The organism is Bradyrhizobium sp. URHC0002 (assembly GCF_054059515.1).
In genome coordinates this window covers 1891586-2003633 of the sequence record NZ_JBSSCF010000001.1, presented here as the reverse complement: position 1 = coordinate 2003633, position 112048 = coordinate 1891586, and the positions used below count along the sequence as shown (strand labels likewise).

The following is a 112048-nucleotide window of genomic DNA, read 5'->3' as shown; positions in this document are numbered from 1 at the left end:
CCCACTTCGCCGCACGTTCCGCATTGCGGCCGCTGCAAAGTCTGGGCGACGGCCTGACCCGAATGCGATCGGGCGATTACGAGCAGCCGATTGCTCCCGCCGGCCCGCCCGAGATCCGCAAGAGCGCGCAGGAAGCCAACGAACTCGCCCGCACCCTCAATCGCCTCAGCCAGGATAACCGCAGCCTGCTGCGCCGGATCGTGTCACTGCAGGACGACGAGAGGCAGGACATGGCGCGCGAGCTTCATGACGAACTCGGGCCGCTGCTGTTCGGTATCCGCGCCAACACGGTAGCGCTGCTGGAGTCCATCCCGTCCGGCCAGCCGGAGTTGAAGGGCGCCGCCGAGGGCATTCTGCAGTCGGTCGAAACATTGCAGCAGGCGAACCGCCGCATCCTCGACCGCCTGCGGCCGCTCTACATTCAGGAGCTTGGCCTGGAGAGGAGCATCCAGACGCTGTTGCAGAACGCGAAGGCGCAAGCGCCGGATCTTAACGTGACGTCGCAGATCGACACGACGCTGAACGAGGCCGACGGCTTGCTGTCACAGACAATCCATCGCGTGATCCAGGAGGCGGTGACAAACGTGCTTCGTCATGCCAGGGCGAACGCGATGCACGTGCTGGCAAGGATCAACGACCGCGAGGTGATCGTGGAAGTATCCGACGACGGCATAGGCTTTCCAGCGGACCGGATGTTCGGCCGGGGACTGACGGGAATGCTGGAGCGCGCGCGCGCGCTGAGCGGGACGCTTGAACTGCTGCGCGAACAAGGCCGCACCTGCGTGCGTTGCCGGCTTCCGGCGGGAGATTCCGCCGCACATGCGCGAGGCGAGAGCTAGCGGTCAGCCAGCCTGATCGGCGACGCCGGCAACCTCCTGACGCAACGCCTGCCCCGCGGGGGCGCAGGCGGTACGCTGGATCTTGGCGTCGCGCGAGAAAGCGAACGCGATACGGACCGGCTTGCCTTCGTGGCTCAGATAATCGAGCACGACGCCTTCGGCGGTCGGCGTGATTTCCTCGAGCCCGAAGGCGGTGGGGACGAGCGCACCGAGGCGCGGCCGCCAATAGGACTCGAGTTCGGCGCGGCCTTCGCTGACCTTGACGTCGCCGCACCGGCATTCGAGCTTCGCGTCGTCGGCATAGAGATCGAGCAGTGCCGCCAAGTCGCTGCTCCGGCATGCGTCGAGCCAGTCGACCACCAAGGCTATCTGATCGAAATCATCCGCCAAATCCGCGATCCCATCCATGCAGCCCAACCTTGTCCCGGGCGCTGACGCGGGTGACGGAGTATGACGATCGTCATGAATGGACACTGAACGGCCTATTGTCCGGAACGCACCGTGGAACTCAGCCGATTGTGCGAACCAGGGCTCCTACAAGCTAGTCCGGGTGAATACGGGGAATGGACATCAGGCGCGGCGCTGCCCGCGCCACCACACACCGAAGGCGATGACGACCGCAAAGGCCAGCGTGAACCAGGTGATGGCGTATTGCAGGTGATCGTCCTTGAGACGCACGGAGAGCGCGCCGGGTTTTGGAATGCCGCTTTCGGGCACGGGCGTTTCCAGATCGACATAGAACGGCGCGACGGCCTTGTCGGCCTCGCCCCAGCCCAGCGCGCGCGCCATCGCGCGATGATCGCGGGTAAACCAAAGTCGTTTGGCCATGCTCTCCGGCGGCGTCAGCGTTCCCGCACTTTCGGGAAAACGGATGTAGCCGGTGAGCTTCACAGGATCACCGGTGATCAGCCGGCCTACGGCGCGATCCTGCTGGTTGCGATCCTGCATCGTGTTCTGGACGAAGCCGGTATTGACCACGACGGTGTTGCCGTCGGCGAGTTGCGCCGGCAGGAACGCCCAGGTGCCGGGGCCCGAAACGTCGTCGCGAACCGCGGAGCCTGCGCTGTAGACCATCGCATCCGGCACCGGCGCGTAGGTCGCAGTAAAACTGACGCGGCGGAATTCGTCTTTGGCCGGCGTCAGCATATTCCATTGCGCTCGCGCCGGCAGCGCCGCAGGCTCGGCGGCGAGGCGCTCGTTCAGGATCGCGATCAGCGCATGCTTCTCGACCCGGCGCTGCAATTGCCAGATCCCGAGGCCCGTGAAGGCCGCCACCATCAGCAGCGTGAAGATGGCAAAGCCGGCCACCGCGGGCCGCCGTGACGAGAGACCGGTCATTTCGGCTCGCGGTCGATCAGCCGGCCGGGCGCGGCCTTGTGATGAAACTGCAGCGCGATCAAAAGCGACTTCATCGAGCGCAGCGGCAGAAGCGTGGTTGCGAGGATCAGCGGCAGCCACAGCGCCGCATGCAGCCAGAACGGCGGCTGATACTTGATTTCGACGATCAGGGCCGCGGTGACGACGATGGCGCCCGCCAGCATGATGATGAAGATCGCAGGCCCGTCGCCGGCATCGATGAAAGCGTAGTCAAGCCCGCACGCTTCGCAATTCGGACGCAGGTTGATGAAGCCCGCATAGAGCTTGCCCTTGCCGCAACGCGGGCAGCGGCAGGCGATGCCGCGTAGCGCGCTCTGGGTTACCGTGGTTGCCGCGTTATCTGTCATGCTTCGCTTTGCAAACAAAAAGGGGCGGTCGTTTCGACCGCCCCTTGTAGCACATCAAGCCTGTATCAGTGCCCGCCGGCCGCGGCCCCCGCGCCGCGGAACCAGACGTAGATGCAGATGAAGAGGAACAACCACACCACGTCGACGAAGTGCCAGTACCAGGCGGCGAATTCGAAGCCGAGATGCTGCTTCGACGTGAAGTGGCCGGCATAGGTGCGCAACAGGCACACCAGCAGGAACACCGTGCCGACCAGCACATGGAAACCGTGGAAGCCGGTCGCCATGAAGAAGGTCGCGCCGTAGATGTTACCGGAGAAATGGAAGGTGGCGTGGGCGTATTCATAGGCCTGCACGCAAGTGAAGGCGGCCCCGAGCAGCACGGTGAGGATCAGGCCGTATTTCAGGCCCCGACGGTCATCCTCGAGCAGCGCGTGATGCGCCCAGGTGACTGTGGTGCCCGAGGTGAGCAGCAAGAGCGTATTGAGCAGCGGCAGATGCCAGGGGTCGAAGGTCTCGATGCCCTTCGGCGGCCAGGTGCCCGGCACGCTGCAGGCGCCCATCGCGGTGCCCGGACCGCAGCCGAAAATGGCGTCGCGGGTGGCGTGGACCGCGTCGGCGGGGAACAGCGCGGAGTTGAAGAAGGCCCAGAACCAGGCGACGAAGAACATCACCTCGGAAGCGATGAACAGGATCATGCCGTAGCGGTGGCTGATCTGCACGACGCGGGTGTGGTCGCCCTTGTACTGGGCTTCGCGGATCACATCGCCCCACCAGCTCGCCATGGTGTAGAGCACGCCGACGGTGCCGGCACCGAAGATGAACGGGGCCGCGGCGGTCATGTGGTGCATCCAGGTGATGGCGCCCACCGCCATGATGAAGGCCGAGATCGAGCCGACCACCGGCCACGGGCTCGGATCGACGAGGTGGTAGTCGTGCTGCTTCGCGTGCGCCGTAGCCATTGCGGTCTCTCCGTTAGATGTGCCGTTCCCTTCGGCACATATTCGTCTCAAATTTCAAATCCGAAATCCCGTTAGATACGGAACTCCTGATTCACAAGTTTCCTGTCACAAGCTTCGCGTTACAAGTTTCCCTTGCGCTTGTCGGCTTCGCCGGCCGCGACCGGCTTCGGCGCGGTCTCGCGCACGGGATAGAAGGTGTAGGATAGCGTGATGGTGTTCAGGCCGTCGTTCTCGCTGTCTTTCGCCAGCTGCGGATCGACATAGAACACCACGGGCATCTCGCGCTTCTCGCCCGGGCCCATGGTCTGTTCGGTGAAGCAGAAGCAGTTGATCTTCTGGAAATAGGCGCCGACCGTCAGCGGCGCGACGTTGTAGGCGGCAACGCCTGTGGTCGCACGCGCGGCCTGGTTGGTCACGGTGTAGAACACGGTGACGACTTCGCCGATCCGGACCTCGATCTCGTTCTGCTCAGGTTCGAATTTCCAGGGCAGGCCGGGGCCGACATTGGCGTCGAACCGCACGGAAATCTTGCGCGCCAGCGGCGCGTCTGTTGGCGCCGAGGTCGAGACCTGGGTGGTGCCGTTGAAACCGGTGGCGCGGCAGAACCAGTCGTAGAAGGGCACGGCGGCATAGGAGGCGCCGACCATCAACACCACGACGAAGCCGCAGATCGAGGCCACCACCGCATCGCGCGTCAGGGTACGGCGCGAAGCGATCCCCTCGCCTCCAGCCGGTCCCTCACGCCTTTGCGGATCGTTTTCCATTTCAATCACATCGGCCGGACGAGAACGGCCGGCCCCTTGACCATGGTGACCGCGAAGAACAACACGACAAGGACGCCGAGCGCGAGCGCGATGGCGATCGAGCGCTGGCGGCGGCTTCTTTTCTGCGCCTCGGTGAGGACGATTCCATCTGGCTTGCGATTGTCGTCCATGCGTTCGCCATGCGCCCCCTACCCGAACACTGGCGCGACGGCGCGGACGACCACTTCGAGCAAGAGGGTCGCAAACAGCGCGAACAGATACAGGATCGAGAACGCGAACAGCCGGCGCGTCGCGCGCACCGCCCGCTTGCCCTCGCGGTGGCGATAGACCTCGATGGCCAGCCACATCATGCCGGCGCCAAGCACCAGCGAGGTGACGCCGTAGACCGCGTCGAAATAGCCGAGCGGCCAGGGCGCAACCGCGATCGCGACCAGCACGATCGTGTAAAGCAGGATCTGCAGCCGCGTCGCATCGGGCCCGGCGACCACGGGCAGCATCGGAATGCCGGCGCGGGCATAGTCGTCGGAACGAAAGAGCGCCAGCGCCCAGAAATGCGGCGGGGTCCAGAAGAAGATAATGAGGAAGAGCAGCAGCGGCTCCATCGACAGCGAGCCGGTGGCCGCGGCCCACGCCACGACCGGCGGCAGCGCGCCCGCGGCGCCGCCGATCACGATGTTCTGCGCCGTCCAGCGCTTCAGCCACATGGTGTAGACCACCACATAGAAGAAGATCGTGAACGCCAGCAGCGCGCCGGCCAGCAGGTTGACGAGGATGCCGAGCGTCAGCACCGAGAAGAACGCCAGGATCAGGCCGAACGCCATGGCTTCGCCCGACGTGATGCGTCCGCGCGGGATCGGCCGGTTGGCGGTGCGCGACATCAAGGCGTCGATGTCGCCCTCATAGGCCATGTTCATCGCGCCCGAGGCACCGGCCCCAACCGCGATGCAGAGGATCGCGGTGAACGCCAGCACGGGGTGAACGTGGCCCGGCGCGATCACGAGGCCGACCAGTGCCGTGAAGATCACGAGCGACATCACCCGCGGCTTCAGCAGCGCGAGGTAGTCCCCGACCTCCGCCTCGGAAATCCGGGGGAGTACATCGATGGCGTTGTGATCAACTACCGACAAGATTTATCTCGCTTCACTAAAGCCGCGGCGCGCAACAGCGGCGCGCCGCGAATAACCGTTTACTGAACGCGCGGCAGCACTTCGAACTGGTGGAAGGGCGGCGGCGACGGCAGCGTCCATTCCAGCGTGGTGGCACCGGCGCCCCACGGATTGGCCTCGGCGACCCGCTTCTTCGCGAAGGCATCGACCACGCCGTAGATGAAGATCAGCACGCCGAAGCCCGAGATGTAGGAACCGAACGACGACACCAGGTTCCAGCCCGCGAACGCATCCGGGTAGTCGACGTAGCGGCGCGGCATCCCGGACAGGCCGAGGAAGTGCTGCGGGAAGAACACGAGATTCACGCCGATGAAGGTGAACCAGAAGTGCAGCTTGCCGATCGTCTCCGAGTACATGTAGCCCGACATTTTCGGGAACCAGTAGTACCAACCGGCGAAGATCGCGAACACGGCGCCGAGCGACAACACGTAGTGGAAGTGCGCGACCACGTAGTAGGTTTCCTGCAGCACGCGGTCGACGCCGGCATTGGCCAGCACGACGCCGGTGACGCCACCGAGCGTGAACAGGAAGATGAAGCCGATCGCCCACAGCATCGGCGTCTTGAATTCGATCGAACCGCCCCACATCGTGGCGATCCAGGAGAAGATCTTCACGCCGGTCGGCACCGCGATCACCATGGTGGCGGCGACGAAATAGGCCTGCGTCGCGCTGGACATGCCGACGGTGTACATGTGGTGCGCCCACACCACGAAGCCGATGCCGCCGATCGCGACCATGGCGTAGGCCATGCCGAGATAGCCGAACACGGGCTTCTTCGAGAAAGTCGAGACGATCTGGCTGATCATGCCGAAGCCGGGCAGGATCAGGATGTACACTTCGGGATGGCCGAAGAACCAGAACAGATGCTGGAACAGCAGCGGGTCGCCGCCGCCGTCGGCGGAGAAGAAGGTGGTGCCGAAATTGCGGTCGGTGAGCAGCATGGTGATGGCGCCGGCGAGCACCGGCAGCGACAACAGGAGCAGGAACACCGTCACCAGGATCGACCAGACGAACAGCGGCATCTTGTGCAGGGTCATGCCCGGCGCGCGCATGTTGAAGATCGTGGTGATGAAGTTGATGGCGCCGAGGATCGAGGAGGCGCCGGCCAGATGCAGCGACAGGATCGCGAAATCGACCGCCGGTCCCGGATGGCCCGAGGTCGACAGCGGCGCGTAGATGGTCCAGCCAGCGCCGACGCCGTTGGCGCCCGGCTCGCCCTCGACGAAGGTCGACATCAACAACAGCGTGAAGGAGGCCGGCAGCAGCCAGAACGAGATGTTGTTCATGCGCGGGAACGCCATGTCCGGCGCGCCGATCATCAGCGGCACGAACCAGTTGCCGAAGCCGCCGATCATCGCCGGCATCACCATGAAGAAGATCATGATCAGGCCGTGCGAGGTCACGAACACATTATAGGTGTGGGATTCGTGGAAGAACTGGACGCCGGGATACATCAGCTCGATGCGGATCGCGATCGACATCGCTGCACCGATGACACCCGCGAAGATCGCGAAGATAAGGTACATCGTGCCGATGTCCTTATGGTTCGTCGAATAGACCCAGCGCCGCCATCCGGTCGGATTGGCATGGGCGTGGTCACCATGGGCGTGATCGTCGTGTGTCGTCGTTGCCATTTTGAAATCCTGCCTTGCAGTCCCTTTGCGGACCTCTTTCAGGTCCCGTCGCCCTTGTCCCTTAGTGTCCCTTGGCCGCGCCTTACTGCGTGGCCTGGCCACCAACTGAGGCGAACGTGTTCGCCGGGTTGGTCGCATATTTCTTCTTCGCCGCCTCAACCCAGGAAGCGAATTCCTGATCGGTCACCACCCGCACCGCGATCGGCATGAAGGCGTGGTCCTTGCCGCACAGTTCCGAGCACTGGCCGTAATACACGCCGACCTTGGTGGCCTTGAACCAGGTCTCGTTCAGGCGGCCGGGGATCGAGTCGATCTTGATGCCGAACGACGGCACCGCGAACGCGTGAATCACGTCGGCGCCGGTGGTCTGGACGCGAACCACCTTGTTGACCGGCACCACCATCTCGTTGTCGACGCCGAGCAGGCGCGGCTGCTTGTCGGCCGCCAGCAGCGAATCGAATTCGAACTTGCCGTTATCCGGATAGGCGTAACTCCAGTACCACTGCTTGCCGGTGACCTTCACCGTCAGGTCGGCCTTGGGAATGTCGAGCTGCAGGAACAGCAGGCGGAACGACGGCACCGCGATGGCGACCAGGATCAGCACTGGAATCAGCGTCCAGGCCACCTCGATCAGCGTGTTGTGGGTGGTCCTGGAGGGGACCGGGTTGGTCTTGGCGTTGAACTTGACCACCACCATGACCAGAAGCGCCAGCACGAACAAAGTGATGATCGTGATGATCCACAGCAGCAGATTATGGAAGCTGATGATGCTTTCCATCACCGGAGAGGCGGCTGGCTGCAGCGTCATTTCCCACGGCTGCGGCTGCGCCGCCAAAGCCATTCCGCCGGCTGCGAGCGCCATGCCCGCCACCGTCAACCCCAGCAATCGCCGGCCCATCTGGCCACTCGACATCTTCATGCCGCTCGCGCTCCCTTGAATAAGTCCCCAAAGCACTCCCGCCGAATGGCCGGGAATGCCGCACGATCCGCCCTCACAAACGGCCTACCGGAGGTACTTTTGGAAGTACACCTTCAAAAGTACCTGCAACAGCATTGCTCAGTACCCGGGCCTGATCGTTAGAACGCGTCGAAATCCAGCCTCTCAAACCATAATTCTAAGGCTCTCGCAATGCAGTAGTGGGGCGCAACGCCATGCGTCACCTGCTATTCGCCGGATGTCGGATTTTTCCGGCAAATCAGCAAAAACCCGCCATTTTGCAAGGCGTCGCCGCTTGACAGCCCGGTTGCCGGATGTACGCACAGTGACGGTGCTCCCGAGCGGCCTGATTCGCTCAGGGCTCCCGACCGTCCTTGGGTCGGTCCTTAAGGATGGCGCGGATCGGCTCCTGGACTGCCTTCAAGGCGCCGTCATTGCGTATCAGTCCGGTAAGCCCAGTTACAATGTGGCCGGCCCAGCCGGAATGTCACCGGCGCAGCCGGAAATGATAAAAGAGGATCGACCCGGATGGGGCGTTCGAAACATCAGGCAGGAATGTATCAGACGGGATTTGGCCTGGAACCGGCCCGCTGGCTCGGCGGCCTGTTCGCCGTGGCGTTCCTGCTCGGCCTGACCCAGGCGGCCAGCGCCCAAGGCGCGGTGCGCTCGGTCCATGGCGACTGGCAGATCCGCTGCGACACCCCGCCCGGCGCCCAGGGCGAACAATGCGCCCTGATCCAGAGCGTGGTGGCCGAGGACCGCTCCAACGCCGGCCTCACCGTGATCGTGCTCAAGACGGCCGACCAGAAGAGCAAGCTGATGCGGGTGGTGGCGCCGCTCGGCGTCCTGCTCCCCTCCGGCCTCGGGCTGAAACTCGACAACCAGGACGTCGGCCGCGCCGGCTTTGTCCGCTGCCTGCCCAATGGCTGCGTGGCCGAGGTTGTCATGGACGAGAAGCTGCTCGGGCAGCTTCGGACCGCCAAAACCGCGACTTTTATTATTTTTGAGACGCCCGAAGAGGGAATCGGGTTTCCGCTCAGCTTGAACGGGCTGGGTGAAGGGTATGACAAGCTGCCCTGAGGGGAGTTGCCCCTAGAACAGGATAGCCATCAGGACCACGTTTTCGTAGACGCCATCAACCTTGGTGGCGTTACGCTGCAAGCCTTCGATCTCGAAGCCGACCCTCTTGTAAAGCTCGATCGCGATCGCGTTGTTTTCCCGAACCGTCAGTTCGACCCGGTGCAGCCCAAAGGCCTGCGCCGCGCCGAGCGTCTGCCGGATCAAACGCGTACCTATTCCCTGCCGCCGGAATTCCGGCAGAAGCGCGATGCCGAGAACGCCGCCATGCGCATAAATCGGCCTGGGCTTGGGCGCGACATCGCACCAGCCGACGACCTGCCCGGCCGACACCGCGACCAGTTGCGGATAACCCTGTCTGATATTGTCGAGAACGAAGGCCTGCGTCGATTCGAACGGCGGGGCTTCCAGAAACGCGAGATAGCGCCGCTCCCGCGCGACGAAATCGAGGGCTCGATGAAAGCTTTCGATATGGTCTTGAGCTATCGGAACAATTTCGACTGATGCCATCGTCTCGGCAACGTGTTGATCCCGCCCCTCGCGGAATGGCCGGGAAACAACTATCTTGGATGCGCCCCTCCGACAACGGACTGATTTGATGACCAATCCCGCCACAACCTCCCTTCTCGACCGCGCCAATCTCGACCGCGATGCTATCAGACGCGAGATCATGCGGGGCCTTCAGGGGGCCGACGATGGCGAGCTGTTTCTGGAATATGGCCAGACCGAAGCGCTCGGCTTTGACAACGGCCGGCTGAAGCAGGCGACCTACGACACCTCCCAGGGGTTTGGCCTGCGCGCGGTGAAGGACGACGCGGTTGGGTACGCGCATTCCTCCGACGTATCCTTGCCGGCGCTGATCCGCGCGGCGGATGCGGTGGCGGCCGTGCGCGGCGGCTACAGCGGCAATTTTGCCGCTGCTCCCGCGCATACCAATGTGCGGCTCTATGGCGACGACAATCCGCTGGATGCGCCGGGCTTTGAAGCCAAGGTAAAACTGCTGGCCGAGATCGACGCCTATCTACGCGACAAGGATCCACGGGTGCGGCAGGCTTCGATCAGCCTAGGCGCCACCTGGCAGGTGGTGGAAATCCTGCGCCCCGATGGCGAGAGCTATCGCGATATCCGCCCCTTGGTGCGGGTCAACATTTCGGTGGTCGCCGGGCAAGGCGACCGGCAGGAGAGCGGCAGCAAGGGTTATGGCGGCCGCGAGGGCTATGCGCGCTTCATCGAAACCAAGGCATGGCGCGAGGCGGCCGACGGCGCCATCCGCGAGGCGCTGGTCAATCTGGAATCCGTCCCCGCCCCCGCCGGCGAGATGGACGTGGTGCTGGGCGCCGGCTGGCCCGGCGTGATGCTGCATGAGGCGGTCGGGCATGGCCTCGAAGGCGACTTCAACCGCAAGCAGACCTCGGCCTTTGCAGGGTTGATGGGCAAGCAGGTCGCGGCCAAGGGCGTCACGGTGGTGGACGACGGCACGATGGCCTCGCGGCGCGGTTCTCTCTCCATCGACGACGAGGGCACGCCGACCAATCGCACGGTGCTGATCGAGGACGGCATTCTGGTCGGCTACATGCAGGACCGCCAGAACGCGCGGCTGATGAACATGAAGCCGACCGGCAACGGGCGCCGGCAGAGCTACGCGCACGTTCCGATGCCGCGCATGACCAACACCTACATGCTGGCGGGCCAACGCGACCCCGCGGAAATTCTGGCCTCGGTGAAGAACGGCATCTACGCCGCGAATTTCGGCGGCGGCCAGGTCGACATCACCTCCGGCAAATATGTGTTCCAGTGCACCGAGGCCTACAAGATCGAAAACGGCAAGCTCGGCGCGCCCTTGAAGGGCGCGATGCTGATCGGCAACGGGCCGACCGACCTGCACAGGATCACCATGGTCGGCAACGATCTCGCGCTCGACACCGGCATCGGCACCTGCGGCAAGAACGGCCAGGGTGTGCCGGTCGGCGTCGGCCAGCCGACGCTGCGGATGGAAAAGATCACCGTCGGAGGAACGGGCGCATGAGCGAGGAGAAGGATAAGCAGAAGGACGGCGCGAGCGGCAAGCCTGCGAGCTGGCGCGCGCAGGCCGTGCAGTTGGCTGCGATCGTGGCTGTCGTGTTCGTCGCCAAGGGCGCGATCGCCGAGCCGTTTTACGTTCCGTCCGGTTCGATGGAGCCGACGCTTTTGATCGGCGACGCGCTGGTGGCGTCGAAATTCCCTTATGGCTACGGCGCGGCATCGCTGCCGATCCAGATCACGCTGCCGGAAACCGGCCGCGTGTTCGGCGACACGCCCAAGCGCGGCGACGTCGTCGTGTTCCGCTGGCCCGGCGACCGCTCGCAGGCCTGGGTCAAGCGCGTGGTGGGATTGCCGGGCGACCGCATCCAGTTGCGGCAGGGACAGCTGTTCATCAACGACCACGCCGCGGCGTTGAAGCCGGATGGCACAGGCCAGGCCGAAGACGATCGCGGCAACACCGAGCGGGCCTATCGCTTCGTCGAGACGCTGCCGAACGGCGTCAGCCATGCCATTTTCAAGATGCGCGACAATGGAAGGCTCGACAACACGCCCGAGGTGACGGTGCCGCCGGGCCAACTGTTCGTGCTCGGCGACAACAGGGACAATTCCGCCGACAGCCGCGTCGCGGTGCGCGACGGCGGCGTGGGACTGCTGCCGATCGACAATCTGATCGGCCGTGCGGATGCCGTGGTCGGCTCGTGGGATATGGGCATGCGCAGCCAGCCGGTGTGGACTTGGCTGTCGGGTTTTCGGCTGGCGCGGTTTTTTACTTCCGTGCAGTGAAGCCTCTCTCTCCGTCATGGCCGGGCTTGTCCCGGCCATCCACGCCTTTCTTGCTGATGCACTTCTAAGACGTGGATGCCCGGACAAGCCCGGGCATGACGATGAGGAGAGAGCCAGCATTGACCTTCGACGAGTTGCGAGAATTCGCGCTGGCCTGGCCAGAGGTCGAAGACGGCACTTCCTATGGCACGCCGGCATTAAAGGTGCGCAAGAAGATGCTCGCCCGGCTCAGGGAAGACGGCGACAGCCTGGTGATGCCGGGCGTGCCGCAGGACGAGCGCGCGATGCTGGTGGAAAGCCAGCCGAAGCTGTTTTACTTCACCGACCACTACCGCGATTATCCGATGGTGCTGATCCGCCTGTCGAAGGCCAAGCGCGCCAATGTCGAGCCGCTGTTGCGCCGGCACTGGCGTACGCTTGCGTCGAAGAAGGCGGTGAGGGAATTCGACATGACTTTGTAGGGTGGGCAAAGGCGCGCAGCGCCGTGCCCACCATCTTCCACGCTCGCAAGAGAATGGTGGGCACGCTTCGCTTTGCCCACCCTACGGCAGTACGATGAACCGCGACCAATTCCTCACCGCCGCCTTGCAAAATCCCGCCAACGAAATCATTGCCGAGGAATTGTTTCGGCTGGCGCTGCCGGATGCGTGGCTGGTCTCCGGATGCCTGGTGCAGACGGTGTGGAACGTGCTCACGCATCGCGCGGTCGATTACGGCATCAACGATTACGACGTGTTCTATTTCGATCCCGATACATCGTGGGAAGCCGAAGACGAGATCATCCGCACGCTGGCGGCGCGGTTTGCCGGTCGGGGCATTGCGGTCGAGGCACGCAACCAGGCGCGCGTTCATCTCTGGTACCCGGAAAAGCATGGCCTGCCCTATCCGGAGCTGCGTTGTTCGACGCAAGGCATCGACCGGTTTCTGACCAGCAATACCCAGATCGGAATCCGGCGCACGCGCGAGGCTTACGAGGTGTACGCGCCGAATGGCTACGACGATGTCGCCGCACTGATCGTGCGGCCCAATCCCGGCGCGAATTTTTCGAAAGCGAATTACGAGGCGAAGGCGGCGCGATGGAAGGCGCTGTGGCCGGAGATCACGGTGCTGCCGGCGGGCGCGGAATCGTAGGGTGGGCTATGCGAAGCGAGCCCACCATCTACTTGCACCAATGGTCGGAAAACGTGGTGGGCACGGCGCAAGCGCGCCTTTGCCCACCCTACGAGTTCCTCGCAATGGCGGCATAGGCAGCGGCGTCCGTCGCAGCTACCGCACCACGCCCGAGGTAAACCCCGCCTTCCGCCGCGGCGGCTTGATGTCTTTCTTCAGGAAGCAATGCGCCTCCGCGCCGGCATAGCCCGGCCGGGCATAGGTCCAGGCGCGGCACTTGTTGTCGGCGGCGCAGGCGGCCTTGCAGGCGTCGTCGCCGTCGCTGCTCTTGAGATCGAAACTCTTGTAGTCGCCGCCGAAGCGGTCGATCGAGGTTTCGATGGTCTCGTTGCGCCGTTCGACCACGCCGGCGCCGCGCACGCCGGTGACACAGCAATCGCTCTGCACCCGCGCGGGCACGTTGCTCTTGAGCCAGCACACCGCACGGTTGGCCAGGTCGGTCGGATAGCTGAAGGTCCAGGCCCGGCAGCGGCGGTCGCGCTCGCACACCAGCGCGCATTCCGCCGGATCGCCTGAGGTCACGGGCGCACTGAGATAATCGCCGCCGGGACGGTCGAAATTGGCCTGCGCGAGCGCCGGGCGCGCGGATACGGCCGCCGCCAGGAAGGCGAGCATCACCACACACGCCCTGAGCAGGCGAACAGTCCCCATCCGTAGTTGCTTTCGAATGCGCGCTTTCAGGCCGGGATGACCTCAAATCATCATCCCGCCTATCTCTTTGATCGAAGCGCCATTTGAGCGCCATCAACCTGTACGGTGGATGAACGGCCCAAAGGTTAAGCAACCCGTTAAATTAAAACGCGTATTCCCGATAGACGGGCTCCACGGAACCGCCCCACTCGCCGTTGAATTTGTCCAGCATCTCCTCCGCCGGCGTGCGGCCCGATTCGAGGATGCGCTCCAGCGGTTCGAGGTGGCGGCTCTCGTCGCGGCCGAGTTGATCGATGCGGCCACGCCGCCGGAGGCCTGCATGCGACAGAGTCAGGCACTCCCGGGCGATCTCGAACAGATAGCGATCCCTGATCCTGGCCTTGAAGCCGAAGCGCGGGACGTCGTCGCGCAATGCCTGACGCTCGGCCGCGGTCCAGTGGCTGACCAGATCCCAGGCCGCGTTCAGGCTTTCGTCGTCATACAGCAGGCCAACCCAGAACGCCGGCAGCGCCGGCAGCCGGCCCCACGGCACGCCATCGGCGCCGCGCATTTCCAGATAACGCTTCAGGCGCACTTCCGGGAAAATCGTCGACAGATGGTTGGCCCAGTCCGACAACGTCGGACGCTCGCCAGGCAGCGAGTTGTTGCGGCCCTCGAAGAAGGCGCGGAACGAGGAACCGGCGACATCGATATAGGTCTCGCCGCGCTTGACGAAATACATGGGAACGTCGAGCGCGTAGTCGACCCAGCGCTCGAAACCCATGCCGTCCTCGAATACCCACGGCAACATGCCGGAGCGCGCGTTATCCGTGTCGCGCCAGATCTCGGAACGGAACGACAGGAAGCCATTGGGCTTGCCTTCGGTGAAGGGCGAATTGGCAAACAAGGCGGTCGCCACCGGCTGCAGCGCGATCGACACGCGCAGCTTCTTGACCATGTCGGCTTCCGAGGAGAAGTCGAGATTGGTCTGTACCGTGCAGGTCCGGTACATCATGTCGATGCCGTATTTCCCGACCTTCGGCATGTAGTTGGTCATGATGTTGTAGCGGCCCTTGGGCATCACCGGGATCTGTGACCGCGACCAGGACGGCGTCATGCCGAGCCCGAGAAAGCCAATCCCCAAGGGCGCCGCGATCTCGCGGACCTGCGCCAGGTGCGCCATCAGCTCGGCCTGGGTCTGGTGCACGTTTTCGACCGGCGCGCCGGACAGCTCAAACTGGCCGCCCGGCTCCAGCGAAATCGCGCCGCCCCCGGTGACGTCATAAAGCCCGATGATGTTGCCGCGCTCCATGATCGGCTCCCAGCCGAGCAGGAGCTGCATGCCTTCGAGCAGCGCGCCGATGCCCCGCGCGCCTTCGTAGGGCACGGGCTGATGGCCCTCCAGCGTGAACGGGGTCTTCTCGTGCTCGGTACCGATGCGGAACTCGGACGGCGGCTTGCTGCCGGCCTCGAACCACGCGACGAGTTCGTCACGCGATTGCAGCGGCGTCATATCGATCTGGTCACGCGCCATGGAAAAATCCGGATATCTGGCGATTCGACCGAACGCGCCGTGTGGCCAAGGGAATGTGGACGGCGTCGTCCGCATCAACGAAACATATCAGGGCCGTCATCGCGCCGGCACGCCGTCGCGGGCAGCGGCCGCCTTGACCTCGGAGCAGGAACAGCCCAGCCGGTCGAGCAGACCGCAAAGCTTCATGGCGTCGGCATCCGACAGTTTGGAGCCGACGTGCTTTTCGATCGCCGCCGAATAGGCGCTCCACATTTTCTTCTGCAGTTCGCGCCCGGCCTCGGTGATCTCCACGAACTGGCCGCGCTTGTCGATCTTGCACTCGCGCCGCGCCGCCAGCCCCTCGTCCACCAGACGGTCGATCAGCCGCGAGGTGGAATATTGCGGGATCAGCATCTGCTTTTCCAGTTCCACCGGGCGCATCTCGCCGGACGGCGCGCGCGAAAGTTCCAGCAGCGCGTCATACCAAGCCAGCGGCGGAAAGCCGGCTTTCTTCAAATCCTGCTCGACGGCATCGAGCACCCGGCTCTGCACCCGCATCAGGCGGATCCAGGCGGCGGTCGCCTCGGTCGATGGTTTGCGTTTCATCATCCAATCCGTATCTGTCACAGATCAGTGTACCGCACTAAATGCAGCTGCATCAATCTTGACTATTTCATGCAGATGCATTTAGTCGTTCCATCGCCCAAAGCCAAGATTTCCAAGGGACGGAAACGAAAGGAAAATCCAATGAAATTGTATTATTCGCCAGGCGCCTGCTCCCTTTCCCCCCATATCGCGCTACTGGAGGCCGGCCTCCCCTACGACCTGGTCAAGGTCGATCTGCGCGCCAAGAAGCTGGAAAACGGCGACGACTATCTGGCGGTCAATCCGAAGGGCCAGGTGCCCGCGCTGGCGCTGGATTCCGGTGAACTGGTCACCGAAGGCCCGGTCATCGTCCAGATGATTGCCGACAAGGCCGCGGACAAGAATCTGGCCCCCAGCCGCGACCATGCCGATCGCTACAAGCTGCAGGCCTGGCTCACCTATATCAACAGCGAGCTGCACAAGAACCTCGGTCCGCAGTTCGCCCCGGCGCTGTCAGATGACGCCAAGGCCTTCTTCAAGGACCGGGTGATGGGCAAGTTCAAGTACGTCGACGGCGAGTTGGCCGGCAAAGACTACCTGATGGGCAAGCAGTTTTCGGTCGCCGACGGCTACATGTTCACGATGCTGTCATGGGCCGAACGGATGAAATGGGATCTCGATCATCTCTCCAACCTGATGGCCTACAAGGCCCGCGTCGGCGCGCGCCCAAAGGTGCAGGAAGCGCTGACCAAGGAAGGCCTGCTGAAGGCGGCGTGATTTCCTGCAACGAGCGAATACGGAAAGGGCCGGATCGATGATCCGGCCCTTTTTGTTTTACCCCGCGTCGTCCCGGCGAAGGCCGGGACCCATACTCCGTGACGTTGATTGTTGTAGAAGGCCTCTAACGCTGGCGCTCTCACCGATAGGCCGCGGCGTATGGGTCCCGGCCTTCGCCGGGACGACAACTTTTTCTACGCAGCAACCACAACAAGACGATCAGTACCTTGCCGGACTGAACGCCGATGCGTCGGTAAATGTCGCCTCGCCGCTCATCATCTCGGCGAGCAGGCGGCCTGTGGTGGGGCCTAGGGTGTGGCCATGGTGACCATGCCCGAAATGCATCCACAGGCCTTTGTGCTTCGGCGCAGCCCCCACGACCGGCAGCATGTCGGGCATGCAGGGGCGGACCCCGCTCCAGGGGTCGGCCTCCACCGCGGTGCCGAGATCGACAAGCCGCCGCGCCGCCTGTTCCGCCCGTTCGAGTTGGCGCGACTGCGACGACCTTTCCGGTCCCATCAATTCGGCGCCCGACGTAATCCGCAATCCCTTCGCCATCGGCGCCATGGCATATGCGAATTCGGGGTCGTGCAGCGGCAGATTGAGTCTGCCGCCGCCGCTGAAATGCCGATGGTAGCCACGCTTGCGCAGCATCGGAAAACGATAGTCAAACTTTTGCAACAGATCGGGAGACCACGGACCCAGCGCCACCACGGCCGCCTCGACGTCGATCGGGCCATCATCCGACTGAACCGTCCAGCCGGCAGCACTCGGCGCCAACGTGGTCGCATCCCCGTTGACGAAGGTGCCGCCTGCGCGTGTGAACAGATCGGCATAGGCGGAGACAAGCCCGCCCGGGTCCGAGACCGTCCATGGGTCGCGCCAGTGAATAGCCCCCGCCCCGGTCTCGTTAAGCCCAGGTTCGGCCGCGGCAAGCTGTGCCGGGCTGAGAATTTCCGATCGCACACCGAATTCAGCCGCCAGCGTCTCGGCGACCAGCGCCACTTCATCCAGCGCAGCCTGGGTGCGGCGCAGGGAATGATAGCCGCTTCGCTGCACCAGATTGTCCGCGCCGGCTTCCCGGATCAGCACGTCATGCTCGCTGGTCGCCCGTGCGATGATCCGCGCGTAGGCCTGCGATATGCGCTGGTGCCGATCCGGAGCGGAATGCCACCAGTACCGCAGCAAAGGACCAAGATGCCGCGGCAGCCATTTTACGCTGTAATGGACATCGTTGGCGCGCCCTGTTGCGATCGCCGCCAGCGTCGCAAGATCGCGCGGCATCGGATAGGGCCGCACCGCTTCACCCTGGATGAAGCCCGCATTGCCGTAGCTGGTCTCGCGGCCGGGCGGCTTGCGATCGAGCAGCATGACCGACCAGCCGCGGCGCTGTAACTGCAGCGCGGTTGCGACCCCGACCATTCCGGCGCCGAGAACGATAACGCTTCGCATTGCGACCATCACCCTTGCATGTGTCCGGGACCGGTCAGGTCCAGGCTCCACTGCCGCTGATCTCTGGGACCAGCTACATCAAATCGCGGCGGGGGGCAGTAGGCGGAATTGCGGATGGTGGCTCTGCCTAATATTGATCTGTCAGGACTTTGATGGTCCAGCAGATTTTTGAAACACTTGGCCTTCCTGTCCATGGTGGTGCTCTCTGGCTCGATCTTTTGACCGGAAGCGCAGTGAAAACGGTTCTCACAAAATAAAGGCCGGATCGGTGATCCGGCCTTTTTTGATGGTTCGTCATTGCGAGCGAAGCGAAGCAATCCATAGTGCAACGAAGCAAGTGTGGATTGCTTCGTCGCTGCGCTCCTCGCAATGACTACAGTTACGCCGCCGCCGCCTTCTTCGGCGGGAAGCGGCCGTAGAAGGTCTCGTTTCTCGCTGCCATGTCTTCCAGCAGCTTTGGCGGGGTGAAGCGCGAGCCGTATTTGGCCTCTAGCTTGTGGCAGAGCTCGACGAACTTCCGCGTGCCCATGAAGTCGATATAGGACAGCGTGCCGCCGGTGAACGGCGCAAAGCCAAAACCGAGGATCGAGCCGACATCGGCCTCGCGCGGATCGGTGATGACGTGATCCTCCACCGTGCGCGCGGCTTCCACCGCCTGCACCACGAGGAAGCGCTGCTTCAGCTCCTCGATGTCGAGCGTATCCGGATCGAGCTGCTTGGGCTGCAGCGCCGACAGGCCCGGCCACAGGCTCTTCTGGCCCTTGCCCTTCTCGGGATAGTCGTAAAAGCCCTTGCTGTTCTTGCGGCCGAGACGGCCCTGCTTTTCGACCAGCTCCACCATCAGCTTCTTCTGATCCGGGTTGATGGAATTGGGACCGAGATCGGCTTCGGTCGCCTTGATGACCTTGAGGCCGAGGTCGAGGGCGACTTCATCCGACAGCGATAGCGGACCGACCGGCATGCCGGCCATCTTGGCGCAGTTCTCGATCATCGCCGGCGGCACGCCTTCCAAAAACATCTCGTTGCCTTCGGCGATGTAACGGCCGACGCAACGATTGGCGTAGAAGCCGCGGGAGTCATTGACGACGATCGGCGTCTTGCCGATCACCCGCACATAGTCGAGCGCAGCGGCAAGCGCCACGTCACCGGTGTTCTTGCCGAGGATGATTTCGACCAGCATCATCTTCTCGACCGGGGAGAAGAAATGGATGCCGACGAACTTGCCCTGCTCCTTGAAACTTTCGGCAAGCGAAGTGATCGGGAGCGTCGAGGTGTTCGATGCGAAGATCGCATCGGGCTTGAGGTATTCCTGCGCTTTCGCAAAAGTATCCGCCTTGACCTTGCGGTCTTCGAACACGGCCTCGATGACGAGGTCGCAATCCTTCAACGCAGCATAGTCGGCGGTCGGCGCGATCCGCGACAGGATGGCGTCGGCCTCGGCCGGCTTGGCGCGGCCCTTGGCGATGAGGCCGTCGATCACGCTCTTGGCGTGGGCCTTGCCCTTGTCGGCGCTTTCCTGGTCGCGGTCGATCAGGACGACGTCGAGGCCGGCACGCGCCGAGACGTAACCGACGCTGGCGCCCATGAAGCCGGCGCCGATCACGGCAACCTTCTTGATCTTGGTCGGCGGTACGTTTTGCGGACGCCGCGCACCCTTGTTCAACTCCTGCATCGAGAGGAACAGGCTGCGGATCATCGCCGCGGCTTCCTTGGAGCGCAGGACTTTCGTGAAGTAGCGCGATTCGACGCGCAGCGCGGCGTCGATCGGCAACTGCAGGCCCTCATAGACGCAGCTCATGATGGCGCGCGCCGCCGGGTAATTGTCGTAGGTCTCGCGGCGGTAGATCGCGTTGCCGGCCGGGAACATCATCATGCCGGCCTTGGAGAACACCGGGCCGCCCGGCAGCTTGAAACCCTTCTCGTCCCAGGGCGCGACCGCCTTGCCGCCGCCCTTGATCCAGTCCTTGGCCGCCTTGACCAGATCGGCCGCCGGCACGATGGCGTGAATCAGGTTGAGCGCCTTGGCCTTGTCGACCGTGACCGGATCGCCCTTGAGCAGGATCGTCATCGCGTCCTGCGGCGGCACCAGACGCGGCACGCGCTGGGTGCCGCCGGCACCCGGGAACAGGCCGACCTTCACTTCGGGCAGGCCGAGGCGGGTTTTGGGATTTTCAGCCGCAACGCGGTAGTGGCAGGACAGCGTCACCTCGAAACCGCCGCCGAGCGCCAGCCCGTTGATCGCGGCCGCCCACGGCTTGCCGCAGGTTTCAATGCCGCGCAGCACCAGCGAGAAGCGGCGGCTCTGCTCGAACAGCATCTGGTTGGCGGCTTCCTCGCCCTTCTCCTTCAGCATCTTGGCATAGGCGACGTTCATGCCTTCGAGCATGGAAAGGTCGGCGCCGGCGCAGAACGCTTCCTTGCTGGAGGTGATGACGACGCCCTTGACCGCGGCGTCGGCCGTGGTCTGCTTCAATATCTCTTCGAGCTCGGTGGTCGAGGTCTCATCCAGCACGTTCATCGAACGTCCGGGAATGTCCCAGGTGGCGAGCGCAATGCCGTCGGCGTCGGTCTCTAGCTTGAAATTCTTGAAGGCCATGTTGGTTGCTCCCTCGATGCCGGCAGCCGATGTCAGGCGCGGGCGGTTAAATTGTGATCCCGTAGGGTGGGCAAAGCGCAGCGTGCCCACCATTCCCAGCGGAGTTCGTGATGGTGGGCACGGCGCAGATGCGCCTTTGCCCACCCTACGTTCTCAGACTCTTTCGATGATCGTCGCCGTCCCCATGCCGCCGCCGATGCACAGCGTTACCAGCGCGGTGGACTTGTTGGTGCGCTCCAGCTCGTCGAGCACGGTGCCGAGGATCATCGCTCCCGTCGCGCCGAGCGGATGGCCGAGCGCGATCGCGCCGCCATTGACGTTGATCTTCGAAGGATCGATGTCGAAGGCCTGGATGTAGCGCAGCACCACCGAGGCAAAGGCCTCGTTCAGTTCGAACAGGTCGATGTCCGACTTCTTCATGCCGGAGCGCTCGAACAGCTTTTCGGTGACGTCGACCGGACCGGTCAGCATCATCGCGGGCTCCGAGCCGATATTGGCAAAGGCGCGGATTTTTGCACGCGGCTTCATACCGTGCTTGACGCCCGCTTCCTTGCTGCCGAGCAGCACCGCCCCCGCACCGTCGACGATCCCTGAGGAATTGCCGGCGTGGTGAACGTAATTGACCCGTTCGATTTCCGGGTGCGACTGGATCGCGACCCCATCAAAACCGCCCATCTGCGCCATCATGGTGAAGGACGGCTGCAGTTGCGCCAGCGACTGCATGGTCGTGGTCGGGCGCATGTGCTCATCCTTGGCCAGGATGGTCAGGCCGTTGATGTCCTTTACCGGTACCACCGACTTGTTGAAGCGTCCCTCGTCCCACGCCTTGCCGGCGCGCTGCTGGCTCTGCACGGCATAGGCATCGACGTCGTCACGCGAGAAACCGTACTTGGTGGCGATCAGATCGGCCGAGACGCCCTGCGGCATGAAATAGGCCGGCACCGCCATCGAGGGATCCATCGGCCAGGCGCCGCCGGACGCGCCGATGCCGACGCGGCTCATCGATTCCGCACCGCCACCGATCACGAGCTCATGCTGGCCGGCCATGATCTGGGCGGCGGCGAAGTTCACGGCGTCGAGGCCGGAGGCGCAGAAGCGGCTGATCTGCACGCCCGGGACGGTCTCGCCGAGACCCGCCTTCAGCGCCGCGAAACGCGCGATGTCGCTGCCGGCCTCGCCGACCGGATCGACGACGCCGAGAACGACGTCATCGACGACATCCTCAGCCAGATTGTTGCGTTCCTTCAGCGCCTGAAGCGGCACGGTGGCGAGCGCCAGCGCAGTGACCTCGTGGAGCGCGCCATCGGCCTTGCCGCGGCCGCGCGGGGTGCGAACGTGATCGTAGATATATGCCTCAGGCATGACGCCCTCCTGGTATGAGGATCATAATATTATAAGCGAAAGGACAGGGAAACGGCGGAAAATCTCAGAATGCTTCCGCCGGCAATTCCATGGTGGTCGCACATCCGGTCTGGATACGCGCAAGATGAACGTGGGTTTCCGGCAGCATCCGCTCCATGAAGAAGCGGCCGGTCACCAGCTTGGTCGAGAGATAGGGCGTTGCACCGGAGCCTGCAATCTTGTCCTGCGCCACTTTGGCGATCCGCGCCCACATGTAGGCGAAGGTGACGAGGCCGAACAATTGCATGTAGTCGGTGGCGGCTGCTCCCGCATTGTCGGGTTTGGCCAGCGCGTTCTGCATCAGCCAGCCGGTGGCCTGCTGCAGATGGCCGAGGGCGGCCGAGAGCGGGGTGACGAACGGCTTCATCGCCTCATCGGCGCCGTGCTCCTTGGCGAAAGCGCCGACTTCGGCAAAGAACGCCATCACGGCACGGCCACCGTCGCGCGGCAATTTACGGCCGACCAGATCGAGCGCCTGAATGCCGTTGGCGCCCTCATAGAGCATGGCGATGCGGGCGTCGCGGACGAACTGCTCCATGCCGTGTTCGGCGATATAGCCGTGGCCACCATACATCTGCTGCGCCAGCACCGCGTTGGAGAATCCGACGTCGGTCATCACGCCCTTCATGACAGGGGTCATCAGGCCCATATGGTCGTCGGCCTCCTGACGGTCCTTCGGGTCGGCGGATCTGTGGGCGACGTCGCTCTTCAGCGCGGTCCACACCACCATGGCGCGCGCCGCCTCGTTGAAGGCGCGGATGGTGAGCAGCACGCGACGCACGTCCGGATGCACGATGATCGGATCGGCCGGCTTGTCCGGCTCCTTGGCGCCCGTCAGCGAGCGGCCCTGCAGGCGCTCGCGCGCATACTGGACGGCGTTCTGATAGGCGACTTCGGACTGCGCGAGGCCCTGAACTGCGACGCCGAGGCGGGCCTCGTTCATCATCACGAACATGCCCTGCATGCCCTTGTTCTCTTCGCCGATCAGCCAGCCGGTGGCGCTGTCGTAATTCATCACGCAGGTGGAATTGCCGTGGATGCCCATCTTGTGCTCGATCGAGCCGCAGGAAACGCCGTTGCGCGCCCCCAGCGAGCCGTCGGCATTGACCAGCACCTTCGGCACCACGAACAGCGAGACGCCCTTGATGCCTGATGGTGCGCCTTCGATGCGCGCCAGCACCAGATGGATGATGTTCTCGGCGATATCGTGCTCGCCGGCGGAGATGAAGATCTTGGTGCCTGAAATCTTGTAGCTGCCGTCGGCCTGCTTGACCGCCTTGGTGCGAAGAAGGCCGAGATCCGTGCCGCATTGCGGCTCGGTGAGGTTCATGGTGCCGGTCCACTGGCCCGCCACCATCTTCGGCACGAACATCTTCTTCTGCTCGGGCTTGCCGTGCACCATCAGCGCCGCGGTGGCGCCCATGGTGAGGCCGCCATACATCGAAAACGCCATGTTGGCCGCGCACTGGAATTCGGTGACGACCTGGCTCAGCGTCACCGGCAGCCCCTGCCCGCCATACTCCGCCGGCGCCGACAATCCGAGCCAGCCGCCCTCGGCGACCTGCTTGAAGGCTTCCTTAAAACCCTTCGGCGTCGTCACCGACCCGTCGTCATGCCGCTTGCAGCCTTCGAGATCGCCGACACGGTTGAGCGGCTGCAGCACCTCTTCGGAGAGCTTTGCAGCTTCGCCGATGATCGCCTCGCGCACATCGGCGGAGGCATCGGTGAACCCGGGCAGATTGTCGTAGCGATCGATCTGGAACACGTCGTTGAGCAGGAAGGTGACGTCTTCCACGGGGGCTTTGTAGATCGGCATGATGTTCTCCGGCAGAGGCGAAGGTGACGAAGGCGTTTGAAATGAAATTCGTGGTGGCGTTCCGGAACGAGACCTTATCCGGTTCCGGCAGTCCTAGGGAGTGAGCAGGTAGCGAAATATCCGGGCAACCATAGCGACATAAACGGCACCGGACATCGTCGCGGTCTTTGCTCCCTCACCTCTCGCATCACTGCTTGGCGAGTTGCTCCCCCATCAAGCGGTGCAGCAGATTGATTCCCTTCAGCGGACGCACCATCACCTTGAAATGCGTGATCTTACCGTCATCGCTGAAGGTGATGATGTCGACGCCGTTGATCTTGATGCCCTCGATCTCGTTTTCGAATTCGAGGACCGCGCCATTCGTGCTGCGCCATTCGCCGGTGTATTTGAAACCGGGGCCGCCCAGCACCTTCTCGGCGCCCGCCAGATATTTGAAGGTGATGTCGCGCCCGCGCTGCGGCGTGTGGACGACGGGGCTTTCGAACACCGCATCCGGATGCAGCAGGTCCCACAACGCCGCCGTGTCATGGGACTTCATGTAGCCGTACCACTTGTCGAGGCCGCTCATGGTCATCATGTCTCCTGTCGCGGGCGATGACGGGCTGACGCCGGGGAATGGGCTTCTCCGGAGCTTATGCGCGTTGACGCATATGCAACTTTATGCATAATGTCAATCACTGTTGAATCTGGAGGCCGGCGTCGTGGCGCTTGGTGACGCGATCCTTGCCTGCCTGACCGAACGTCCGATGACGGGCTATGAACTCGCCAAGACGTTCGACAACTCCATTGGATTCTTCTGGAAGGCCGACCACCAGCAAATTTATCGGGAGCTCACCAAGCTTCGCGACCGCGGCCATATCCAGGGCCGCGAGGTGGTGCAATCCGGCAAGCCAAACAAGCTGGTCTATACGCTTACGCCGGAGGGACGCGCCGCGCTCCGGCATTGGGCCGCGCGGCCGAGCGTTCCGGCCTCGATCAAGGACGACCTCCTGGTGCGGCTCTACGCGCTCGACAGCGTCGACATCGAACCGTTGCGCACCGACCTGATGGCGCGGCTGGAACATCATCGCGACCGTTGCGCCCGCTACGAGCGCCTGCTCAACAAACGTTTTCCGGACGGCACGGCGCCGCCGGCCGATGTCGGCAAACTGCTCGGCCTTCGCGTCGGCCTCGCCCACGAGCGCGCCGTGGCGGAGTGGTGCGAAGAGGCGATCGAGGCGCTGTCGGCCCTCACTTCCGGCGCGGAGCGGACCAACGTCGTGGCTCTCGAAGACAGCCAGCGCGAAAATCGCGAAAATAATCGCTAGCCTTTTCCGTTCCGATTGGATGACGCGTTTTCGTGGACCGCGAACCGGTCTCCACTCCGGATCAAGTCCGGGGCCGGCTTTCGCTGGAAAACGCTTAGGAGCCGGTCGATTTGGCGCCCCGGTAACTTTTGAGGCCGTCCGTCGCTTTCCTTAACCCGTTATTTACCGTGACGAACAAAAGTCAGTTCCGAGGGCAGTCGACCTGCGTGAGAATTTCTATTGTCTCTTCAGTGGGACGCGCGGGAGGACTGAGGGCGCAGGTGGAGCGCCGGAGCGGAACCGGACGAGAGCATGAATTCGCGCGTATCGTGGAGTGTTGACGGCATCGATCCATCCGTCCGCGAAAGGGCGGAAGCGGCCGCGCGGCGCGCCGGCATGTCGCTGAGCGACTGGCTCAATTCCACCGTCGGCGAACCGGCCCCGCCCAGCTTCAGCGCGCCTCCCAGTCAGCGGCCGGCGATGCCAAGCCGGGAAAGCCGCGACGTTGCCGACATTCACCAGCGGCTGGATTCGATCACCAAGCAGATCGAGCAGATTTCGCGGCCCGCGCCGCGTGGCGAGATGCCGCGTGGCGAAGCAGCCCGTGGCGAGCCGCCGACGGTGGCCCGCCAGCTCAACGACGCCATTTCGCGCCTCGACGCGCGGCTGTCGCAGATTTCCAACCCCGCGCCGACCCGGCAGGCCCAGATGCAGGAAAAGCAGCGTCAGACCGACATGGTCGAGCGGGCCGCAGCACAGGTCTATCGCCCCGCGCCGCCGCTTAGTCCGGCCTCGCTGGATTTTGCGATCGCCGAAATCGCCGCGCGCCAGAACGAACTCGATAGTCCGCCACCGCGCCAGATGCCGCCGCGCCATGCCGCGCCGACGGCCTCTCCCGCCCAGCCCAATTTTGCGCAGCCCAATTCTGCGCAACCCATGATGCAGGCGGCGCCGGCCGGTCCGGACTTTTCCTCGCTCGAACGGCACCTGCTCAAGATCACCAGCCAGATCGAGGCGCTGCAGCGTCCCGATCATGTCGAGGAGTCGATTGCCGCCTTCCGCAGCGAACTCGCCGAGATCCGTCAGGCCATCACCGAGGCGGTGCCGCGCCGGGAGATCGAATCGCTCGAGAACGAAATCCGCTCGCTGTCCCGCCGCATCGACGACAACCGACAGAACGGCAGCGACGGCCAGATGCTGGCCGGCATCGAACGCGCGCTCGGCGAAATCCGCGAGGTGCTGCGCTCGATGACGCCGGCCGAGCAGCTCACCGGCTACGACGAGGCGATCCGTAATCTCGGCGCCAAGCTCGACCTGATCCTGCGTTCGAACGACGATCCCTCGACGGTGCAGCAGCTCGAAGGCGCGATCGCCGCACTGCGCGGTATCGTTTCCAACGTCGCCTCCAACGATGCGCTGGCGCGGCTCGCCGACGACGTGCACACGCTGTCGGCCAAGGTCGATCAGCTTTCCCGCTTTGACGGCAACAGCGATGCCATCGGCATGATTGAGCAGCGCCTGGCCGCGCTGACCTCGACGCTGGAAACAAGGCAGCCGCCGGCCGCGAGCGACAATTCGGAATATCTCGAAAACGCGCTGCGCACGCTGTCGGAGCGGCTCGACCGCATCCCGGCCGGCAACGACAATGCGTCGGCGTTCGCCCATCTCGAGCAGCGCGTGTCCTATCTGCTGGAGCGCCTGGAAGCCTCCGGCGATCGTTCCGCCGCCGCGCCCGCCGTCGACCTCGGACGGGTCGAGGAAGGGCTGCACGATATTCTGCGTTCGCTCGAACGCCAGCACGCCAGCCTGGTCGCGCTCGCCGACTCCAACCGCAATTCCGCCGACACGGCCCAGCCGGTGGATTCCGGCATCGTCGATCTGGTCAAACGCGAGCTGTCCGACATCCGCTTCAGCCAGTCGGAAACCGATCGCCGCACCCAGGACTCGCTCGAGACCGTTCACAGCACGCTCGGCCACGTGGTCGATCGCCTGTCGACGATCGAAGGCGATCTGCGCACGGTTCGCACCACACCGCCCGCGCCCCTATCTTCCCCGCCGCCGATTGAAATGCGCGAGGAAGCACCCCGCGTGATGACGCCGCTGCAGACCTATCCGCAGCAATCGAAGCCGGAGTTGCCGAACCCCGCCGCGCTGCAAGCCAACCCGCAAGAACATTTTGCCGCCGCGCCGCGCGAATTCCACGCCGCACAGCCGGCCGCGCCGACTGCCCCGCCATTGCCGCCGCGGGCGATCAGCGAAATCCTGGAGCCGCATGCCGCCGCGCCGCGTACCGCGATCGCGCCGGAATTGCCGCCGGATCATCCGCTCGAGCCGGGCACGCGGCCGCCCGCGCGCATGTCCTCGCCGTCGGAACGGATCGCGGCTTCCGAAAACGCCATCAGCGAAATCGCTTCCGGGCCGAAGGAGCCGGTCAGTTCGTCGAGCTTCATTGCCGCCGCACGCCGCGCCGCGCAGGCCGCAGCCGCCGCGCCGCCGCCCCGAAAAGGCGGGACGTTCGGCAGCGAAGGCCAAGGCCAAGGACAAGGGCGGCGACAAGGCCAAGGCGGACGACAAGGACGTCTCGACCGTTACCTCCAAGATCCGCTCGCTGCTGGTCGGCGCGAGCGTGGTCGTGATCGTGCTCGGCACGTTCAAGATGGCGATGACGCTGCTCGACACCGGCAGCGTCCTGCAGCTGCCGATGATGGAGCAGCAGTCCGGCGAACCGGCCGCACCACCGGCGCAGTCTCCCGCGCCGGCGGAGAGCAGCACCCGGCCCGCGGCGCCGGCGCCCTTGATGATCTCGCCGACACCGGTCGAGAAGCAGTCGAACAATTCCTCCGCACCGAACACGCTGGATAGCGCGCGGATCGTGATCCCGCCGCAGGCCGCGCCGCCGCCGGCTGCAGCCACCGACATCACCGGCGCGATCACGACGATGCCCCCCACCGGCGGCAAGCTTGCCATGATCGCCGTGCCGCCGACCGAGCGGCTGCCTGACGGCATCGGCGGCCCGGTATTGCGCGCCGCCGCGCTGAAGGGCGACCCGGCCGCGGCTTACGAAGTCGGCGTGCGCTTTGCCGAAGGCAAGGGCGTTGCGGCGGATCTCGACCAGGCCGCGAAATGGTACGACCGCGCGGCGCAGGCCGGCGTGGTGCCCGCCATCTTCCGGCTCGGGACCTTCTACGAGAAGGGCCTGAGCGTAAAAAGGGACGTCGATATCGCGCGGCGTTATTATGCGCAGGCCGCCGAGCGCGGCAGCGCCAAGGCGATGCATAATCTGGCCGTGCTCGACGCCGATGGCGGCGGCAAGGGCGCCAATTACAAGAGCGCGTCGACCTGGTTCCGCAAGGCCGCCGACCGCGGCGTCGCCGACAGCCAGTTCAACCTCGGGATCCTCTATGCCCGCGGCATCGGCGTCGAACAGAACCTCGCCGAATCCTTCAAATGGTTCAGCCTCGCGGCAGGCCAGGGCGACGCGGATGCGGGTCGCAAGCGCGACGATATTGCCAAGCGCCTCGACGTCCAGTCGCTCGCGGCAGCCAGGCTCGCGATCCAGACCTTTACGCCGGAACCGCAGCCCGACGACGTCGTCAACGTGGCGGCACCCGCCGGCGGCTGGGATTCAGCACCCGCACCGGCGACGGGCAAGCCCGGCGCCAAGCCGGCTGCGACCAAGCGCACCGCTGCCGTTCAATAAAACGGCCGCGATGCCGCTGTCCATTTAGACAGGCCGCATCGCCGCCATATCCTCGGCCATAAATTCCTTTAATGCTTCGGGCTAGATAGGCTGGGGCGTGACGACGGACCATCTGGTGCCCCGGACGCAAGTGGCGCGTGAGTGCTGCGAGCCGGCGCCCATTCTACTTTGCATGGGGTTGTTTTCGCGATTTTGTGTCCGGGCCCTGCGATGTCCCCTTCGCTCGAAAACGCTATAATCCGATCCCGAGAGGCTCGGCTTGCAACGAGGACCGATTGTCGACCGAAGATAGCCAAGGTGGGGAAAATCGCTTCCGCAGGTCGCCGACCGGTCCCGCGGTCGCGCCGCCGCGCCTACCGGCCGGTCGGGCCCCGCCACCGCCGGTGCAACCGCCCCGGCGCAAACCGCAATTCTGGTCGTTCGCCATCTTCATCCTGCTGGTTTCCGGCGTCCTCATTCGCGCCTACCAGGACCTGTCACGTCCGGAGGCCTGGGACTACTGGAAGGACCAGTACGTCTCGCCCAGCCTGACCTCCCAGGTGATCGACACGCTCCATCTCGATGGTTCGAGCCAGGGTCGGCGGGCGCTGTTCGTCAGCGGGACGATCGGCCCTGCCGCCGCGAACTGGCTGCGCGGCAGGCTGGACCAGGCCAATCTCGCGGCGGGCGACATCGTCCTGCTGGCCTCCCCCGGCGGCGATCTGAACGCGGCCACGATGATGGGCGAGATCATCCGGCAGCGCGGGCTCGCGACCGCGGTCGGCAGCGCGGGCGCCTCGGGCCGCGTCAAGCCGGCTTATTGCGCCAGCGCCTGCGTGCTGGTCTATGCCGGGGGCAAGACCCGCTTCGGCGTCCTGGGCTCGGCATTGGGCGTTCATCAGTTTGTCACAACCCGGCCCGTCAACGACCCCGTCGCGGAGGCACAGCGGATTGCCGGCGCGATGCTGGGCTACATGACCAAAATGGGGGTCTCGTCCTCCATCGTGGAAGCGATGTCCGAGACCCGGGACATTCGCTGGCTCAGCCCCAAACAGGCACTGGCGATGAACCTCGTCACCGACCCTCTCGGAAAGCCCTGAGCCAGCCCCACGAACCGGCCCGCGCCCCCGGATTGGCACAGCCTTTCAACGTCCTGACGAATGCGCGGGCATGTCAGGCAAAAATTTGCCTTCCCGGGCATTTTTAGTCCCTCATCCCCCTGAATTCAGTTATGCAAAGACGCGGGAACCGGCCCTGCGCACGCAAAGATGCATGCGCGAACCGGATTCCACTGCCGGCAAATACAACAGAAACCATGCCCTGAGCGGCCTCCCGGCCGTCTCTTGCGGCAAAGCTACAAAAGCAGACGCGCGTGCAGCTCTACCTCCCGATCGCCGACATTCCGGTCAATGTTTTCCTCATCCTGGCGATGGGCGCGGCGGTTGGGTTCGTGTCCGGCATGTTCGGGATCGGCGGCGGCTTCCTGATGACGCCGCTGTTGATCTTCGTCGGCATTGCGCCCGCGGTCGCGGTCGCCTCGGTCGCCAGCCACATCGCCGCCTCCTCGTTTTCCGGCGCGCTGTCCTATTGGCGGCGGCGCGCCATCGATCCGCTGCTGGCGGCGGTGCTGTTGACAGGCGGCACCATGGGCACGGCGCTCGGCGTCTGGACCTTCACGCTGCTGCGCTCGCTGGGTCAGCTCGATCTCATGATAGCGATGTCCTACGTGATCCTGCTGACCACGGTCGGCGGCCTGATGTTCTGGGAGGGCCTTCGCGCGTTGTTGCGGGCCCGTCGCGGCGGTCCGGTCACCACGCGCCGCCCGGGCAGCCATGTCTGGATCCATGGCTTGCCGCTGAAGATGCGCTTCAAGCGCTCGAAAATCTATCTGTCCGTCATTCCCGTCGTGGTGATCGGCCTGATCATCGGCTTCATCGGCGCCGTGATGGGTATCGGCGGCGGTTTCATCCTGGTGCCGCTCTTGATCTACGTGCTGCGGGTGCCGACCTCGACCGTGATCGGGACCTCGATGGTGCTGACCCTGGTCACGATGGTGTTCGCCACCATGCTGCACGCCATCACCAATCATCTGGTCGATGCCGTTCTGGCGCTGATCCTGATGGTCGGCGGCGTCACCGGCGCGCAGTTCGGCGCGCGCGCAGGCCAGAAGATCCGCGGCGAACATCTGCGGCTGCTGCTCGGCCTGTTGGTGCTCGCGGTCGGCGTCCGGTTTGCCGTCGAACTGGTGATCCGGCCCGAGGATCTCTTCACCATCCGCGAAACCGGGGTGACGGGATGACCGCGCGCCTCGTCCTCATGCTCGGATGGCTTGCGCTGGGCGCCACGCTCGCGGCCTCGCCCGCGCAGGCCGAACGGCTGATCGTGTCGGTGTCGAACCACCGCGTCACCGTGACGCCGAATTACTCCGGCGAGGAACTCGTGCTGTTCGGCTCGGTGGAAAAGGACGCCAATACGCCGGCCAATCGCACCTACGATCTGGTGGTGACGATTGCCGGCCCGCGCGCCGACATGGTGACCCGCCGCAAGGAACGCCGGTTCGGGATCTGGATCAACACCGACTCCCGGCAGTTCCTGAAAGTGCCGAGCTACCTGGCGCTGTTCTCCAACCGGCCGTTCGACGCCATCGCTTCCCCCGAGGTGCAGCGGCGGCAACAGCTCGGGCTGAACAACGTCCTGCTGACCCAGCGCGTCGGCGGCGATTACGCTGACGTGGTGCCGGACGACCCGTTCCGCAGCGCCTTCGTGCGGCTGCGCCGGCAGCACGGCCTCTATCGCGAGGAGACCTCGGCGGTGACCTTCCTGACGCCGACGTTGTTTCGCACCGGCATTCCGCTGCCCGCGGAAGTGCCGATCGGTCTCTATAACGTCGAGATCAAGCTGTTCGCCGAGGGCGCGCTGGTGGCCAAGACCGATACTGCGTTCGAAATCGTCAAGGTCGGCTTCGAGCAATTCGTCGCCACCACGGCGCAGCAGCACGGCTTCGTCTACGGGGCGATCACCGCCTTCATGGCGCTGATGACCGGATGGATGGCGTCGATCGTGTTCCGGAAGGATTGAGTCGAGCCTCAATCCGTAGGGTGGGCAAAGCGCAGCGTGCCCACCTCTTCGACAACGAGTTGGATAGATGGTGGGCACGGCGCAAGGGCGCCTTTGCCCACCCTACGACTTCCCGACAAAAAACCCCACGCCCATCGCGACCACGCTGAGCATCATCGCAGCCGTCGACAACCAGCCCAGCCAATAGAGCGGGCCGCCGATGACGAAGCGGCCCATCACATCCCTGCGGCGCGCCATCAACATCAACAGCACCATCACGGGCACGGCGAGCACGCCGTTGATGACGGCGCTCCAGTACAACGCCGAGATCGGGTTGATCGGCGTAAAGTTCAGCGCGATGCCGATACCCGCCGACAGCGCCAGCACGGCGTAGAATGCGGCGGCTTCCTTGGGCTTGCGCGCGAGCCCGACCGGCCATTGCCGCCCCTCGCCGACCGCGTACGCCGTGGCGCCGGCAAGCACCGGGATCGCCAGCAGTCCGGTGCCGACGATGCCGAGCGCAAAAATCACTTCCGCAAACGCGCCGGCGATCGGACGCAGCGCTTCAGCGGCTTCCGCCGAGGTCTGGATATCGGTCTTGCCGGCCGCATGCAGCGTCGCCGCCGCGGTGACGATGATCGACAGCGCGATCAGGTTGGAGAACGCCATGCCGACGATGGTGTCGGCGCGGATGCGATGGAATTCCTTCTGCGCGCCGTAATGCTTTTCGATCAGCGGACGCTTGGTCGCATCGACGCGCTGGTCCTCGGCTTCCTGCGAGGCCTGCCAGAAGAACAGATAGGGCGAGATGGTGGTGCCGAGGATCGCGACGATGGTGGTGAAATAATCGAGGCTCCAGCTCACGTGCGGAACGAGGATGCCGGCGAGCGCCTCGCCCCACGACACTTTGGCAAAGGCCAGTGCCGCGACATAGGCGAACAGGCTGAGCGTCAGCCATTTCAGCACCGCGACATAGCGCTGGTAATCCAGAAAGATCTGCGCCGCCACCGACGTCACCCCGAACAGCAGCACATAGACGATGCTGTGGCCGCCGATCAGCAGTTTGCTGGCGTCCGCCATGGCGCCGAGATCGGCGGCGATGTTGATGGTGTTGGCGATGAACAGCAGCGCCACCACCACATGGAGCAGCCACGCCGGGTAGTGCCGGCACGCATTGCCTGAAATGCCATGCCCGGTGACGCGGCCGACGCGCGCGGAAACTTCCTGGATCGCCACCATCAGCGGGAAGGTCAGCAGCATGGTCCAGCCGATGCCGTAGCCGAATTGCGCGCCGGCCTGGCTATAGGTGCCGATCCCCGACGGATCATCGTCGGACGCGCCGGTGATCAGGCCGGGGCCAAGAGCCTTCAGCGCATCGCGGAAGCGAAACGGCCGGGGCGGCGTGGCCTTGGAGGCCGGCTTGTCACTGCCGGTATGCTTGTTCGCGTGATGCTTCGGATTCGATTTGTTGTGTTCTGCCATGCCGGGTCCAGCCGCAGCGACAACGAACCTGACGGGAACAGGTTCCGCCCCGTGACCCTGCCCGAGGTCAGCTCGGCAGACAAGCAACCGTCGATACCGTCACGCGGCGTGCAGCGGCTCGATGATCGTCGCCACGCCCGGCTGCAAAATCCGCAAGCGCGATCCAAACCCCAGTGTGTCGAAGGTGGCGCGCAGATCATTCGCGCTCTGGCGGAAATGCGCCCAGCCGTCGGTATGCACCGGCACGATCACCGCATCGGCAAACGCGCGTGCGGTCTCGATCGTATCGTTGGTGTCCATCGTAAGATGGAACGGACCGCGGGTCTGGGCTGCACCGGCGAACGGCAGCACCACGCCGCATTTGAAGCGGCGAGCGACTTCAGCGACACCATCGAACCAGGTGGTGTCGCCGCTGATGTAGATCGGACGGCTGCCCGTTTTGCTCGATTGCACCACGAACCCGATCACGTCGCCCGACAGCGGCTCGATGCCGGCCGGCCCGTGACGGGCAGGCGTGGCGGTGATGGTCAACGACTGGCCGCCCTTCTTCAACTCAGTCGATGCCCAGGGCGCAAAGCCCTCGGTCTTGCCGCCGAGCCGCTTTGCGCCCGCCTCCGTCGTCAGCACGCGCTTCGCTTGCTTAAGAAAGTCACGGCCGGAATGGTCGAGATTGTCCGAGTGCTGGTCGTGGCTGAGCAGCACCGCGTCGATCGCGCCGACATCGCGCGCGCTCATCGCGGGCCCGGCCAGCTTCTCCAGCTTCACATGCGGCAGTTGATAGGCGCCGGGTTCGTCGAAGGTCGGATCGGTGAGGAGGCGAAAACCGTCGATCTCGATCAGGGCCGTGGGGCCGCCGATCAGGGTGATGGATACGCTCATATCGCACTCCTCTTGGTCGATGGTGATGCCGCAGGGCGGGTCACCAGATAAATACCGAGAGCCACCGGAACGATCCCGAGCAGATCGCGGAACTCGACGTGTTCGCCGAGCACGAGGAACGCGAACAGCATGCCAAGCGGCGGCATCAGGAAGTGATAGGCGCTCGCAGCCGTCGCGCCACACACTTTCAGGAGATGAAACCAGAGCAGATACGCAAGGATCGAGCCGCCGAGCACGAGGAAGGCGAACGCGCCCAGGAGCCGCGCGCTCGGCACGATGTCGCCCACGCTGGCGAAAGTGAATGCGAACGGCAGCAGCACGATGCCGGCCGCGAGATTTTGCACGCCGTTGCCGACCCAGAGGCTGCCCTTCGGCGCCAGCACCTTGAACAGGATGGTGCCGGCCACAATCGAAGCCAATGAGGCCAGCGTGAACAGGATGCCGTGCCAGTCATCGGTGCCGACAGACATGCGGTGCCAGACGATGAAGCCGACACCGGCGATGCCGAGCAAAAGCCCCGTCACCTTGCGCCAGGTCAGCGTCTCACCGAGAAAGGCCGCCGCCAGCACCGCGGTAAACACCGGATTGGCGCTGACGACCAGGCCACCCAGGCCGGCGGATACGGTCTGCAGCCCGGTATAGCCGAGACCGAGATAAAGCGCGTTGTTGGCGACGCCAAGGATCGCGAAGATGGCGGCATCGCGCCAGGTGAGCGAGGACCACGCTTCGCCGCGCAGCGCCGTAATGCCGAGAATCAGGATGCCGGCCAGCGAAAACCGCGCTGTGAGCAGGATCAGCGGCGGGCAATCCGTGACGCCGATCTTGCCGGCGACGAAGGCAAAGCTCCAGAGCAGGCAGAACAGGCCGATATAGAGGGGCAGCGGATTGAAACCGGCGCGGGGAACCGCGACCGAAGGGGCGAGCGACATGGGAAGTCTCCTTTCCCCTGATCTAGGCCCGCGCCTTGATATTTGGAAATTAAATGATAAACTGATATCCAGTGGATTTATAAATGGAGCATTGCCATGCTCGATCTGGAGCTGTTGCGCAGTTTCGTCTCCGTCGTCGATGCCGGCGGCTTCACCCGCGCCGGCGAACGCGTTCACCGCACCCAATCGACCGTCAGCCAGCAGATCAAGCGGCTGGAAGACGATGTCGGCCAGCCGCTGCTCTACCGGAACGGCAAGGACGTGACGCCGACCGAGGCCGGTGAACGCTTGCTGTCCTATGCGCGGCGCCTGCTGGCGCTCGCCGAAGAAGCCCGCGACGTGGTGGCGCGCCCCGAGAGCGAGGGCGCGGTCCGGCTTGGTGTGCCCGAGGATTTCGCCGCCTATCGCCTGGCGAAACTGCTGGCGGCATTCTCGCGCTCGCATCCCGGCCTGCGGCTCGATGTGCGCGCCGATCAGAGCGCCAACCTCAAGCGCGAGCTCGAACGCGGCGAACTCGATCTCGCATTGTTCAAGCGCGCCGCCGGGGAAAAGGGCGGCATCGCGGTGTGGCCGGAGCGCGTGCACTGGGTCACCAGCAAAAGCCATCCGCGCGATACCCGCATCGGCTCGGTGCCGCTGATCGGCTTTCCCTCGGGCTGCCTGTACCGGGCCGGCGCGATCCATGCGCTGGAAAGCGCCGGGCGCAGCTGGCACATGGCCTATACCTCTTCCAATCTCTCAGGCATCCAGGCCGCGGTCGCCGCCGGCATGGGTCTCTCCATTCTCTCGGAAATGGCGATCCAGGCCGATCACCGCGTGCTGACTGCGAAGGATGGTTTTGCACCGATCGACCGCACCGAAGTAGCGCTGGTGGCTTCGCCCGACGCCAGCCCGGCGACGCTGCGGCTGGCGGACCGGCTGGCGGAGTTTTGCGAGGCCGTGCAGGCGAAGGCGGCGTAACCGCACGAAGAATCGTAGGGTGGGCAAAGGCGCTCTTGCGCCGTGCCCACCATCCAGCACGCTGCTCACGATGGTGGGAACGCTACGCTTTGCCCACCCTACGTCGTGCGGCGAGGTGCCGGCGCGCAGCGAATTCTCAATAACACCGCGACGCAGCGATGGCGTGCACGCGGTTGTCACCGAGCACGTGCGCCATGAAGCCGGGCGCGCCAAAGATTTTTGAAAAAGCCACATCGCGGATGCTCAAGCCGCCGGTATAGGCGCCGAACGCCGGCATCACGGCGCGCTCGCCATCGCTCGCAAAGCATCGCCGCTCCATCGAGCGTCCCCTTGTGGCGACGCGCGCCTTCGGATGCAGATGGCCGGCGATTTCGCCCACGGCCCCTGTCGGCTCATGGCGGAATGCAATCGGGCCGATCGCGACTTCGCTCGCCACCACGCCGCCGAGATCGGACGGCAGCGCCGGATCATGATTGCCCGAGATCCAGATCCAGTCGCGCCGCGCCTGCATCGCCGTCAGCGCCTCGCGGTCGGGTGCCGAAAGACGTTCGTGGGCAGCGCGGTCATGAAAGCTGTCGCCGAGTGCGATCACCATGCGCGGGTCATGCCGCGCGATGACGGCGGCGAGACGACCGAGCGTCGCCACCGTATCGTAAGGCGGCAGCAGTACGCCGCGCGCGGCGAAGCTGGAACCTTTTTCCAGATGCAGGTCGGAGACGACGAGCAGCCGTTGCTCCTGCCAGTACAGCGCGCCGGAGAGATCGGCAACGAACAAGACGTCAGCCACCATGACTTTCGAGGCGCGCATCTGTTGATCGTCTCCCGAAGATTGCGCCCCTGCCGTCACGTGCCTTCCCGCTTATCCCATAGCCTCTTTGACGAGTTCATCGGCGGCTTCCGCCAGCAACTCGTCCGCTGCTTCGCCATAAACTGACTCGCGGCCGATTTCCAGCATCACTGGGACGGCGAGTGGCGAAACGTGTTCGAGTTCCCGATGGGTGATTCGCCCCTGGATACGCGAGAGCATATCACCCAATCGCTTGAGATCGAGCAGCCCGGCAGCAGCGTCCGCGCGCGCGGCGCGCAACAGCACGTGGTCGGCCTGGTGCTTGCGCAGCACGTCATAGACGAGGTCGGTCGAGAACAACACCTGGCGGCGGCTTTTCTCCTCGCCGGTGAAGCGGCGCGGGATCAGGCCAGAGATCAGCGCGCAATTGCGGAAGGTGCGTTTCATCAGCGCGGATTCCGCCAGCCACGCCTCGAGATCGTCGCCGAGCATGTCGGGGGAGAACAGGGCGGCGAAATCGAGCTTGCCATGGCGAACCATGAAGGAGACGTCGCCAAGGCCCCAGATCGCGAGCGCATATTCGTTCGCCACAAAGCCTAGCGGCCGGGCGCGGGCGCGCTCCAGGCGGCGCGTCAGCAGCATGCCGAGCGTCTGATGTGCGAGACGGCCCTCGAAGGGATAGCACACCATGTAATGCTTGCCGCCGCGCGGGAAAGTTTCGATCAGAAGCTCGCGCACGGCGGGCACGCGGGAAAAATGCCGCTGCAGCGACAACCAGTCGCGCACCTGCTCCGGCAGCGCGTTCCATTGCCGCCGGTCGTCCAGCAATTTGCGTACGCGTTCGGCGAGATAGGTAGACAGTGGAAACTTGCCGCCCATATAGGACGGTACTTTCGCGTCCGTGTCGTTGGCGCGGGAGACATAGACCTGGTCCTCGACCAGCGCCTCGTAGCGCACGATCTCGCCGCCGAACACAAAAGTGTCGCCGGCGACCAGCCCCTCGATGAAATATTCCTCGATCTCGCCCAGCATCCTGCCGCCGCGGCCGATCATGCCGGTGGCACCAGCCCCGCCGCCGCGCCCGCGGACCAGCTTCACTTTGAGCATGGCCTCTTCGACGATGGTTCCGACATTGAGCCGGTAGCTCTGCCGCACCCGCGGATTGGTGACGCGCCAGCGGCCCTGCTTGTCCTGCTTGATGCGCGCGAAACGCTCATAGGTCTTCAGCGCGTAGCCGCCGGTGGCGACGAAATCGACCACGTCGTCGAAATCGGTTCGCGTCAGCGATGAATATGGCGCCGATGTCAAAACCTCCGCGTAGAGCTCGTCGGAAAGAAACGGCTCTCCGCAGGCGCAGCCGAGCACGTGCTGCGCCAGCACGTCGAGCCCGCCGGTGCGCAAGGGGGGCGTATCCTGCGCATTTTCGGCGATCGCATCGATCGCGACGCGGCATTCCAGCACCTCGAAGCGATTGGCGGGAATGAGCACGGCGCGCGAGGGTTCGTCGAGCCGGTGATTGGCGCGACCGATCCGCTGCATCAGGCGCGAGGCGCCCTTGGGCGCGCCGACATTGATGACGAGATCGATGTCGCCCCAGTCGATACCGAGGTCGAGCGAGGACGTGCAGACCACGCCGCGCAGTTTGCCAGCCGCCATCGCGTCCTCGACCTTGCGGCGCTGGGCAACGTCGAGCGAGCCGTGATGTAGCGCGATGGCGAGGCCGTCGTCGTTCATGCGCCAGAAATCCTGGAACAGCATTTCGGCCTGGCTGCGGGTGTTGACGAAGATGAGCGTCGTCTTGTTGCGCTTGATCAGGTCGTACATTTCGCCGAGCGCATGGCGCGCGGTGTGCCCCGCCCATGGCAGGCGCTCCTTGGTGTCGAGCATTTCGACGACGGGCGCCGCCGCGCCGCCCGCCACGACGATATCGGCAGAGACTTCCTTGCCGTCGCGCTGCGGCACCAGAAACCGCGCCAGCGATTCCGGCTCGGCGACCGTGGCGGAAAGGCCGATCGCGCGCATTTCGGGGGCCAGCCGCCACAGCCGCGCCAGGCCGAGCGACAGCAGGTCGCCGCGCTTGGAGGTGACGAGCGCATGCAGTTCGTCGAGCACGATGCGTTTGAGCGAGGAAAACAGGAACGGCGCATCATCGGAGGACAGCAACAACGCCAATTGCTCGGGCGTGGTGAGCAGGATGTCCGGCGGATAGCGCCGCTGCCGCTGCCGCCGCGACACCGGCGTATCGCCGGTGCGGGTCTCGACCTTGATCGGCAACCCCATCTCGGCGATCGGCGTCTCCAGATTGCGCGCGATGTCGACGGCGAGCGCCTTCAGCGGCGAGATGTAGAGGGTGTGGAGGCCGCCGGTGCGCTTCACAGTGCGGCCGGTGGAGATGAGGCTCTTCTCGCCACCGCTCTTCGAGGAAGCAGAAGACGAAAGCTCCACCAGCGTCGGCAGGAAGCCCGCCAGCGTCTTGCCGGCACCGGTCGGCGCGATCAGCAGCGCGGAAGCGTCCTCGCGGGCCTTGGCCAATAGCGCGAGCTGATGCTCACGCGGCGACCAGCCGCGCGCGGCGAACCAGCGCCGGAAGCGGTCCGGCAGCAGCGCAGCCGTTTCAAGCGGCGTAAAGGGCAAGGGATCGGGCGACGGCACGGAGAAGAGGTAAGCCGTCGGGGCGGGTTCGTCGAGGGGCCTCGGAAGTCACCTCGCCCCGCCCCGCTGGGATAGCGCACGAATGATCCACATCGTCATGGCCGGGCTTGACCCGGCCATCCACGCCTTCGCTGTGCGTCCGGCAAGTGGATGCCCGGGACAAGCCCGGGCATGACGAGTGGAGAAAGACGAGGGAGGCAGAATTACTCCGTCACCGGCTTATCCGAAATATCCCAATCCTTGCCGTTGAAGATCGAAATGTAGAGCGTCTTCATCGGCGTGTAGTCCTCGGGCGTGTAACTGAAGTTGATGCCGTCGAGGAAGTACGGCGAGTGGAAGCCGGCCAGCGTCGTCGCCTGCTTCAGCACGTTGGCGCGGGTGAGTTCGTCGCCGCAGCGGCGCAGGATTTCCGCCATTGACGCGACCTGGCCATAGCCGGCAAAGGCGATGGTATTATCGGGATCGACATTGGGCAGATATTTCTTGCGCAGCTCCTCGAACGCCATGACGTCGGGATCCTTCTCGAAGCGCGGCACGCCGACTTCCTTGGCATAGCGGATCGCGACGATGCCGGTCGCGTTCTCGAGGCCGGCGGCGGCAAGGATCGAGCGGCCGGTCGAGCCCGCCGACAACAGATGCAGCGGCTTCCAGCCGAGCTCTGCGACTTTGCGGATCGACTGCGACGACGCCTTGCCGGTCGAGATATTGTAGAAAACATCGGCGCCGGATTTCGAGAGATTGATGAGCTGGGAATCAATGGTCGGATCGGTCAGATCGTAGGTCTGCTCCATGATCACCTTGGCGGTGCCGCCGGCATCCGCCAACACCTTCTTGAAAGGCGCCAGGAAGTCGCGGCCGAAATCGTCGTTCTGGTAGAGGATGCCGATCTTGGCGTCCGGTTTCACGCCAACGACATGCCGGGCGAGAATGCGCGCTTCGGTCGGATAGAGCGGCAGGCCCGCCATGGTCCATTTGAAGTTTTTGGGATCATTCCATTTCGACGCGCCGGTATTGAGCATGAGTTGCGGCACGCCCTTCGAGTTGAGATATTTGTGCACGGCGGTCTGCGGCGCGGTGCCGAGCGACCCGTACAGCGCCAGCACTTCCTCCTGCTCGACCAGCCGCCGCGTCGCCTCGACGCATTTCGGCGCGCTGTAGGCGTCGTCCATCGAGAAGAATTTTACCCTGCGTCCGTTGATGCCCCCCTTTTCGTTGAGCATCTGGAAATAGGCTTCGCCGACCCGGCCGAGCACACCATAGAGCGAGCCGGGGCCGGAATGCGGCACGGTCTGGCCGAGCTTGATTTCGGTGTCGCTGGCGCCGGGATCGTATTTCTTGTCCGCCGCCCAGACGAAGGGTGCGGGCATCGCGGATGCGAGGACGGAAGCGAGCGCGGTGGCGCCGAATTCGCGCCGGGTTTGTTTGTTCTTCATTGTTGTTTCTCCCTTATGGGAGTCTTGATCAGCCATTCCGGCGTCAGTGGCAATAGCTGACATGTCGCACGCAATGCCGCTATTCGGGCATTGCGTAGCGTCTAGACTCAAGTTTTTGCGGCGACGGCGACCAGCCCGGGAACCGGCGCGTGGTCCTCGTTGCGGGCGGAGCGGTCTTCCAGCAGGGACAATTTGAGGCCGGCGGATTCGACTGCGGCGCGCACGTAAGCCGCCGCATGGGCGTAGCGCAGCCCATGGCCGATGACGACGCCTTCGCCGTCATGGGTTTCGGTGGTGAAGGCGAGCAGGCCACCGGGGGCCAGCACGCGAGCGGCCTCGTCGAGAACTGGCGCGAGTTCGGCGACGTACACCATGGCATCCGCGGCGAGAATGAGATCGGCGCTGGCATCCACCCGCGCCCGCAGACCCTGCAGCATGTCGGCGACTTCAAGCTCGGCGTAGAGGCCCGTGGCGCGGGACCGCTCGATCATGCGCGGCGACAGATCGACGCCGATGAAGTGATCGACGCTCCTGGCGAAGGCTGCCGCCGCAAGCCCGGTGCCGCAGCCGAGATCGATGGCGCGCTTGAAAAGCGCCGGCTTGCGCGCCGCCGCGCGCACCGACAGCACGGCCTTGAACAGCAGCGCCGGGCCGCGATAGCCGAGTTCATCCACCAGCGAGGATTCAAACCGCGGCGCATATTGATCGAACAGGGTTTGCACATAGGCCTGCGGCATGCCGGCCACTGGTTCGGCGCCAAGCCGCATCAATCGAAGCCCGGCCCCGTGGCGGTCATTGGCATCGCTGGCCTGGGCGTTTTGAAACGCCGAGACGGCCGCGTCATGCTCGCCGAGCTGTTCGCGGATATCGGCGAGCGTGAACCAGGCGGATGTGAAGTTCGGCGCCAGCTCGATCGCCTGCATCAGCAGATCGGCCGCGGCCGGCAAATCGCCTTTCAATTGCAGATCGCGGGCAAATTCGAATCGGCGATCAGCCATCAGATCGCCGGAGGAGAGAAAAAGGCGGATAGGCATGGGTTCCAATGCAGGTGAAAAATCGGTCTCGGACGTCCTATATATCCGAGATGCGCCCACACGACATCCTGATGCCCGTTCCTGCCGGCCTCTGTTGCAAGCCGGGCGGCTTCCATATCGACCCGGTACGGCCTGTCGAGCGGGCGGTGATCACGCACGGCCATTCCGACCACGCCCGGCCCGGCCATGGCGCCGTGCTCGCCACGCAGGAAACGCTCGACATGATGCGGCTGCGCTATGGCGACAATTTTGCCCGCAGCACGCAGGCTGTTCGTTATGGCGAAGAAATCCGACTCGGCGACGTCAAAATCAAATTCCATCCCGCGGGTCACGTGCTGGGCTCGGCGCAGATCGCCGTGACCTGCAAGGATACCTGCATCGTCGCGTCCGGCGACTACAAGGACGCCGCGGACCCGACCTGCACGCCCTTCGAAGTGGTGCCCTGCGACGTCTTCATCACCGAGGCGACGTTTGGCCTGCCGGTGTTTCGCCATGGCAATGCGGCGGACGAGGTGAAGAAGCTGCTGGCCTCCGTCGCCCTGTTTCCGGAACGCGCGCATCTGGTCGGGGCCTATTCGCTCGGCAAGGCGCAGCGTGTGATCGCGCTGCTGCGCGAGGCCGGCTACGACGCGCCGATCTATCTGCACGGCGCGATGGAGGCGATCACCCGCTATTATGAAAGCCGTGGCATAGCGCTCGGCGAGCTGCGCCCGGCCAAGGGGATGAAGAAGGCCGATCTCGCCGGCACCATCACGCTGGCGCCGCCGTCGGCCACCTCAGACATCTGGACGCGGCGCTTCCCCGATCCGGTCACGGCATTCGCCTCGGGCTGGATGCGGGTGCGGGCGCGCGCCCGCCAGCGCGGCGTCGAACTGCCGCTGGTGATATCAGACCATGCCGATTGGGACGGCCTGACCGCGACCATCGCGGCCACCGGCGCCGGCGAAGTCTGGGTCACGCACGGTCAGGAAGACGCGCTGGTGCACTGGTGCAAGGCGCGCGGGCTTGCCGCGCGGCCGCTCGATCTCGTCGGGTACGGGGACGAGGAAGAACACGAGGCGGCCGCGGCCGATGAGGCCGAGGCATGAACCGTTTCGCCGAACTACTCGACCGCCTCGCTTACGAGCCCGGCCGCAACAACAAGCTGCGGCTGATCACGGCCTATTTTCGCCAGACCTCCGATCCCGACCGGGGCTACGCGCTGGCGGCGCTGACCGGCGCGCTGTCGTTCAAGCACGCCAAGCCGGGACTGATCCGCGATTTGATTACGGATCGTACTGATCCGGTGCTGTTCGGACTGTCGTATGATTACGTCGGTGATCTCTCGGAAACGGTTGCGCTGATGTGGCCGAAGGCCGCGCTGCCCGGCCACAACAACCCGCCGCCGCCCACCCTCTCCGAGGTCGTCACCACCCTTCGCACCCTCGGCAAGACCGAGCTGCCAAAACAGCTCGCGCGCTGGCTCGACGAGCTCGACGAGACCGGCCGCTGGGCACTTTTAAAACTCGTCACCGGCGCGATGCGGATCGGGATTTCGGCGCGTCTGGCGAAAACCGCGGCGGCCGCGCTCGGCGACAAGGACCCCCATGAGATCGAACTGATCTGGCCGGGGCTGGCCCCGCCCTATCTCGACCTGTTCGCCTGGCTGGAAGGCCGCGGCGAAAAACCTATCAACCGCGATCCGGCACCGTTCCACCCGGTGATGCTGGCGCATGCGATCGAGGATACGGATTTTGCCAGTCTCGATCCTGCGGACTTCATTGCAGAATGGAAATGGGACGGCATTCGCGTTCAGGCAGTCGCGGGCCGCGATGAGCGCGGCCACATGCAGGCGCGGCTTTATTCGCGCACCGGCGAGGACATTACAAAAAGCTTTCCCGATCTCGTGCCGTCGCTGCATTTGCCCGGCGCCATCGATGGCGAGCTGTTGGTGCTGCGCGAGGGCCGCGTGCAGACCTTCAATGTGCTGCAACAGCGGCTCAACCGGAAAGTCGTTTCACCGAAGTTGATGAAGGATTTTCCGATCCACTTGCGCGCCTACGATCTGCTCGGCGACGACGAAAACGATCTGCGCGAACTGCCGTTCGTCGAGCGCCGCGCGCATCTCGAGAAATTCATCAGGAAGCTCGACGACCCGCGCATCGACCTGTCGCCGACCATTGCCTTCGATAGCTGGGAAGCGCTGATGGCCGCGCGGGCCGATCCTGCCAGCGCCGGCGCCGGCGAAGATGCCGAAGCCGTCGAAGGCGTGATGCTGAAGCGGCGCGACGCGCCCTACCTGCCGGGTCGCCCAAAAGGCCAGTGGTGGAAATGGAAGCGCGATCCGCACATCATCGATGCCGTACTGATGTACGCCCAGCGCGGTCACGGCAAGCGCTCGTCCTATTATTCGGATTACACTTTTGGCGTCTGGACCTCGGGCGAGGACGGCGAGCAACTGGTGCCGGTCGGAAAAGCCTATTTCGGTTTCACCGACGAGGAACTGTTGCAGATCGATCGTTTCGTCCGCCGCAACACGACAGAAAAGTTCGGCCCCGTGCGGCACGTCGTGCACGAGCCGGACCAAGGCCTGGTGCTGGAAGTCGCGTTCGAGGGGCTGGCGCGCTCGCCGCGGCATAAATCCGGTGTCGCGATGCGGTTTCCGCGCATCAGCCGGCTGCGCTGGGACAAGCCGCCGCGCGAAGCCGACCGGCTGGAGACGCTGGAGCGGATGCTGAAGGACGTGACGGCAAATTAACATTCCGAAGGCGCATGAAGGCCATTGACTGCATTGAGCGGGTTCCCCATCTGCCCCGCCGTGCTCTATACTGTTGCGGAACCGACCGCGGGAGAAACCGATGCCGAACGACGTCAGAGACCTGCCGGCCAGCAATGACGGCCTGTACCGCTTCCTCGGCGGCTCGCCGCTGGCGGTGGCGTTCCGGCTGATCCTGCTGTCGATCCTGGTCGGCGTGGTGCTCGCCGCGATCGGCTTCGATCCCTGGAATATCCTGCACAGCATCCAGATGCTGTTCCGGCGGCTGTGGGATCTCGGCTTCGACGCCGTCAACTGGCTGTGGCGCTACTTCCTGCTTGGCGCTGTGATCGTGATCCCGATCTGGCTGTTGTCGCGGCTGTTCGGCAGCCCGCGCGGGCGATAGGGGCTGGTCCGCTACGCTTAAATCGGTGTCGGCTTCGCAATCCAAGGTAACGACGGCACAGGTGTTTGCCATCGCGGGTCCCGCGATGGTCGCGAACCTGACCACGCCGCTGATCGGCATCGTCTCGACCACGGCGATCGGCCGGCTCGGCGATGCTGCGATGCTCGGCGGCGTGGCGATGGCCTCGGTACTGTTCGACTGCATGTTCTGGCTGTTCGGGTTCCTGCGCATGAGCACGGTCGCCTTTACGGCGCAGTCGCTGGGCGCCGGTGAAACGCATGAATTGCGCGCGATCCTGCTGCGCGGGTTGATCGTCGCGGCGCTGGTTGGGGCTGCGCTGATCGCCCTGCAGGTTCCGCTCGCCACTATTCTGCTCAACGCGATGGGCGGCAGCGAGAGCGTCACGGGCGCTGCCAAAACCTACTTCATCATCCGGATCTGGTCTTCGCCGCCGGCGCTCGGCAATTATGTCGTGCTGGGATGGTTGATCGGGCAGGCCCGCGCCAAACTGGCGCTCGGCATGCAGATATCAATCAATCTCATCAACGTGGCGACGACCGTCGTGCTGGTGCTGGTGTTCGACTTCGGAATTGCCGGCGCTGCCATCGCGGCGCTGATCGCGGAAGCCGCGGGCCTCCTGCTCGGCTTGCTGATCGCGCGCCACCTTTCGAAGGGCCAATTCGCGGCTTCCCGCGCGTTGCTGTTCGACCGCACCAAGCTGATGCGCATGCTCGCGGTCAACCGCGACATCATGATCCGCACCGCGTCGCTGATCGCGGCGTTTCTGTTCTTCACCGCGCAGGGCGCGCGTGCCGGCGACGTGACGCTCGCGGCCAATGCCGTACTCAACAATTTTCTGCTGTTCGGCGCCTTTTTCCTCGACGGCCTCGCCAATGCAGCCGAGCAGCTCTGCGGCCGGGCCTACGGCGCACGCGACAAGTCGGCCTTCGCCGGCGCCGTGAAGCTCGTTGTCATGTGGGGCTTCGGCTTCGCACTCGCGGTCGCCACCTGTTTCCTGCTGTTCGGGCCTGCATCTATCGACATCATGACCGCAAGCGTGGAGGTGCGGCGCATCGCGCGCGATTATCTGCCGTTCGTGATTTTTGCGCCGCTGCTCGGCGTGTTCGCCTTTGCCTTTGACGGTGTCTATATCGGCGCGACCTGGGCGCGCGACATGCGCAACCTGATGCTGGCCTCGCTATTGATCTTCTTCGCCGCGTGGTTTGCGCTGCGATCGTTCGGCAATGCCGGGCTGTGGGGCGCGTTCCTGGTGCACTATGCGGCGCGCGGCGGATTGCAGGCGCTGCGGTATCCGGCGCTGCTGAGGAAGTCGTTCGGTTAGCCGCATCCCCTACTGCACCGGCCAATCCTCGGCGGTAATCGTCGCAGCGTCGGCGCCGACGATCTCAGCCAGCGAGTCGCGCCCGGTGCGCAGCAAGGTTGAGGCCAGATCGTTCTTGATGTCGTCGACCAGGCCAAGGCCCTTGTAGACCAGCGACGAATAGAGCTGGATCAGGCTGGCGCCGGCACGGATTTTCGTCAGCGCGGCACCGCCGGAATCGATGCCGCCGACGCCGATCAGCGGAAACGCGCCTTCGGTGCGGACATAGGTCTCGGCCACCATGCGCGTGGATAGCCGTAACAGCGGCCGTCCCGACAATCCGCCCTGCTCTTTGGCGCGACCCTGTTCGCGCAACGACGACGGGCGCGCCAGCGTGGTGTTGGCGACGATCATGCCGTCGACCCGGCGCGAGCGCGCGATCTGCACGACGTCGTCGAGTTCAGTCAAACTCAGATCGGGCGCGATCTTGAGCAGCACCGGCGAATCGCCGGCATTCCTGCGCACCCGCTCGCGCGCATCGATCACCTTGGCGAGCAAATCGTCGAGCGCTGCGGATTGCTGCAAATTGCGCAGGCCCGGCGTGTTCGGCGAGGAGACGTTGACGGTGAAATAGCTCGCGACCGGCGCAAACGTCTCGATCAGCTTGACGTAATCGGCGACGCGGTCGGACGAATCCTTGTTGGCCCCGACATTGACGCCAACGATACCGCCATGGTGGGCGCGCGCCGCCAGCCGCCGCAGCGCGGCCTCGGCGCCATCATTGTTGAAGCCCATGCGGTTGATGACGGCTTCATCGCGCTCGAGCCGAAACAGCCGCGGCCGCGGATTGCCACCCTGCGGCTTCGGCGTCACCGTGCCGATCTCGACAAAGCCGAAACCAAGCCGCAGCAGCGCGTCGGGCACCTCCGCGCTCTTGTCGAAGCCCGCGGCCATGCCGATCGGATTGGGAAAATTCAGGCCGAAGGCGCGCACCGCCAGCTTGTGGTCGTCGGCCCGCGGCTTGACCGGGGGCAGCAGCCGCAGGCCCTGGATCGCCATGCGATGCGCGTCCTCCGGATCGAACCAGCGCAACAGCGGCAGCGAAAAGGCGTCGAAGGCGCGGATCACGGGATGAGCTCCGGAATGTCGTGATAGCCGTCGGACCGCGCCCGCATGTCGAGGATGGCGGTGACCGCGCCGAGATCGAGGTCGCCGTAGAGATGCGGGAACAGTTCATCGTTGCGCGAAGGCTCCCAGCGCAGCGCATCGCCCAGCGCGTCCGCGTCGACGGCGACCAGGAACAGGCCGGTCTGGCCGAAATAATGCTTTCGCGCCGTCTCGGCGACCTGGGAAGCCGTAGAGAAATGAATGAAGCCGTCGCGCATATCGTCGGCGCTGCCCCGGTAGACGCCCTGCCGTTCGGCCTCGCGCCAGGCCGAGGCGGGAGTGATTTTATAGATCGTGCGCACGGCTTTCCGGGCTTCCACTGCTAATCGTTGAGTCTCTTGGGATTTTCCCGGAAATGGCCGGGCTGGCGACCGACCGTAAAGGCGGCAGGCCGCCAACTCAAGCGTTGCCGCGGCAGGCGCGGCCCCTGTTCGGCTTTGATTCGACAGAACCGAACGCCAATTTCCTGTTTCGACGCGTTTTCTTCACGCGAACCGGCATCCACCCCGGATCAAGTCCGGGGCAGGCTTTCGCTGGAAAAGGCTACGCGAGATTTGCGCAAACCGGCCGAATGAGGCAATAATTCCTAGGCGATTCAGAGATTTTCGATGGCCAGACAATCCAAGGCGCAGCGGCTTCTGACCCACAGCCAGGTCTGGACCGCGCTCGACCGACTGGCCGAACGCGCCGGCATGTCGGCCTCGGGCCTCGCCAAGCGCTCAGGCCTCGACCCCACCACCTTCAACAAATCCAAGCGCATCACCGCCGACGGCCGCGAGCGCTGGCCTTCGACCGAATCGGTTTCCAAGGCGCTGGCCGCGACCAATTCGTCGATCGACACCTTCGTGCAGTTGATCGGCGACGGCGCGCGCAGCCTACAATCGGTGCCGCTGCTCGCCTTGGCGCAAGCCGGCAGCGGCGGCCATTTCGACGAGAGCGGCTTTCCCGCCGGCCGTGGCTGGGACGAGGTGGCGCTGCCGCAGGCCTCTGACGAGCACGCCTATGCGCTGGAGATCTCGGGCGATTCGATGAAGCCCGCCTACCGCGACGGCGACATCATCGTGGTGTCGCCGGGAACGCCGATCCGGCGCGGCGACCGCGTGGTGCTCAAGACGTCTGATGGCGAAGTGATGGTCAAGGAACTGAAGCGCCGGACCACCAAGGCGCTGGAATTGCAGTCGCTCAACTCGGCCCAGGCCGACCGCACGCTCGACGCCGACGACGTCGCCTGGATCGCAAGGATCGTGTGGGCGAGCCAGTAGCCCTAGAGTTCCCCATCCCACAGACAGCCATCGCACCATTGCTATTTTGCAATACAATTCATTCACCTAGCGTTCAGGACGAAAGCCTACTATATTAGTGGAACCTGAGCGTTGGAGACCTCCGATGAAGCGGCACGGGATCAAACTTGGATCGCTGATCGCTCTTTTTATTACGGCAGCAATGTTGGCGTCGTCGCTGGCGCAGGCTGGCGTGGCCCCTCCGTAGCCTCACGATCGCTATTCATTTTCTTTCATCATCCGCTTTAGCTTCTTGGCGGTGGCTTTTAACTTTTCTTCCACCTCAACGGCGTCGCTGGCCTCAATCCGTTGTAAGAACGACATGCCGTTGCGGTCGCGCGCCTTGCGCGAAATCTCGCGGATCAAATTGAGCCCAAATTCAACGGCATGAATGGCTCCCTCGAGACGTTGCTGGCGCACACTCGCGCTTTCGAATTCCCGGTGCGAATCCGAATAGAGGTAAGCGTTGGTGCCGAAAGCGTCGAGGGCCTGTGCGTAGTACGTCCTCGCTCTCGGATGGACTAGACCCTTTTCCCATTCCCTATCGCGAGGAATACAGGAGAGGTTCATGCCCGCCAATGCCGCGGCGGCCGTTGTGGCCTGTTCGGAGAAACGGTCGGAATAGTCCGGGTGGGACAATATCGCGTTCAGGTATGTTAATTCCGCCGTAACATACGTCTCAAACAATCGCTGCCATCGATCGAGATACGGATCTTTCGAAAAACAGGATGCAGGATCTCTCGTTCGGTCGTCGAGCCTGAACTTATCTTGCCAGTTGTTGGCGGGGGGCGCGCCGATCGACGCAACAACGTCCTGGAAGAAGTCAACCTGCTCAAGACGGGATTTCAGGTCCAACCTTACGATATCGAGATTCGCAATGTGCTCATCGCGCACCGCAGTTGGCGCCGATGCACCTTCCTTCTTGAGCCAGACTTCGAGAAAGTTGACGAGAATGGATCGGACTCGCAAGTCAAACCAGTCGGCCGCCGTCTCCCAGACCGGCATCGGCCGCTCCGGTCGTTGGCTGCGCATGTGGATCCAGTTGTCCAGTAAGGCGCTCGCCGCCAGATTTTGCTCGAGTTGGGACAGGATGCTTGCATAACCGAGTGCAAAATAGGGCCGCGCTTGCCATCCGCGGCTCTTCACGAAATCCGCCAGAGCGGGTTCAAGCTCGCGCTGCAATGTTTCGAAAACAGGAACCTTCCGCTTTTGAAGTACCGCAGATTGGATTTCTCTGAGACAGTCTCCGGATGCCCGTGGATCGTCATTCCGCTCTCGCTTCGTTTCCTCCTTATAGAGCCCCACGTCGTTCAGCTTCTTTGCAGAAACAGAGCGGAAAGCGGAGGGACAGAACTGATAGAGCAACGCGTCGCACTTGTCGGCAAGCAAGTAACTCGGAACCGACGCGACAGCATCCCGAACAATTATGAACGACCGGTCGATGAACTCTTCGGCAAGCTGTTCTACGGGATGGCCTGACTCGATCGTGGGCAACCGTTTGAATACGTTGGCAAGAGCAGCCATGTGCCGGTTGATGGAATCAACATCACCCGTCACCGTATACCAGCCGACGAGGCAGGCCGCAGGCGGCTTAATCGTCATTTCGGCGAAAGCTTTTGCCGTGCGAAGACTGATGAGAACTTCTTGGGTTTCCTTCTTTTTTTCCTCGATCTTGATAGCAAGTTCCCGATCTGCCGCGGGATCGGCACCGGTTCGTTTTGCCTTCTCGCGTTGAAGCTCGGCTTCCCTGAACACCTCAAGATATTCTATGTCCCGCTCAATCATCTTCGCCAACCGATCCAAATAATCGAGACCGACAGCACCCGTGGACGAAGCGTATGTCGGCGTAATGCCCGAAAGCGAAAGCGATCCACCGAGCGAGCCTTTATCCGAGTTCTTCTGTACAAAGCTCAGCTCGGCCCCGCCGACGCTGATCTTGTTGATCCTTCGCGCATACTCCTTGATCAATTGTTCAGCCGATTCTCCGACTGAGCCGACAAGGAAGAGCAAAACCAATCCTGCGCCAGCAACGTATTGACCGGCACTCGGGCCATCATCGGGCGGCGTCGCAACAAGTGTATTGATCCAAATTGCTAGGAGCGGGCCATAGACAAATCCCAGCAGCACCGCTCCACCCGGGCTCTCGCTCCGCAAACCAAACAGCCGATGAAGCCAAAAAATTAGCCAAAGACCAACGCCGATGAGCACAACGGCAACTATTCGACGTAACCATGTCGCAGCATTGGGTGAGAGTTCGAGTTGGGAATCCCCAAAGTTCAAGCTCGAACCGTCTCTTGAAACAAGAGCCCAAGCAACCAGCTGATAGACTGTAAATCCAATTGCGCTCGAAATGAGAAATGCAACCATCCGCCGATCCAGACGTTACTTAGACGAAGCAATCTTGAAACAATTATTGATTTAGGGTATATCCAAATACAATTTCAACAAGAGAAAAATGTGCCATTGCCCCTGCCCGCCCGCCAGCGGCTAGCACCAACTTAAGCGCCGCACGCTCGACGCCGACGACGTCGCAAGGATCGTGTGGGCGAGCCAGTAGGATTTCGCTCCGTGACGGACGTACTGAGCGACCTGCTGCAACATTCCCTTCGCATCGTGTTGTGCGGGACCGCCGCAGGCACGACTTCCGCCGCCGAGCGGGCCTATTACGCGCACCGGCAAAACAAGTTCTGGAAGATTTTGCACGAGACGCGGCTCACGCCGGAGCCGCTGCAGCCGCATCAATATCGCAGCCTGCTGCAACATGGGATCGGCCTGACCGATCTCGTGAAAGCGGACGCGGGGATGGACCGTGCCACGCTGCCGAAACTGACGGCGGCAGATCGCGCCCGGTTGCGCAAGGCAATCGCGACATTTCGTCCGCAGTTCCTCGCCTTCACCAGCAAGACGGCCGGACAGAAATTCTTCGACCGCACGCGGGACTATGGCGAGCAGTCTGAGCTGATCGGCGACACCAGGGTCTGGATATTGCCGTCGACCTCGGGCGCCGCCAATGGAAGCTGGCGCCCGGAAATCTGGCACCGATTTGCGGATGAGGTGAGGGCGGCGGGGTGAGTGCCTTCCCTGCCGTAGGGTGGGCAAAGCGAAGCGTGCCCACCATCAGAACTCCAACTCGAACAGAGGATGGTGGGCACGGCGCTGCGCGCCTTTGCCCACCCTACGGCTCCTGCGTTCGCAGGGACGACGACCGCACTACGTCGCGTAGTCCGGCTCTTTCCGATCCAGCATCCGCTTCAGCGCATCGAAATGCCGCTGGGCCGGGGTCGGGCCCTTGTAGAGATGATCGTCCCGGTAATCCCGTTGGGTCTTTTCGACCACGGCGGTCGGAAGCTGCTTCAGTTTCTGTCCCGTCCACATTGCGTAGATCTGCACCTGCGCGGCGCGCTCGACGTAATACAGCATGTCGTAGGCATCCGCGACTGTGGCGCCGACCGTGGAGATGCCGTGGTTGGCCATGAACAGCACTCTCTTGTCGCCGATCACGCGGGCCAGCCGCGCGCCTTCGGCGGGATCGAGCGCCGGGCCGGTGTATTCATCATCATAGGCGATGGCGCCTGACAGCCCGACCTCGGTCTGGCCGATCTCCTTGATGCGAGGGTCTTCGAGCCGCGTCAGCGCGCTGGCATGCGGCATGTGGGTGTGAAACACCGCCTTCGCCTGCGGCAGCGCCTTGTGGATCGGCGCGTGGATGCAATAGCAGGAGCGCTCGACCTCGCCCTCGCCGCGCTTGACCTCGCCGTCATCGATGCCGACTTCCATGAAGCAGGAGGCCGTGACTTCGGACCAATGCGTGCCGAACGGGATCTGGTAGTAGCGATCCGTGCTGCCGGGCACCACGAAGGTCAGATGATTAAAGATGCCTTCGGAAAACCCCTGGATGAAGGCCAGCCGGTGGGCGGCGGCGAGATCGACTCGCGCCTGCCACTGCTCGGCACTGCTCTCGCTGAGCGTTTTCGGCGAAACCCTGAACTGCATGAGCTTTCTCCCTGATCCGCGGTGTGGCCTGCCCCTCGGCGGGGGCTTTGACGGCTGTTATGTCAGGCATACTAGCGCAATCCGGCGATAGCGATGGCTGAAATTGCGGCGGGCCAGCCATCCCACTTTGCAGACCCCGGGCGACGTCGTTGCCAGGTTTTCGCGCCGCAACGACAATGAAATTTTCAGCTTACGCTTCCGGGCTCGCTGACGACGACGCCCTGCTCGGAAGTCGTCGAATGGCTGGTGCTGACCGATCCGATCCAGGTCGCGGCCAGCGATGTCGCTGGTTTCGCGAAACTCTATCCGACGAATGCCCGCCCGGCGCAAAGAGACAATCGCCGCTACGTGCTGCAGTCGAGTTGAGAAGACCGCTATGGGTGGTGACCATCGCCGTGGCTGCGGTCATCGGTGAAGACCACCTCATAATTGTGGACGGTCCTGTCGAACGTCGTCAGGACCGCCTGGGCTTCGGGATCGACGACGGCCACGGCGGGATCGGGCCCGGCGAATGCACGGATGCCCTCGACCGATTTCCACAGCGTCACCGCGAGGAATTCGACGCCGCCGTCGACCTCGCGCTGCAGCAGGGAGGCGCCTTCATATCCGGCGATGACTTCGAGGTGCATGACGACTTTTTCCGCGAAGTGACGGTGATAGGCCGAGGCCTTCGCATGCGATGCGGTCGCACGCCAAATACGGGCAATCATATCAATGCTCCTGCAGCATCTCGCATCAGTATCAAGATCAGCGTCAGGCGTGTATTGGCCGAAATTGCCGGGCGGCCGAAAAACTCGCGGTTCTTGTTGTCGGAATATTGTAGCTTGGGTTTGAAACCCTCTTGGCTGAAGTTGTCGCGGGCGCTGTCATCTGGATTTGGCTCATTGTGAATGTCTGGAAATGATGCATAGCGAACAGCCAACCACGGCAGCCGCCAGGCGTAGCCCGAACAGCGGAGCTCATTGAGATGGCGCGCCGGGACACGGGCAACCGCACCGTCTATTGGCAGCACAAGCGCGTTCCCGGCATGAGCCTGTTGCGTGCCGATTTCGCGGCCTACCAGTTCAGTCCACATACTCACGATGCTTTCGTGATCGCCGCCACCGAGGCCGGCGGAGCTGAAATATCGAGCCGGGGCATCACGGAAAAGGTCGGTCCTGCCACCTTATTCGTCTCCAATCCGGATGAGGGCCAATCGGCTCGGATGGAGGGAGGCGAGCGCTGGCGCTACCGCGCGTTCTATTTGACGCGTCCGGCGATCGATGCCGTCGGCCGGAGCCTCGGCATCGAGGCGACACCCTATTTCATGCGGAACATGCTCCGTGACGCAGATTTGATCGAAAGCTTCGGTCGCCTGCACCGCTCTCTTGAAAGAGAGCGCGACGATTTACGGGCAGAAGAACTCGCGATCGACGCATTCGAAAAACTGTTCCACCGCCACGGCAGCGGCGGCGGCCGGCCCGAACGGGCGCCGCAAAGCCGGGCCATTGCCGGCCGGATCATCGAGTTGATGCGCGCACGCCATGCGGAAAATCTCGGCCTTGAGGAACTGTCGAACGTAGCCGGGCTCACCAAGTTTCAGTTGATCGGACTGTTCAAGCGCACCATCGGGCTGACACCGCACGCCTATCTGGTTCACATTCGGCTCAATGCCGCTTGCCGTCTGCTCAAGCGCGGTTTGCCGCTGGCCGAGTGCGCAGTTGAGGCAGGCTTCTGCGACCAGAGCGCGCTGACCAAGCACTTCAAGCGGTGCTATGGCATCACGCCGGCGCAGTTCGCGGCCGCCGCGCGAGCAGGCTGAACTGTACTTCCTCCGCTCCATTGCGCTGCGATTGCAATTTCAGCCAATACGCGGTGCCGATCCTGCAGGTATGGACCTGGAGGTCCCCTTAGCTTCATGTCGCTCAGTCGTATGCTGCTGATACCGCTGCGCGCGACCAGTAATGGGTAGAGAAGCGATCGATGATCAGGACCCGTTTTAGAAGAGGACCCGGCATGACCGAGGAAGCGACGTTACAACTTCCGGCTTTCGATCCGGCCACGGTGAGCGAGAGCAATTTCACCAGCTATCCGGAGCCGCACCGCGCCGTGAATTCGATGCGCTACAACCGGCGGCTCGGCGACCACGCGGGTTTGAGGAATTTTGGCGTCAACCTGACCCGGATCGTGCCGGGAGGACAGTCGTCCTACCGGCACGCGCATTCGCGCCAGGACGAGTTCGTCTATGTGCTCGAAGGCGACGTGGTGCTTCAGACCGACGGCGGCGAGCAGACATTAACGGCAGGCATGTGCGCCGGATTTCCCGCGGGGACCGGCGACGCGCACCGTTTCATCAATCGGTCGGCGCGCGACGCCATGCTCCTCGTCATCGGCGATCGTAGCTCAGGCGACGAGATCAGCTATGCCGATGTGGACATGCACGCGGTGCTCGGGCCGGATGGCCGCTATCGGTTCAGCACCAAATCCGGCGAGCCGTTTTGAGTGGTGGCGGGGTCCCGCCCTTGAGCCGGGCCCCATCCCATCCGCAACGCCATCTGGGCTACGCGCTTCTTGCCAGCGCGCCGTCGATCATCGCGACGGCATTGGTTACGCCGTACACCGCGACGAACGAGCCGAAGCGCGGGCCCTTCTCCTGGCCGAGCAGCACCTGGTAGAGCATGTTGAACCAGTCGAGCGAGACGCCCGGCCGGCCGTCCTTGCCCTTCTTCACCTGATCCAAAAATGGCTCGCGGCGGCCGATCTCATAGACCACGTTCTGGATGTCTTCGGCGCTCGATCCCGCCGGCATGTTCGACAGCGCATCGCGCAGGTCCTGCAGCGCGGCGCGCTCGCTGTCGGTCGGCTCGCGGAACTGCTTGGTCGGCGCCACGAAATCGCGGTAGTAGTTGATGGCGTAACCGACCATCGCGTCGAGTTTCGGATGGCTCCGCGGCGTGACACCCGGACGGTAGCGCCCGATGAAGCCCCACAGCGTTTCGGCGTTCTCCGCATTCGACGACGACACCAGCGTCAGCAGAAGCTGGAACGTGACCGGCATGTCGGCCTTCGGCGGATTTCCCGAATGGATATGCCAGACCGGATTGGCGAGCTGCTGCTTGGCATCCTGCCGCGTGAATCCATCGAGGAACTGCTGATAGTCATCGACGTTGCGCGGGATGACGTCGAAGTAGAGCCGCTTCGCCGCCTTCGGCTCGCGGTACATGAACAGCGACAGCGATTCCGGCGACGCGTAGCGCAGCCATTCGTCGATGGTCAGCCCGTTGCCCTTCGACTTCGAAATCTTCTGGCCCTTTTCGTCGAGGAACAGTTCGAAATTGAATCCTTCAGGCGGCGTGCCGCCAAGCGCCGAACAGATCTTGCCGGACAGCTTCACCGAGTCGATCAGGTCCTTGCCGGCCATTTCATAGTCGACGCCGAGCGCGAACCAGCGCATCGCCCAATCCGGCTTCCATTGCAACTTGCAGTGACCGCCGGTGACGGGAACGGTGACGCTCTCCTTGGTGTCGGGATCTTCATAGGAGATGGTGCCGGCCTTGGCGTCATGCGCGGTGACCGGCACGTAGAGCACCAGCCCGGTGCGCGGGCAGATCGGGAGGAACGGCGAATAGCTTGCCGCGCGCTCCTCGCGCAATGACGGCAGCATGATCGCCATCACCTTCTCAATCCGCTCCAGCATGCGCAGAAGCGCCGCGTCGAACTTGCCCGAAGTGTAGTAGTCGGTCGCGCTCGCGAATTCGTAGTCGAATCCGAACTGATCGAGGAAGGCGCGCAGCCGCGCGTTGTTGTGCTGGCCGAAGCTTGGATGGGTGCCGAAGGGATCGGGCACCTTGGTCAGCGGCTTGCCGAGATTGGCTTCCAGCAGCTCCTTGTTCGGCACGTTGTCCGGCACCTTGCGCAGGCCGTCCATGTCGTCGGAGAAGGCGAGCAAGCGCGTCTTGATCTTGTCCTCGGTCAGCACGCGGAAGGCATGGCGCACCATTGAGGTGCGCGCGACCTCGCCGAAGGTGCCGATATGCGGCAGGCCCGACGGACCGTAACCGGTCTCGAACAGCACCTCGTCCTTCGGGCTTTTCTTCAGCCGCGCAACAATGGCCTTGGCCTGCTCGAACGGCCAGGCATTGGATTGTTCGGCGAGCGCGCGCAGATCGCTCGGGCTAAAGGCAAGGTCGATGACGGACATTAGACAGGCTTTCTCCGGAAGCCGCGGAAACTAGCGCTTCCGGGGCAAAATGCAAAATAACGAGCGAAACTCCGTAGGGTGGGCAAAGGCGCACTTGCGCCGTGCCCACCATCTCTCACCGGTCTGCGTCGCCAATGGTGGGCACGCTTCGCTTTGCCCACCCTACGAAGCTGCGTCAGAACGGGCTGATGGAAAAATACCGCAGCCACAGGTCGGTGAAGCGGCCTTTTTCCCAGATCCGGAACAGCGCCCAGTTCAGCGACGTCCGCAGCAAATCGTTGCCCTTGCGGACGGCGATGCCGATGCCCTCGCCGAAATAGCGGCTCTCGACAAAGGGCCCGCCCGAGAAGGCACAGCATTCGCCGGAATCGGTGCCGTTGATCCAGAACGCCAGCGAGATCGCGTCGCCGAAGATGAAGTCGACCTCGCTTCGCCGCAGCGCCAGCCGCAGCGCGTCGTCATTGCCGTAGGATTTGATCTCGGCGTCGGTGAACATCGCCTTCAGATAGGCCTCGTGCGAGGTGCCGGCGATGACGCCGACCTTCTTGCCTTCGAGATATTCGGGGCGGACCTCCGGCAGGACAGCGTCGCGCCGCGACACGAAGCGCGCCGGCGCGCGGTAATAGGGATCGGTGAAATCGAGCCGGGCGCGCAAGGCCGGCGTCACCGACATCGAGGCGATGATGGCGTCGCCGCGATTGCTGGTGATGGCGTCGACCAGCGTCTCGAACCGGCGCATCTGGACGGTGCAGCTGATTTTGATCTCGTCGCAGAGCGCGCGCGCCAGATCGACATTGAAGCCGGCGGGGTTGCCGTCGGCGCCGGTGAAGTTGAACGGCGGGTAGTCGGTTTCGGTCAGGAACCGGATCACGGTGAGGCGCGACATGTCCGGCCGGTCCGGACGCCGCCGCGGGTCCCAAAAGCCGGGCACCGCCTGCGGGGCCGCCTCGACCGCCGGGCGGGGCTGGGTTTGCGCCTGCGCCGCAGCACCGCCAACCGCCATCAATGCGGACGCGACCAGCAACCCGGCCAGCCAGGCGCTGATGGTTCGATGCAGTCTTGCATTGGTTAACGGGACGTTAGGATATGGCATCTTCGGCAATGCTAGCGGAATTTCAGGGCCTTATAGACCATCCGGCCCGCGATGCGAGGGGCGTTTTTGCCCTTTGGCCAGCCTTGCCGTTCAGAGATACCGCTTCAGATCCTTGGCGGCTTCCTCCGGCGTCCGTTTCAGGTTGAAGGGCGCGACGAAATTGCCGTCGCGATCCATCAGGTAGATCAGCGCGGTATGGTCCATGGTGTAGTCGCCATCCTTGAGCGGGACCTTCCGGGCATAGACCCGGTAGGACGAAATCACCTTGGCCACCGCCGCAGGCTCGCCGGTCAGCCCCTTCAAATGCGGATCGAAGCTGGAGAGATAATCCTTCATCGCGGCGGCCGTGTCGCGCTCGGGATCGACGGATACGAACCAGGCGTTCACCCTGTCGGCGTCCGTGCCCATCGCCTTGAGCACTTCCGAAATCTCGAACAGCGAGGTCGGGCAAACGTCCGGGCAATGGGTGAAGCCGAAGAAGATCAGTGTCGGCTTGCCCTTCAAATTCTGCTCGGTGACGCTCTGGCCCGCCTGGTCGGTCAATTGAAACGGCCCGCCGATCGCGGCCGGCGCCGTGACGGTGCGCAGGCCGCCCATCACCCACAGCATGATCACCAGCCCGACCGCGAGGCTTGCGGCAAAGGCAGCGATAATCACCAGCGGGCGGATCGTCCGGTCCATCATCGATTTCCTTTACGCCGTATCAGAAGCAGGCCGAGACGCCGGCGGCGATCATCTCGAAAAACACCGCGGTGCCGTAATGGAACCACAATGCCGCCGCGCCGAGCACGGCCAGCGCGCCGAGGCCGGCAGCGCTCCCAACGATGATCGAGGCCACCCCGCCCCGAGGGGTCGCGGTCATTGTTCCGGCTTGGGTGGAGATCGGCTGAGCCATGCGTTTCAGATAGGGCTAGTTCCGGGGGCAGGCAAGCGGAATGGCCGCATCCGACATCACGTCATGCGGAGGGGCTAGCCAGGGAGAAGGCGCACGAAAAGTAAATGGCCGGGACATCTGCGCGAAGACGCGCTTCGCGCTTTAGGCCCGGCCACCACGTCACTTTCGGCGAAACGGCAGCCCCGGTTCAGCGCGATGCCGGCTTGTTGGTGGAGGCTTGCGCGTCGAGGTAGCAGGGCTTGTACATCGTCTGCAGCTGCTTGCCGCGCAGGAAGATCATGCGCTGGGTGAGGCCGCCGCGCGCCGCAATCCACTTCCGCACCGGAGGCGGATACATCGAATACAGCATGTGGGTGGCTTCGTTGTTGGTGACGGCGCGGCCATTGGCGCCGAAATCCCAGGCGGCATGAAAGCCGAGATTGGCGTGCGACGTCACGCAGATACGGTCATGGGGAACCGCGCCGAGCACAATGGTGCAGGCCGAGGCGCAGAGCCCGTCGATGATGACGGTTTCGCCCGAGGTGCGCACGCCTTGGTACTTGTCGACATAGGTGCCGATCCGGCCGCCGCGGTCGTCGGCAATCCGCACCACCGCCTGGCTCGCCCCTACCCCCGCCAGCAGCAGCACCGCCGCAAGCAACCCCGTCAGCAGCTTCATATCCCAGCCCCAGTCGAAGAATGTCGAAACCGAATCTGATCGTCTTAGTGATGCAAGACAGGATGTAGCGTCGTTTGAGATCGTGATTTTGTCTAGGCAGACGCAGCCCGTCAAAACAAATTCAAATCAAGTGTTGCCGGGCCGCTGCACCCTCCGCGCGAAAAGGTCCCAAACTGGAACAAGCGACTCTCGCCGAGGTGGCGACGCGGTCACAGGCAAGAGTCCGTTTGCCGTTGACCGCGTGCGAGGACGCAGGCTTGAATCATAAATGGCACGGGGGAAGAAACGATGACTGAGGTCACAGACGTAATCGTGGTCGGCGGTGGACTGGCGGGGCTGGTCGCAGCGACGGAGATCGCAGATGCCGGCAAACGCGTCATCGTCGTCGATCAGGAAGGCGAGCAAAGCCTTGGCGGACAAGCCTTTTGGTCGTTCGGCGGACTCTTCCTGGTGGACTCTCCCGAGCAGCGACGGCTCGGCATTAAGGATTCCTACGATCTCGCACTGCAAGACTGGCTGGGGACCGCGGGTTTCGACCGCGACGACGACCATTGGCCGAGGCGCTGGGCAGAGGCCTATGTCGGGTTCGCGGCCGGCGAGAAGCGCGACTGGCTGCGCGCGATGGGACACCGTATCTTTCCGGTGGTCGGCTGGGCCGAGCGCGGCGGCTATGACGCGATGGGCCACGGCAACTCGGTGCCGCGCTTTCACGTCACCTGGGGCACCGGCCCCGGTATCGTCGAGCCGTTCGAACGCCGCGCACGCGAAGCGCAAAAAAATGGCCGGTTAACGTTCAGGTTTCGCCACCGCGTCGACACACTCGTGATCACGAACGGCGCGGTTGAGGGCGTCAGTGGTTCGGTGCTCGAGCCTGACAGCGTCGAGCGCGGCAAGAGTTCGTCGCGCAAGGTGATCGGCGATTTCACGCTGCGCGCGCAGGCGGTGATCGTCGCCTCCGGTGGCATCGGCGGCAATCACGACATGGTCCGGCAGAACTGGCCGAAGCGGCTGGGCGAGCCGCCGAAATTCATGATCTCCGGCGTGCCCGAACATGTCGACGGTCGCATGATTGGCATCACCGAGGCCGCAGGCGCGCGGCTGATCAACCGCGACCGGATGTGGCATTACGTCGAGGGCATCCGAAACTGGAATCCGATCTGGCCACGCCACGGCATCCGCATCCTGCCCGGCCCGTCCTCGATGTGGTTCGACGCCACGGGCAAGCGGCTGCCCGCGCCGCTATTCCCCGGCTCCGACACACTCGGGCAACTGCACTACATCATGACGACCGGCTACGATTATTCCTGGTTCATCCTGACCCAGAGCATCATCAAGAAGGAATTTGCGCTCTCCGGCTCCGAGCAGAACCCCGACCTCACGGGAAAAAGCTGGCGCATGACGATCAAGCGCGCCACCAACAAAGGGGCACCCGCGCCGGTGGAAGCGTTCAAGAAGAACGGCGCGGATTTCATCGTGCGCGATAATCTCGCCGATCTCGTCAGCGCGATGAATGCGCTGTCCGGCGACAATCTGCTGCAGCACGATTCCCTCAAGGCGCAGATCGAGGCACGCGACCGCGAGATGTCAAACCCGTATGTCAAGGACGCGCAGGTGATGAACATCCACAATGCGCGGCGATATATCGGCGACAAATTGATCCGCACCGCCAGGCCGCACCGGATTCTCGATCCCGAGTACGGCCCGCTGATCGCGGTCAAACTCAACATCCTGACGCGCAAGACGCTGGGCGGATTCGAGACCGATCTCGACTCGCGCGTGTTCGGCATGGGCGGCGAGATCATCCGGGGACTTTATGCCGCAGGCGAAGCGGCAGGCTTCGGCGGCGGCGGCGTGCACGGCTACCGTTCGCTGGAAGGCACTTTTCTCGGCGGCTGCCTGTTCTCGGGCAGGAATGCGGGGCGCGCAGCGGCGAAGGCGGCGGGATGATTCATTTTCTCGCCTATGCCCGGGCACGACAGCTCCCTCCAAGTCCAATGCAAATAACGCAGTAGCCCTTGAGACCTGAGCGCGCTAAGAAGCCGCCGCCCCTTATCAGGAGAAAAACATGACCATCCAGCGCTTCGAAACCGGACCTCGCATGAGCCAGGTCGTCGTCCACGGCAACACCGTCTATCTCGCGGGCGTCGTCGCCGGCAAGGCCGCCGGCAAGGGCGTGACCGAGCAGACGCAGGACATTCTCGCGATCATCGACGGCCATCTCGCCAAGGCCGGCACCGACAAGTCGAAGCTGCTGTCGGCCACGATCTACATCACCGACATGAAGACATTTCCCGAAATGAACGCGGCGTGGGACGGCTGGGTGTCGGCCGGCAACACGCCGGCGCGCGCCACCGTCGAGGCCAAGCTCGCCGCGCCCCAGTACAATGTCGAGATCATGGTGGTCGCGGCGAAGTAAGGCCACCTACCGCAAAGAGTCTCGCCCCGGATTGCACGCGCAGTCCGGGGCATTTTTATTTGCATCTCAGGCGCTGATCCTGGCGCCGGCGGCATCGCCGATGTCGGCCTGAAGCCACCGGGCGACCCGGCGCCAGGAATGGCTTAAGGCGTCGCGCCCCATGAAAAGGCTGAGGTGACCGCACGGCTCGCAGGCCCGTTCCAGCCACGCCGGCCGCGTGCCCAGCAGTGGTGCGGTGGCAAACGCCTGATCGCGCGGGACCACGATGTCGTCGGCCCCCGCCAGCAGGAAGACGGGCACGCGCACCTCGGCGAGATCGATCCTGCGCCCGAGCGCGACGAAGCGGCCTTCCGCGATCAGGTTTTGCCGGAAAACCCGGTCGGTCACCTCGAGATAATAGGTCCCCGGCAGATCCAACGTCGCACGGTCCCAGCGCTCGAAACGATCCAGCAGCCGCGCGGCCTCGTCCGATCCGTCGCCGAGATTCCTTTGCAGCGTGGTTTCAATGTCCTGCAGGTTGAACGGAATGTTCCAGAGCTTAAGCATGTGCTCGCCGCTGACGACGCCGTCGCCCTGCTGCACCATCTGCTCGAAAGCCGGCTGCGGAACTGCGGCCACCATCTTCGAGAGTTCTGACGGCGTGGAGACATCGACAGGCGCGCCGGCAAGCACGAGGCGCCGCACCTTGCCGGGAAAACGGGCGGCATAGACCAGCGACAGCCATCCGCCCTGGCATAGGCCGACAAGATCGACCGGCGCGCCGATCTCATCGATGGCGACATTGAGCTCGGCGAGATAATTGTCGATCGACAGATAGCGCATGTCGGGCACAGCCGAGCGCCAGTCCGGGACGTAGATCCGGTTCACGCCGCCTTTTTGCAGCGCCTCCACCAGGCTATGACGCGGCGCGAAGTCCGCAATCACCGCGCCGTGCAGCGCATAGGGCGCGCAGACGAGAACCCGGCGGCTGAGTCCTATTCCCGCGCGAAAACTCCCGCAATCGCATCGTCGGAAGTTGCAGCACCACCGCGTTTGGCGTGGTCCAGGCCAGCGGCTCCTGGTCCGGCGCGCGGGAAGGCGCGGGCTTCTGATCGGCGAACCATTGCGTGTAGCTGTGCAGCGCCAACTTCGTGGCTTCCAGCGGCCACAGCCAGACCTGCTGCGTCCAGTCGGCGCCCGCATACGGCTCCGGCGGCCTTGTTTTCTCTGTCATGCCCGTTCACCGATTGATCGTCCCACATAATGTGGATGGCAAGGGCCAAGCTTTGACTCTGATCAAGAACCAAACGAGATCGAGGTCATGCTTTTACGCCAAAGCTGGTGCAGGCCCCAGTTCAATCATTGGTCATGCCATCGCGACGGCGGGTAACGCGGCCACGGCCGCGCCGTTCCCCTATGCGGCCTGCGCCGTGTTCCCCTCCGCCTCGATCCGCCGCGCCAGCACCCAGCGGAAATAGGTCAGCGCGGCATCCGCACCGATGGCGAGCAACTTATAGTTCGGATCGGCGTCGAACACCTTTTGCTGCGCCTCGATGATCGCGAGGTCCTCGTGAAAAGCCTCTTCGAGGCTGTTGCGCAGCGACAGCGCGATGTTCGGGTTGTCGAGGTCGAAATCGTGCAGATAGTTCCAGAAGAAATGCGTGGTGCTGCGCGTCTCCGGCGTCATGAACTGTGCGTTGCGATATTGCCGCGTGCCCGGCACCTGAACACCTTTTTCCGCGCCCTGGCCGGCCGGCGCGAACATGGTGTCGAGCAGGAAGATGCCGGGAACGATCATGCGGCCGATATTGCGGCGATCGATCTTGTCGGTCTTGTTCGAGATCACCTTGCAATGATAGGGCGGCGGATCGGCGCTCATGTGCCAGCGCTCGACGCGAAAACCGTCGTCGAGTTTTTCGATCGCGACCGGCTTGGTCTTGTAGGCGTATTCCTCGGAGCCGCCGAGCGTATGGGTATGCACGAAGGCGAGATGGGCGAAGTCGCTGAGGTTATCGACGATCAACAGCCAGTTGGCCTTGTAGTGCATGTAACCGGGCAAGCCCCGCCATTTGGGATCGGCGAGCGGCGGATAATCCACGATCAGGTTCGGATCGGCCTTTTCGATATCGCCCATCCAGATCCAGATCAGATTGTAGCGTTCGACCACGGGATAGCTGCGCACGCCGAGCTTGGGCGGGATCATGTCCTGGCCGGGGATCTGGATGCACCTGCCGCCGGGCTCGAACTTCATTCCGTGATACATGCAGCGGATATCGTCGCCTTCGATCCGGCCCATCGAGAGCGGCGCCGCGCGATGGCAACAGCGGTCGTCGAGGGCGACGACCTTGCCGCTGGCGCCGCGATAGATCACCACGGGCCGTTCGAGGATGGTGCGGGCGAGTTTTCGGCCGTCGATCAGCTCGTGATTCCAAGCCGCGACATACCAGGAATTGCGCAGAAAGATTCCGTCATCCGACATGCCGCTTCTCCCTCTGTTTTTGCGAACCGCGCTGCTTTTGTGCCATCTTCTAGGGCATCGGCATTTCGGCGGATATCCGGATTTCCTGGACACACCGTCCCGCCACATGGACGATGGCCGCGATGGACTGGCGCGATTGGGAGCTGTTTTGCGAGGTTGTGCAGCATGGCGGCTTTAGCGCCGCCGCGCGCGTGCTCGGGCATCCCAAGTCGAGCCTCAGTGCTGCAGTGCAGCGGCTGGAAGCCAATCTGGGCTTAAGGCTGATCGAGCGCTCCACGCGTCATTTGCGGCTGACGGACGCCGGCGACACCGTCTATCAGCGGGTGCGGCCGCTGTTCATTGCGCTGCACGATACCCATGGCGAGGCGCTGGCGATGAGCAGCGCCGTCGCAGGCACGCTGCGCATCAAGTCGCCTTACGAGTTCGGCGCCCACCATGCAGGGCCCGTCGCGATAGAACTGATGGACCGCTATCCTGAACTCACCATCCGGATCGATGTCGAACACGAGATCGTCAATCCCGTCGCCGAAAATTACGACATCGTGTTCGCGATGCTGGAGCAGCCCTTGCCCTCGACGGGAATTGTGATCCGCAGGGTTTCCTCACTCGAACGCGGCCTGTACGCGGCGCCGGCGCTGTTGGAAAAATTCGGCGAGCCCCGCACGCTGGAAGAGCTTGCCCGCCTTCCGATGCTGACCGGCCCCAATGACGCGCCCTGGGCGCTGACGACGCCGGCCGGCATCACCGAGCATCTCACGGTTCAGAAGGCGCGGCTGGTGAGTTCGAATGCGGACATCCGGCTGCAGGCGGCACTCGCCGGGCTCGGCGTGTTGCGGGTGACGGCGAGCTTTACCAGAGCGGCGGAGGAAGCCGGGTTGCTGCGGCGGATCCTCACCGATCACGCCTGCGAACCGCTCAACGTTCATGCGCTGCTGCCGGCCCGCCAGTTCGTTCCCGCAAAAGTGCGCTGCTTCCTCGATGCACTCGATGCCCACGGCCGGGGCGGCGGAAAATCCTCGACCTCCGAGGTCAATCCTTGACCTCCGAGGTCAATCTTTGACCTCCGAGGTAATCGATCAGCCCGGGCGAACCTTCGATAGTGCGTTCAGCCGATCCATCCGGCGCCATCGAAGGAGAGCAACATGACCGATCACAAGACCGTTGCGAGCCGCTACATCGATTTGTGGAACGAGCGGACCCCAAGCCGCCGTCGCGAAATTCTCAGCCAGAACTGGACCAGCGATGCCCGATATGTCGACCCGTTGATGTCGGGCGACGGCCACGACGGCGTCGATGCGCTTGTCGCCGGCGTGCAGCAGCGCTTTCCGGACTTCAAGTTCAGGCTGATCGGCGAACCCAATGGGTTTGGCGACCACGTCCGCTTCTCCTGGGGGCTCGGCCCTGACGGCGGCGACAGCCCGATCAAGGGAACGGATTTCGCCGTGCTCAGCGAAGGCCGCATCCGCAGCATCACCGGGTTCCTCGACCAGGTGCCGGCGGCGTAACGGCTGCGCAGGGTGGGTTAGCCGAAGGCGTAACCCACACCCGCGGCAAAGAAATCGGTGGGTTACGGCTTCGCCTGACCCACCCACGACGCAAAATATTTCGGGAACCTATTTCCCTCTGCCGCATCCAACCCCAATACCCTGTTATTGGTGGACATCATGCGCCAGGCCCACATACCGCAAATCGCGCCCGTCGAATCCGGCGATACCGAGCTGGTGCGGCGGGCGCTGTCCCGCGACGAGACCGCGGTTCGCGCCATCATGCAGGCGAACAACCGCAGGCTCTATCGCCTTGCCCGCGGCATCCTGCGCAACGAAAGCGAGGCCGAGGACGTGGTGCAGGAAGCCTATGTCCGCGCCTTCACCCATCTGGAGAGTTTTCGCGGCGATTCCAGCCTGTCGACCTGGCTGTCGCGGATCGCCATGAACGAGGCGCTTGGCCGGCTGCGCCGCCGGCGGCCCGCCGTGGAGCTGGATGCGCTGCCACAAAGCGCGCTCGAAGCGGAGATCATCCAGTTCCCCCTCTCTGCCGCCGCCGATCCGGAAAAATCCATGGCCCAACGTGAAATTCAAGCCGTCGTCGAACACGCCATCGATGAACTGCCGGAGGCGTTTCGCCTCGTCTTCATCACCCGCGTGATCGAGGGCATGAATGTGGAAGAGACCGCCGAAATTCTCTCGCTCAAGCCCGAGACCGTGAAGAGCCGGCTGCACCGCGCCCGCAATATGCTGCGCGACAATGTCGAGAGGAAGATCGGCCCGGTGGTGATGGAGGCATTTCCCTTTGCCGGCAAGCGCTGCGAGCGGCTGACGGACACGGTGCTGAAGCGGCTGGGTTTCGCTTAATTTTTCCGGGGACCTCTGCACGCCAAGACCATCCAACTCCTGTGCATCAACAACCCGCGGCATTAGTTCCGCGCCACAGGAGTGTCAGACCATGTTCGTTCGATTGAGCGCGGCGATCGCCGCACTAAGCCTGTTGACCGGCCCCACGCTGGCGCAAGGCGCAAAGCCCACCGACCCCCAGATCGCGCATATCGCCTACACCGCAGGCGTCATCGACATCGCCGCCGCCAAGCAGGCGATCGGAAAAGCCGGCAACAAGGACGTCAAGGCATTCGCGCAGGACATGGTGCGCGACCATGAGGCCGTGAACAAGCAGGCGCTCGACCTCGTCAAAAAGCTGAAGGTGACGCCGGAGGACAACGACACCAGCAAGACGCTGTCGAAGCAAGCCACTGAGAAGCTCGCCGAACTCTCCAAGCTGAAGGGCGCCGACTACGACAAGGCCTATGTCGCCAACGAGGTCGCCTACCACAAGGCCGTCAACGGCGCGCTGGAGACACAGCTGATTCCGTCGGCCAGCAACGCCGAGTTGAAGAGCCTGCTGCAGACCGGCCTGAAGATTTTTCAGGGCCACCAGCAGCACGCCGAACAAGTCGCCGCCAAGCTGAAGTAAAGGAGTCCGCGATGCGTTCGGGACGCTATCTGCCAGTTATGGCCCTGGTGTTCGGCGCGATAGCCGTCCCGGCGCAGGCGGCGACGATCCAGATCACGATGACGGATCTGGTGTTCGCGCCATCCGAGGTTTCAGCCAGGGTCGGCGACACCGTCGAATGGATCAACAAGGATGTGTTTGCGCACACCGCGACCGCACGCAACGGCGATTTCGACGTGAACATAGCGCCGAAGAAGACCGCGACCTCCGTCCTGAAGAAAGCCGGCACGGTGGAGTATTACTGCCGCTTCCATCCGAACATGAAGGCCGTGCTGACGATCGCGCCTTAGCAGCGTCCGCGTTTGCGATGGCGAGGCGGCTCAGGCCGCCCGCACCGAACTGAGGAACTTGCCGACCTCGCGCCTGAGCCGGTCGCTTTCGCCGGACAAGGACTTGGCCGCGCCGAGCACCTGGGCCGAGGCGGACCCGGTCTCGCTGGCGCCGCGCTGCACGTCGGCGATGTTGGAGGAAACCTGCTGCGTACCGTGCGCGGCCTGCTGCACGTTGCGGGAAATTTCCTGGGTCGCCGCGCCCTGCTCCTCGACCGCGGCCGCGATGGTGGAGGCGATCTCCGACATCCGTCCGATGGTGTCGCCGATCTCCTTGATGGCCGCGACCGATTCCTGGGTCGCCGCCTGGATGCCCGATATCTGCTGGCTGATCTCGCCGGTCGCTTTAGCCGTCTGTTCGGCCAGCGCCTTCACTTCGGACGCCACCACGGCAAAGCCGCGCCCGGCTTCACCGGCCCGCGCCGCCTCGATGGTGGCATTGAGCGCCAGCAGGTTGGTCTGGCCGGCGATGGTGTTGATCAGCTCCACCACGTCGCCGATCCGGGCGGCGGCCTTGGCGAGTTCGGCCACGCGGTCGTTGGTCTTCTGCGCCTGCTCCACCGCCTCACCGGCGATCCGCGCCGAGCCCTGGACCTGACGGCTGATCTCGTTGACCGACGACGCCATCTCTTCGGTGGCGGATGCGACCGATTGCACATTGGTGGAGGCTTCCTCGGACGCCGCCGCAACCGTGGTGGCAAGCTCCTCCGAACGCTCGGCGGTTGCCGTCAACGTGCCGGCCGAGGCTTCCAGCTCGGTCGAGGCCGACGACACGACCTCGACGATCTGGCCGATCATCGCCTCGAAATCGCCGGTGATCCGGTCGACGCGCTGGCCGCGCTGGATCTTTGCATCCGCTTCGACCGCGGCGGCCTCGTCGGCAGCCTTCTTGGCGATAAGGGCGTCCTTGAAAACCTGCAGCGAGCCGGCCATGGCGCCGATTTCATCGGCACGCGCGGCGGTCGGGATCGTGACGTCATGCCGGCCGGCGGCGAGATCGCCGACCACGCCGGTCAAGGACGCCAACGGGATGATCATGCGACGGCGCAACATCACGGTAACACCCGCGAGCACGCCGAGCAGCGCCACGACGGCAAGGCCGGCCAGCGCCAGCATGGTCAGGGCGGTATCACGCGCGGCGCCCACGCGTTGTTCCGCTTCCGCCAGCGCGGCATCGCGCACAGCGAAGAAGGCCTGCACCGCCGGCACGATTGTGCCGGCGAGTTGATTCTCGTTGATGGCGTAGTTGCCATCGGCGCGTCCGGCCGCGATCTCTTTTTCGAGCCACGGCGCGACTTTCCCGAAATAGCCTTCGACGGCGTCGTTCATCGCTTTCGCAATACGCGGCGGGCTGCCGATCTGGTCCACACCAGCCTCGATCCGCTCGCGATCGAGATCGACGCGGCCCTGGGCGCGATCGGTGACGGATATTTCAGCCGCCGTCAGCGGACGGCGCGTGCTGATCGCAAGTGATACCGCAGCAGCCCGGCCGCCGGCCGAGATCCGCAGATCCTGCGACGTGCGCGCGACATTCAACAGCGCCGTCAACGACGCGTCCGCCGTCGCCACCTGATTTTCGAGCCGGTTCAACAGCGGCTCGAGAATCCCGACAACCGCGGCAATGCCGGGCAGGAAGCCTTTCATCGCCGCCGTATCGCGCGCGCTCATCGGCAGCGCCATCGCGCGATCGCTCGCTGTGCGAACCTCGGCCAGTTTCGCGGCCGCCTGATTGAGACCCTGGACGATCGCCGCCCCATCGCTGAGCGCGCCGACGGCGGTCCGTGCTTTCGCGAATGCTGCATCTGCCGCCTGCCCGGCCTTCGCGGCTGTCTCCATCTGCGCGGGCGTCGCGGCCGATTCCTGGAACAGCGGTCCGACATAGGGCGCCCGGTAGCCGGCAACCTGCTGGCCAACCGCCAGCACCGTGCCGTAGGCCTGCACCGCCTTGATCGCCTCGGTCTTGCTGACAAAGGTCAGGTACTGCGGGACAAGCACACCGGCGCCAAGGACGACCGTCAGGACAGTCACCGAAAGCATCGATACCGCAAAGAGCCGACCGATCCGCATGTTGTGATTCCGTTGCGTGAGGGAGCATCCAACGTATGCGGCACTCGGCTAAGGCAGCCTTAATGCAGGCTTAAATGCAGGCCGGTAGAACTACGGGGGCACGCGGCGCCGGCCCGTCAGGACCGCAGCGCCGTCACCAGCCGCAGAGCAACCGCCGCCTGCCAGACTGGATAGAGGAACGAGACCTGGTCGAGGCCGAGCGCATTGTCGAGCGCCAGCAGCGCGCCGGCGAGCGTCCCCGTGATCAGCATCGACCACCACGCAGCAGAAGTGCGCGGCCCCGCCGGCAGCAAGCCGATCCCCAGCGCCATCACGCCCGCACCGACCAGCCCGCCGGTCAATCCGGCGAGCAGATAGCGCATGACCGTGGCAGCGCCCGTGGTCTGTCCCTCGATAAAGATCGCCGCGTTCACCGCGCAGACGAACGCGACCATGGTGATGATCGCGGCAAGCCCCGCTGCCCAAAGCGGATTGGCGCTGAAGCGTCGCACCAGGATGAAGGTGAGCACGGCGAACGGCACCGCGATCAGCGCAATGCGAAGCTGGCCGGGCAAGCCGACGATATGGTCGATCAGCGCCGGCAACAGCGGCGTGAGGATGCCGGAGATGAGGCCGCCGGCGGCGACCATCAGGAGATTATTGCGGGAGGTGTCGGTGGAAGTGATCGCCTGGGTCACGCGCACTCCTCTTTCGCGACACGCCCCACATCTAGCACGGCAGCGACGGAAATTGAAGGCAACGGGCGCGGCGTGAGCCGGGCCACAAATAAAAGCCGCGCCAACCCGAAGGTTGACGCGGCGATGGCCGTTCTGTTGCCAGGTGGACCAACCCCGAACAGGTTACGCCGCGAGGCGCACTTCGTTCAATGCAACGTTATCGTTTGCATTTAGGTTTTTGACCCGATAACGGCGGTATCATGCCGAGCACAATTCAGAGCTTCTTTGCGACCATCGATCCTGGTTCGCCCCCGCCCTAGCAGCCCTGGGATTCGGCCTTTCGGCAGAATCGATCTCACCGAAATGAGACCTTTAAGCTCAAGCTGCTAAGGTGGAGGCGCCGGGTACTGCCCCCGGGTCTGCCCGCAGTCCACTCTAAGGTTCAGCGCCATCGTCTTGCGACGAAGCGACCCTACGCGGGATCGCTCGCGAAAGATAGGCTTCTGTTGCCCACAGTCAGCGGTCGGGTTAACGACGGGTCTGACGCGTCACAATCCACCCTTCGGCACGAAGAAGCAGAGTTCCGTTCCGGTGTGCTTGTTGATGAACAGCACGGGCAGATGGTCCGGCGTATCCTCTTCCTTGATGATGTCGGGCGGGACGGTTCTCCACTGTCCATCCTTCAGGTATTGCCACTGGTCCGAGCGATCTTCAGCCACCCTGAAGCGGGTCTTGAAGACGTCGCCGTTGTCGCAACACGATTTCCAGGGGACGCCGAGCCGCTTCCGTGCGGCCGGATTCATTTCCTGCGCGTTGAACCACTCGTGGTGCTCCATCGACGGATCGTGAGCGTCAACGCGAAAGCACACCAGAAGAAGAACACCGAACACCGTCAGTACGCGACCGAACGCTTTCATGGCAGCCTCCATTGTGGACTGACATCAATTCGCGAATCACACGAACTCCCGGTAACTAAGGAGGCCAGATTCCAAAAAAATTGGGAGCCTCTTTTCTGAGCGACTGTATTTTTTTAGCGAGCTGTTGCTTTCCCGTTCGTGCGGAACCAAGTCGATGTTCCTACTGGTGCAGCGAAGAAACTCTCGGCGTTCTTCGTCAGCGCATCGGTTGACCGTCAAGCGAACTGCTTCACCGTAGTAACACGGGGAAGACTGAAATGCGGACAGCACTCATCGTCGCAATCACGCTTGCATTTGCGATTGACGCACAGGCGCAAACGAGGGCGGACCGGTTCCCATCGCGCGGATCGTTACAGGCCGCCGCCAATGTGCGCGTTGAAACACAGGCACGAGTGTGAGGCGCACGCGACCCCATCTCCGGCATCCGTATTAATGCGGGCGATGCGGCGCGGTTCTGCAATAGACAATGGTCGAGGCGATGAACCCGATGCAGGGATAGGGATGGGCCAGGGAGTGGAGCGGGCGATAAGGAAGCGCCTCTCAGATGCAGCTTGGGAAGGTTTAACCCACGTTCGATTTTGCCTGCATATTTCCGATTTGGTTACTTTGACAACGTTTTGGGGCATTTCGAGTGAGACGTCATATGGCGACGTGAGGAAGGCTCTTCTACATTGATCGCTGCTCGCGGCGCCCGCTTTTTCTCGTCGCACCTGGCCACACATGAAAGTCTTGCGCCGTCTTTTTCTGGGTGTTGCGACAGCCGTCGGCGCGTTCGTTCTCGCGCTTCTGTGTCTGTCGATCGTCGCATCCATCAGGTTTTACAGCGGCCGCGATCAGGCGATTTCCGAAAGATCTGCCGCGACTGGCTCCGAGGCACATCTAAAGATTTCGGACGCCGAACGACAGAGCATCGCGGCAGAACATCCAGCGTACTACAGTAGAAGAAAGGAACAGACCTATCTGACGCTCGCGGAGTGGACGCAGGTCTATAGCTACAACGAGTTTGGAGACTTTCTCGCAAGCGGCGGGCGGCAAACAGACTTTCCGTTCGTATCCGCGATCCGGGGTTTCTGGAGTTGCTATTTCCTGTCGCTCGACAAGAGCAAGAGCGAGGAATTCAACTGGCCGTACAATTTTGTTTCATGGGTCATCGGCATCAACCTGACCGTCGAGTACGGCGTAAAATTCGCATACGAGAATACGGTTGGCCGTCTCACGCAATCAATAGCGGGAAGCGATACCGAAGCCGATCGCTTCATTGCCAAATCCTGGAGCAACTACGCAAAGACGCTGTATCAGACCACCTGGTACCACTACCCGTACTTTGCCGATATGCAGGAGATCTGGCGGGAAACCGCGCTGTTCGATCACCGGTTCGTGCGAAACGCCGAGCGAAAGATCGCGCTCTCGGTGTCGTACCTGATCAAGGGCTCATATGCCCAGCTATGGCTTCTGAGTGCGGAGCAAAAGGAAAATCAGACATTCAGCGTCGTGCATGCCGAGAACCGCAAGTCCCTGGACGGCGCCGGCGTAAGGATATTGAAGGAATTGGGCGGCAACAGCTTCCTGATCGAAACGGAAAGATATGATGGCTTCAAGGCAACGCTTTTGAAATTGCTCGACAGCAACGTGACCTTCGTTGAAATCATGGGGCACGAGACGATTGCGCTTGGATATCTCTCAAGAAGCACCGAGGCGCCATTCTCAAATTCCGCGTCAGTTGAAACAATCGATCGGCGCGAGCTGTTTTTCCATCCGGATGGATACAGATATCGGGTGACGTTGGAGGCGCACGTGGATGGCTTGAGAGAGACGCTGCGCCGGATCAAAGCGAGTGGCTCGCGATTCGAAATGATCTATGATTTCTGAGGAGCGCCTCGCAGGGGCCTTGAGTAAGCCCCAACAGAGCCCATTGCGGCAGGCTTGGAGCGGGCGAAGGGAATCGAACCCTCGTATGCAGCTTGGGAAACACGCGTTCACGCGCGTATTTTCAATACCTTACGAGAAAATTGGCTCCGATTTTGCTCCAACTTTGCGGCGAACGGCGGGGACGACGCGATTGCGCTTCCGAACCGTGACTAGAGAAGTGAGCCGATGTTCACCAAAGTTGACGACTTGCAATTTTATCTGCCTGAGACGGAATGAGCGGCGCGCAGCAACCAACGTAGCAACGCAATAGGTCAGTTCACCTTCGACAATCGGCCGGGCAATATTGAGTTGGAATACGTCTGCACTGAGCGCTTGCCAAAATAATTCCAGAAAATCAGACTCATTTCTTGCTCCGTTGACCAACAAGTACCGTCGAACGACTCCAGAAAGCCCCGATATGGAGCGCTCCCTGCACGCAACTCGCGAAGACGCATATCAGAACTGAGCATGTCTCGTATGAGACCAAAGAGGCTTTCGACTAACGCGTCGTTGCCTGCAGTTGGCTCAAAGCGGGTATGCCAATTCCCCCAGCATAAAGTAATGGCCTCGGCAGCAATTTCGCACTGAATATCGAAACCGCTTGGACCGCTGCTTGGTATCGACAAACACAAGCCATCAGACGCCGCGGACCACTGATGTGCAATTTCGGGATTCTTGGCGAAGAGCGCCGTACCGTATTGTTGGAACAATTCAGGTAAGTTCATGTCAGCCACCTCGCTAAGCCAAGCGAGCATCATTCGCGCACGAGGATTGTCTAAACATGAAACAGAACAGGGGGACTGCAAAGCAGCTTAAAAAAGTCCGCCGATGTGAGCTAAATATTGGAGCGGGCGAAGGGAATCGAACCCTCGTATGCAGCTTGGGAAGCTGCCGTTCTACCATTGAACTACGCCCGCGATCGCCCCCATGATTAGCCGACCTCGCGCCATCCGCCAAGCTGTTCCATTGCTCTCCTCGCCTCACTGTTAACTTCCCCAAAATTCCAGATGCGCGTTCCAAAGGCGGTGCTATGATCCTTTCTTGGGGCAAGCGGCGTATGACGGGGCGTGGCTACACTATTTTCGATTCGGGGATCGGCCGCTGCGGCATCGCGTGGGGGCCATCGGGCATTATTGGCGTGCAGCTTCCCGAGGTTCGCGAGATCGATACGCGGCGGCGGCTGTATCAGCTCTATCCGGATGAGCGCGAACTTCGCCCTCCCCCGAATGTCCAGGTTGCAATCGAGGGCATCACAGCCCTGCTGCGCGGGGCGGCATGCGACTTTGCCGAGGTCGCGCTGGATATGACCGGCATTCCCGCCTTCAACCAGCGCGTTTACGCCTATGCGCGCGCGATCCCGCGCGGCGAGACCCGGACCTATGCGGAAATTGCCTCGGCCTTACGCGCATCCGGCGCGGTCTATTCGGTCGCGCAAGCGATCGCGCGCAACCCCTTCATGATCATCGTGCCCTGCCACCGCGTGCTCGAAGCGGGCAACTATGCCGACAAGATCTCACCCCATGGCGGGGCGATCTCCAAGCGCCGGCTGCTGTCGATCGAGGGCACCAGCCCCACCGCCAGCAAGACGCTGTTCGACGTGCTGCTGCCCGTTGCACCGCCGCGGGCCCATAACTAGATCTGCTGGATGATCGCGAACACGCTCATCGCGCGCAAATTGATATCCGTGTCCGATTTTCGCTGCAGCGCGGGGCCCGGCGACCTGCCGTTCGCGGAGCAGCATCGCTGTCACTCGATTTCCTATGTGCGCAAGGGCAGTTTCGGCCTGCACTGCCGGGGCAAGTTCAGCGAACTGGTGGCGGGATCGGTGCTGATCGGCCATCCCGGCGATGAGTATACCTGCTCCCACGAGCACGTCTGCGGCGACGAGTGCCTGTCGTTCTTCCTCGCTCCCGAGCTCGTTGAAGCGATCGGCGACAGCCAGACCCCCTGGCAGGTCGGCTCCGCGCCGCCATTGCCGGAACTGGTGGTGCTCGGCGAACTGGCGCAATCGGCAGCAGATGGCAGCAGCGACATCGGGCTCGACGAGATCGGTCAGGTGCTGGCGAGCCGCTTTGTCGAGGTGGTTTCAGGTAGCCAGCGCAAATCCGGCCCTGATGCTGCCCGCGACCGCCGACGCGCGGTGGAGACCGCGCTGTGGATCGATGCCAACTCGCACCACCAGATCAATCTGGAAGATGCCGCCACGCAAGCCGGGATCAGCCCGTTCCATTTCCTGCGGCTGTTCTCGCAAGCGCTCGGCGTCACCCCCCACCAATATCTGGTGCGCTCGCGGCTGCGCCACGCCGCGCGACGGCTGGCCGATGACGACAGCCCGATCACCGACATCGCCTATGATGTCGGCTTTGCAGACTTGTCCAATTTCGTGCGCACGTTTGGCCGCGCCGCGGGCGCCTCGCCGCTCAAGTTCCGTCAGGCCTCGCAGGGCAAGCGCAAGATTTTCCAAGAACGGCTGGCGCTCCACTAGCTAGGCTTTCTCCAGGCCGCGCGATCTCGCGCGCTTTTGAACTGGAGAACACCATGTACGACCACATCGGATTACGCTTGGGAGACCTCGACACCAGCGTGCGCTTCTATACGGCAGCCCTTGCGCCGCTCGGCTTCGTGCTGTGCTCGCAGGACGATTCCGGCGCAGGCTTCGGCCCGAAGGGCGCACCGGCGCTCTGGCTGCATCGGCACAAGGGATCGGCCGGCTCGGCCGCGCACGTCGCGTTCCGCGCCAAGGATCACGCGGCGATCCAGAAATTCCACGCCGAAGGCCTGAAGGCCGGTGGCCGCGACAATGGCGGCGCGGGACTGCGTGCGGATTACAGCCCGACCTACTTTGCGGCGTTCCTGATCGACCCCGACGGCAACAATGTCGAGGCGGTGTGTACGTGATGACGCCAGCGACGACGTAGGGTGGGCAAAGCGAAGCGTGCCCACCACCGAAGCTAGAAAATCTTGCAGAGATGGTGGGCACGGCGCAAAGCGCGCCTTTGCCCACCCTACGAAACTCATTCCAGCAACAAGGAAACACCATGGCTTCCATCCACAAGGAAATCCTCATCGACGCCTCGCCTGATCACGTCTGGGATGCGCTGCGCGATTTCGGCGCGCTGCATACGCGGCTGGTGCCCGGCTTCGTAACCGACACCAAACTCGACGGCGACGCGCGCATCGTCACGTTTTCGAACGGCACGGTGGCGCGCGAGATCCTGGTCGATTGCGACGACAAGAGGCGGCGGCTGGTCTACGCCATCGTCAGCGAGCGCATCAAGCAGCACAGCGCTTCCGCGCAGGTGTTCGCCGAAAGCGACGGGCGCACCCGCTTCGTGTGGGTCGCCGACGTGCTGCCGAACGAGATCGCACCCTACATGGATGCGCAGATGGATCTCGGCCTCCTCGCCATGCAGAAAGCATTGGGACGCAGCGCCGCATGATATCAGCGTTTCTCGACGCCCTCGGCGCGGACGGCCCCGCGGCCGACCGCGCCGGCAGGATGGATCTCTACGGCCGCTTTGTCGGCTCCTGGGATCTCGACGTCAGGCAATTTTCCGAAGACGGCACGAAGCGCCGCCGCGCCGGCGAATGGCATTTCGGCTGGGCGCTGGAGGGGCGCGCGATCCAGGATGTCTGGATCGTGCCGCCACGCGGCGAACGGCGACATGGCGATGCCACGGCCAGTTTCAACTCGTACGGCACCACGCTGCGCGTCTACGATCCCGATATCGACGCCTGGCGGATTCAGTGGACCGACCCGGTGACGCGGAATTTTCTGCAGATGATCGGCCGGGCGGAAGGCTGCGACATCGTGCAGCTGGGCACGCGGCCGGACGGCCAGCTGGCGCGCTGGAGTTTTAGAGACATCACCGCCGATTCATTCCTCTGGCGCGGCGAGGTCTCGGCCGACAACGGCGCGACATGGCGCGTTGTCACCGAGTTCACCGCCCGCCGTAGGGAGGCGTGATCTTTCTCACGGATCGGCTCACTGCCCTTTCCTAGCCTCCCCGCATGCGTCCGAACGTCGCCGCGCCTGCGGCGGCGAGCGCATGAGGAACAGAACCATGACTGGAGCTGACAAGGTAGTCTGTCAGGTGGCCACGCTGCTTTTGCTGTTCACCCTGACCACGATGCCGGCGAAGGCGCAATTCGCCGGAGGCGGCGGCGGCCAAGACATGATGACGCAGATGGCGCCGATGCTGGAAATGATGAAAGCGAAGATGGGCAAGCGCCGCTTCGCCATGATGATGCAGACCATGGGCCCGATGATGAGCCGCATGATGGAAGGCGGCGGCGGTGGCGGTCTCGGCGGCATGATGGGCGGCGGCGGAATCCCTGGCGGCCTCGGCGGCGGAGATTTCATGGGCATGCTCGGCGGCGGTGGCGGCGGCGAGCTGATGAGCATGGTCCCGCAACTGATGCGCATGGCCAATGTCGGCGGCGGACGCCACGGCCGGCGTCACCGGCGGCGATAGTCATTTCCGTCACTGCCTGCGACAAACGCGAAGCGTTTGCGTTTGTCGCAGGCAATGACGATCGTCACGACAACGCCGGCCTAACCGCGGGCGCAGCCCGACGCTTCGGTCCCCACCGCGTCAGCATCACGCTGATGCAGGAGAGCACGCCAAGCAGCACCATCGAGGCGGCCGCCAGCATGAAGAAATTCTGCGCGGTCGCATCGTGGGTCGTGAGCCACCAGCCGCCGGCGATGATGAACAACAGCCGCACGGTCTGCGCCAGCACCGGGCCGATCACCTTGGCCGCGCCCTGCGATGAGAAATAGCAGGTCGTGGACAGGCCGAGGAACGCGTACATCGGCGCCGCCGTCGACAGATATTGTCGGCTTGCGGCGCGCACGGTCGCGTCGTCGGTGAAGAAATTCACCCAGATGTCGGGGAATACCGCGATGAAGCTCGCGACCGCGCCGACCGAAACGAATGCGACGAACCCCGCGATCCAGCAGATCCTGCGGGCGCGCGCGATGCGCTGCGCACCGATCGCCATGCCGACCATCGGCACCGTGGCGATGCCGATCGCGAAGGAGATCGAGGTCAGCATGAATTCGAGCCGCGCGCCGATGCCGTAGCCGGCGAGGATCTCGGTGCCGAAACTCGCCAGCATGTGGGTGAAGATGCTGATGGTCAGCACCGATTGCAGCGGCGAGAAGCAGGCGATCGCACCGACCTTCAGGATGTCGATGAACATCGCCCACTGAATCCGTAAGCCCCGGATCTTTGGAATGACGCGCGCGCGGCCCGAGAACAGATACCAGGACATCACGGAGATGCTGATCAGGTAGGCGATCAGCGAGCCCGCCGCGACGCCGCGCATGCCGAATTGCGGGATCGGGCCGAGGCCGAGGCCGAGCGAGCCGCCGATGACGATCTGGCAGGCCGACGACGACAGCATCAATAGCGAAGGCAGCTTCATGTTGCCGGTGCCGCGCAAGATGCCCGACATCGTGTTCATCAGCCACGGCACGACGGCGCCGCCGAAGAAGATCTGCGTGTAAGCCACCGCCTGCGTCAGCACGTTGCCGCGACCGCCGAGCAGTTCCAGCAGCGCGGGGCCGAAGATCAGCATGCCCAGCATGAAAACAAGCCCGAAGCAGAGGCCGATCACGAGCGCATGCGCCGCCAGCGTCGAGGCGCGATCGACATCGCCGGCGCCGAGCGCACGCGCAATCGCCGACGCCACGCCGCCACCCATGGCACCGCCCGACATCGTCATGGTCAGGATCACGGTCGGGAATACCAGCGCCATCGCGGCCAGCGATTCCACGCCGAGGCGGCCGATATAGGAGGTCTCGGCGATCACCACGCAGGTGCCGGCGGTCAGCGCGATCACGTTCGGCCAGGCCAGCCATAGCAGCGTGCGCAGGATCGGGCCGTCGAGCAACGCGTGCTTCGCCGGCGCGGCCGGCGGCGGAAGCGGGCGCTCGTCCTCGTCTACGGGAATTTCGGCAACGCCGATATCGGACATTTCTGCTCCCGCGCGCGGGCTTGGAGCCGCGGCGCGCCGCTTCCTAGCACGGCGGGGGGTGATTCCACGTGCGCCCGGCGCATTGGGGGCCTGCGGGATTGCAGGCGGACCGCTATTTCGGGCCGTTTCACGGGGAATTCATGCCGGGCCGAGAACGTTCCGGCACGCACCGCATTGTCAATGGCGAGATCCCTCAAGGAGCCCTGCCATGCGCAAGAACATCCACCTCGCTTTGTGTGTCGGCGCACTGGCGCTGCCGCTTGCCGCCTGTAACGACCCCAAGGACACCGCGACCGTGGCGCAGAGCTATGGCCCCTCGCCCACCCTGCCGCCGCCGGAACATTCATGGATCCCGACGGTCGATATCGCGTCCGTCAACCGCTGGCCCGACGGCGCCAAGCCGACCGCCGCCAATGGCATGACGGTCGCCGCCTTCGCCACCGGGCTCGATCATCCGCGCACGGTCTATGTGCTGCCGAACGGCGACGTGCTGGTCGCCGAAAGCAACGCGCCGCCGAAGCCGGACGACGGCAAGGGCATCAAGGGTTATATCTACAAGCAGGCGCAGAGCTGGGCGGGCGCCGGGGTTCCGAGCGCCAACCGCATCACGCTGCTGCGCGATGCCGATGGCGACGGTGTCGCCGAAACACGCAGCACCTTCCTCAGCGGGCTGAATTCGCCGTTCGGCATGGTGCTGGTCGGCGAGGATTTCTATGTCGCCAATACCGATGCGATCATGAAATTCCCCTATTCGACCGGCGCCACCAGGATCAGCGCCCCCGGCGTCAAGCTTGCGGACCTGCCCGCCGGCACGCTCAATCACCACTGGACCAAGGACCTCACGGCAAGTCCGGACGGCACGAAACTTTACGCAACCGTCGGCTCCAACAGCAATGTCGGCGAAAACGGCATGGAGGCCGAGAAGGACCGCGCCGCGGTCCTGGAGGTCGACCGCGCCAGCGGCCAATGGCGCGTATTCGCCTCGGGCTTGCGCAACCCGAACGGCCCGGCCTGGAATCCGAAGACCGGCGAGTTCTGGGTCGTCGTCAACGAGCGCGACGAACTCGGCAACGATCTGGTTCCCGATTACATGACTTCGGTGAAGGACGGCGCGTTCTACGGCTGGCCGTACAGCTATTACGGAGATCATGTCGACACCCGCGTCGAGCCGCGGCGGCCCGACCTGGTGCAGAAGGCGATGGCCCCGGATTATGCGCTCGGCGCGCACACGGCCTCGCTCGGACTCGCCTTCAACACCGGCAATTTGTTTCCGCCGGCGATGGAAGGCGGCGCCTTCATCGGCCAGCACGGCTCATGGAATCGCAAGCCGCGTGCCGGCTACAAGGTGATCTTCGTTCCGTTCAAGGACGGCAAGCCTTCAGGTGCGCCGCAGGACGTTCTGACCGGCTTCCTCAACGAGACAGGCGAGGCGCAGGGCCGCCCCGTCGGCGTGCGGCTCGACAAGCAGGGCGCGCTCTTGGTCGCCGACGACGTCGGCAACACGATCTGGCGCGTCACGCCGGCGGCGAAATCGGCATCGCGGTGAGCATCGCGGCCTGAACGCTAGAGAAACTGCCGGCCGCCATCGACCACGAGCGTCTGGCCGGTGACGAAGGTCGCGTGCGGAGAAGCCAGAAACAGCACGGCGCCGACGATGTCGCCACTGACCGCAGCGCGCTTCAGCGCGCCCCGCGTCACGCCGTATTCGGCAGCATTGTCCAACAGGCCGAGACTGGCGCCGGTGAGTGTAAGGCCGGGCGCGATCGCGTTGACCGTGACGTTATCGTCGCCGAGTTCGCGGGCGAGCGCCCGGGTCATGGCGATGATCGCGCCCTTTGAGGAAACGTAGTGCAACCACATCGGCGATCCGCTCATGACCGTCGCGGACGACACATTGACGATCGCGCCGCCGCCGGACGCGCGGAGCAGCGGCGCGACGGCCCTGGTCATGATCCAGGTGCCCTTCACGTTGACGCTCATCACGCGGTCCCATTCCGCTTCGGAAATCGACTCAAAGCTTGTGCGCTGCAGCCCGGCATAAACGGCGGCATTGTTCACCAGCACGTCGGCGCCGCCGAGGCCATCATGCGCCACACGGGCCAGCCGCTCGGCCGACGCGAGGTCCGTTACGTCGACGGCCTGCGGAAGCGCCCGGCCGCCCTTCGCCGCGATCAATCGCGCCGTCTCTTCGGCGCCGGCAACGTCGATATCGGCAGCGACCACGCTCGCGCCGGCAGCAGCAAAGGCCTCGGCAAAGGCACGGCCGAGGCCGCCCGCCGCCCCGGTGACGATAACCCGCTTGCCGCCTAGTTCGAGCCCACCCATCGGCTGCTGCTCAGATCAAATGAAGCATCAGGGCCTGCCTGGTCGCGGCCAGTTCCTGCGTCGCCATCGCTCGCCCGGCATCGGTTTCGAGCAGCGCAAACTGACCATCAAGGCGATCGGCATATTGGCGGGGATTGAGCTTGAACCAATCGCTGGCCACGGCGACACCCGTGACCGTAAAGCGCCAGAGCTTGTCGGCATCGCGCACCAGCCGGTCGTTGAGCGAACGGGGATACGGCCGCGTGTCGTGGCCGTCGATGATCTCGCCGACGGCCGCGATCACAGGCTCGGGCCAGCCGGTGTTCGCCAGAACTTCGCGCGACAGGCGCACGCCCTCCTTCTCATGCAGGAAGCGCACGTCGGATTGCATCATGTTTGGTCCGAAACCTTTTTCGATGATGTCGGTCATGTCGATCGACCACCAGCCGATGTCGTGCAGCAGGATGGCGAGCGAAACGATATCCTCGTCGGCGTCGGGATGAAGCTTCAGCAGTGCCTGCGCGAAGGCAAAGGACAGCGGGATATGCACGTCGTTCTTGCGGGCGCGCATATAGGGTTCGGCTTCACGCCAGACGGCATCGTAGCGGCCGGGTGTATCGAATCTCGTCAGCATATTCAGGATTCCGTTTCGCGTGGCGGCGGTTTCGCCGCCACGCCGTTGCTTTTCGTCAGGACAGGATCGTGACCTCGCCCGTCGAGCCGTTGACGCGGAGCATCTGCCCGGTCTTGATTGACGTGGTCGCATTGCCGGTGCCGGTCACGGCCGGCAGGCCGTATTCGCGGCACACGATCGCCGCGTGCGACATCATCCCGCCGATGTCGGTGACGGTCGCCTTGATCTTGCCGAACACCGGCGCCCAGCTCGGCGCCGTAACCGGGGCAACAAGAATTTCTCCGGGTTCGATCAGACCGAGATCTTCGGCCGACCGCAGCACGCGCGCGCGACCTTCGACGGTGCCCGGAGACGCCGCCATTCCGGTCAGCACCGACTTGTCGGCAGACCCGTTCAACCAACGGCCGACGCTTTCGGTGGTGATGCCCCACAACATGATGGTGAAGGGCTCGGTGATCACGGCGGGAGGTTCGTTCAACGCCGGCTGCGGCGACTGCGTCGCCAGGGCCGCCATGATCTTCCTGCGGCTCGCGATCTCCGCCGGCCAGTAATCGGGTCCAACCGGATCGGTGCCCACCGCCCAGGCATTGCCGTAGTCGAACAGCGCGTCGCGGACTTCCTGCCGCGTCAGATAGAACATGTCGTCGGGCTGTTCCCAGAAGCCGGCCTCGTGGAGGATACGGCTCAGTCCGCGCATCTTGCGCCCAGAACACGCCCATCGACCAATGCTCGATGTAGAAATTGTGGTTCTCGACATAGGGAAACACGGTGCGCGCAAGGCCGAGCTTGCCTTCGAACGCGGCGCGGGCGTCCGCGTCGAGCAATTCGGCATACTCCTTCGTGATGCGGTCGCGCTCGGCGGCGATCTTTGCAGTGGGGCGGTCGATCTCCTCCCCCTTTTCGAGGCGGGCGATATAGTCCCTGATGTAGCCGAGCGGGATATCGAGGTGTTCGATCCAGTATTTGTCGGTCGAATAGAAGCCGTTTCCGGACGTGAAATTGAACCAGGGGTCCTGCGCCTGCTTCCACGCCTCGAGCCATCGTTGGCCGTTCGGCCGTTGCGCGACCGCCGCCAGCGCCGCGTCAGCCGTGCCGGTCCGAAGCGCGGTTGCGATGTCGAGCTGCACGGCGAGCTTGGCCAGCTTCTTCAATTCATCGTCGGGCCGGAACAGATCGACATCGACCCCCTGCACCATCTTGGCAATCGCCTGGTCGGGAATTTCAGGAAACTGTCCCTTGAGGAAGCCGAAGAAATCCAGATAGGCGGCGTAGCCGAGATTCAGAAACTCGAAATGGTACTGCCAGGTCTTGTAGAGAAGCTGGATCGACCGGTCGTAGGTCTCCATCACGCCGTAGGTGTTGTCGAGACCGACGCCCTCGGTGACCCAGTCGAGCGGCACCACGTCGGGCAGCTTCTCGAAGTGCAGCGCTTCGAGTGCCGCGATGTTGGCGCGGACCTTCTTGTCCCAGTTGGCGAGCAGGCTGTCCCAGTTCTGGAAGTAGTAGCCTGCGCGTTCCATGAACTGCGGCACACGGCCGGCGATGAGTTCGGGCGCGACGGCGACCGGGCTCATGTAGCAATAGCCGTTGTGGATCCGGTAATCGACGCCATTGGCCGGCGGAATCATGTAGTGGCGGGTGTTGTACTGACCGAGGCACTTGACGGCGAATTCCACCGTCACCGCGTCGAAAGGCTTGAACGGGGTCGGCCAGTGCTGGCTGTCGCAGAACCAGAACTTGCTCTCCTCCTTCTGTTTCAGATTGTCCTGGAAGACGAGATAATAGGGATACAGGCGCTTCCAGTCCTCCGCGCCCTGCGGGGCCTTGATGTCGTAAGGACTGGGAAATCTCACATGCGTCGTCATTCGTTTCTCCCCACTTTGGCCGCCAGCTATTGATCGATCGTGCGCCTGCTCATGGCTTGACCCTGAGCGGTGAGAGCAGCGCGCCGAGCACGCCCTCGATTCCCACCGTGTAGGGCTTTTCCCGCTCCGTCTTTTTCCGGCTCCAGACCGTCTCCGGCCGGCTTTGCAGGATGACGACATTTTCGCCGTCGGGCAGATCGCGATCGATCGCCCACTCGACATCCTGCGGGCAGCCCATGCTCTTCTCGAGCGCCTTGGCGAGGCGGGCGACCGCGATCACCTGCGCATCGCTCAGCGAGGGCAGCGAGCGGCGCGCGGCTTCGACCACCTTGTGAACCGTCCGGCGCGCCGCGCGGTCGGCCACCAGTTCGCTATCCTTCTCGACGATCTTGCGCTTGAGGATCTCGAGCATCACCTTTTCGACCACGAAATTGTCGGGTGTGATTTCGCCTGACACGACGGGCTCACCAAGGCCGAAGGCGGCGTCGATCACGATCCGGGTACGATTGCCGGTGATGGGATCGAGCGTCATGGCGACGCCGGCCGCCGCCGCATCGGCCATCTTCTGCACGCCGACACCCATCTGCGCGTCGAGCCACCCCAGCCCGTTCTTTGCGCGATAGGAGATCGCACGGGCGTTGAACAGGCTGGCCCAACAGGCCTTGACCCGTTCGACGACGTCATCCTCGCCGACAATCCAGAGATAGGTATCCTGCTGACCTGCGAAGCTGGCGTCCGGCATGTCCTCGGCGGTCGCGGAAGACCGCACCGCGACCGGCAGATCGTCGTCCTCCGCGATGGCATGATAGGCCCTGCGGATCTCAGCCTCGACGCCCGCCGGCATCGCGGCCGACATGATCAGCCGGCGGATCTCCGATGATTTTTCTTCCTCGTCATCGACATTGCCGATGTCGATCGACCGCATCAGGGTTTCAACCCTGCTGCGCAGGCGGTCGGATTCGAGGTGTTCGGCATAGGCGTCGGTGGTAATCGCAAAACCATTGGGCACGTTCACCCCGGCCGCGATCATGCGGGCAAGGCTCGCGCACTTGCCGCCCATGCGGGCGCTGTCAGCCTCGGACGCCCTGTCGAAAGCGACAATGAACCTGGCGTCTGGAACCCTTAGCATCTTCAGTCTCCTCAAGACGACGGCGGCGGCACTATTGTTCACGAAGGCCGAGACGCGTCCCATTCAATGTGAAGTTCGGTGGGAGTACGGAATGAGCTGTTGGGCACGAAGCCGAAGGTCTGTTTCGCCTTCAGCCTCACGTCCGGTATTCGCCGCGTCAGTTCTTCCAGCGCAATCGCAAGCTCCATCTTGGCGAGTTGCTGGCCGACGCAGAAATGGATTCCATAGCCGAAGGCAAGATGGCCGCGCGAATCCGTGCGTGTGATGTCGAGGCGCGATGGCTCGGAGAACGCCGCCTCGTCGCGATTGGCGGAGCCGAGCAGCAGCAATATGTCCGCCCCCTCTGGGATGGCGACGCCACCGATCTCGGCGTCTTTCAGCGCGCGCCGCCGCCACGCCACGATCGAGGGGCTGAAACGGAGGATTTCGTCCACGGCGCCGGGAATCAGGGCCGGGTTTGCCACCAGAGCCTCCCAGTTGCGGCGGTGAAGCAGCAATTCGCGTAAGCCGTTGGCGATCAGCGTCGTGGTGGTCTCATGGCCGGCGAACAGGACGCTGTAGAGAACGCCGGCGATCTCGTCATCGCTGATCTCGGCGCCCTCCTTCTGCAGGCGAATGAGATCGCCCGGCAGATCGTCGGACGGGCTCGCATGGCGCTGCGCGACGAGGGCGCGGCAATAGTTCCAGTATTCGACCATGTTGCGGGCGTGCGGCAATTGCTCCGCGTCCGACAAATTGCCCCAGGTCAGGAGCGCGCGACTGACCGCCCAGGCCTTGACCTTCGCCACATCGGCGTCCGGCACGCCGACCAGTTTGAACAGCACGAAGGCCGGGACATCGTAGGCGAACTCGCGGACGAACTCGGCCTTGCCGTTGCCGACGATAGCGTCGAGTGCGTGCGTCACGATCTGCCTGATCTGCGGCCCGATCGCCTTGAAGCGGCGCGGGCCGAAGCAGCCCTGAACCAGCTTACGAATACGGGTATGATCCGGCGGCACGCGGGCGGAGAGACCGGAATAGGCGGTGAAGCCGCCCTCCTGCATGATCCGCTTGCCCTCCGCGCACATGGGACGCAGCGGTGCCTGTGCGTTCTCCGACGAAAACGTCCGCCAGTCCTCGAACACCGCTTTGATATCGGCGTGTCCGGCGACGACGTAATACTGCAGTTCTTCGGAGAAGAAGACCGGCGCTTCGGCGCGCGCCCATTCGTAGAAGGCGAACGGATCGGTGATGTCAAACGGATCGAAATCAATCGATGCGTTTGAAAAAGGGCAGCCCTTTGCGGCCGTCACCGTCGCCATCGTCTCCTCCATGAGCCCTGTTGGGGGTGTTTTTTTCTTGAGAGGATACAGCTCGATCTTTGGTTTTTCTTTAGCCAAAAACTCGAATGAAACCAGTACATTAATGGGCCGCCACCACTAGCTTCGGTCCGCTAGCTCCCGATAGACCTGACGTAGCCAGGCGCTTTGCGGCCGATCGTCGAAATGCCGCAGCGAGTCCCGATAGAGCTTGTATTGCCGATCGATCGCTTCCCGCCGCCCCTGCGCGCGAAACACCCGCATCGCCTCTTCATGGGCAATCTCGCACAAGGGATCGATGGCGAGCGCTTTCTGGCAATGCGCCAGCGCGGTCGAGAAATCCTGACGTTCGCGGTGAATGCACGCGGCGTCGCGCTGCACCTTGAAGAACATGTCGCGCAGCCAATAGCGTTTCGACCAGCACCAGTCGTGCTCGGTGTTGTCGGCGTAATCGGCGGGAATGTCCTCGAACAGATCGCCGGTGTAGAGCCGGTCGGCGGCATGCAGGCAGATCAGCGCTTCGTCGCTTGCGCCTGACTTGATGTGGCTGTGCGACTGGCGACAGAGCTGCTCGAACGTCGAGATGTCGAGCCAGCTTCTTTCCGGCGGCACGAGAATGTAGCGCGATCCGTCGCGCAGCAGATGCTCGCGCATGCCGGCGCCGCGTCCCGGCTTGCCCTGCAAGGCTTCCCGCAGGCATTTGACGGTGTGATAAAGCCGGTTGCGTGCGGTCTCGACCTTGTCCGCCTCCGGCCACAACAGGTCGCACAATTCGTCCGTCGTGCCGCCCTGCCCGCCTTTCTGCAGCAGGTAGGCAAACAGCGTCTTGCTCTTGCGGGTGGCGCCGCCGGAAATCTCCCAGTTCACCTGGCTGCCGTCGGTGCGATAGATCCGCAAGCGGCCGAAGCAGCGGATCTTCCAGCGGTCACTTCTGTCGAAATAGGCCTCGACCGGCTCCTCGGCCGAACGCCGCAGCAACCACATGGGGTCGGCGCCCTCGGCCGCATGGATCGCGGCGGCCGGCAGATCCGAGGGATCCGATATGATCTCCCCGAGCCAGTGGTCGATCTGCTGGCGCAGCGTGCCCTGGGTGAGAAGGTTGGCCGGCAGCCAGTGCGGATTGGCGGCCACCCCCTTGGCGGTCAGGATCGCCGGATGCCCGCGCAACGCGGCGAGCAACTGCTCATCGATCAGGAGGCTCCGATTGTAGAGCGACACCACGCGGATGCCGGGCCTGGACGAAAGCCTGTGCGCCACCAGCGTCCAGTGCTCGAAATTCGCCGCCGCCGAGTTCGTTTCCAGGCCCCATCCCATGTCGATCGCCAGGATCGTTTCCGTCGCCGACCCTTCGAGTTCGAGCCAGCGTTCGATCTGGCGTTCGACCTGCGCGAATGAAATCGGCACATCGAGAAACGCCAGATCCGAATAGGTCCGGCACAGGGTCGTCACGTTGCTGCCGCTGGCCGGTGGCTTGCCGGCCGCGGCAACGACCAGGATTCGCGCCGGAGAGAGATGATCGATCGCGGCATCGATGAATTCGGCAAGCAGCGTCCGCTGACGCTTCGCGAAGAACGCGAGATTCGTAACAGGCGGGCTATCGCCGGAGTCCATGCCATCGCTCCCGTAGCGGGCTCAGAATGATCGCTGTGGCCAGGAAAGGGAACCGCGATTGTCAGGAGAGGCAGCGCTCATGCGCCGCAAGACGGTCGGGCCGGCCGCCCGGTAGCGGGGCTACACCCGGAAATGCTTGGAGAGCTTCAACCCCTGCGCCTGGTAGTTCGAGCCGATCCGCTGGCCGTACAAGGCGTGGGGCCGCGACAGCATTTTCTCGTAGACCAGACGGCCGACGATCTGGCCGTGCTCGAGGATGAACGGAACTTCGCGCGAGCGCACTTCGAGGACGGCGCGCGAGCCCTTTCCGCCCGCGCCGGCATAGCCGAAGCCGGGATCGAAGAATCCGGCGTAATGCACGCGGAATTCGCCGACCAGCGGATCGAATGGCACCATCTCGGCGGCGTAATCCGGCGGCACCTGCACGGCTTCCTTCGAGGCCAGGATGTAGAACTCGCCGGGATCGAGAATGAGGCTGCCGTCGGGACGCGCCGGAATAGGCTCCCAGAATTCATCGACGGCATAGCCGCTGCGGCGGTCGATATCGACGACGCCGGTGTGACGCTTGGCGCGGTAGCCGACGAAGCCTGACGTGTTTTCGCCGGAAAGATCGACGGACAACGCGACGCCATTGGCCAAATCCGCGTCGTCGATATCGACCAGCCGCTCGGCGCCGTGCAGTGCGTCGAGTTCGTCGGCGTTGAGGATGGCGTCACCGGTGCGGAAGCGCACCTGAGAGAGCCGCGAGCCCTCGCGCAGCAGCACCGGAAACGTCTTCGGGCTGATCTCGGCATAGAGCGGGCCGTGATAGCCGGCGCCGATCATGTCGAAGCGGCGGGTGCCGTCGGCGATCACGCGCGTGAACACGTCGAGCCGCCCGGTGGAGCTCTTCGGATTGGCGGCCGCCACGATCTGTGGCGGCAGCGCAAGGCTTTCCAGCAACGGGACGATGTAGACGCAATTCGTCTCCAATACCGCACCGTCGGAAAGATCTATTTCGTGCAGCTTCAACTCGTCGATGCGCTCGGCGACGGTGGCGCCGGGACCGGGCAGGAAACTCGCGCGGACCCGGTAGGCGATGTTGCCCAGCCGCAAATCGAGGCTCGCCGGCTGGATCTGACTTTCGACAAAGGGATATTCCGGCAGGATCAGGCCCGCATCCGTCATCGCCGCGATCATGCGGTCGGGCAGAATTCCGTTGGCGTCGGGCGGAAGCTTGAACGGCACGGCGCGATCCTCAATACGGCCCAAATAGCATCCAAACCTCTTAAATATGGGCTTTTAGGGGTTATCCGATGGCCGCCTTGACGGGAAGGGCGCGAGGTAATATCAGCATGACTTATCCCGTGGTGATTTGAGCCGGCCGGCTTGCAGCCACGTTAAATAAGTAGCTAAACAGGCCGGGGACACGTGTGATCCCGGCCTGTGGAAATTTTTCCAGGCCGGTTTTTTGTGACCATTTTCCAATGGTCACGACGGAGGTCACATGTCTGAGACTGGTTCTACCAAGCGCTACCGTCCCGAAACCCGCCTTGTCCATGGCGGCACGCTGCGCTCGCAATTCGGCGAGACGTCGGAGGCGCTGTTCCTCACCCAGGGCTACGTCTACGATAGCGCGGAGCAGTGCGAGGCCCGATTCAAGGGCCACGAGCCCGGCTTTATCTATTCGCGCTATTCCAATCCGACGATTGATATGTTCGAGCGTCGCATGATCGAACTCGAGGGCGCGGAAGCCGCGCGCTCGACCGCGACCGGCATGGCCGCGGTAGCGACCGCGATCCTCGCACCGCTCCGGGCCGGCGACCACGTGGTCGCTTCGAAAGCCCTGTTCGGCTCGTGCCTTTACGTGGTGCAGGATCTCTTGCCGCGCTACGGCATCGAGACGACGCTGGTCGACGGTCTTGATCTCGACCAGTGGCAGCGCGCATTGCGGCCGAACACCAAGTCCTTCTTCCTGGAGAGCCCGACCAATCCGACGCTCGACGTGCTCGACATCCCGGCGATTGCCGAGATCGCGCACGGTGGCGGCGCACGGTTGATCGTCGACAACGTCTTCGCCACGCCGATCTGGCAGAGCCCGCTTTCGCTCGGCGCCGACGTCGTGGTCTACTCCGCCACCAAGCACATCGACGGCCAGGGCCGCTGCCTCGGCGGCATCATCCTGTCCTCGGAAGCGTTCATCGCCGAGCACCTCCATAACTTCATGCGCCATACCGGCCCGTCGCTCTCGCCGTTCAACGCCTGGGTACTGCTGAAGGGGCTGGAGACGCTGGCGGTACGCGTGCGCGCGCAGACCGAGACGGCGGCCAAGGTGGCAAATGCGCTCGCCGAACATCCGAAGATCTCACGGCTGATCTATCCCGGGCGATCGGATCACCCGCAGGCAGCATTGGTGAAGAAGCAGATGCGCGCCGGCTCCACCCTGATCGGCTTTGAGGTCAAGGGCGGCAAGCAGGCCGCGTTCCGCTGCCTCAACGCGCTGCAGATCTCGCGCATCTCCAACAATCTCGGCGACGCAAAGAGCCTCGTCACCCATCCCGCCACGACGACACATCAACGGCTGACGCCGGAGGCGCGCGCCGAACTCGGCATCAGCGAGGGCTTCATCCGCTTCTCGGCCGGGCTCGAGCATGCCGATGACCTGATCGAGGATTTCGAGGCGGCGCTGGAGAAGGCGTGAGGGGCGGATGTGTAGGGTGGGCAAAGCGAAGCGTGCCCACCATCTCGCAACGTGCATTCGGATAGAATGGTGGGCACGGCGCTAGCGCGCCTTTGCCCACCCTACTCACCTCTGCGTTCGCAGGGACGACAGGCTACATCGGCCGATACGCCCGCACGTCCGCGGGCACGTTGACACCGAGCTTGATCTGGCCGACCGACTTGATGATGTCGTCGCCGAGCAGTTGCGCGAAGCAGGCGTAGCCCCAGTCGCTCATGTGAAGGCCGTCGGCAATCACGAAATTCTCGATCGGGATCGCCTGCCGCTCGTGCCAGTCTTTCATGACCGCAAAGCGCGGGAAGAGGCCGACCTTGCGAAGCTCGGCGGTCCTGTTCAACAGCTTCATCATCCTGCCGGCGCTTTCGGCGTGCTCGTTGACCTTCGGCGAATATTGCGGATCGATCAGCACGACGTCGGCGCCAACCGCCTGAATGCGCGCGATACCTTCCTCGACGAGCTTTGCCGTCTCGCCCGGATCGAGGTTGCGCAGCACGGCGTTGGTGCCGACCTGCCAGATCACCAGGTCCGGCTGCAAGTCGATGACGGCCGTCTGCAGCCGCTTCATCATTTCCGGCGCATCCTCGCCGCCCTTGCCGGCGTTGACGACGGAGATGTCGGCCGTCGGATATTGCCGGCGCAATTGCGCGGCGAGCCGGTTGGGATAGTTGAAATCCGGCGAGGTCGCGCCGTAGCCGGCGGTCGATGACGATCCGAACGCGACGATCATCACCGGCTGACCGGCGACGAGTTCGCTGGCGACGCGCGGCAGCGACCCCATCGATTTGGAGGCGCCCTTCGGCGGCAGGCAGGGTACGCGGCTGAAGATGTCGCCGGCGGACTTGGCGACCTCTTTCACCTTATCGATCGCCTTGCCGGTGATGCCCTTCTGAGCCGTTGGATTGGCTGCAGCCGTCGTCGCGGCTTGCGGCGGCGCGCTTTCAGCCGAGGGCTTCTGTTCGGTCTTGGTTTCAGTTTTGGCGCGGTCGGACAGCGCCGCCTGCTGCGCGGTCTGTTGCGGACCGGTCTGGGCAAGCAGCGGCGACACCGAAGCGGGCATCAATAGCGCCAGGCTCACGGCGCAGACGGTCGGTAATGTCGACAAACAAAAAGGGTAGTGACGGCTCATTAAGGCTAGTTCCCTAATTCTGCTGCGCTTGGTCCAGGCGGGCCGCATCGAGCACAAATTTCGACAGTGCGCGGCCGAGGCAAGCATGAACCCGTTTGGCCATGTCGGGGCCATGAACGGTACTGAACAGGTCGAAGTCTCCGGCGTCGTTCCAATGACGCATGATACCAAAGCGGTCGAACAGCGGAACATTATGCTGCTGCGCGACCACGCGCATATTATCTAGGTACGGCGGCGCAGAAATCATCGTCTCCGTGCGCGGGCTGTATTGCGGATTGATCAGAACCACATCGGCACCCGCGTTTTGCAGTGCAACAATCCCCTCGCCGACGGCGCCGCGAAAATCGTCGGGATCGACGGACCGCATAGCATCGACGGTTCCGGTCTGCCAGATGACCAAAGTAGGCCTTTTTGCTTCCACCAGCTTAACGAGGGTGGGGTCAGTTTCCTCCGCGGTTTTCCCGGGCTGTAGTTCTACGGATAGATTGACCGGAATCGAGGGCAGCTTCTCCTTCAGCGCGGCTTGCAATTTAGCGGGATAAGCGCTGTCGGCCGAAGCGGCGATGGTCGAGGAACGGCTGCCCACCACAAGGATGGTCAGCGGCCGGCCGTTCTTGATAGCGTCGGTGACCTTCGGCAACAGGCTTTCGGTGCTCAGGAGATAGGTCGGCACTTCACAGGCCTGGGGTGAGGCTTGGGATGAGGCCGGGGGGGCATCCTCGGCGCGCGCCAAACCGGTAGCCGCAAGACCGGCGAGCAGGGACAGGGCCAGTACGGCTCCAGAACCGGGCCTCATACGCTCCCTCCCGCCATATCGGCATTCCCGCCCGTGCGCTTGGTCTTGGACGCATCTTTGTCGGCCGAATGCTTGTACCACGAAATCACCCAGGCCACGCCCCACATGATGAGGATTCCGGCAAGGCTGACCAGGGCGTGTGTGACGGCACCGCCGGAAACCTCGGCCAGTACGAAATGCCCTGCGAAGGCGAGGAAGACGCCGAGACAGAATATCTCAAGCGAATGCTGGCCGCACAGGATCAATGGTCGCAGCCAGGGCGATTTCAGCCCCGGCCAATCCCTGGGCAGGAAGCGCACGGTGAGCGCCGCCAGGGCCAGAAAATGGGCAAACCGCAGCACGTCCAGATCGGTCTTGGTGATCGGGTACATCCACTGTTCGAGCCGCTTCGGCATCAGAAAGCTGAGCTGCGGTATGTGCCAGGTCAACGTGACGAAGAATGAAAACGTCAGATAGGCGATGCAGATCCACATCGTCACCGGCGACGACAGGATCCGCGACATCCGTGCGGCGCCGCCGAGCGCGCACCAGGCGCCGAACACGAACAGCAACTGCCAGGCGAACGGGTTGAAGATCCAGAAGCCGCCGGGATAGGCCGTCAGGTACCAGTCGAACTGCCAGGTCAGCGCATACAGCAACACCGATAACCCGAGCGACACGTCAGGCCGCCACTTCATCAGCCACAGGACGATCGGCAGAAACAACATCAGCACGATATAGAGCGGCAGCACGTCCATATTGACGGGACGGAAGCGCAACAGCAGCGCCTGCACGATCGTTACGTCAGGCTGCTTGAGAAAATCCATGATGCCCATTTCCTCGCTGTAGAGCGGGTTCTCGAAACGGGTCGCGACGTAGGAAATTTCGGCGAGGAAGATCGTGAACAGGAACACATGCGCAACGTAGATCTGCCAGACCCGGCGCAGGATCCGCGCGGTCGCCACCACGAAGCCGGCCTGCAGCATCGCGCGGCCGTAGACGAAGGCGGCGGTGTAGCCGGAGATGAAAATGAAGATTTCGGTGGCGTCGGAAAATCCGTAATTGCGAATGGTGAACCAGGTCAGGAAATTGGTCGGCAGATGATCGACGAAGATCAGCCACAGCGCCATTCCGCGAAACAGGTCGAGCCGCAATTCGCGCTCGCCGGCCACCGGCAGCGCAATCGCCGGCGCGGACAGCGCCGCGGCCTTGCTATCGCTGAGGGTAGTTCCGGCAACTGGATCGGCAATGGACGACATCTGGCACCGTTAGTTTAGCTTTCAGGCGTGCACTGTCCGGGAAAGATAATATCGGCCCGCAACTTGCGCACAAGATACGCGAACAGATACGGGGCCAGACCGCGCGCGGGTGCGCTCTAGAAGGGAACTATGTTGAAACCGCGATCAAACAACCGGCAAACCCGGCGGACCGGCGATTGTTCCCCCGGCATTCTTGGCTATGATGAGGAACAGTGTTTCCGGAAGCTTGCCCGCATGTACCGCGCCGTCACCCGCCAGATCGAAGTCACCGTCGAGCCGAACTTCCTCCCCGAGCGCTCGTCGGTCGATCGCGGTCAGTATTTCTGGTCCTACACCATCGTCATCACCAATACCGGCGCCGAGACCGTGCAACTCCGCACTCGGCACTGGATCATCACCGACGCCACCGGCCGCAAGCAGGAAGTCCGCGGCGAGGGCGTGGTCGGCGAGCAGCCCGTGCTCGCGCCGGGCGAGCGCTTTGAATACACCTCCGGCGTGCCGCTGCAGACCGCCTCGGGCTTCATGACCGGACGCTACCAGATGGTCAACGAAAGCGGCGAGAGATTCGAGATCGACGTGCCGACGTTCTCGCTGGACAGCCCGGACAACAGGCGGGTGTTGAACTAGAGGCAACGCATCGTCCTCTGTCGCCCGGATGAACGAAACGACATCCGGAACGCACGCAACACCGGCCCCGGATATCGCTACGCTCATCCAGGCTACAGATTCTTGGGCCATCGTTCTCTCCCCGTCATTGCGAGCGCAGCGAAACAATCCATGGCGCAGCACGCGGAGAGGTGGATTGCTTCGCTGCGCTCGCAATGACGGCTGAACGAGCAAAGCGACTTGTCGCGCCGTAGCTCAACGAGCGAAGGCGGAAGCGTACCCACCACCAAGAAGCACGATCGACGATAGAGGTGGCACGGCGCTATCGAGACCTCGTCACGTGCGTTTGGTGACAATAAACCGCCCGCTGCAGGAACCATTGTCGTGCCAGCCTGTTGGCTTCCTGACACAATTACTTTTGGAAAGAGCCATCATGAAAAAACTCGCGATCTATCTGGCCGCCGGCGCAAGTACCCTTCTCGTGACGGCCGCTTCCGCAGCACCGCTTTCCCCGAATGTATCGGCCGCTCCGGAGAGCAACATTCAAAATGTTCGCATGGTTTGCAACGAGGCCGGCCAGTGCTGGCGCGAGCGTGGTGAGCGCCGTGTCATTATCCGCGAGCACAGCGATTCCTACGGATATGCTCCCCGCCGCGAGCGCTATATCGAGCGGCGCGGCTACGATGAAGGTCCCGGCATCGGCATCCGCGCGCCTGGTGTCAGCGTCGGAATCGGTACCGACCGCTACTGAGAAAGCCGATGACAGTCTTAATACGAGCAAAGCCGCGGAGAAATCCGCGGCTTTTTCGGATGCGAACTCACATCGCCCGGAGCGGTTGGTCAACCGGCACGCCAAATCGTGCTAACATTCGTTCGGACAGCTTCGAATTGAGCCGACGACCAGGCCCGGTGTTATCGCCGCGCCCCTCCAAAAGGACCGATGATGAAAAAACCCATTCTCTCCCTCGAAGAGCCGGAGCCGAAAAAAGCCCCGCGCGCCGACCGGCCTCCTACCGAGGGCTTCGTGACGGTTGTCGACGGCCACTTCAAGTCGGAGTTTGCCAGTGCCGAGGCTGCCGAAGCCGCGGGCCGGAAACTGAAGTCGGCCTATCCGATGCTCCAGATCGAAATCTATGATGCCGCCACCAAGGTCCGCACGTTGTTGAGCTAGAGCAATATCGTCGCGCTATTCCTCCACACCCGCTTCTTGCGGCGTGAACTGGTAGACCGACGAGCAAAATTCGCAGGTCACCACCACCTTGTCGTCCTTGACCATCTCGGCGCGGTCTTTCGCGGCAAAACTTTTCAGCATCGCGGAGACGGCGTCGCGCGAGCACGAGCATTGCGCGCGCAACGGCAGCGGCGTGAACACGCGCACGCCGCGCTCGTGGAACAGCCGGTACAGCAACCGCTCGCCCGACAAATCCGGATCGATCAGTTCGACATCCTCGACGGTGCCGATCAGCGACTGGCCCTCGACCCAGGCGTCATCTTCGGCAACGGAATGTGTCACCGCGCCATCCGGCGCATCGCCGGGATGCAGGTCGGCCTGCCGCGCCCGCTCCGGCGCCTTCGGCAAGAACTGCAACAACATGCCGCCGGCGCGCCAGCGATGTTTCGGTCCGTCGCCCCCGCGCCATTCCTCGCCCACCGCGAGCCGCACGCGGGTCGGGATCTGTTCGGAGCGCAGGAAATATTCATGCGCGGCTTCTTCGAGGCCGCCGCCGTCGAGCGCCACCAGGCCCTGATAGCGGCTCATGTCCTGCCCCTGATCGATGGTCATCGCGAGATGACCCTTGCCGAGCAGGGCGCCTGAATCCTGGCCGTCCTTCAGCCGCTTCGCGTCATAGCGCGCATAGGCGCGCAGGCGGTCCGGCGACTGGAAATCCACGATCAGGAACGACACCGGGCCGTTGGTCTGGGTCTGCAGGATGAAGCGGCCGTCGAATTTGAGCGCCGAGCCGAGCAGCGTCGCCAGCACGATCGCCTCGCCGAGCAGTTTTCCGACCGGTGCGGGGTAATCGTGCTTGGTCAGGATGTCGTCGAGTGCGGGACCGAGCCGGGTCAGCCGGCCGCGCAGGTCGAGTTCTGCGACCTCGAACGGCAGCACCGCGTCATCGACGGGAACGGACGACGGCGCGCGAACGGGCGCCTCGGTCGTGGTTTTTGCGTCTGATTGTGAATCCATGGCGCTTTATCTGGGGGCTAAGAGGGAAAATTGAAGGGGGTTGAAGAGAGCGAAACCACCTCCACGAGTCGTCCCTGCCTGATGCACAATTGCGCACCAGGCGCAGGGCCCATAGCCACAGGGCCCAATTGTGAAGCACGGCGTCTGCCACACCGCAACAATCGAAAGATCACGCGGTATGGGTCCCTGCGCCCGTGAGCGATTGCGCACCAGGCAGGGACGACGGAGTGAGCTACGCCCCTTCGTTAAAACACCAGGCCAATATGCCCTTTTGCGCGTGCAGGCGGTTTTCGGCCTCGTCGAACACCACCGATTGCGGGCCGTCGATCACCTCGTCGGTGACCTCCTCGCCGCGATGGGCGGGCAGGCAGTGCATGAAGATCGCATCACTCTTGGCCAGCGACATCAGCTTGGCATTGACCTGATAAGGCTTGAGCACGTTGTGGCGGTGTTCGCCGTCCTTGTCGCCCATCGACACCCACGTATCGGTGACGACGCAGTCGGCGCCGCGAACGGCGGCTTCGGGATCGTTGCCGAGCACGATCGGGGCTTGTGTCGCCTTGATCCAGTCCTTCATCGCCTTGTTCGGCGCGAGCTGCGGCGGGGTCGCGATATTGAGCTGGAACTTGAAACGCTCCGCCGCATGCGCCCACGACGCCAGCACGTTGTTGTCGTCGCCAGTCCAGGCCACGGTGCGGCCCTCGATCGGCCCGCGGTGTTCCTCGAAGGTCATCAGGTCGGCCATCACCTGGCAGGGATGCGAGCGCCGCGTCAGCCCGTTGATCACGGGCACGGTGGCGTGCGCGGCCAGTTCCAGAAGCGCATCGTGATTGAGGATGCGGATCATGATCGCATCGACGTAGCGCGACAGCACGCGCGCGGTGTCGGCGATGGTCTCGCCGCGGCCGAGCTGCATCTCCGCGCCCGTCAGCATGATCGACTCGCCGCCGAGCTGGCGCATGCCGACGTCGAACGACACCCGCGTACGGGTCGAGGGACGTTCGAAGATCATCGCCAGCGTCTTGCCTTCGAGCGGCTTCTTGCCCTTGTCATGTGCCTTGAGCTTCGCCTTCATGTCGGCGCTCAAGGCCAGCATGTTGCGCAACTCCATTGGCGGCAGTTCGCTGATGTCGAGGAAGTGACGGACCGATTTGCTCATCACCCCGCCGCCTTCTTCAACTGATTACCCGACAGCGCGGCGCAGGCGCGCTCGAGCATCTGAACGGACTCGCCGATCTCGGCCTCGGTCACGATCAACGGCGCCAGGAACCGCACCACATTGTCGCCGGCGCCGACGGTGAGCAATTTCTCGTCGCGCAACGCATTGACGAGATCGCCCGACGGCACCACGGCCTTGACGCCGACCAGGAGCCCCTCGCCGCGCACTTCCGAGAGCACGGTGGGATAGCGGTCGACCACGGAGGCCAGTTTCTGTTTCAGCAGCAGCGACATCTTCTGTACGTGGTCGAAGAAGCCGGGCGTCAGCATCACGTCGAGCACGGCATTGGCCGCCGCGATCGCCAGCGGATTGCCGCCGAAGGTCGAGCCGTGCGAACCGGGCGTCATGCCGCTTGCGGCTTCCGCGGTCGCGAGCACCGCGCCGATCGGAAAACCGCCGCCCAGTGCCTTGGCCAGCGACATCACATCCGGCGTCACGCCGACGCGCTTGTAGGCAAAGAGATCGCCGGTACGGCCCATGCCGGTCTGCACCTCGTCGAATGCCAGCAGCAGGCCCTTCTCGTCGCAGAGCTGACGCAGCGCCTTGAAGAACGCCTGCGGCGCGGAGCGCACGCCGCCCTCGCCCTGCACCGGTTCGATCAGGATGCCCGCGGTGTGCGGGCCGATCGCTTTTTTCACCGCTTCGAGATCGCCGTGCGGCACCTGGTCAAAACCATCCATCGGCGGGCCAAAGCCTTCGAGATATTTGGCGGAGCCGGTGGCTGCGAGCGTGCCCAGGGTGCGGCCATGGAACGCGCCTTCGAAGGTAACGAGCCGATAGCGTTCGGGATGACCCTTGGAGAATTGATAGCGGCGCACGACCTTGATCACGCCCTCCATCGCCTCGGCGCCCGAATTGCAGAAGAACACGAGGTCGGCAAAGCTCTGTTCGCACAGCCGCGCGGCGAGCTTCTCGCCGTCCGGGCTCTTGAACAGGTTCGACATGTGCCAGAGCTTGGTCGATTGCTCCTGCAGCGCCGCGACCAGATGCGGATGGCAGTGACCCAGCGCGTTCACCGCAACGCCTGAGGTGAAGTCGAGATAGCGATCGCCATTGGTGGCGGTCAACCAAGCGCCCTCGCCGCGCTCGAAGCCGAGATCGACCCTGGCAAAGACGGGGAGCAGATGCGACGTGGCGCTATTGGTCATGGCGATCACAAATGGTTTGCATTGAAGGTTTGAGACCCGCTTTCAAGACCTGCCGCGCAGCACACGCCTGCATGGGCGCGAACGCGGCAACGGCCGGTCTTGCGAAAACGAAACGTGCCGCCTCTTAAGGGCGGCACGTAAGAGGTATTCTATGTGGGCGGGGAGCGCTGTCAACACGCCACGAGGCCGGCTTTCCTGCACTGCAAGAAGGGGAAATCCGTCAAAAATCCGTAGGATTGCGGTGTGGTGGAAAACACGCAGTGCAATGCTTAGATATCGGAACATGTGGACGCGCGGGCCCGGACTCTTGCGCCGGAGTCACGCCATATTGTAGCGTTTGGGCTGTCGGGTACGACATCTCGTGCGGCGGTTCTGATCCCAAGAGTCCATTTTGTGCAGCGTACACGTTCGGGCGCGGTTTTCGCGCCCGGCGAGGGCTAAGGGATTCTGACCGCAGGGATTTTTAAGACGAATGACGTCGCCTGCGCGGCCCCTGATCGGCCGGCGCGAAGCGAAGGGAAGAATACGATGACGGTTTTGACCTGGTCCGATGATCGCGTCGAGCAGCTGAAGAAGCTCTGGGAAGCCGGATTATCGGCCAGCCAGATCGCCGCGGAACTTGGAAATGTGACGCGAAACGCCGTGATCGGCAAAGTGCACCGGCTGGGCCTGTCCGGCCGCGCCAAGAGCCCCTCCTCGGCCGCCCCGCGGCAGCGCAAGGCGCGTCCCGCCGCCCAGCAGATGATGCGGGTGTCGAGGCCGGTCTCGCGCGGCAACACCGCGCTCGCGCACGCCTTCGAGGTCGAGTTGGAGGCTGATCCGATCGCCTTCGACAACGTGGTGCCGATGAGCCAGCGGCTGTCGCTGCTCGAACTGAACGAGGCGACCTGTCACTGGCCGGTCGGCGATCCCTCGAGCCCGGAATTCTTCTTCTGCGGCGGCAAGGCGCTCTCGGGCCTGCCCTATTGCGCACATCACTCGCGCGTGGCGTATCAGCCCGCTGCCGACCGGCGGCGGCAGCAGCCGAAGCCGACGCGGTAGAACGCGCGGCAGTAATTGTCGTCCCTGCGAACGCAGGGACCCATAACCACGAAAGCACGTGGTTATATCTGGCTGGAGCTCCAGCTCTTTTCAACAAATGTCATCGGTGTTTACGGGTCCCCGCGCCCCGTGCGCAATTGCGCACTAGGCGGGGACGACGGCAGCATGTGCATGCCCTTGCGCGTTCGCGGGGACGACGTGCGCGACGACGAAGCAGCTATTGCTGCTCCACCTTCGCAAACCGATCGTCCAGCGCATACCCCGCGCCACGCACGGTGCGGATCGGGTCCTGCTCGCGGCCGGGATTGAGCAGTTTGCGCAAGCGGCCGATATGGACGTCGACGGTGCGCTCGTCGATATAGATGTCGCGACCCCAGACGCTGTCGAGCAATTGCTCGCGGCTGAAGACGCGGCCGGGATGCTCGAGGAAAAACTCCAGCAAGCGATACTCGGTCGGACCGAGATCGATCTGACGGCCCGAACGCGCGACGCGGCGCTTCTCGCGATCGAGTTCGATGTCGCCATAGGTCAGCACGGTGGCGAGCCGCTCGGGGCTTGCGCGCCGCAACAGGCCCTTCACCCGCGCCAGCAGTTCCGGCACCGAGAACGGTTTGACGATGTAATCATCGGCGCCGGTCGCAAGGCCCCGCACCCGCTCGCTCTCCTCGCCGCGTGCCGTGAGCATGATGATCGGCAATTGCTTGGTCTCCGGCCGCGCCCTTAAGCGCCGGCAGAGCTCGATGCCGGACAGGCCCGGCAGCATCCAGTCGAGCACGACGAGATCGGGCACGCGCTCCTTCAGCCGCGTATCCGCGTCGTCGCCGCGGCCGACGGTTTCGACCTCATAGCCTTCGGCGTCGAGGTTGTAGCGCAACAGCGTGGTCAGCGCTTCCTCGTCCTCGACCACCATAATGCGCGCGCTCATCATTCTTTCCTCAACTATTGGGTACGGTCGCAGCAAAATTCGTCATGTCGCCCTTCGGGCGCTTGTCGAGCATCTGCTGGCCCTCGATCATGTAGAACACGGTCTCGGCGATATTCGTGGCGTGGTCGCCGATCCGCTCGATATTCTTGGCGCAGAACATCAAATGGATGCAGAACGAGATGTTGCGCGGATCTTCCATCATGTAGGTCAAGAGTTCGCGGAACAGCGAGGTGCAGATGGCGTCGACTTCCTCGTCGCCCTTCCACACCGCCATCGCCGCCGGCAGATCGTGCGCCGCATAGGCGTCCAGCACCGACTTGACCTGCGACAGCACCAGGTCGGTCATATGCTCCAGGCCGCGCATCAGCTTCAGCGGCTGGAAATCGTTCTCCAGCGCCGCGACGCGCTTGCCCATGTTCTTGGCGAGGTCGCCGATCCGTTCCAGATCGGTGGCGACCCGCATGGCGCCGACGATTTCTCGCAGATCGATCGCCATCGGCTGGCGACGCGCAATCGTCAGCACCGCGCGCTCCTCGATCAGATGCTGCAGACGGTCGATCTCGACATCGGTCGCGACGACACGCTTGCCGAGCGCGACGTCGCGGCGGACCAGCGCGTCGACGGATTCGGTGATCATGCGCTCGACCATGCCGCCCATCTCGGCGACGAGACGGGTCAGTTCCTGAAGATCGCTGTCAAATGCCTTGGCGGTGTGTTCAGAAGCCATTTCTTATCTCCTCAACCGAACCGGCCGGTGATGTAGTCCTGCGTGCGTCGATCGCTCGGCGAGGTGAAAATCTTGTTGGTGTCGTCGAACTCTATCAGCTCGCCGAGATACATGAAGGCGGTCTTGTCCGAGACGCGCGCCGCCTGCTGCATGTTATGGGTAACGATGGCGATGGTGTAATCCTCCGCCAGCTCCTGGATCAGTTCCTCGATCTTGGCGGTCGAGATCGGGTCCAGCGCCGAACAGGGCTCGTCGAACAGGATCACCTCGGGCCGCACCGCGACGGTGCGCGCGATGCAGAGCCGCTGCTGCTGGCCGCCGGACAGCGACAGGCCGCTTGCATTGAGCTTGTCCTTGACCTCGTTCCACAGCGCGCCGCCACGCAGCGCCTTCTCGACCCGGCCGTCCATCTCTGACTTCGAAATCTTCTCATAGAGGCGGATGCCGAAGGCGATGTTTTCGTAGATCGTCATCGGGAACGGCGTCGGCTTCTGGAACACCATGCCGACGCGAGCCCGCAGCAGATTGAGATCGAGCTTGGGATCGAGGATGTTGGTCTGGTCGAGCATCAACTGGCCGGTCGCCTTCTGGCCGGGATAGAGATCGTACATCCGGTTGAAGATCCGCAGCAGCGTGGACTTGCCGCAGCCGGACGGGCCGATGAAGGCGGTGACGCGGTGGGTGCCGAGCGTCAGGTTGATGTTCTTCAGCGCGTGGTGCTCGCCATAGTAAAAGTTCAGGCCGCGGGCGGTCACCTTGGGCGGGGCCTCCGGCAGCGCCACCTGCGGAACGGGCCCGCTCGCGGTACTCACGGATACGGAGAGTTCGGTCATTTGGATGTCCTCTCGGCGCCGAGAATGCGCGCGCCAATATTCAGGGCAAGTACGGTGAGTGTGATCAGGAGCGCCCCGCTCCAGGCGAGCTGCTTCCAGTAGACATAGGGGCTCTGGACGAAGTTGTTGATGGTGACGGGCAGGTTCGCCATCGTCTTGGTCAGGTTCAGGCTGAAGAACTGGTTGGAGAGCGCGGTGAACAACAGCGGCGCGGTCTCGCCGGCGACGCGGGCCGTCGCCAGCAGCACGCCGGTGATCAGACCCGAGCGCGCGGCACGATAGGCGATCCGCCGGATCACCAGCGAACGCGGCAGGCCGAGCGCGGATGCGGCCTCGCGCAGCGGATTGGGCACCAGCCCCAGCATGTCCTCGGTGGTGCGAACCACCACGGGGATCACGATCACGGCCAGCGCCAGGCAGCCGGCAAAGGCCGAGAAGCCCCCCATCGGCACCACGATGGCGCCGTAGATGAACAGGCCGATGATGATCGAGGGCGCGCTCAACAAAATATCGTTGATGAAGCGGATCACCGAGGTGAGCTTGTCGTGCTTGCCGTATTCGGCGAGATACGTGCCGGCGAACAGGCCGAGCGGCGCGCCGATGCCGACCCCGATCACGGTCATGAGGATCGAGCCGACGATGGCGTTGCGCAGGCCACCATCGGTCGAACCCGGTGGGGGCGTATCCTGGGTGAAGACGGCGAGGTTGAGGCCGGCAAGGCCGTTGTAGAACAGCGTGAACAGGATCAGGGCGAGCCAGGTCACGCCGAACAAAGCGGCGCCGACGCAGAGCGTGCGGATGATGATGTCGAAGCGGCGGCGGGAAGCGTAGATCGGGTTCATGTCAGTTCCCCGCCTTCTTTTCCAGCCGCATCAGCATCAGCCGGGCGGCGGCAAGCACGAAGAAGGTCAGCACGAACAGAAGCAGGCCGAGCAGGATCAGGCCGGATTGATGCAGCCCGTCGCTCTCGGCGAATTCGGAAGCGATCGCCGCCGAGATCGTGGTGCCCGGCGCGAAGATCGAGGACTGGATCTTGAACGAATTGCCGATGATGAAGGTCACCGCCATGGTCTCGCCGAGCGCGCGGCCGAGCGCCAGCATGATGCCACCGATCACGCCGACCCGGGTGTAGGGGATGACCACATTGCGGACGACTTCCCAGGTGGTGCAGCCGACGCCGTAAGCCGCTTCCTTCAGCACCGGCGGCACCGTCTTGAAGACGTCGACCGAGATCGAGGTGATGAAGGGCAGCACCATGATTGCGAGAATCAGCGCGGCGTTGAACAGGCTGAGATAGGACGGAGGACCGGCGAAGATCGTGCCGAGCACCGGGACGCCGTCGAAGATACTGATCATGAACGGCTGGAAGGTGTTGGCCAGGAACGGGCCCAGCACGAAGAAGCCCCACATGCCGTAGATGATGGAGGGAATGCCGGCGAGCAGTTCGATCGCCAGGCCAATCGGACGGCGCAGCCAGAGCGGGCAGATCTCGGTGAGGAACACTGCGATGCCGAGACCGACGGGAATGGCGATCATCATCGCGATCCCGGAGGTGATCAGCGTGCCGTAGATCGGGCCGAGCGCGCCGAGAACAGGCGGATCGGCCGAGGGCGCCCAGCGCTGCGTCCAGAGGAAAGCTCCGCCATATTCGCGGATGGCGGGCCAGGCGCCGACAATGAGCGAAATGATGATGCCGCCGAGGATGAGGAGAACCGAGATCGCGCAGGCGCGCGTGATCCAGTAGAAGGTGACGTCGCCGAGTTTGAACGCGCTGAGAGCCCTTGCGCGATCATAAGGTCCGGCGGCTTCCATTACGTCGCTTTCGACCGTCATCTCTGCCACGCCAATCCCCTGTACTTATAGCCCAATGACCCGGACTTCGGTGCACGGCTTTTTCGGCTCGCGCATTGTTCTTGCCTCTCCTGTGCCGAGAGGGGTGCTCAACCCGGACAAGCCGGGTTGAGCGATCGCGTTGCGAAGCGAAAGGCCCCGTCAGCTCTTGATCTCGGCGGTCCAGGTCTTCTCGATCAGCTTGACCACCGATTCCGGCATCGGGATGTAGTCGAGCTCTTCGGCCATCTTGCCGCCCTTCTCGAACGACCATTTGAAGAACTTGATGGCTTCCTGGGAGGCTGCCTTGTCGGTCGAATCCTTGTGCATCAGGATGAAGGTTGCCGCCGTGATCGGCCAGGAGGCTTCGCCGGGCTGGTCGGTGAGGATCACGTAATAGCCGGGCGCCTTGGCCCAGTCGGCGTTGGAGGCGGCCGCCTGGAACGCTGCGACGGTCGGCTGCACGGTCTTGCCGGCCTTGTTGATCATCGCCGCATAGGTCAGCTTGTTCTGCTTGGCGTAGGCATATTCGACGTAGCCGATGGCGTTCTTGGTCTGGCCGACATTGCCGGCAACGCCTTCATTGCCCTTGGCGCCGACGCCGGTCGGCCATTCGACCGCGGTGCCGGAGCCAGCCTTGGCTTTCCATTCGGCGTTCGACTTCGAGAGATAGTCGGTGAAGTTGAAGGTGGTGCCCGAACCGTCGGAGCGGCGCACCACGGTGATGGCGTCGGCCGGCAGCTTCAGCTTCGGATTGAGCTTTGCGATCGCGGCATCGTCCCACTTCTTGATCTTGCCGAGATAGATGTCGCCGAGCACTTCGCCCGACAGCACGAGCTCGCCCGGCTTGACGCCCTCGAGATTCACGACCGGCACGATCGCGCCCATCACCATCGGCCACTGCACCAGGCCGTCCTTCTCGAGCGTCTCATGCTTGAGCGGCGCGTCGGTGGCGCCGAAGGTCACGGTCTTGGCCTGGATCTGCTTGATGCCGGCGCCGGAGCCGATCGACTGGTAGTTCAGACCGTTGCCGGTCTCCTTCTTGTAGGCGTCGGCCCACTTCGAATAGATCGGGAAGGGGAAGGTCGCGCCCGCGCCGGTGATATCGGCAGCGAAGGCCGACGTCGACGCGGCGACCAGGCCGGCAGCGACGATTGTCCTGATGAAATTCATGGTTGGCTCCATCTGGTGAGCGAAGCGCCTGTTGCGCCCGATCGCGCCCACCTGCCGTCCGTCTAGGACCGGTCGATAGAGCTTTTACGAAGGTTGGATGACAGTTGGATGACAGTCTCAAGCGATTGAAATCGCTTGGATTTAATGCGCTGCCGGGGTCTTCGCCTGGGGAAAACAGGCGGTAAAGACCGCGCCGTTTTTCGGCACGCTTTCGATCAAAAGCCGGCCGCGATGGCGGGCAAGGATATGTTTGACAAGGGATAAACCGAGCCCGGTTCCACCCTGGGCGCGGCTGTCGCCGACATCGACCCGATAAAACCGCTCGGTAAGCCGCGGCAGATGTTCCGGGGCTATTCCCGGGCCGAAATCTCGCACCATGACCCGGAATTCCGGGGCGCCTTCGCCCGATACGGCCGAAATGAGGGAGACGATAACCTTGCCGCCGGACGCGCCATATTTCAGCGCATTCTCGATCAGGTTTTCGAACAGCCGCAGCAGTTCCTCGCGGTCGCCGGCGATCACGACCGGGGTATCAGGCAGGTCGATCTCGATGTCCACCTGACGTTCCCCCGCCAGCGGCTCCAGCCCGTCGGCGACCTGGCGGATGATCGGCACGATATCGGCCAGCGTGTCGGGCCGGACATGGGCCGACAATTCGACCCGCGACAATGACAGCAAATCGTCGATCAGGCGCGCCATCCGCGTCGCCTGCGTATGCATGATGCCGAGGAAGCGCTCGCGCGCCTTGGCATCCTCCTTGGCAGGCCCCTGCAACGTATCGATGAAGCCCGACAACGCCGCCAGCGGCGTCCGCAGTTCGTGACTGGCATTGGCGACGAAGTCGGCGCGCATTTCCTCGACCCGCCGCAGCGGCGTCTGGTCATGGAAGGTCATCAGCATGCACTTCTCGGCGCCGCCGAACAGCGTCGGCACCGGCACCGGCGTGATGATCAGTTCCATCCAGCGGTCGACCGGCACCTGATCCAGATAGGTCGCCCGGCGCGGTTCGGTGGTCGCGATCGCCTCGCGCAACGCGGTGATGATCTCGGGCGAGCGCAGCGCAAACTGCGCGAGTTCGTTCTTGCGCAAAGCGGGCGCGAGCTGGGCTGCCGCCGCATTGAGATGGATGACGCGCCCGGCGCGGTCGAGCAGCACGGCCGGATCCGGCATGCCGGCGACGACGGCGCTGACGGCTGCAGACTCGACCGGAGTGACGGCGCGGACATCGTCACGGGAGGCCACCGCATGATGCAGCCGCCATGGCACCAGCGCCGCGGCGGCGATACAGATGAAAACCGCCACGGCGCGCGCCGGCGAGAGATCGGCCAGCACCACGAGCGCGCAAAGCGCGAGGCCGGCGGCGAGCAGGATGATGGCCGAATGCCGCAACCGGTCCGGCCACGGTGCAAAGAAGGAGGAAGAGCTGGAATCGTCAATCGCCATGGCGCAGGCTTTCTTCCTCTATTTGTGAGGCGTCTTCCGCACCATCAGGTGCCGGTGTCGCCACGCTCGCGCACATAGACGGCGGCCTTATGCCTCGTCGGCTCGGCGCCGGCGCCGGGCGCCAATTGGCGCAGGCGCTTCGATCGCGCGCCGATGATAATCTCCCGAAGCGTCAGCAAGATTACAGATATGATAAAGGGCCCGATATAATACAGGACGCGGAACAGCAGCATGCCGGCGAGCAGTTCCTCCCGGTCCATCTGCCAGAGCCCGACCAGCATGGCGGCATCGAAAACGCCGAGCCCGCCTGGTGAATGGCTGGCAAACCCCAGCAGCGTAGCCGAGACGAAGATGACAGCTACGACAACAAAACCCAGATTGGGCTCGTCCGGCACCAGCACATACATCGCCAGCGCACAGAAGCCGAGATCGACAATGCCGATGGCGATCTGCAGCAGCGTCAGCGGCCCGCCCGGCAGGGTGACCGTCCACGGCCCGCGGCCGACGCTTCGCGGCTGAGCCCAGACCCAGGCCACATAGCCGACCAGTCCGAGAAGGATGCCGAACGCCGCAATGCGGTTGAGCCAGACCGGAAGCTGATCGATCGAGGCGGCGGCCTCCGGGTGATAGGCGATGCCCAGCCCCAGCACGGCGGCATTGCCGAGCCAGAAGGTCAGCCCGGCGAGGAAACAGATTTTTGCGACATCGATCGCGTTCAGCCCCCAGGCCGAATAGATCCGGTAGCGCACCGCGCCGCCGGTGAAGACGCTGGCGCCGACATTGTGTCCGATCGAGTAGGAGGTGAAGGCGGCAAGCGCATTGACGCGATAAGGGATGTGGCCCTGGCCGATCGCGCGGACCGCGAACCAGTCATAGAAGGTCAGCGTGAAATAGCCCGCCGCCACGAACAGGGCCGCCAGCGCGACCTGACGCGGCTCGGTGCTCTTGATGGCGTCGATCACCTCATCGGTGTCGATGCCGCGAAGCATGTGATAGAGCACGTAGCACGCAACGGCGATAACCGCGATGCTGATCAAGACCCCGAGCTTGTGCAGGACCTGCTTCTGGCGCAGAAACGAGATCGCCCTGCGTATTGCTTCCAGCATCTACACCTCGAATTGCGCTTATGCGACGACGGTAGCGGCATGAACCCCGCCGGCGCTACGCTGCTCCCTTGTCCCTCTGGTAGCGCGTTTTGAGCCGGAGTGGAATTCGCCTGACGACAATAAAACACGCTCCTTCAACATATTAGGCGCAGGTGATGACGGTGGTGGCGCAGTTTTGCTGCATTCCCGCCGCCCGATGGGGGTTCCGGACCATAGAAGGGGCCGGTCAACAACCTGTGACAATGACGGCGGTAAAGCTGGCAGGCCCATGCTGCGGTCAGGCCGGCGGCGCACTGCGCGAGACGACCCAGTCGCGCAACCATGATCCGACCACACAGCCGCAGAGATAAAGCGCGAACATGACCAGCCCAAGATCGAGCCAGTAACCGAAACGGCCGGGTACGACCCGCGCGAGGGCTGCTCCGATCAGCGCCACGACCAAAGCCGAAAGCACCCATCGCAGCTTCCCCGAGACGCCTTCGCCGTGCTGAACCACTGAAATCCAGCCCATGGCGAAGCCAAGCAGCACCGATCCCAACAGCCAGCCCCAGTAGAATGTGGTCAGATAGGCCATGCTCACTTCACCACGAAATCGATGCGGCGGTTCTGCGCCTTGCCCTGGTCGGTGTCGTTACCCGCAATTGGCTGCGTCGAGCCGTAGCCGACTGCGCTGAACCGGTTGGCCGGCAATCCCGCCTTGACCAAATAGTCGGCGACGGCCTGGGCACGCTTCTCGGACAGCCCCTGGTTGGCCGCCTCGTCGCCGTCGGTATCGGTATGTCCTGATATCTCGATATTGGCGGTCGGACAGCGCAAAGCGGTTTCGATCAGGCGATCAAGAAGGCCGGCGGAATCTGCGACAATGTCGGCCTTGCCGGATTCGAAGCGGATCCGGGCCTTGCCGAGCAACTCGGAGAATAATTGCTGGCAGACGGTCGCGTCCACCGGCGCCGCGGCCGGCTTGACCGAAATTTCCGGCTTGAACTGCCAGCCCTGCGGAAAGTCCTTGCCGAGACCGGCGCGGATCTGACCGGCGGCAGCCTCATAAAGCGCATCGCCCGACAGCTTGACCTCCCGGTCGGAGACGACGAGCGTGCCGGTCGACAGCCGCGACAGCGCGCCAAGCGCCGATACCACCGCGTTGGCAAACCCGGCAGGGGCGCCAACGCTCTCCTTGAGATTGTCGACGACCTTTTCGCTGAAGAACTTGCGTCCCGCCGCCGCCGCCAGCGCGGCATGGGCATTGCTGTCGGGCGCATTGCCGGTCAGCGTCAGCGTCACCGCGACCGGATCCTTGTAGGCCTGGAAAATGTAAGGCGGCGCCTTGACCTCGTTGGCCCCGACCGAAAAGCCCTCGGGCAGATTTTTCAGCGCGGCGGCGATGGCTTCCCGGCCGCCGAGTTCGCGCGCCATGCCGGACAGGCTGACCGTGGTGTCCGACAGCGTGATCTTGCCGTCCTTCAGCTTGCCGACCTGGTCGAGCAGCAACAGCGCGGCATTGTCGAAGCGCGGCGGCGCCCCGCGCGACAGGTTCGTCCGGTCGACCACTTCGACGCCGCCGAGATTGGCGCGGGCCGCCTCTATCAACCGGCCCTTGGTCGCCGGGAGCGGCGAACTGCCCGACAGCGTCACCCGAAGGACGTCGCGTTCGGCCGACCAGACAAATGGCTTGGCTTCGGGAACGAGCCGGGTTTCATCGTTGACCAGCCGCACGCCCGGCACCGCTTCCACCGACGCCACCGCATTCTGCCGGCCGTCTTCCGAGAAGGCATCCGCCGCAAGCGTCACGTCGCGGCCTGCGACCGAGATTCGCCTTTTGTCGAGGATGGTGTCCTTGAGTGCTGCGGTCGAACGCTGCACCAGGTCGGCTTCAAGCGGTTCGGTGCTCGTCCAGGCCGCGATCGCCCAAAAGATGACCAAAGGAATGATGCCCAGCCACCATTTGCCACTCCACCTGAAAAGTCCGTGCATTCGAGTTCCTGCCGGGGTCCGGAACGGAGAGAAAACAAACCCTTGCGAGGCTGTCAAACCCGAAATGTCGCAGGGGCCGAAACGCTCTGAAATTGGTCCAGCTAACTGTTTCTTCAGCGGTCTTTCGCTAATTTCGCACCGTAAATAACCGGGCAGCCCAGCATCTCGATGAAACTGCTTCGCAACACCGTCATCCGCGCCGGACTGGAAGCGCTGTACTTCTCCGGGGCGCATTACCTGCTGCGACCAATCTTCGCAGGCGTCGGCGTCATTTTCATGCTGCACCACGTCCGCCCGAGGCGCGACGGCGCGTTTCAGCCCAATCATCATCTCGAGGTCGAGCCAGAATTCTTGCGGGCGATGCTCGCGCATCTTCGCAACCTCGACGTCGACATCGTCACCATGGACGAGGCGCATCAGCGCCTCCAGGAGCGCAAATTCGCGCGGCGCTTCGCCTGCTTCACCCTCGACGACGGCTATCGCGACAATCGCGATTTCGCCCTGCCGGTGATGCGTGAATTTGACGCGCCCCTCACCGTCTATGTGACGAGCGATTTCGCTGAAGGCACCGGCCGGTTGTGGTGGGTCGCGCTCGAGCGGGCGATCGCAAGAGCATCCGCCATCGAAGTCCCGATCGGCGGCGCAAAGACCCGCCTCGACGCCTCGACGCCGGCGGCGAAGCAGGCGGCTTTCGACCGCATGCACGACTGGCTGCGCGCCCTGCCGACCGAACACGACATGCAGCGCGAGATCTCCGCGCTGTGCACGCGATATGACGTGGACGAGACTCCTATCGCCCGCGAGCTCTGCATGTCCTGGGAGGAATTGAAGGCATTCGCTGACGATCCGCTGGTGACGATCGGCGCGCATACGATCACGCATTGCAATCTGGCGCGGCAGAGCGAGGAGACCGCGTCGTTCGAACTGGCCACCAGCCGCGCGCGGATCGAAGCCGCATTGCAACGGCCGGTGCTTCATCTCGCCTATCCCTATGGCGACCGCATCGCGGCGGGCCCACGCGAATTCTGCCTGGCGAAGGCGGCCGGATTCAAGACCGCGGTTACGACGCGGCCGGGCATGATTTTCCCGGAGAGCGCCGAGCACCTGACCGCGCTGCAGCGGGTTTCGCTCAACGGCAATTACCAGGACGCGCGCATCCTTCCGGTCCTGACCTCCGGCGCCGCCACAGCGATGTGGAACGGCTTTCGCCGCATCGACGCGGCGTAGAAGTCATCGCGGTGCAGCTGTCGTCCCTGCGAACGCAGCGACCCATACGCCGCGGCCCAGCAATTAGGGCGATGGAGTAGTCACCTACCAAAACAACTGAAGCCGGTGGTTATGGGTCCCTGCGCCTAGTGCGCAATTGCGCATCAGGCAGGGACGACGAAAACTGGCGTCCTTGACTCGAACCCCTCTCCCGCTCAAAACCGGCGGCAAAGCAATGGAGGAACGCATGTTCAAGGATCTGTTTTCGCTTAACGGCCGCGTTGCGCTGGTGACGGGCGGCTCGCGCGGGATCGGCAAGATGATCGCGGCCGGCTTTCTCGCGCAGGGCGCGGCGAAGGTCTACATCACGGCGCGCAAGGCAGGCCCTTGCGAGGCGACTGCGAAAGAGCTCTCCGCCGCCTATGA

At 63.6% G+C, this 112048-nt stretch carries 109 protein-coding genes, 1 tRNA gene, 1 other RNA gene, 3 pseudogenes and 1 riboswitch (2 of these 115 cut by a window edge); of the genes and pseudogenes, 44 read left to right on the top strand and 70 right to left on the bottom strand.

Annotated elements, in window-relative coordinates; genetic code table 11:
* A protein-coding gene (locus ACVWVY_RS09500) for a histidine kinase (RefSeq protein WP_456626132.1) crosses the window boundary here: on the top strand, positions 1 to 839 show its 3' portion. The gene continues 508 nt to the left of window position 1, outside the view; 839 of the gene's 1347 nt are visible here — the last part of the coding sequence; its start codon lies off the left edge, out of view; its stop codon occupies positions 837 to 839.
* 3 nt (positions 840 to 842) lie between these two features.
* Here ACVWVY_RS09500 and ACVWVY_RS09495 read toward each other — a convergent pair whose 3' ends face one another.
* The 9 genes from ACVWVY_RS09495 to coxB all read right to left on the bottom strand — a co-directional run bounded on the left by ACVWVY_RS09495 (position 843) and on the right by coxB (position 8005).
* The gene (locus ACVWVY_RS09495; protein ID WP_456626131.1) at positions 843 to 1229 is read right to left on the bottom strand and encodes a nuclear transport factor 2 family protein; all 387 of its coding nucleotides are present in this window, start codon (positions 1227 to 1229) and stop codon (positions 843 to 845) included.
* A gap of 180 nt (positions 1230 to 1409) precedes the next feature.
* A complete protein-coding gene (locus ACVWVY_RS09490; protein ID WP_456626130.1) occupies positions 1410 to 2177 on the bottom strand; it encodes an SURF1 family protein in 768 nt (255 codons plus the stop codon).
* Positions 2174 to 2563 carry a DUF983 domain-containing protein gene (locus ACVWVY_RS09485; RefSeq protein ID WP_456626129.1) on the bottom strand — a complete coding sequence of 130 codons (390 nt, stop codon included), beginning with the start codon at positions 2561 to 2563 and terminating at the stop codon, positions 2174 to 2176. The genes ACVWVY_RS09490 and ACVWVY_RS09485 overlap by 4 nt, the downstream gene beginning before the upstream one ends.
* 65 nt (positions 2564 to 2628) lie before the next feature.
* Complete coding sequence (locus tag ACVWVY_RS09480) at positions 2629 to 3522, bottom strand: cytochrome c oxidase subunit 3 (protein ID WP_456626128.1); 894 nt, start codon at positions 3520 to 3522, stop codon at positions 2629 to 2631.
* A 119-nt stretch (positions 3523 to 3641) separates the two neighbouring features.
* A complete protein-coding gene (locus tag ACVWVY_RS09475) occupies positions 3642 to 4286 on the bottom strand; it encodes a cytochrome c oxidase assembly protein (protein ID WP_456626127.1) in 645 nt (214 codons plus the stop codon).
* Between the two features lie 5 nt (positions 4287 to 4291).
* The gene (locus ACVWVY_RS09470) at positions 4292 to 4456 is read right to left on the bottom strand and encodes a CoxF protein (RefSeq protein ID WP_108522215.1); all 165 of its coding nucleotides are present in this window, start codon (positions 4454 to 4456) and stop codon (positions 4292 to 4294) included.
* A gap of 18 nt (positions 4457 to 4474) precedes the next feature.
* Entirely contained in the window at positions 4475 to 5413 is a 939-nt protein-coding gene (locus tag ACVWVY_RS09465) for a heme o synthase (protein WP_456626126.1), read from the bottom strand.
* A gap of 59 nt (positions 5414 to 5472) precedes the next feature.
* Positions 5473 to 7086, bottom strand: coding sequence for a cytochrome c oxidase subunit I (gene ctaD, locus ACVWVY_RS09460; RefSeq protein WP_456626125.1), 1614 nt, complete (start codon positions 7084 to 7086; stop codon positions 5473 to 5475).
* Positions 7087 to 7168: 82 nt separating this feature from the next.
* Entirely contained in the window at positions 7169 to 8005 is an 837-nt protein-coding gene (gene coxB, locus ACVWVY_RS09455; RefSeq protein WP_456626124.1) for a cytochrome c oxidase subunit II, read from the bottom strand.
* A gap of 546 nt (positions 8006 to 8551) precedes the next feature.
* Between coxB and ACVWVY_RS09450 the strand changes: the two genes are divergently transcribed.
* Positions 8552 to 9103, top strand: a complete 552-nt coding sequence (locus ACVWVY_RS09450) for an invasion associated locus B family protein (protein ID WP_456626123.1) — start codon at positions 8552 to 8554, stop codon at positions 9101 to 9103.
* Positions 9104 to 9115: 12 nt separating this feature from the next.
* On the opposite strand, the gene ACVWVY_RS09445 is transcribed toward ACVWVY_RS09450, so the two are convergent.
* Complete coding sequence (locus ACVWVY_RS09445; RefSeq protein WP_456626122.1) at positions 9116 to 9610, bottom strand: N-acetyltransferase family protein; 495 nt, start codon at positions 9608 to 9610, stop codon at positions 9116 to 9118.
* Between the two features lie 88 nt (positions 9611 to 9698).
* Here ACVWVY_RS09445 and tldD point away from each other — a divergent pair, with 88 nt between their 5' ends.
* From tldD to ACVWVY_RS09425, 4 genes are all read left to right on the top strand, one after another.
* Positions 9699 to 11126 (top strand): metalloprotease TldD, encoded by a 1428-nt coding sequence (tldD, locus tag ACVWVY_RS09440; protein ID WP_456626121.1) that lies wholly within the window; start codon positions 9699 to 9701, stop codon positions 11124 to 11126.
* Positions 11123 to 11905 carry a signal peptidase I gene (gene lepB / locus ACVWVY_RS09435; protein ID WP_456626120.1) on the top strand — a complete coding sequence of 261 codons (783 nt, stop codon included), beginning with the start codon at positions 11123 to 11125 and terminating at the stop codon, positions 11903 to 11905. Before tldD ends, lepB begins: the two co-directional genes overlap by 4 nt.
* Before the next feature lie 119 nt (positions 11906 to 12024).
* Positions 12025 to 12366, top strand: a complete 342-nt coding sequence (locus tag ACVWVY_RS09430) for an MmcQ/YjbR family DNA-binding protein (protein ID WP_456632156.1) — start codon at positions 12025 to 12027, stop codon at positions 12364 to 12366.
* A gap of 94 nt (positions 12367 to 12460) precedes the next feature.
* On the top strand, positions 12461 to 13036 hold the full coding sequence (locus ACVWVY_RS09425; protein WP_456626119.1) for a nucleotidyltransferase family protein: 576 nt from the start codon (positions 12461 to 12463) through the stop codon (positions 13034 to 13036).
* A gap of 135 nt (positions 13037 to 13171) precedes the next feature.
* Here the strand turns inward: ACVWVY_RS09425 and ACVWVY_RS09420 are convergent, their stop codons facing one another.
* The 3 genes from ACVWVY_RS09420 to ACVWVY_RS09410 all read right to left on the bottom strand — a co-directional run bounded on the left by ACVWVY_RS09420 (position 13172) and on the right by ACVWVY_RS09410 (position 15824).
* Positions 13172 to 13726 carry a PAN domain-containing protein gene (locus ACVWVY_RS09420; protein ID WP_456626118.1) on the bottom strand — a complete coding sequence of 185 codons (555 nt, stop codon included), beginning with the start codon at positions 13724 to 13726 and terminating at the stop codon, positions 13172 to 13174.
* A 142-nt stretch (positions 13727 to 13868) separates the two neighbouring features.
* The gene (locus ACVWVY_RS09415) at positions 13869 to 15239 is read right to left on the bottom strand and encodes a glutamate--cysteine ligase (RefSeq protein ID WP_456626117.1); all 1371 of its coding nucleotides are present in this window, start codon (positions 15237 to 15239) and stop codon (positions 13869 to 13871) included.
* 96 nt (positions 15240 to 15335) lie between these two features.
* Positions 15336 to 15824, bottom strand: coding sequence for a MarR family winged helix-turn-helix transcriptional regulator (locus ACVWVY_RS09410; protein ID WP_456626116.1), 489 nt, complete (start codon positions 15822 to 15824; stop codon positions 15336 to 15338).
* Positions 15825 to 15965: 141 nt separating this feature from the next.
* Here ACVWVY_RS09410 and gstA point away from each other — a divergent pair, with 141 nt between their 5' ends.
* On the top strand, positions 15966 to 16580 hold the full coding sequence (gene gstA / locus ACVWVY_RS09405; protein ID WP_456626115.1) for a glutathione transferase GstA: 615 nt from the start codon (positions 15966 to 15968) through the stop codon (positions 16578 to 16580).
* A gap of 219 nt (positions 16581 to 16799) precedes the next feature.
* On the opposite strand, the gene ACVWVY_RS09400 is transcribed toward gstA, so the two are convergent.
* From ACVWVY_RS09400 to ACVWVY_RS09380, 5 genes are all read right to left on the bottom strand, one after another.
* Positions 16800 to 18032: an NAD(P)/FAD-dependent oxidoreductase gene (locus ACVWVY_RS09400; RefSeq protein WP_456626114.1), complete on the bottom strand. Its 1233-nt coding sequence runs from the start codon at positions 18030 to 18032 to the stop codon at positions 16800 to 16802.
* 379 nt (positions 18033 to 18411) lie between these two features.
* On the bottom strand, positions 18412 to 20628 hold the full coding sequence (locus ACVWVY_RS09395) for an FAD-dependent oxidoreductase (protein ID WP_456626113.1): 2217 nt from the start codon (positions 20626 to 20628) through the stop codon (positions 18412 to 18414).
* 153 nt (positions 20629 to 20781) lie between these two features.
* A complete protein-coding gene (locus ACVWVY_RS09390) occupies positions 20782 to 21990 on the bottom strand; it encodes an acetyl-CoA C-acetyltransferase (RefSeq protein ID WP_456626112.1) in 1209 nt (402 codons plus the stop codon).
* 64 nt (positions 21991 to 22054) lie between these two features.
* Positions 22055 to 23845 (bottom strand): acyl-CoA dehydrogenase C-terminal domain-containing protein, encoded by a 1791-nt coding sequence (locus tag ACVWVY_RS09385; RefSeq protein WP_456626111.1) that lies wholly within the window; start codon positions 23843 to 23845, stop codon positions 22055 to 22057.
* Between the two features lie 187 nt (positions 23846 to 24032).
* Positions 24033 to 24419 (bottom strand): nuclear transport factor 2 family protein, encoded by a 387-nt coding sequence (locus tag ACVWVY_RS09380; RefSeq protein WP_456626110.1) that lies wholly within the window; start codon positions 24417 to 24419, stop codon positions 24033 to 24035.
* A gap of 127 nt (positions 24420 to 24546) precedes the next feature.
* On the opposite strand from ACVWVY_RS09380, the gene ACVWVY_RS09375 reads away from it, so the two are divergent.
* The 5 genes and pseudogenes from ACVWVY_RS09375 (at position 24547) to ACVWVY_RS09355 (ending at position 31888) form a co-directional block, all read left to right on the top strand.
* On the top strand, positions 24547 to 25152 hold the full coding sequence (locus ACVWVY_RS09375; RefSeq protein WP_456626109.1) for a PadR family transcriptional regulator: 606 nt from the start codon (positions 24547 to 24549) through the stop codon (positions 25150 to 25152).
* Between the two features lie 291 nt (positions 25153 to 25443).
* Positions 25444 to 28831 (top strand): annotated as a pseudogene (locus ACVWVY_RS09370) (hypothetical protein).
* A gap of 275 nt (positions 28832 to 29106) precedes the next feature.
* Positions 29107 to 29910, top strand: a complete 804-nt coding sequence (locus ACVWVY_RS09365) for a hypothetical protein (protein ID WP_456626108.1) — start codon at positions 29107 to 29109, stop codon at positions 29908 to 29910.
* A 272-nt stretch (positions 29911 to 30182) separates the two neighbouring features.
* Entirely contained in the window at positions 30183 to 31109 is a 927-nt protein-coding gene (locus tag ACVWVY_RS09360) for a sulfite exporter TauE/SafE family protein (RefSeq protein ID WP_456626107.1), read from the top strand.
* Positions 31106 to 31888 carry a TIGR02186 family protein gene (locus tag ACVWVY_RS09355; protein WP_456626106.1) on the top strand — a complete coding sequence of 261 codons (783 nt, stop codon included), beginning with the start codon at positions 31106 to 31108 and terminating at the stop codon, positions 31886 to 31888. The genes ACVWVY_RS09360 and ACVWVY_RS09355 overlap by 4 nt, the downstream gene beginning before the upstream one ends.
* A gap of 102 nt (positions 31889 to 31990) precedes the next feature.
* Here the strand turns inward: ACVWVY_RS09355 and ACVWVY_RS09350 are convergent, their stop codons facing one another.
* The 3 genes from ACVWVY_RS09350 to ACVWVY_RS09340 form a co-directional block, all read right to left on the bottom strand.
* Entirely contained in the window at positions 31991 to 33349 is a 1359-nt protein-coding gene (locus tag ACVWVY_RS09350; protein ID WP_456626105.1) for an NRAMP family divalent metal transporter, read from the bottom strand.
* 99 nt (positions 33350 to 33448) lie between these two features.
* Positions 33449 to 34228, bottom strand: coding sequence for an MBL fold metallo-hydrolase (locus tag ACVWVY_RS09345; RefSeq protein ID WP_456626104.1), 780 nt, complete (start codon positions 34226 to 34228; stop codon positions 33449 to 33451).
* Complete coding sequence (locus tag ACVWVY_RS09340; RefSeq protein WP_456626103.1) at positions 34225 to 35157, bottom strand: DMT family transporter; 933 nt, start codon at positions 35155 to 35157, stop codon at positions 34225 to 34227. Before ACVWVY_RS09340 ends, ACVWVY_RS09345 begins: the two co-directional genes overlap by 4 nt.
* 96 nt (positions 35158 to 35253) lie before the next feature.
* On the opposite strand from ACVWVY_RS09340, the gene ACVWVY_RS09335 reads away from it, so the two are divergent.
* Entirely contained in the window at positions 35254 to 36117 is an 864-nt protein-coding gene (locus ACVWVY_RS09335; RefSeq protein WP_456626102.1) for a LysR family transcriptional regulator, read from the top strand.
* Between the two features lie 136 nt (positions 36118 to 36253).
* Here the strand turns inward: ACVWVY_RS09335 and pdeM are convergent, their stop codons facing one another.
* The 4 genes from pdeM to ACVWVY_RS09315 all read right to left on the bottom strand — a co-directional run bounded on the left by pdeM (position 36254) and on the right by ACVWVY_RS09315 (position 42023).
* On the bottom strand, positions 36254 to 36925 hold the full coding sequence (gene pdeM, locus ACVWVY_RS09330) for a ligase-associated DNA damage response endonuclease PdeM (RefSeq protein WP_456626101.1): 672 nt from the start codon (positions 36923 to 36925) through the stop codon (positions 36254 to 36256).
* A gap of 51 nt (positions 36926 to 36976) precedes the next feature.
* Complete coding sequence (locus ACVWVY_RS09325; RefSeq protein WP_456626100.1) at positions 36977 to 39556, bottom strand: ligase-associated DNA damage response DEXH box helicase; 2580 nt, start codon at positions 39554 to 39556, stop codon at positions 36977 to 36979.
* Between the two features lie 203 nt (positions 39557 to 39759).
* On the bottom strand, positions 39760 to 40989 hold the full coding sequence (locus tag ACVWVY_RS09320; RefSeq protein ID WP_456626099.1) for an ABC transporter substrate-binding protein: 1230 nt from the start codon (positions 40987 to 40989) through the stop codon (positions 39760 to 39762).
* Positions 40990 to 41096: 107 nt separating this feature from the next.
* Complete coding sequence (locus ACVWVY_RS09315) at positions 41097 to 42023, bottom strand: methyltransferase domain-containing protein (RefSeq protein WP_456626098.1); 927 nt, start codon at positions 42021 to 42023, stop codon at positions 41097 to 41099.
* A gap of 50 nt (positions 42024 to 42073) precedes the next feature.
* On the opposite strand from ACVWVY_RS09315, the gene ACVWVY_RS09310 reads away from it, so the two are divergent.
* From ACVWVY_RS09310 to ACVWVY_RS09295, 4 genes are all read left to right on the top strand, one after another.
* The gene (locus ACVWVY_RS09310) at positions 42074 to 43111 is read left to right on the top strand and encodes a ligase-associated DNA damage response exonuclease (RefSeq protein ID WP_456632155.1); all 1038 of its coding nucleotides are present in this window, start codon (positions 42074 to 42076) and stop codon (positions 43109 to 43111) included.
* Entirely contained in the window at positions 43108 to 44760 is a 1653-nt protein-coding gene (locus ACVWVY_RS09305; RefSeq protein WP_456626097.1) for an ATP-dependent DNA ligase, read from the top strand. The genes ACVWVY_RS09310 and ACVWVY_RS09305 overlap by 4 nt, the downstream gene beginning before the upstream one ends.
* Positions 44761 to 44860: 100 nt before the next feature.
* Complete coding sequence (locus tag ACVWVY_RS09300; protein WP_214492052.1) at positions 44861 to 45163, top strand: DUF6460 domain-containing protein; 303 nt, start codon at positions 44861 to 44863, stop codon at positions 45161 to 45163.
* An 85-nt stretch (positions 45164 to 45248) separates the two neighbouring features.
* Complete coding sequence (locus ACVWVY_RS09295; RefSeq protein WP_456632154.1) at positions 45249 to 46505, top strand: MATE family efflux transporter; 1257 nt, start codon at positions 45249 to 45251, stop codon at positions 46503 to 46505.
* A 9-nt stretch (positions 46506 to 46514) separates the two neighbouring features.
* On the opposite strand, the gene ACVWVY_RS09290 is transcribed toward ACVWVY_RS09295, so the two are convergent.
* On the bottom strand, positions 46515 to 47612 hold the full coding sequence (locus ACVWVY_RS09290; RefSeq protein ID WP_456626096.1) for a quinone-dependent dihydroorotate dehydrogenase: 1098 nt from the start codon (positions 47610 to 47612) through the stop codon (positions 46515 to 46517).
* A complete protein-coding gene (locus ACVWVY_RS09285) occupies positions 47609 to 47953 on the bottom strand; it encodes a DUF952 domain-containing protein (protein WP_456626095.1) in 345 nt (114 codons plus the stop codon). The genes ACVWVY_RS09290 and ACVWVY_RS09285 overlap by 4 nt, the downstream gene beginning before the upstream one ends.
* A gap of 306 nt (positions 47954 to 48259) precedes the next feature.
* Here ACVWVY_RS09285 and ACVWVY_RS09280 point away from each other — a divergent pair, with 306 nt between their 5' ends.
* On the top strand, positions 48260 to 48913 hold the full coding sequence (locus ACVWVY_RS09280; RefSeq protein ID WP_456626094.1) for a S24 family peptidase: 654 nt from the start codon (positions 48260 to 48262) through the stop codon (positions 48911 to 48913).
* Positions 48914 to 49150: 237 nt separating this feature from the next.
* Here the strand turns inward: ACVWVY_RS09280 and ACVWVY_RS09275 are convergent, their stop codons facing one another.
* Entirely contained in the window at positions 49151 to 51298 is a 2148-nt protein-coding gene (locus tag ACVWVY_RS09275) for a hypothetical protein (protein ID WP_456626093.1), read from the bottom strand.
* 201 nt (positions 51299 to 51499) lie between these two features.
* Here ACVWVY_RS09275 and ACVWVY_RS09270 point away from each other — a divergent pair, with 201 nt between their 5' ends.
* Complete coding sequence (locus tag ACVWVY_RS09270) at positions 51500 to 52003, top strand: mismatch-specific DNA-glycosylase (protein ID WP_456626092.1); 504 nt, start codon at positions 51500 to 51502, stop codon at positions 52001 to 52003.
* Positions 52004 to 52141: 138 nt separating this feature from the next.
* On the opposite strand, the gene ACVWVY_RS09265 is transcribed toward ACVWVY_RS09270, so the two are convergent.
* The gene (locus ACVWVY_RS09265) at positions 52142 to 52924 is read right to left on the bottom strand and encodes a class II aldolase/adducin family protein (protein ID WP_456626091.1); all 783 of its coding nucleotides are present in this window, start codon (positions 52922 to 52924) and stop codon (positions 52142 to 52144) included.
* A gap of 201 nt (positions 52925 to 53125) precedes the next feature.
* Here ACVWVY_RS09265 and ACVWVY_RS09260 point away from each other — a divergent pair.
* Positions 53126 to 53290 (top strand): annotated as a pseudogene (locus ACVWVY_RS09260) (carbonic anhydrase family protein); the annotation flags it as partial.
* An 8-nt stretch (positions 53291 to 53298) separates the two neighbouring features.
* On the opposite strand, the gene ACVWVY_RS09255 reads toward ACVWVY_RS09260, so the two are convergent.
* The gene (locus ACVWVY_RS09255; protein ID WP_456626090.1) at positions 53299 to 53634 is read right to left on the bottom strand and encodes an antibiotic biosynthesis monooxygenase family protein; all 336 of its coding nucleotides are present in this window, start codon (positions 53632 to 53634) and stop codon (positions 53299 to 53301) included.
* Entirely contained in the window at positions 53631 to 53846 is a 216-nt protein-coding gene (locus tag ACVWVY_RS09250) for a hypothetical protein (protein WP_456626089.1), read from the bottom strand. The genes ACVWVY_RS09255 and ACVWVY_RS09250 overlap by 4 nt, the downstream gene beginning before the upstream one ends.
* Before the next feature lie 45 nt (positions 53847 to 53891).
* Here ACVWVY_RS09250 and ACVWVY_RS09245 point away from each other — a divergent pair, with 45 nt between their 5' ends.
* Together ACVWVY_RS09245 and ACVWVY_RS09240 are read left to right on the top strand one after the other, a co-directional pair.
* Positions 53892 to 54725 (top strand): helix-turn-helix domain-containing protein, encoded by an 834-nt coding sequence (locus ACVWVY_RS09245; RefSeq protein ID WP_456626088.1) that lies wholly within the window; start codon positions 53892 to 53894, stop codon positions 54723 to 54725.
* A gap of 194 nt (positions 54726 to 54919) precedes the next feature.
* On the top strand, positions 54920 to 55405 hold the full coding sequence (locus ACVWVY_RS09240) for a cupin domain-containing protein (protein ID WP_456626087.1): 486 nt from the start codon (positions 54920 to 54922) through the stop codon (positions 55403 to 55405).
* A 58-nt stretch (positions 55406 to 55463) separates the two neighbouring features.
* Here the strand turns inward: ACVWVY_RS09240 and ACVWVY_RS09235 are convergent, their stop codons facing one another.
* The 5 genes from ACVWVY_RS09235 to ACVWVY_RS09215 all read right to left on the bottom strand — a co-directional run bounded on the left by ACVWVY_RS09235 (position 55464) and on the right by ACVWVY_RS09215 (position 59750).
* The gene (locus tag ACVWVY_RS09235; protein ID WP_456626086.1) at positions 55464 to 57104 is read right to left on the bottom strand and encodes a lysine--tRNA ligase; all 1641 of its coding nucleotides are present in this window, start codon (positions 57102 to 57104) and stop codon (positions 55464 to 55466) included.
* Positions 57105 to 57279: 175 nt separating this feature from the next.
* Positions 57280 to 58197, bottom strand: coding sequence for a transporter substrate-binding domain-containing protein (locus ACVWVY_RS09230; RefSeq protein ID WP_456626085.1), 918 nt, complete (start codon positions 58195 to 58197; stop codon positions 57280 to 57282).
* A 90-nt stretch (positions 58198 to 58287) separates the two neighbouring features.
* Positions 58288 to 58878 carry an SCO family protein gene (locus tag ACVWVY_RS09225; protein WP_456626084.1) on the bottom strand — a complete coding sequence of 197 codons (591 nt, stop codon included), beginning with the start codon at positions 58876 to 58878 and terminating at the stop codon, positions 58288 to 58290.
* 22 nt (positions 58879 to 58900) lie between these two features.
* Positions 58901 to 59092: a hypothetical protein gene (locus tag ACVWVY_RS09220; RefSeq protein WP_456626083.1), complete on the bottom strand. Its 192-nt coding sequence runs from the start codon at positions 59090 to 59092 to the stop codon at positions 58901 to 58903.
* A gap of 187 nt (positions 59093 to 59279) precedes the next feature.
* Positions 59280 to 59750 carry a hypothetical protein gene (locus tag ACVWVY_RS09215; RefSeq protein WP_456626082.1) on the bottom strand — a complete coding sequence of 157 codons (471 nt, stop codon included), beginning with the start codon at positions 59748 to 59750 and terminating at the stop codon, positions 59280 to 59282.
* A gap of 288 nt (positions 59751 to 60038) precedes the next feature.
* Here ACVWVY_RS09215 and ACVWVY_RS09210 point away from each other — a divergent pair, with 288 nt between their 5' ends.
* Entirely contained in the window at positions 60039 to 61697 is a 1659-nt protein-coding gene (locus ACVWVY_RS09210; RefSeq protein ID WP_456626081.1) for an FAD-binding dehydrogenase, read from the top strand.
* A gap of 118 nt (positions 61698 to 61815) precedes the next feature.
* A complete protein-coding gene (locus tag ACVWVY_RS09205) occupies positions 61816 to 62166 on the top strand; it encodes a RidA family protein (protein WP_456626080.1) in 351 nt (116 codons plus the stop codon).
* A gap of 66 nt (positions 62167 to 62232) precedes the next feature.
* Here ACVWVY_RS09205 and ACVWVY_RS09200 read toward each other — a convergent pair whose 3' ends face one another.
* From ACVWVY_RS09200 to ACVWVY_RS09190, 3 genes are all read right to left on the bottom strand, one after another.
* Entirely contained in the window at positions 62233 to 63090 is an 858-nt protein-coding gene (locus ACVWVY_RS09200) for an alpha/beta fold hydrolase (RefSeq protein ID WP_456626079.1), read from the bottom strand.
* A complete protein-coding gene (locus ACVWVY_RS09195; protein ID WP_456626078.1) occupies positions 63062 to 63379 on the bottom strand; it encodes a hypothetical protein in 318 nt (105 codons plus the stop codon). The genes ACVWVY_RS09200 and ACVWVY_RS09195 overlap by 29 nt, the downstream gene beginning before the upstream one ends.
* A 180-nt stretch (positions 63380 to 63559) precedes the next feature.
* Positions 63560 to 64624 carry an aromatic ring-hydroxylating dioxygenase subunit alpha gene (locus ACVWVY_RS09190; protein WP_456626077.1) on the bottom strand — a complete coding sequence of 355 codons (1065 nt, stop codon included), beginning with the start codon at positions 64622 to 64624 and terminating at the stop codon, positions 63560 to 63562.
* 122 nt (positions 64625 to 64746) lie between these two features.
* Between ACVWVY_RS09190 and ACVWVY_RS09185 the strand changes: the two genes are divergently transcribed.
* The 5 genes from ACVWVY_RS09185 (at position 64747) to ACVWVY_RS09165 (ending at position 67917) form a co-directional block, all read left to right on the top strand.
* Entirely contained in the window at positions 64747 to 65664 is a 918-nt protein-coding gene (locus ACVWVY_RS09185) for a LysR family transcriptional regulator (protein WP_456626076.1), read from the top strand.
* A 102-nt stretch (positions 65665 to 65766) separates the two neighbouring features.
* Entirely contained in the window at positions 65767 to 66129 is a 363-nt protein-coding gene (locus tag ACVWVY_RS09180) for a nuclear transport factor 2 family protein (RefSeq protein ID WP_456626075.1), read from the top strand.
* A gap of 159 nt (positions 66130 to 66288) precedes the next feature.
* Positions 66289 to 66975: an RNA polymerase sigma factor gene (locus ACVWVY_RS09175; protein WP_456626074.1), complete on the top strand. Its 687-nt coding sequence runs from the start codon at positions 66289 to 66291 to the stop codon at positions 66973 to 66975.
* A 91-nt stretch (positions 66976 to 67066) separates the two neighbouring features.
* Positions 67067 to 67588 carry a DUF4142 domain-containing protein gene (locus ACVWVY_RS09170; protein ID WP_456626073.1) on the top strand — a complete coding sequence of 174 codons (522 nt, stop codon included), beginning with the start codon at positions 67067 to 67069 and terminating at the stop codon, positions 67586 to 67588.
* A gap of 11 nt (positions 67589 to 67599) precedes the next feature.
* The gene (locus ACVWVY_RS09165; protein WP_456626072.1) at positions 67600 to 67917 is read left to right on the top strand and encodes a cupredoxin domain-containing protein; all 318 of its coding nucleotides are present in this window, start codon (positions 67600 to 67602) and stop codon (positions 67915 to 67917) included.
* A 30-nt stretch (positions 67918 to 67947) separates the two neighbouring features.
* On the opposite strand, the gene ACVWVY_RS09160 is transcribed toward ACVWVY_RS09165, so the two are convergent.
* From ACVWVY_RS09160 to ACVWVY_RS09145, 4 genes are all read right to left on the bottom strand, one after another.
* Complete coding sequence (locus tag ACVWVY_RS09160; protein WP_456626071.1) at positions 67948 to 70023, bottom strand: methyl-accepting chemotaxis protein; 2076 nt, start codon at positions 70021 to 70023, stop codon at positions 67948 to 67950.
* A 116-nt stretch (positions 70024 to 70139) separates the two neighbouring features.
* Complete coding sequence (locus tag ACVWVY_RS09155) at positions 70140 to 70700, bottom strand: hypothetical protein (RefSeq protein WP_456626070.1); 561 nt, start codon at positions 70698 to 70700, stop codon at positions 70140 to 70142.
* A 119-nt stretch (positions 70701 to 70819) separates the two neighbouring features.
* Positions 70820 to 71181: a transfer-messenger RNA gene (gene ssrA, locus ACVWVY_RS09150) on the bottom strand.
* Between the two features lie 46 nt (positions 71182 to 71227).
* A complete protein-coding gene (locus ACVWVY_RS09145; RefSeq protein WP_456626069.1) occupies positions 71228 to 71596 on the bottom strand; it encodes a hypothetical protein in 369 nt (122 codons plus the stop codon).
* 729 nt (positions 71597 to 72325) lie between these two features.
* Here ACVWVY_RS09145 and ACVWVY_RS09140 point away from each other — a divergent pair.
* Complete coding sequence (locus tag ACVWVY_RS09140) at positions 72326 to 73465, top strand: hypothetical protein (protein ID WP_456626068.1); 1140 nt, start codon at positions 72326 to 72328, stop codon at positions 73463 to 73465.
* Between the two features lie 311 nt (positions 73466 to 73776).
* On the opposite strand, the gene ACVWVY_RS09135 is transcribed toward ACVWVY_RS09140, so the two are convergent.
* Positions 73777 to 74229 carry a hypothetical protein gene (locus ACVWVY_RS09135; protein ID WP_456626067.1) on the bottom strand — a complete coding sequence of 151 codons (453 nt, stop codon included), beginning with the start codon at positions 74227 to 74229 and terminating at the stop codon, positions 73777 to 73779.
* Positions 74230 to 74347: 118 nt separating this feature from the next.
* Positions 74348 to 74421: transfer RNA gene (locus ACVWVY_RS09130), tRNA-Gly, on the bottom strand.
* 140 nt (positions 74422 to 74561) lie between these two features.
* Here ACVWVY_RS09130 and ACVWVY_RS09125 point away from each other — a divergent pair.
* The 6 genes from ACVWVY_RS09125 (at position 74562) to ACVWVY_RS09100 (ending at position 77979) form a co-directional block, all read left to right on the top strand.
* Positions 74562 to 75140, top strand: coding sequence for a methylated-DNA--[protein]-cysteine S-methyltransferase (locus ACVWVY_RS09125; protein ID WP_456632153.1), 579 nt, complete (start codon positions 74562 to 74564; stop codon positions 75138 to 75140).
* Positions 75141 to 75149: 9 nt separating this feature from the next.
* Positions 75150 to 75989: a helix-turn-helix transcriptional regulator gene (locus tag ACVWVY_RS09120; RefSeq protein WP_456626066.1), complete on the top strand. Its 840-nt coding sequence runs from the start codon at positions 75150 to 75152 to the stop codon at positions 75987 to 75989.
* Positions 75990 to 76042: 53 nt separating this feature from the next.
* Positions 76043 to 76402, top strand: coding sequence for a VOC family protein (locus ACVWVY_RS09115; protein WP_456626065.1), 360 nt, complete (start codon positions 76043 to 76045; stop codon positions 76400 to 76402).
* A gap of 140 nt (positions 76403 to 76542) precedes the next feature.
* Complete coding sequence (locus ACVWVY_RS09110; RefSeq protein ID WP_456626064.1) at positions 76543 to 76944, top strand: SRPBCC family protein; 402 nt, start codon at positions 76543 to 76545, stop codon at positions 76942 to 76944.
* The gene (locus tag ACVWVY_RS09105; protein ID WP_456626063.1) at positions 76941 to 77471 is read left to right on the top strand and encodes a hypothetical protein; all 531 of its coding nucleotides are present in this window, start codon (positions 76941 to 76943) and stop codon (positions 77469 to 77471) included. Before ACVWVY_RS09110 ends, ACVWVY_RS09105 begins: the two co-directional genes overlap by 4 nt.
* Before the next feature lie 97 nt (positions 77472 to 77568).
* The gene (locus ACVWVY_RS09100) at positions 77569 to 77979 is read left to right on the top strand and encodes a hypothetical protein (protein ID WP_456626062.1); all 411 of its coding nucleotides are present in this window, start codon (positions 77569 to 77571) and stop codon (positions 77977 to 77979) included.
* Between the two features lie 64 nt (positions 77980 to 78043).
* On the opposite strand, the gene ACVWVY_RS09095 is transcribed toward ACVWVY_RS09100, so the two are convergent.
* A complete protein-coding gene (locus tag ACVWVY_RS09095) occupies positions 78044 to 79486 on the bottom strand; it encodes an MATE family efflux transporter (RefSeq protein ID WP_456626061.1) in 1443 nt (480 codons plus the stop codon).
* Between the two features lie 208 nt (positions 79487 to 79694).
* Between ACVWVY_RS09095 and ACVWVY_RS09090 the strand changes: the two genes are divergently transcribed.
* Entirely contained in the window at positions 79695 to 81032 is a 1338-nt protein-coding gene (locus tag ACVWVY_RS09090; protein WP_456626060.1) for a PQQ-dependent sugar dehydrogenase, read from the top strand.
* Positions 81033 to 81049: 17 nt separating this feature from the next.
* Here ACVWVY_RS09090 and ACVWVY_RS09085 read toward each other — a convergent pair whose 3' ends face one another.
* The 8 genes and pseudogenes from ACVWVY_RS09085 to ACVWVY_RS09050 all read right to left on the bottom strand — a co-directional run bounded on the left by ACVWVY_RS09085 (position 81050) and on the right by ACVWVY_RS09050 (position 89554).
* Positions 81050 to 81811 carry an SDR family NAD(P)-dependent oxidoreductase gene (locus ACVWVY_RS09085; protein ID WP_456626059.1) on the bottom strand — a complete coding sequence of 254 codons (762 nt, stop codon included), beginning with the start codon at positions 81809 to 81811 and terminating at the stop codon, positions 81050 to 81052.
* 10 nt (positions 81812 to 81821) lie between these two features.
* Positions 81822 to 82424, bottom strand: coding sequence for an HD domain-containing protein (locus tag ACVWVY_RS09080; protein WP_456626058.1), 603 nt, complete (start codon positions 82422 to 82424; stop codon positions 81822 to 81824).
* A gap of 55 nt (positions 82425 to 82479) precedes the next feature.
* Positions 82480 to 82785, bottom strand: a complete 306-nt coding sequence (locus tag ACVWVY_RS09075) for a PEP-utilizing enzyme (protein WP_456632152.1) — start codon at positions 82783 to 82785, stop codon at positions 82480 to 82482.
* A gap of 400 nt (positions 82786 to 83185) precedes the next feature.
* Positions 83186 to 84289, bottom strand: a pseudogene (locus ACVWVY_RS09070) (PEP-utilizing enzyme); the annotation flags it as partial.
* 49 nt (positions 84290 to 84338) lie between these two features.
* Positions 84339 to 85418: a PEP/pyruvate-binding domain-containing protein gene (locus ACVWVY_RS09065; RefSeq protein WP_456626057.1), complete on the bottom strand. Its 1080-nt coding sequence runs from the start codon at positions 85416 to 85418 to the stop codon at positions 84339 to 84341.
* Positions 85419 to 85456: 38 nt separating this feature from the next.
* Positions 85457 to 86719 (bottom strand): cytochrome P450, encoded by a 1263-nt coding sequence (locus ACVWVY_RS09060; RefSeq protein ID WP_456626056.1) that lies wholly within the window; start codon positions 86717 to 86719, stop codon positions 85457 to 85459.
* Positions 86720 to 86836: 117 nt separating this feature from the next.
* The gene (locus ACVWVY_RS09055; protein WP_456626055.1) at positions 86837 to 88327 is read right to left on the bottom strand and encodes an AfsR/SARP family transcriptional regulator; all 1491 of its coding nucleotides are present in this window, start codon (positions 88325 to 88327) and stop codon (positions 86837 to 86839) included.
* 120 nt (positions 88328 to 88447) lie between these two features.
* Positions 88448 to 89554: a 2'-deoxycytidine 5'-triphosphate deaminase gene (locus ACVWVY_RS09050; protein WP_456626054.1), complete on the bottom strand. Its 1107-nt coding sequence runs from the start codon at positions 89552 to 89554 to the stop codon at positions 88448 to 88450.
* 109 nt (positions 89555 to 89663) lie between these two features.
* Positions 89664 to 89743: riboswitch (SAM riboswitch) on the top strand.
* 70 nt (positions 89744 to 89813) lie between these two features.
* Here ACVWVY_RS09050 and ACVWVY_RS09045 point away from each other — a divergent pair.
* Positions 89814 to 91007 carry an O-succinylhomoserine sulfhydrylase gene (locus ACVWVY_RS09045; RefSeq protein WP_456626053.1) on the top strand — a complete coding sequence of 398 codons (1194 nt, stop codon included), beginning with the start codon at positions 89814 to 89816 and terminating at the stop codon, positions 91005 to 91007.
* Between the two features lie 133 nt (positions 91008 to 91140).
* Here ACVWVY_RS09045 and ACVWVY_RS09040 read toward each other — a convergent pair whose 3' ends face one another.
* The 3 genes from ACVWVY_RS09040 to ACVWVY_RS09030 form a co-directional block, all read right to left on the bottom strand.
* The gene (locus ACVWVY_RS09040; RefSeq protein ID WP_456626052.1) at positions 91141 to 92103 is read right to left on the bottom strand and encodes an SGNH/GDSL hydrolase family protein; all 963 of its coding nucleotides are present in this window, start codon (positions 92101 to 92103) and stop codon (positions 91141 to 91143) included.
* A gap of 82 nt (positions 92104 to 92185) precedes the next feature.
* On the bottom strand, positions 92186 to 92968 hold the full coding sequence (locus ACVWVY_RS09035; protein ID WP_456626051.1) for an SGNH/GDSL hydrolase family protein: 783 nt from the start codon (positions 92966 to 92968) through the stop codon (positions 92186 to 92188).
* Positions 92965 to 94206, bottom strand: a complete 1242-nt coding sequence (locus tag ACVWVY_RS09030; RefSeq protein WP_456626050.1) for an OpgC domain-containing protein — start codon at positions 94204 to 94206, stop codon at positions 92965 to 92967. The genes ACVWVY_RS09035 and ACVWVY_RS09030 overlap by 4 nt, the downstream gene beginning before the upstream one ends.
* A 234-nt stretch (positions 94207 to 94440) precedes the next feature.
* On the opposite strand from ACVWVY_RS09030, the gene apaG reads away from it, so the two are divergent.
* From apaG to ACVWVY_RS09015, 3 genes are all read left to right on the top strand, one after another.
* Positions 94441 to 94833, top strand: a complete 393-nt coding sequence (apaG, locus tag ACVWVY_RS09025; protein ID WP_456626049.1) for a Co2+/Mg2+ efflux protein ApaG — start codon at positions 94441 to 94443, stop codon at positions 94831 to 94833.
* Between the two features lie 412 nt (positions 94834 to 95245).
* Complete coding sequence (locus ACVWVY_RS09020; protein WP_456626048.1) at positions 95246 to 95563, top strand: hypothetical protein; 318 nt, start codon at positions 95246 to 95248, stop codon at positions 95561 to 95563.
* Between the two features lie 192 nt (positions 95564 to 95755).
* Positions 95756 to 95983: a hypothetical protein gene (locus tag ACVWVY_RS09015; protein WP_456626047.1), complete on the top strand. Its 228-nt coding sequence runs from the start codon at positions 95756 to 95758 to the stop codon at positions 95981 to 95983.
* Positions 95984 to 95998: 15 nt separating this feature from the next.
* Here the strand turns inward: ACVWVY_RS09015 and ACVWVY_RS09010 are convergent, their stop codons facing one another.
* From ACVWVY_RS09010 to ACVWVY_RS09000, 3 genes are all read right to left on the bottom strand, one after another.
* Positions 95999 to 97000, bottom strand: a complete 1002-nt coding sequence (locus ACVWVY_RS09010; protein WP_456626046.1) for an Hsp33 family molecular chaperone — start codon at positions 96998 to 97000, stop codon at positions 95999 to 96001.
* 232 nt (positions 97001 to 97232) lie between these two features.
* Positions 97233 to 98159 carry an ornithine carbamoyltransferase gene (gene argF / locus ACVWVY_RS09005; RefSeq protein ID WP_456626045.1) on the bottom strand — a complete coding sequence of 309 codons (927 nt, stop codon included), beginning with the start codon at positions 98157 to 98159 and terminating at the stop codon, positions 97233 to 97235.
* On the bottom strand, positions 98159 to 99367 hold the full coding sequence (locus ACVWVY_RS09000; RefSeq protein ID WP_456626044.1) for an acetylornithine transaminase: 1209 nt from the start codon (positions 99365 to 99367) through the stop codon (positions 98159 to 98161). Before ACVWVY_RS09000 ends, argF begins: the two co-directional genes overlap by 1 nt.
* Before the next feature lie 528 nt (positions 99368 to 99895).
* On the opposite strand from ACVWVY_RS09000, the gene ACVWVY_RS08995 reads away from it, so the two are divergent.
* Complete coding sequence (locus ACVWVY_RS08995) at positions 99896 to 100408, top strand: GcrA family cell cycle regulator (RefSeq protein WP_456626043.1); 513 nt, start codon at positions 99896 to 99898, stop codon at positions 100406 to 100408.
* A 217-nt stretch (positions 100409 to 100625) separates the two neighbouring features.
* Here the strand turns inward: ACVWVY_RS08995 and phoB are convergent, their stop codons facing one another.
* The 10 genes from phoB to ACVWVY_RS08945 all read right to left on the bottom strand — a co-directional run bounded on the left by phoB (position 100626) and on the right by ACVWVY_RS08945 (position 110416).
* Positions 100626 to 101333, bottom strand: a complete 708-nt coding sequence (gene phoB, locus ACVWVY_RS08990) for a phosphate regulon transcriptional regulator PhoB (RefSeq protein ID WP_214490252.1) — start codon at positions 101331 to 101333, stop codon at positions 100626 to 100628.
* Positions 101334 to 101343: 10 nt separating this feature from the next.
* On the bottom strand, positions 101344 to 102060 hold the full coding sequence (gene phoU / locus ACVWVY_RS08985) for a phosphate signaling complex protein PhoU (RefSeq protein WP_456626042.1): 717 nt from the start codon (positions 102058 to 102060) through the stop codon (positions 101344 to 101346).
* Between the two features lie 11 nt (positions 102061 to 102071).
* Entirely contained in the window at positions 102072 to 102893 is an 822-nt protein-coding gene (gene pstB, locus ACVWVY_RS08980; protein ID WP_456626041.1) for a phosphate ABC transporter ATP-binding protein PstB, read from the bottom strand.
* Positions 102890 to 103735 carry a phosphate ABC transporter permease PstA gene (pstA, locus tag ACVWVY_RS08975; protein WP_456626040.1) on the bottom strand — a complete coding sequence of 282 codons (846 nt, stop codon included), beginning with the start codon at positions 103733 to 103735 and terminating at the stop codon, positions 102890 to 102892. Before pstA ends, pstB begins: the two co-directional genes overlap by 4 nt.
* A 1-nt stretch (position 103736) precedes the next feature.
* Positions 103737 to 104735 (bottom strand): phosphate ABC transporter permease subunit PstC, encoded by a 999-nt coding sequence (pstC, locus tag ACVWVY_RS08970; protein WP_456626039.1) that lies wholly within the window; start codon positions 104733 to 104735, stop codon positions 103737 to 103739.
* 150 nt (positions 104736 to 104885) lie between these two features.
* Positions 104886 to 105896, bottom strand: coding sequence for a phosphate ABC transporter substrate-binding protein PstS (gene pstS, locus ACVWVY_RS08965; RefSeq protein WP_456626038.1), 1011 nt, complete (start codon positions 105894 to 105896; stop codon positions 104886 to 104888).
* A gap of 141 nt (positions 105897 to 106037) precedes the next feature.
* Positions 106038 to 107339, bottom strand: a complete 1302-nt coding sequence (locus tag ACVWVY_RS08960; protein ID WP_456626037.1) for an ATP-binding protein — start codon at positions 107337 to 107339, stop codon at positions 106038 to 106040.
* Between the two features lie 44 nt (positions 107340 to 107383).
* A complete protein-coding gene (locus ACVWVY_RS08955; protein WP_456626036.1) occupies positions 107384 to 108445 on the bottom strand; it encodes a lysylphosphatidylglycerol synthase domain-containing protein in 1062 nt (353 codons plus the stop codon).
* Between the two features lie 277 nt (positions 108446 to 108722).
* On the bottom strand, positions 108723 to 109019 hold the full coding sequence (locus ACVWVY_RS08950) for a hypothetical protein (RefSeq protein ID WP_456626035.1): 297 nt from the start codon (positions 109017 to 109019) through the stop codon (positions 108723 to 108725).
* Positions 109020 to 109021: 2 nt separating this feature from the next.
* Positions 109022 to 110416 (bottom strand): OmpA family protein, encoded by a 1395-nt coding sequence (locus tag ACVWVY_RS08945; RefSeq protein WP_456626034.1) that lies wholly within the window; start codon positions 110414 to 110416, stop codon positions 109022 to 109024.
* Positions 110417 to 110584: 168 nt separating this feature from the next.
* On the opposite strand from ACVWVY_RS08945, the gene ACVWVY_RS08940 reads away from it, so the two are divergent.
* Together ACVWVY_RS08940 and ACVWVY_RS08935 are read left to right on the top strand one after the other, a co-directional pair.
* Positions 110585 to 111643 carry a polysaccharide deacetylase family protein gene (locus tag ACVWVY_RS08940; protein WP_456626033.1) on the top strand — a complete coding sequence of 353 codons (1059 nt, stop codon included), beginning with the start codon at positions 110585 to 110587 and terminating at the stop codon, positions 111641 to 111643.
* Positions 111644 to 111869: 226 nt separating this feature from the next.
* Positions 111870 to 112048: the 5' portion of an SDR family oxidoreductase gene (locus ACVWVY_RS08935; protein WP_456626032.1), read on the top strand. It continues 622 nt past the right edge of the window; 179 of the gene's 801 nt are visible here — the first part of the coding sequence; the start codon lies at positions 111870 to 111872; the stop codon falls past the right edge of the window.

Coding starts and splice junctions, on each gene's coding strand:
- ACVWVY_RS09490 (WP_456626130.1), bottom strand. CDS start 2,177: ATGACCGGTCTCTCGTCACGGCGGCCCGCGGTGGCCGGCTTTGCCATC.
- ACVWVY_RS09485 (WP_456626129.1), bottom strand. CDS start 2,563: ATGACAGATAACGCGGCAACCACGGTAACCCAGAGCGCGCTACGCGGC.
- ACVWVY_RS09480 (WP_456626128.1), bottom strand. CDS start 3,522: ATGGCTACGGCGCACGCGAAGCAGCACGACTACCACCTCGTCGATCCG.
- ACVWVY_RS09475 (WP_456626127.1), bottom strand. CDS start 4,286: ATGGAAAACGATCCGCAAAGGCGTGAGGGACCGGCTGGAGGCGAGGGG.
- ACVWVY_RS09470 (WP_108522215.1), bottom strand. CDS start 4,456: ATGGACGACAATCGCAAGCCAGATGGAATCGTCCTCACCGAGGCGCAG.
- ctaD (WP_456626125.1), bottom strand. CDS start 7,086: ATGGCAACGACGACACACGACGATCACGCCCATGGTGACCACGCCCAT.
- coxB (WP_456626124.1), bottom strand. CDS start 8,005: ATGAAGATGTCGAGTGGCCAGATGGGCCGGCGATTGCTGGGGTTGACG.
- ACVWVY_RS09450 (WP_456626123.1), top strand. CDS start 8,552: ATGGGGCGTTCGAAACATCAGGCAGGAATGTATCAGACGGGATTTGGC.
- ACVWVY_RS09445 (WP_456626122.1), bottom strand. CDS start 9,610: ATGGCATCAGTCGAAATTGTTCCGATAGCTCAAGACCATATCGAAAGC.
- tldD (WP_456626121.1), top strand. CDS start 9,699: ATGACCAATCCCGCCACAACCTCCCTTCTCGACCGCGCCAATCTCGAC.
- lepB (WP_456626120.1), top strand. CDS start 11,123: ATGAGCGAGGAGAAGGATAAGCAGAAGGACGGCGCGAGCGGCAAGCCT.
- ACVWVY_RS09425 (WP_456626119.1), top strand. CDS start 12,461: ATGAACCGCGACCAATTCCTCACCGCCGCCTTGCAAAATCCCGCCAAC.
- ACVWVY_RS09420 (WP_456626118.1), bottom strand. CDS start 13,726: ATGGGGACTGTTCGCCTGCTCAGGGCGTGTGTGGTGATGCTCGCCTTC.
- ACVWVY_RS09415 (WP_456626117.1), bottom strand. CDS start 15,239: ATGGCGCGTGACCAGATCGATATGACGCCGCTGCAATCGCGTGACGAA.
- ACVWVY_RS09410 (WP_456626116.1), bottom strand. CDS start 15,824: ATGAAACGCAAACCATCGACCGAGGCGACCGCCGCCTGGATCCGCCTG.
- gstA (WP_456626115.1), top strand. CDS start 15,966: ATGAAATTGTATTATTCGCCAGGCGCCTGCTCCCTTTCCCCCCATATC.
- ACVWVY_RS09400 (WP_456626114.1), bottom strand. CDS start 18,032: ATGCGAAGCGTTATCGTTCTCGGCGCCGGAATGGTCGGGGTCGCAACC.
- ACVWVY_RS09395 (WP_456626113.1), bottom strand. CDS start 20,628: ATGGCCTTCAAGAATTTCAAGCTAGAGACCGACGCCGACGGCATTGCG.
- ACVWVY_RS09390 (WP_456626112.1), bottom strand. CDS start 21,990: ATGCCTGAGGCATATATCTACGATCACGTTCGCACCCCGCGCGGCCGC.
- ACVWVY_RS09385 (WP_456626111.1), bottom strand. CDS start 23,845: ATGCCGATCTACAAAGCCCCCGTGGAAGACGTCACCTTCCTGCTCAAC.
- ACVWVY_RS09380 (WP_456626110.1), bottom strand. CDS start 24,419: ATGACCATGAGCGGCCTCGACAAGTGGTACGGCTACATGAAGTCCCAT.
- ACVWVY_RS09355 (WP_456626106.1), top strand. CDS start 31,106: ATGACCGCGCGCCTCGTCCTCATGCTCGGATGGCTTGCGCTGGGCGCC.
- ACVWVY_RS09350 (WP_456626105.1), bottom strand. CDS start 33,349: ATGGCAGAACACAACAAATCGAATCCGAAGCATCACGCGAACAAGCAT.
- ACVWVY_RS09345 (WP_456626104.1), bottom strand. CDS start 34,228: ATGAGCGTATCCATCACCCTGATCGGCGGCCCCACGGCCCTGATCGAG.
- ACVWVY_RS09340 (WP_456626103.1), bottom strand. CDS start 35,157: ATGTCGCTCGCCCCTTCGGTCGCGGTTCCCCGCGCCGGTTTCAATCCG.
- ACVWVY_RS09335 (WP_456626102.1), top strand. CDS start 35,254: ATGCTCGATCTGGAGCTGTTGCGCAGTTTCGTCTCCGTCGTCGATGCC.
- pdeM (WP_456626101.1), bottom strand. CDS start 36,925: ATGCGCGCCTCGAAAGTCATGGTGGCTGACGTCTTGTTCGTTGCCGAT.
- ACVWVY_RS09320 (WP_456626099.1), bottom strand. CDS start 40,989: ATGAAGAACAAACAAACCCGGCGCGAATTCGGCGCCACCGCGCTCGCT.
- ACVWVY_RS09315 (WP_456626098.1), bottom strand. CDS start 42,023: ATGCCTATCCGCCTTTTTCTCTCCTCCGGCGATCTGATGGCTGATCGC.
- ACVWVY_RS09310 (WP_456632155.1), top strand. CDS start 42,074: ATGCGCCCACACGACATCCTGATGCCCGTTCCTGCCGGCCTCTGTTGC.
- ACVWVY_RS09305 (WP_456626097.1), top strand. CDS start 43,108: ATGAACCGTTTCGCCGAACTACTCGACCGCCTCGCTTACGAGCCCGGC.
- ACVWVY_RS09300 (WP_214492052.1), top strand. CDS start 44,861: ATGCCGAACGACGTCAGAGACCTGCCGGCCAGCAATGACGGCCTGTAC.
- ACVWVY_RS09295 (WP_456632154.1), top strand. CDS start 45,249: ATGGTCGCGAACCTGACCACGCCGCTGATCGGCATCGTCTCGACCACG.
- ACVWVY_RS09280 (WP_456626094.1), top strand. CDS start 48,260: ATGGCCAGACAATCCAAGGCGCAGCGGCTTCTGACCCACAGCCAGGTC.
- ACVWVY_RS09275 (WP_456626093.1), bottom strand. CDS start 51,298: ATGGTTGCATTTCTCATTTCGAGCGCAATTGGATTTACAGTCTATCAG.
- ACVWVY_RS09265 (WP_456626091.1), bottom strand. CDS start 52,924: ATGCAGTTCAGGGTTTCGCCGAAAACGCTCAGCGAGAGCAGTGCCGAG.
- ACVWVY_RS09255 (WP_456626090.1), bottom strand. CDS start 53,634: ATGATTGCCCGTATTTGGCGTGCGACCGCATCGCATGCGAAGGCCTCG.
- ACVWVY_RS09245 (WP_456626088.1), top strand. CDS start 53,892: ATGGCGCGCCGGGACACGGGCAACCGCACCGTCTATTGGCAGCACAAG.
- ACVWVY_RS09240 (WP_456626087.1), top strand. CDS start 54,920: ATGACCGAGGAAGCGACGTTACAACTTCCGGCTTTCGATCCGGCCACG.
- ACVWVY_RS09235 (WP_456626086.1), bottom strand. CDS start 57,104: ATGTCCGTCATCGACCTTGCCTTTAGCCCGAGCGATCTGCGCGCGCTC.
- ACVWVY_RS09230 (WP_456626085.1), bottom strand. CDS start 58,197: ATGCCATATCCTAACGTCCCGTTAACCAATGCAAGACTGCATCGAACC.
- ACVWVY_RS09225 (WP_456626084.1), bottom strand. CDS start 58,878: ATGGACCGGACGATCCGCCCGCTGGTGATTATCGCTGCCTTTGCCGCA.
- ACVWVY_RS09220 (WP_456626083.1), bottom strand. CDS start 59,092: ATGGCTCAGCCGATCTCCACCCAAGCCGGAACAATGACCGCGACCCCT.
- ACVWVY_RS09215 (WP_456626082.1), bottom strand. CDS start 59,750: ATGAAGCTGCTGACGGGGTTGCTTGCGGCGGTGCTGCTGCTGGCGGGG.
- ACVWVY_RS09210 (WP_456626081.1), top strand. CDS start 60,039: ATGACTGAGGTCACAGACGTAATCGTGGTCGGCGGTGGACTGGCGGGG.
- ACVWVY_RS09205 (WP_456626080.1), top strand. CDS start 61,816: ATGACCATCCAGCGCTTCGAAACCGGACCTCGCATGAGCCAGGTCGTC.
- ACVWVY_RS09195 (WP_456626078.1), bottom strand. CDS start 63,379: ATGACAGAGAAAACAAGGCCGCCGGAGCCGTATGCGGGCGCCGACTGG.
- ACVWVY_RS09190 (WP_456626077.1), bottom strand. CDS start 64,624: ATGTCGGATGACGGAATCTTTCTGCGCAATTCCTGGTATGTCGCGGCT.
- ACVWVY_RS09185 (WP_456626076.1), top strand. CDS start 64,747: ATGGACTGGCGCGATTGGGAGCTGTTTTGCGAGGTTGTGCAGCATGGC.
- ACVWVY_RS09180 (WP_456626075.1), top strand. CDS start 65,767: ATGACCGATCACAAGACCGTTGCGAGCCGCTACATCGATTTGTGGAAC.
- ACVWVY_RS09175 (WP_456626074.1), top strand. CDS start 66,289: ATGCGCCAGGCCCACATACCGCAAATCGCGCCCGTCGAATCCGGCGAT.
- ACVWVY_RS09170 (WP_456626073.1), top strand. CDS start 67,067: ATGTTCGTTCGATTGAGCGCGGCGATCGCCGCACTAAGCCTGTTGACC.
- ACVWVY_RS09165 (WP_456626072.1), top strand. CDS start 67,600: ATGCGTTCGGGACGCTATCTGCCAGTTATGGCCCTGGTGTTCGGCGCG.
- ACVWVY_RS09160 (WP_456626071.1), bottom strand. CDS start 70,023: ATGCGGATCGGTCGGCTCTTTGCGGTATCGATGCTTTCGGTGACTGTC.
- ACVWVY_RS09145 (WP_456626069.1), bottom strand. CDS start 71,596: ATGAAAGCGTTCGGTCGCGTACTGACGGTGTTCGGTGTTCTTCTTCTG.
- ACVWVY_RS09135 (WP_456626067.1), bottom strand. CDS start 74,229: ATGAACTTACCTGAATTGTTCCAACAATACGGTACGGCGCTCTTCGCC.
- ACVWVY_RS09125 (WP_456632153.1), top strand. CDS start 74,562: ATGACGGGGCGTGGCTACACTATTTTCGATTCGGGGATCGGCCGCTGC.
- ACVWVY_RS09120 (WP_456626066.1), top strand. CDS start 75,150: ATGATCGCGAACACGCTCATCGCGCGCAAATTGATATCCGTGTCCGAT.
- ACVWVY_RS09115 (WP_456626065.1), top strand. CDS start 76,043: ATGTACGACCACATCGGATTACGCTTGGGAGACCTCGACACCAGCGTG.
- ACVWVY_RS09110 (WP_456626064.1), top strand. CDS start 76,543: ATGGCTTCCATCCACAAGGAAATCCTCATCGACGCCTCGCCTGATCAC.
- ACVWVY_RS09105 (WP_456626063.1), top strand. CDS start 76,941: ATGATATCAGCGTTTCTCGACGCCCTCGGCGCGGACGGCCCCGCGGCC.
- ACVWVY_RS09100 (WP_456626062.1), top strand. CDS start 77,569: ATGACTGGAGCTGACAAGGTAGTCTGTCAGGTGGCCACGCTGCTTTTG.
- ACVWVY_RS09095 (WP_456626061.1), bottom strand. CDS start 79,486: ATGTCCGATATCGGCGTTGCCGAAATTCCCGTAGACGAGGACGAGCGC.
- ACVWVY_RS09090 (WP_456626060.1), top strand. CDS start 79,695: ATGCGCAAGAACATCCACCTCGCTTTGTGTGTCGGCGCACTGGCGCTG.
- ACVWVY_RS09085 (WP_456626059.1), bottom strand. CDS start 81,811: ATGGGTGGGCTCGAACTAGGCGGCAAGCGGGTTATCGTCACCGGGGCG.
- ACVWVY_RS09080 (WP_456626058.1), bottom strand. CDS start 82,424: ATGCTGACGAGATTCGATACACCCGGCCGCTACGATGCCGTCTGGCGT.
- ACVWVY_RS09075 (WP_456632152.1), bottom strand. CDS start 82,785: ATGGCGGCGTCTCCGGGCACCGTCGAAGGTCGCGCGCGCGTGCTGCGG.
- ACVWVY_RS09065 (WP_456626057.1), bottom strand. CDS start 85,418: ATGCTAAGGGTTCCAGACGCCAGGTTCATTGTCGCTTTCGACAGGGCG.
- ACVWVY_RS09060 (WP_456626056.1), bottom strand. CDS start 86,719: ATGGCGACGGTGACGGCCGCAAAGGGCTGCCCTTTTTCAAACGCATCG.
- ACVWVY_RS09055 (WP_456626055.1), bottom strand. CDS start 88,327: ATGGACTCCGGCGATAGCCCGCCTGTTACGAATCTCGCGTTCTTCGCG.
- ACVWVY_RS09045 (WP_456626053.1), top strand. CDS start 89,814: ATGTCTGAGACTGGTTCTACCAAGCGCTACCGTCCCGAAACCCGCCTT.
- ACVWVY_RS09040 (WP_456626052.1), bottom strand. CDS start 92,103: ATGCCCGCTTCGGTGTCGCCGCTGCTTGCCCAGACCGGTCCGCAACAG.
- ACVWVY_RS09035 (WP_456626051.1), bottom strand. CDS start 92,968: ATGAGGCCCGGTTCTGGAGCCGTACTGGCCCTGTCCCTGCTCGCCGGT.
- ACVWVY_RS09030 (WP_456626050.1), bottom strand. CDS start 94,206: ATGTCGTCCATTGCCGATCCAGTTGCCGGAACTACCCTCAGCGATAGC.
- apaG (WP_456626049.1), top strand. CDS start 94,441: ATGTACCGCGCCGTCACCCGCCAGATCGAAGTCACCGTCGAGCCGAAC.
- ACVWVY_RS09020 (WP_456626048.1), top strand. CDS start 95,246: ATGAAAAAACTCGCGATCTATCTGGCCGCCGGCGCAAGTACCCTTCTC.
- ACVWVY_RS09015 (WP_456626047.1), top strand. CDS start 95,756: ATGAAAAAACCCATTCTCTCCCTCGAAGAGCCGGAGCCGAAAAAAGCC.
- ACVWVY_RS09010 (WP_456626046.1), bottom strand. CDS start 97,000: ATGGATTCACAATCAGACGCAAAAACCACGACCGAGGCGCCCGTTCGC.
- argF (WP_456626045.1), bottom strand. CDS start 98,159: ATGAGCAAATCGGTCCGTCACTTCCTCGACATCAGCGAACTGCCGCCA.
- ACVWVY_RS09000 (WP_456626044.1), bottom strand. CDS start 99,367: ATGACCAATAGCGCCACGTCGCATCTGCTCCCCGTCTTTGCCAGGGTC.
- ACVWVY_RS08995 (WP_456626043.1), top strand. CDS start 99,896: ATGACGGTTTTGACCTGGTCCGATGATCGCGTCGAGCAGCTGAAGAAG.
- phoB (WP_214490252.1), bottom strand. CDS start 101,333: ATGAGCGCGCGCATTATGGTGGTCGAGGACGAGGAAGCGCTGACCACG.
- phoU (WP_456626042.1), bottom strand. CDS start 102,060: ATGGCTTCTGAACACACCGCCAAGGCATTTGACAGCGATCTTCAGGAA.
- pstB (WP_456626041.1), bottom strand. CDS start 102,893: ATGACCGAACTCTCCGTATCCGTGAGTACCGCGAGCGGGCCCGTTCCG.
- pstA (WP_456626040.1), bottom strand. CDS start 103,735: ATGAACCCGATCTACGCTTCCCGCCGCCGCTTCGACATCATCATCCGC.
- pstS (WP_456626038.1), bottom strand. CDS start 105,896: ATGAATTTCATCAGGACAATCGTCGCTGCCGGCCTGGTCGCCGCGTCG.
- ACVWVY_RS08960 (WP_456626037.1), bottom strand. CDS start 107,339: ATGGCGATTGACGATTCCAGCTCTTCCTCCTTCTTTGCACCGTGGCCG.
- ACVWVY_RS08955 (WP_456626036.1), bottom strand. CDS start 108,445: ATGCTGGAAGCAATACGCAGGGCGATCTCGTTTCTGCGCCAGAAGCAG.
- ACVWVY_RS08950 (WP_456626035.1), bottom strand. CDS start 109,019: ATGGCCTATCTGACCACATTCTACTGGGGCTGGCTGTTGGGATCGGTG.
- ACVWVY_RS08945 (WP_456626034.1), bottom strand. CDS start 110,416: ATGCACGGACTTTTCAGGTGGAGTGGCAAATGGTGGCTGGGCATCATT.
- ACVWVY_RS08940 (WP_456626033.1), top strand. CDS start 110,585: ATGAAACTGCTTCGCAACACCGTCATCCGCGCCGGACTGGAAGCGCTG.